Source organism: Hydrogenispora ethanolica (assembly GCF_004340685.1).
Classification (GTDB): Bacteria; Bacillota; UBA4882; order UBA8346; family UBA8346; genus Hydrogenispora; species Hydrogenispora ethanolica.
This window is the reverse complement of record NZ_SLUN01000002.1, coordinates 1-115,343: the sequence shown is the minus strand read 5'-3', so window position 1 is coordinate 115,343 and position 115,343 is coordinate 1. Positions and strand designations below refer to the sequence as shown.

General features: G+C 55.6%; 106 protein-coding genes, 3 tRNA genes, 1 other RNA gene, 1 pseudogene and 1 riboswitch (1 of these 112 running past the window's edge). Of the genes and pseudogenes, 65 read left to right on the top strand and 46 right to left on the bottom strand.

Annotated features, from left to right (window positions below; translation table 11 throughout):
- From mfd to dnaA, 23 genes are all read right to left on the bottom strand, one after another.
- On the bottom strand, positions 1-2,150 hold the 5' portion of the coding sequence (gene mfd, locus EDC14_RS02145; RefSeq protein WP_165907727.1) for a transcription-repair coupling factor. The gene continues 1,351 nt to the left of window position 1, outside the view; 2,150 of the gene's 3,501 nt are visible here — the first part of the coding sequence; the start codon lies at positions 2,148-2,150; the stop codon falls past the left edge of the window.
- A gap of 69 nt (positions 2,151-2,219) precedes the next feature.
- Positions 2,220-2,615 (bottom strand): hypothetical protein, encoded by a 396-nt coding sequence (locus EDC14_RS02140; protein ID WP_165907726.1) that lies wholly within the window; start codon positions 2,613-2,615, stop codon positions 2,220-2,222.
- Between the two features lie 72 nt (positions 2,616-2,687).
- The gene (gene pth, locus EDC14_RS02135) at positions 2,688-3,263 is read right to left on the bottom strand and encodes an aminoacyl-tRNA hydrolase (protein ID WP_132012533.1); all 576 of its coding nucleotides are present in this window, start codon (positions 3,261-3,263) and stop codon (positions 2,688-2,690) included.
- A gap of 21 nt (positions 3,264-3,284) precedes the next feature.
- The gene (locus tag EDC14_RS02130; protein ID WP_132012532.1) at positions 3,285-3,908 is read right to left on the bottom strand and encodes a 50S ribosomal protein L25; all 624 of its coding nucleotides are present in this window, start codon (positions 3,906-3,908) and stop codon (positions 3,285-3,287) included.
- Between the two features lie 168 nt (positions 3,909-4,076).
- A complete protein-coding gene (gene glmU / locus EDC14_RS02125; RefSeq protein ID WP_132012531.1) occupies positions 4,077-5,450 on the bottom strand; it encodes a bifunctional UDP-N-acetylglucosamine diphosphorylase/glucosamine-1-phosphate N-acetyltransferase GlmU in 1,374 nt (457 codons plus the stop codon).
- Between the two features lie 210 nt (positions 5,451-5,660).
- Positions 5,661-5,736, bottom strand: a tRNA-Gln gene (locus EDC14_RS02120).
- A gap of 139 nt (positions 5,737-5,875) precedes the next feature.
- Entirely contained in the window at positions 5,876-6,130 is a 255-nt protein-coding gene (gene spoVG, locus EDC14_RS02115) for a septation regulator SpoVG (RefSeq protein WP_132012530.1), read from the bottom strand.
- Between the two features lie 213 nt (positions 6,131-6,343).
- Complete coding sequence (locus tag EDC14_RS02110) at positions 6,344-7,093, bottom strand: nucleotidyltransferase family protein (RefSeq protein WP_132012529.1); 750 nt, start codon at positions 7,091-7,093, stop codon at positions 6,344-6,346.
- Positions 7,094-7,789 (bottom strand): GntR family transcriptional regulator, encoded by a 696-nt coding sequence (locus tag EDC14_RS02105; RefSeq protein WP_132012528.1) that lies wholly within the window; start codon positions 7,787-7,789, stop codon positions 7,094-7,096.
- A gap of 81 nt (positions 7,790-7,870) precedes the next feature.
- Complete coding sequence (ispE, locus tag EDC14_RS02100; protein ID WP_132012527.1) at positions 7,871-8,740, bottom strand: 4-(cytidine 5'-diphospho)-2-C-methyl-D-erythritol kinase; 870 nt, start codon at positions 8,738-8,740, stop codon at positions 7,871-7,873.
- 298 nt (positions 8,741-9,038) lie between these two features.
- Positions 9,039-9,303, bottom strand: an RNA gene (ffs, locus tag EDC14_RS02095) — signal recognition particle sRNA large type.
- A 273-nt stretch (positions 9,304-9,576) separates the two neighbouring features.
- Positions 9,577-9,954 (bottom strand): hypothetical protein, encoded by a 378-nt coding sequence (locus EDC14_RS02090; protein WP_132012526.1) that lies wholly within the window; start codon positions 9,952-9,954, stop codon positions 9,577-9,579.
- Between the two features lie 161 nt (positions 9,955-10,115).
- Positions 10,116-10,203, bottom strand: a tRNA-Ser gene (locus tag EDC14_RS02085).
- 56 nt (positions 10,204-10,259) lie between these two features.
- Positions 10,260-10,349 (bottom strand) — tRNA-Ser (locus EDC14_RS02080).
- Positions 10,350-10,361: 12 nt separating this feature from the next.
- On the bottom strand, positions 10,362-10,841 hold the full coding sequence (gene tadA, locus EDC14_RS02075; RefSeq protein WP_132012525.1) for a tRNA adenosine(34) deaminase TadA: 480 nt from the start codon (positions 10,839-10,841) through the stop codon (positions 10,362-10,364).
- A 124-nt stretch (positions 10,842-10,965) separates the two neighbouring features.
- Positions 10,966-11,880 carry a DMT family transporter gene (locus EDC14_RS02070; RefSeq protein ID WP_132012524.1) on the bottom strand — a complete coding sequence of 305 codons (915 nt, stop codon included), beginning with the start codon at positions 11,878-11,880 and terminating at the stop codon, positions 10,966-10,968.
- A gap of 2 nt (positions 11,881-11,882) precedes the next feature.
- Positions 11,883-13,811, bottom strand: a complete 1,929-nt coding sequence (gyrB, locus tag EDC14_RS02065) for a DNA topoisomerase (ATP-hydrolyzing) subunit B (RefSeq protein ID WP_132012523.1) — start codon at positions 13,809-13,811, stop codon at positions 11,883-11,885.
- 236 nt (positions 13,812-14,047) lie between these two features.
- Positions 14,048-14,296, bottom strand: a complete 249-nt coding sequence (gene remB, locus EDC14_RS02060; protein ID WP_165907725.1) for an extracellular matrix regulator RemB — start codon at positions 14,294-14,296, stop codon at positions 14,048-14,050.
- A 105-nt stretch (positions 14,297-14,401) separates the two neighbouring features.
- A complete protein-coding gene (locus EDC14_RS02055; protein WP_132012521.1) occupies positions 14,402-14,947 on the bottom strand; it encodes a DciA family protein in 546 nt (181 codons plus the stop codon).
- A complete protein-coding gene (gene recF / locus EDC14_RS02050) occupies positions 14,937-16,040 on the bottom strand; it encodes a DNA replication/repair protein RecF (protein WP_132012520.1) in 1,104 nt (367 codons plus the stop codon). Before recF ends, EDC14_RS02055 begins: the two co-directional genes overlap by 11 nt.
- Before the next feature lie 8 nt (positions 16,041-16,048).
- Positions 16,049-16,273 (bottom strand): RNA-binding S4 domain-containing protein, encoded by a 225-nt coding sequence (locus EDC14_RS02045; protein WP_243662770.1) that lies wholly within the window; start codon positions 16,271-16,273, stop codon positions 16,049-16,051.
- A 182-nt stretch (positions 16,274-16,455) separates the two neighbouring features.
- Positions 16,456-17,553 carry a DNA polymerase III subunit beta gene (dnaN, locus tag EDC14_RS02040; RefSeq protein WP_132012518.1) on the bottom strand — a complete coding sequence of 366 codons (1,098 nt, stop codon included), beginning with the start codon at positions 17,551-17,553 and terminating at the stop codon, positions 16,456-16,458.
- A gap of 236 nt (positions 17,554-17,789) precedes the next feature.
- Positions 17,790-19,118: a chromosomal replication initiator protein DnaA gene (dnaA, locus tag EDC14_RS02035; RefSeq protein ID WP_243662769.1), complete on the bottom strand. Its 1,329-nt coding sequence runs from the start codon at positions 19,116-19,118 to the stop codon at positions 17,790-17,792.
- 407 nt (positions 19,119-19,525) lie between these two features.
- On the opposite strand from dnaA, the gene rpmH reads away from it, so the two are divergent.
- The 16 genes from rpmH (at position 19,526) to EDC14_RS01955 (ending at position 34,148) form a co-directional block, all read left to right on the top strand.
- Positions 19,526-19,660: a 50S ribosomal protein L34 gene (gene rpmH, locus EDC14_RS02030; protein WP_132012516.1), complete on the top strand. Its 135-nt coding sequence runs from the start codon at positions 19,526-19,528 to the stop codon at positions 19,658-19,660.
- 9 nt (positions 19,661-19,669) lie between these two features.
- A complete protein-coding gene (gene rnpA, locus EDC14_RS02025; protein ID WP_165907724.1) occupies positions 19,670-20,038 on the top strand; it encodes a ribonuclease P protein component in 369 nt (122 codons plus the stop codon).
- The gene (yidD, locus tag EDC14_RS02020; RefSeq protein ID WP_132012514.1) at positions 20,035-20,244 is read left to right on the top strand and encodes a membrane protein insertion efficiency factor YidD; all 210 of its coding nucleotides are present in this window, start codon (positions 20,035-20,037) and stop codon (positions 20,242-20,244) included. The genes rnpA and yidD overlap by 4 nt, the downstream gene beginning before the upstream one ends.
- A 28-nt stretch (positions 20,245-20,272) precedes the next feature.
- The gene (locus tag EDC14_RS02015; RefSeq protein WP_243662768.1) at positions 20,273-20,938 is read left to right on the top strand and encodes a YidC/Oxa1 family membrane protein insertase; all 666 of its coding nucleotides are present in this window, start codon (positions 20,273-20,275) and stop codon (positions 20,936-20,938) included.
- Between the two features lie 297 nt (positions 20,939-21,235).
- Positions 21,236-21,877 (top strand): RNA-binding cell elongation regulator Jag/EloR, encoded by a 642-nt coding sequence (gene jag / locus EDC14_RS02010; RefSeq protein WP_132012513.1) that lies wholly within the window; start codon positions 21,236-21,238, stop codon positions 21,875-21,877.
- A 113-nt stretch (positions 21,878-21,990) separates the two neighbouring features.
- Entirely contained in the window at positions 21,991-23,370 is a 1,380-nt protein-coding gene (mnmE, locus tag EDC14_RS02005) for a tRNA uridine-5-carboxymethylaminomethyl(34) synthesis GTPase MnmE (protein WP_132012512.1), read from the top strand.
- A 316-nt stretch (positions 23,371-23,686) separates the two neighbouring features.
- Positions 23,687-25,564 carry a tRNA uridine-5-carboxymethylaminomethyl(34) synthesis enzyme MnmG gene (mnmG, locus tag EDC14_RS02000; protein ID WP_243662767.1) on the top strand — a complete coding sequence of 626 codons (1,878 nt, stop codon included), beginning with the start codon at positions 23,687-23,689 and terminating at the stop codon, positions 25,562-25,564.
- On the top strand, positions 25,545-27,455 hold the full coding sequence (mnmG, locus tag EDC14_RS01995; RefSeq protein ID WP_132012510.1) for a tRNA uridine-5-carboxymethylaminomethyl(34) synthesis enzyme MnmG: 1,911 nt from the start codon (positions 25,545-25,547) through the stop codon (positions 27,453-27,455). The genes mnmG (EDC14_RS02000) and mnmG (EDC14_RS01995) overlap by 20 nt, the downstream gene beginning before the upstream one ends.
- Positions 27,452-28,174 (top strand): 16S rRNA (guanine(527)-N(7))-methyltransferase RsmG, encoded by a 723-nt coding sequence (gene rsmG / locus EDC14_RS01990; protein ID WP_132012509.1) that lies wholly within the window; start codon positions 27,452-27,454, stop codon positions 28,172-28,174. The genes mnmG (EDC14_RS01995) and rsmG overlap by 4 nt, the downstream gene beginning before the upstream one ends.
- Before the next feature lie 268 nt (positions 28,175-28,442).
- Positions 28,443-29,204 carry a ParA family protein gene (locus EDC14_RS01985; RefSeq protein ID WP_132012741.1) on the top strand — a complete coding sequence of 254 codons (762 nt, stop codon included), beginning with the start codon at positions 28,443-28,445 and terminating at the stop codon, positions 29,202-29,204.
- Complete coding sequence (locus tag EDC14_RS01980; protein ID WP_132012508.1) at positions 29,197-30,069, top strand: ParB/RepB/Spo0J family partition protein; 873 nt, start codon at positions 29,197-29,199, stop codon at positions 30,067-30,069. The genes EDC14_RS01985 and EDC14_RS01980 overlap by 8 nt, the downstream gene beginning before the upstream one ends.
- A gap of 42 nt (positions 30,070-30,111) precedes the next feature.
- Positions 30,112-30,882, top strand: a complete 771-nt coding sequence (gene larB, locus EDC14_RS01975) for a nickel pincer cofactor biosynthesis protein LarB (RefSeq protein WP_132012507.1) — start codon at positions 30,112-30,114, stop codon at positions 30,880-30,882.
- The gene (larC, locus tag EDC14_RS01970; protein WP_132012506.1) at positions 30,863-32,044 is read left to right on the top strand and encodes a nickel pincer cofactor biosynthesis protein LarC; all 1,182 of its coding nucleotides are present in this window, start codon (positions 30,863-30,865) and stop codon (positions 32,042-32,044) included. The genes larB and larC overlap by 20 nt, the downstream gene beginning before the upstream one ends.
- Positions 32,045-32,081: 37 nt before the next feature.
- Positions 32,082-32,597: a DUF4446 family protein gene (locus tag EDC14_RS01965; RefSeq protein ID WP_132012505.1), complete on the top strand. Its 516-nt coding sequence runs from the start codon at positions 32,082-32,084 to the stop codon at positions 32,595-32,597.
- Between the two features lie 142 nt (positions 32,598-32,739).
- Positions 32,740-33,696, top strand: a complete 957-nt coding sequence (locus EDC14_RS01960; protein ID WP_132012504.1) for a peptidoglycan DD-metalloendopeptidase family protein — start codon at positions 32,740-32,742, stop codon at positions 33,694-33,696.
- Positions 33,697-33,707: 11 nt separating this feature from the next.
- Positions 33,708-34,148 (top strand): bactofilin family protein, encoded by a 441-nt coding sequence (locus tag EDC14_RS01955; RefSeq protein ID WP_132012503.1) that lies wholly within the window; start codon positions 33,708-33,710, stop codon positions 34,146-34,148.
- 44 nt (positions 34,149-34,192) lie between these two features.
- On the opposite strand, the gene glnA is transcribed toward EDC14_RS01955, so the two are convergent.
- From glnA to EDC14_RS01920, 7 genes are all read right to left on the bottom strand, one after another.
- Positions 34,193-35,515: a type I glutamate--ammonia ligase gene (gene glnA / locus EDC14_RS01950; protein WP_132012502.1), complete on the bottom strand. Its 1,323-nt coding sequence runs from the start codon at positions 35,513-35,515 to the stop codon at positions 34,193-34,195.
- Between the two features lie 10 nt (positions 35,516-35,525).
- Positions 35,526-35,912 carry a MerR family transcriptional regulator gene (locus tag EDC14_RS27485; RefSeq protein ID WP_132012501.1) on the bottom strand — a complete coding sequence of 129 codons (387 nt, stop codon included), beginning with the start codon at positions 35,910-35,912 and terminating at the stop codon, positions 35,526-35,528.
- A 269-nt stretch (positions 35,913-36,181) separates the two neighbouring features.
- Positions 36,182-36,934 (bottom strand): lytic transglycosylase domain-containing protein, encoded by a 753-nt coding sequence (locus tag EDC14_RS01940; RefSeq protein ID WP_132012500.1) that lies wholly within the window; start codon positions 36,932-36,934, stop codon positions 36,182-36,184.
- A 1,140-nt stretch (positions 36,935-38,074) separates the two neighbouring features.
- Positions 38,075-39,505: an aminomethyl-transferring glycine dehydrogenase subunit GcvPB gene (gcvPB, locus tag EDC14_RS01935; protein WP_132012499.1), complete on the bottom strand. Its 1,431-nt coding sequence runs from the start codon at positions 39,503-39,505 to the stop codon at positions 38,075-38,077.
- Positions 39,502-40,839 carry an aminomethyl-transferring glycine dehydrogenase subunit GcvPA gene (gene gcvPA, locus EDC14_RS01930; RefSeq protein ID WP_132012498.1) on the bottom strand — a complete coding sequence of 446 codons (1,338 nt, stop codon included), beginning with the start codon at positions 40,837-40,839 and terminating at the stop codon, positions 39,502-39,504. The genes gcvPB and gcvPA overlap by 4 nt, the downstream gene beginning before the upstream one ends.
- A complete protein-coding gene (gene gcvT, locus EDC14_RS01925; protein ID WP_132012497.1) occupies positions 40,836-41,933 on the bottom strand; it encodes a glycine cleavage system aminomethyltransferase GcvT in 1,098 nt (365 codons plus the stop codon). Before gcvT ends, gcvPA begins: the two co-directional genes overlap by 4 nt.
- Before the next feature lie 144 nt (positions 41,934-42,077).
- Positions 42,078-42,180: riboswitch (glycine riboswitch) on the bottom strand.
- A 191-nt stretch (positions 42,181-42,371) separates the two neighbouring features.
- Positions 42,372-42,779, bottom strand: a complete 408-nt coding sequence (locus EDC14_RS01920; RefSeq protein ID WP_132012496.1) for a hypothetical protein — start codon at positions 42,777-42,779, stop codon at positions 42,372-42,374.
- Positions 42,780-42,876: 97 nt separating this feature from the next.
- On the opposite strand from EDC14_RS01920, the gene EDC14_RS01915 reads away from it, so the two are divergent.
- Positions 42,877-43,590 carry a C40 family peptidase gene (locus tag EDC14_RS01915; RefSeq protein WP_132012495.1) on the top strand — a complete coding sequence of 238 codons (714 nt, stop codon included), beginning with the start codon at positions 42,877-42,879 and terminating at the stop codon, positions 43,588-43,590.
- 102 nt (positions 43,591-43,692) lie between these two features.
- Here the strand turns inward: EDC14_RS01915 and EDC14_RS01910 are convergent, their stop codons facing one another.
- Positions 43,693-44,835 carry a putative glycoside hydrolase gene (locus tag EDC14_RS01910; protein WP_165907723.1) on the bottom strand — a complete coding sequence of 381 codons (1,143 nt, stop codon included), beginning with the start codon at positions 44,833-44,835 and terminating at the stop codon, positions 43,693-43,695.
- 257 nt (positions 44,836-45,092) lie between these two features.
- On the opposite strand from EDC14_RS01910, the gene EDC14_RS01905 reads away from it, so the two are divergent.
- The 3 genes from EDC14_RS01905 to EDC14_RS01895 all read left to right on the top strand — a co-directional run bounded on the left by EDC14_RS01905 (position 45,093) and on the right by EDC14_RS01895 (position 46,530).
- Complete coding sequence (locus EDC14_RS01905) at positions 45,093-45,701, top strand: cell wall hydrolase (protein ID WP_243662766.1); 609 nt, start codon at positions 45,093-45,095, stop codon at positions 45,699-45,701.
- 41 nt (positions 45,702-45,742) lie between these two features.
- Complete coding sequence (locus EDC14_RS01900) at positions 45,743-46,090, top strand: hypothetical protein (RefSeq protein WP_132012493.1); 348 nt, start codon at positions 45,743-45,745, stop codon at positions 46,088-46,090.
- A 74-nt stretch (positions 46,091-46,164) separates the two neighbouring features.
- Positions 46,165-46,530, top strand: a complete 366-nt coding sequence (locus EDC14_RS01895) for a DUF2512 family protein (RefSeq protein ID WP_132012492.1) — start codon at positions 46,165-46,167, stop codon at positions 46,528-46,530.
- A gap of 438 nt (positions 46,531-46,968) precedes the next feature.
- Here the strand turns inward: EDC14_RS01895 and EDC14_RS01890 are convergent, their stop codons facing one another.
- The 7 genes from EDC14_RS01890 to EDC14_RS01860 form a co-directional block, all read right to left on the bottom strand.
- Positions 46,969-47,988, bottom strand: coding sequence for a glycoside hydrolase family 130 protein (locus EDC14_RS01890; RefSeq protein ID WP_132012491.1), 1,020 nt, complete (start codon positions 47,986-47,988; stop codon positions 46,969-46,971).
- Between the two features lie 337 nt (positions 47,989-48,325).
- The gene (locus EDC14_RS01885; protein ID WP_132012490.1) at positions 48,326-49,165 is read right to left on the bottom strand and encodes a 5'-methylthioadenosine/S-adenosylhomocysteine nucleosidase; all 840 of its coding nucleotides are present in this window, start codon (positions 49,163-49,165) and stop codon (positions 48,326-48,328) included.
- A 162-nt stretch (positions 49,166-49,327) separates the two neighbouring features.
- Positions 49,328-51,067: a hypothetical protein gene (locus EDC14_RS01880; protein WP_132012489.1), complete on the bottom strand. Its 1,740-nt coding sequence runs from the start codon at positions 51,065-51,067 to the stop codon at positions 49,328-49,330.
- A 152-nt stretch (positions 51,068-51,219) separates the two neighbouring features.
- Positions 51,220-51,786: a hypothetical protein gene (locus tag EDC14_RS01875; RefSeq protein ID WP_132012488.1), complete on the bottom strand. Its 567-nt coding sequence runs from the start codon at positions 51,784-51,786 to the stop codon at positions 51,220-51,222.
- Positions 51,787-52,096: 310 nt separating this feature from the next.
- Positions 52,097-53,383, bottom strand: a complete 1,287-nt coding sequence (locus tag EDC14_RS01870; protein ID WP_243662765.1) for a sensor histidine kinase — start codon at positions 53,381-53,383, stop codon at positions 52,097-52,099.
- Positions 53,373-54,047: a response regulator transcription factor gene (locus tag EDC14_RS01865; RefSeq protein ID WP_132012487.1), complete on the bottom strand. Its 675-nt coding sequence runs from the start codon at positions 54,045-54,047 to the stop codon at positions 53,373-53,375. Before EDC14_RS01865 ends, EDC14_RS01870 begins: the two co-directional genes overlap by 11 nt.
- A 414-nt stretch (positions 54,048-54,461) precedes the next feature.
- Positions 54,462-55,064, bottom strand: a complete 603-nt coding sequence (locus EDC14_RS01860; RefSeq protein WP_132012486.1) for a queuosine precursor transporter — start codon at positions 55,062-55,064, stop codon at positions 54,462-54,464.
- Between the two features lie 204 nt (positions 55,065-55,268).
- Between EDC14_RS01860 and EDC14_RS01855 the strand changes: the two genes are divergently transcribed.
- The 6 genes from EDC14_RS01855 to EDC14_RS01830 all read left to right on the top strand — a co-directional run bounded on the left by EDC14_RS01855 (position 55,269) and on the right by EDC14_RS01830 (position 61,917).
- Complete coding sequence (locus tag EDC14_RS01855; protein ID WP_132012485.1) at positions 55,269-56,279, top strand: LacI family DNA-binding transcriptional regulator; 1,011 nt, start codon at positions 55,269-55,271, stop codon at positions 56,277-56,279.
- Between the two features lie 112 nt (positions 56,280-56,391).
- On the top strand, positions 56,392-57,696 hold the full coding sequence (locus EDC14_RS01850) for an ABC transporter substrate-binding protein (RefSeq protein WP_132012484.1): 1,305 nt from the start codon (positions 56,392-56,394) through the stop codon (positions 57,694-57,696).
- Between the two features lie 86 nt (positions 57,697-57,782).
- Entirely contained in the window at positions 57,783-58,685 is a 903-nt protein-coding gene (locus tag EDC14_RS01845) for a carbohydrate ABC transporter permease (RefSeq protein ID WP_132012483.1), read from the top strand.
- Complete coding sequence (locus EDC14_RS01840) at positions 58,675-59,544, top strand: carbohydrate ABC transporter permease (protein WP_132012482.1); 870 nt, start codon at positions 58,675-58,677, stop codon at positions 59,542-59,544. The genes EDC14_RS01845 and EDC14_RS01840 overlap by 11 nt, the downstream gene beginning before the upstream one ends.
- Before the next feature lie 72 nt (positions 59,545-59,616).
- Positions 59,617-60,912, top strand: coding sequence for a 6-phospho-beta-glucosidase (locus EDC14_RS01835; protein WP_132012481.1), 1,296 nt, complete (start codon positions 59,617-59,619; stop codon positions 60,910-60,912).
- Positions 60,913-60,924: 12 nt separating this feature from the next.
- Positions 60,925-61,917 carry an N-acetylglucosamine kinase gene (locus EDC14_RS01830; protein ID WP_132012480.1) on the top strand — a complete coding sequence of 331 codons (993 nt, stop codon included), beginning with the start codon at positions 60,925-60,927 and terminating at the stop codon, positions 61,915-61,917.
- 18 nt (positions 61,918-61,935) lie between these two features.
- Here EDC14_RS01830 and EDC14_RS01825 read toward each other — a convergent pair whose 3' ends face one another.
- From EDC14_RS01825 to EDC14_RS26545, 3 genes are all read right to left on the bottom strand, one after another.
- On the bottom strand, positions 61,936-63,495 hold the full coding sequence (locus EDC14_RS01825; protein ID WP_132012479.1) for a methyl-accepting chemotaxis protein: 1,560 nt from the start codon (positions 63,493-63,495) through the stop codon (positions 61,936-61,938).
- The gene (locus EDC14_RS26550) at positions 63,496-63,642 is read right to left on the bottom strand and encodes a hypothetical protein (protein ID WP_165907722.1); all 147 of its coding nucleotides are present in this window, start codon (positions 63,640-63,642) and stop codon (positions 63,496-63,498) included. It lies immediately after the preceding gene.
- Positions 63,643-63,769: 127 nt separating this feature from the next.
- A complete protein-coding gene (locus tag EDC14_RS26545) occupies positions 63,770-64,003 on the bottom strand; it encodes a hypothetical protein (RefSeq protein WP_165907721.1) in 234 nt (77 codons plus the stop codon).
- Positions 64,004-64,349: 346 nt separating this feature from the next.
- On the opposite strand from EDC14_RS26545, the gene EDC14_RS01815 reads away from it, so the two are divergent.
- The 32 genes and pseudogenes from EDC14_RS01815 to EDC14_RS01660 all read left to right on the top strand — a co-directional run bounded on the left by EDC14_RS01815 (position 64,350) and on the right by EDC14_RS01660 (position 101,822).
- Entirely contained in the window at positions 64,350-66,215 is a 1,866-nt protein-coding gene (locus EDC14_RS01815; protein WP_165907720.1) for an ATP-binding cassette domain-containing protein, read from the top strand.
- Between the two features lie 12 nt (positions 66,216-66,227).
- The gene (locus EDC14_RS01810) at positions 66,228-66,809 is read left to right on the top strand and encodes an ANTAR domain-containing response regulator (RefSeq protein ID WP_132012477.1); all 582 of its coding nucleotides are present in this window, start codon (positions 66,228-66,230) and stop codon (positions 66,807-66,809) included.
- 449 nt (positions 66,810-67,258) lie between these two features.
- Positions 67,259-68,779 (top strand): sugar ABC transporter ATP-binding protein, encoded by a 1,521-nt coding sequence (locus tag EDC14_RS01805; protein WP_132012476.1) that lies wholly within the window; start codon positions 67,259-67,261, stop codon positions 68,777-68,779.
- The gene (locus tag EDC14_RS01800; protein ID WP_132012475.1) at positions 68,776-69,753 is read left to right on the top strand and encodes an ABC transporter permease; all 978 of its coding nucleotides are present in this window, start codon (positions 68,776-68,778) and stop codon (positions 69,751-69,753) included. The genes EDC14_RS01805 and EDC14_RS01800 overlap by 4 nt, the downstream gene beginning before the upstream one ends.
- Before the next feature lie 41 nt (positions 69,754-69,794).
- On the top strand, positions 69,795-70,742 hold the full coding sequence (locus EDC14_RS01795) for an ABC transporter substrate-binding protein (RefSeq protein ID WP_132012474.1): 948 nt from the start codon (positions 69,795-69,797) through the stop codon (positions 70,740-70,742).
- 239 nt (positions 70,743-70,981) lie between these two features.
- Complete coding sequence (locus EDC14_RS01790; RefSeq protein ID WP_243662764.1) at positions 70,982-71,974, top strand: ABC transporter permease; 993 nt, start codon at positions 70,982-70,984, stop codon at positions 71,972-71,974.
- 152 nt (positions 71,975-72,126) lie between these two features.
- Entirely contained in the window at positions 72,127-73,098 is a 972-nt protein-coding gene (locus tag EDC14_RS01785; protein WP_165907719.1) for an ABC transporter substrate-binding protein, read from the top strand.
- A gap of 505 nt (positions 73,099-73,603) precedes the next feature.
- Positions 73,604-74,620 carry a LacI family DNA-binding transcriptional regulator gene (locus tag EDC14_RS01780; RefSeq protein ID WP_207930693.1) on the top strand — a complete coding sequence of 339 codons (1,017 nt, stop codon included), beginning with the start codon at positions 73,604-73,606 and terminating at the stop codon, positions 74,618-74,620.
- Between the two features lie 75 nt (positions 74,621-74,695).
- The gene (locus EDC14_RS01775) at positions 74,696-76,276 is read left to right on the top strand and encodes a xylulokinase (protein WP_132012472.1); all 1,581 of its coding nucleotides are present in this window, start codon (positions 74,696-74,698) and stop codon (positions 76,274-76,276) included.
- Positions 76,273-77,313 (top strand): galactitol-1-phosphate 5-dehydrogenase, encoded by a 1,041-nt coding sequence (locus EDC14_RS01770; protein WP_132012471.1) that lies wholly within the window; start codon positions 76,273-76,275, stop codon positions 77,311-77,313. Before EDC14_RS01775 ends, EDC14_RS01770 begins: the two co-directional genes overlap by 4 nt.
- A gap of 6 nt (positions 77,314-77,319) precedes the next feature.
- Positions 77,320-78,186 (top strand): class II fructose-bisphosphate aldolase, encoded by an 867-nt coding sequence (locus EDC14_RS01765; protein WP_132012470.1) that lies wholly within the window; start codon positions 77,320-77,322, stop codon positions 78,184-78,186.
- Positions 78,183-79,127, top strand: coding sequence for a 1-phosphofructokinase family hexose kinase (locus tag EDC14_RS01760; RefSeq protein ID WP_132012469.1), 945 nt, complete (start codon positions 78,183-78,185; stop codon positions 79,125-79,127). Before EDC14_RS01765 ends, EDC14_RS01760 begins: the two co-directional genes overlap by 4 nt.
- 52 nt (positions 79,128-79,179) lie before the next feature.
- Complete coding sequence (locus tag EDC14_RS01755; RefSeq protein ID WP_207930692.1) at positions 79,180-80,220, top strand: aldo/keto reductase; 1,041 nt, start codon at positions 79,180-79,182, stop codon at positions 80,218-80,220.
- A gap of 29 nt (positions 80,221-80,249) precedes the next feature.
- Positions 80,250-80,684 carry an L-fucose mutarotase gene (gene fucU, locus EDC14_RS01750; RefSeq protein WP_132012468.1) on the top strand — a complete coding sequence of 145 codons (435 nt, stop codon included), beginning with the start codon at positions 80,250-80,252 and terminating at the stop codon, positions 80,682-80,684.
- 254 nt (positions 80,685-80,938) lie between these two features.
- Entirely contained in the window at positions 80,939-82,600 is a 1,662-nt protein-coding gene (locus EDC14_RS01745) for a YncE family protein (protein WP_132012467.1), read from the top strand.
- Positions 82,601-83,295: 695 nt separating this feature from the next.
- On the top strand, positions 83,296-83,823 hold the full coding sequence (locus EDC14_RS01740; protein ID WP_132012466.1) for a LysM peptidoglycan-binding domain-containing protein: 528 nt from the start codon (positions 83,296-83,298) through the stop codon (positions 83,821-83,823).
- 442 nt (positions 83,824-84,265) lie between these two features.
- A complete protein-coding gene (locus tag EDC14_RS01735; RefSeq protein ID WP_132012465.1) occupies positions 84,266-85,057 on the top strand; it encodes an IclR family transcriptional regulator in 792 nt (263 codons plus the stop codon).
- A 271-nt stretch (positions 85,058-85,328) separates the two neighbouring features.
- On the top strand, positions 85,329-86,609 hold the full coding sequence (locus tag EDC14_RS01730) for an ABC transporter substrate-binding protein (protein WP_165907718.1): 1,281 nt from the start codon (positions 85,329-85,331) through the stop codon (positions 86,607-86,609).
- A 159-nt stretch (positions 86,610-86,768) separates the two neighbouring features.
- Positions 86,769-87,647: a carbohydrate ABC transporter permease gene (locus EDC14_RS01725; RefSeq protein WP_132012463.1), complete on the top strand. Its 879-nt coding sequence runs from the start codon at positions 86,769-86,771 to the stop codon at positions 87,645-87,647.
- Complete coding sequence (locus EDC14_RS01720) at positions 87,640-88,476, top strand: carbohydrate ABC transporter permease (protein WP_243662763.1); 837 nt, start codon at positions 87,640-87,642, stop codon at positions 88,474-88,476. Before EDC14_RS01725 ends, EDC14_RS01720 begins: the two co-directional genes overlap by 8 nt.
- Positions 88,477-88,518: 42 nt before the next feature.
- On the top strand, positions 88,519-89,637 hold the full coding sequence (gene dgoD, locus EDC14_RS01715) for a galactonate dehydratase (protein ID WP_132012461.1): 1,119 nt from the start codon (positions 88,519-88,521) through the stop codon (positions 89,635-89,637).
- A 38-nt stretch (positions 89,638-89,675) separates the two neighbouring features.
- Entirely contained in the window at positions 89,676-90,659 is a 984-nt protein-coding gene (locus EDC14_RS01710) for a sugar kinase (RefSeq protein ID WP_132012460.1), read from the top strand.
- 33 nt (positions 90,660-90,692) lie between these two features.
- The gene (locus tag EDC14_RS01705) at positions 90,693-91,352 is read left to right on the top strand and encodes a bifunctional 4-hydroxy-2-oxoglutarate aldolase/2-dehydro-3-deoxy-phosphogluconate aldolase (RefSeq protein WP_132012459.1); all 660 of its coding nucleotides are present in this window, start codon (positions 90,693-90,695) and stop codon (positions 91,350-91,352) included.
- Positions 91,353-92,008: 656 nt separating this feature from the next.
- Positions 92,009-92,326 (top strand): LysM peptidoglycan-binding domain-containing protein, encoded by a 318-nt coding sequence (locus EDC14_RS01700; RefSeq protein WP_132012458.1) that lies wholly within the window; start codon positions 92,009-92,011, stop codon positions 92,324-92,326.
- 211 nt (positions 92,327-92,537) lie between these two features.
- Positions 92,538-94,103, top strand: a complete 1,566-nt coding sequence (locus EDC14_RS01695) for a response regulator transcription factor (RefSeq protein WP_243662791.1) — start codon at positions 92,538-92,540, stop codon at positions 94,101-94,103.
- Complete coding sequence (locus EDC14_RS01690) at positions 94,081-95,847, top strand: cache domain-containing sensor histidine kinase (RefSeq protein ID WP_132012456.1); 1,767 nt, start codon at positions 94,081-94,083, stop codon at positions 95,845-95,847. The genes EDC14_RS01695 and EDC14_RS01690 overlap by 23 nt, the downstream gene beginning before the upstream one ends.
- Positions 95,848-95,952: 105 nt before the next feature.
- On the top strand, positions 95,953-97,242 hold the full coding sequence (locus EDC14_RS01685; protein ID WP_165907717.1) for an extracellular solute-binding protein: 1,290 nt from the start codon (positions 95,953-95,955) through the stop codon (positions 97,240-97,242).
- Positions 97,243-97,358: 116 nt separating this feature from the next.
- Entirely contained in the window at positions 97,359-98,306 is a 948-nt protein-coding gene (locus EDC14_RS01680; RefSeq protein ID WP_132012454.1) for a carbohydrate ABC transporter permease, read from the top strand.
- Positions 98,303-99,109 carry a carbohydrate ABC transporter permease gene (locus tag EDC14_RS01675; RefSeq protein WP_132012453.1) on the top strand — a complete coding sequence of 269 codons (807 nt, stop codon included), beginning with the start codon at positions 98,303-98,305 and terminating at the stop codon, positions 99,107-99,109. Before EDC14_RS01680 ends, EDC14_RS01675 begins: the two co-directional genes overlap by 4 nt.
- A 21-nt stretch (positions 99,110-99,130) precedes the next feature.
- A pseudogene (locus EDC14_RS27700) lies at positions 99,131-99,640 on the top strand (beta-galactosidase); the annotation flags it as partial.
- Between the two features lie 134 nt (positions 99,641-99,774).
- The gene (locus tag EDC14_RS01665; protein ID WP_165907716.1) at positions 99,775-101,469 is read left to right on the top strand and encodes a beta-galactosidase; all 1,695 of its coding nucleotides are present in this window, start codon (positions 99,775-99,777) and stop codon (positions 101,467-101,469) included.
- Positions 101,470-101,567: 98 nt separating this feature from the next.
- Entirely contained in the window at positions 101,568-101,822 is a 255-nt protein-coding gene (locus tag EDC14_RS01660) for a hypothetical protein (RefSeq protein WP_132012450.1), read from the top strand.
- 1 nt (position 101,823) lies between these two features.
- Here the strand turns inward: EDC14_RS01660 and EDC14_RS01655 are convergent, their stop codons facing one another.
- Both EDC14_RS01655 and EDC14_RS01650 read right to left on the bottom strand, forming a co-directional pair.
- Positions 101,824-102,939: an Acg family FMN-binding oxidoreductase gene (locus tag EDC14_RS01655; protein WP_132012449.1), complete on the bottom strand. Its 1,116-nt coding sequence runs from the start codon at positions 102,937-102,939 to the stop codon at positions 101,824-101,826.
- Positions 102,940-102,942: 3 nt separating this feature from the next.
- Positions 102,943-103,593: a TetR/AcrR family transcriptional regulator gene (locus EDC14_RS01650; protein WP_132012448.1), complete on the bottom strand. Its 651-nt coding sequence runs from the start codon at positions 103,591-103,593 to the stop codon at positions 102,943-102,945.
- 337 nt (positions 103,594-103,930) lie between these two features.
- On the opposite strand from EDC14_RS01650, the gene EDC14_RS01645 reads away from it, so the two are divergent.
- Positions 103,931-104,425: a chemotaxis protein CheW gene (locus tag EDC14_RS01645; RefSeq protein ID WP_132012447.1), complete on the top strand. Its 495-nt coding sequence runs from the start codon at positions 103,931-103,933 to the stop codon at positions 104,423-104,425.
- A gap of 201 nt (positions 104,426-104,626) precedes the next feature.
- Positions 104,627-107,278, top strand: a complete 2,652-nt coding sequence (locus EDC14_RS27155) for a methyl-accepting chemotaxis protein (protein ID WP_243662762.1) — start codon at positions 104,627-104,629, stop codon at positions 107,276-107,278.
- Between the two features lie 127 nt (positions 107,279-107,405).
- Here the strand turns inward: EDC14_RS27155 and EDC14_RS01635 are convergent, their stop codons facing one another.
- From EDC14_RS01635 to EDC14_RS01625, 3 genes are all read right to left on the bottom strand, one after another.
- Positions 107,406-108,008, bottom strand: coding sequence for a UbiX family flavin prenyltransferase (locus EDC14_RS01635; protein ID WP_132012446.1), 603 nt, complete (start codon positions 108,006-108,008; stop codon positions 107,406-107,408).
- Between the two features lie 240 nt (positions 108,009-108,248).
- Entirely contained in the window at positions 108,249-108,980 is a 732-nt protein-coding gene (locus tag EDC14_RS01630; protein ID WP_132012445.1) for a DUF554 domain-containing protein, read from the bottom strand.
- A gap of 372 nt (positions 108,981-109,352) precedes the next feature.
- Entirely contained in the window at positions 109,353-110,855 is a 1,503-nt protein-coding gene (locus tag EDC14_RS01625; RefSeq protein WP_424337387.1) for a UbiD family decarboxylase, read from the bottom strand.
- Between the two features lie 393 nt (positions 110,856-111,248).
- On the opposite strand from EDC14_RS01625, the gene EDC14_RS01620 reads away from it, so the two are divergent.
- The 5 genes from EDC14_RS01620 to EDC14_RS01600 all read left to right on the top strand — a co-directional run bounded on the left by EDC14_RS01620 (position 111,249) and on the right by EDC14_RS01600 (position 114,867).
- Positions 111,249-112,106 (top strand): MerR family transcriptional regulator, encoded by an 858-nt coding sequence (locus EDC14_RS01620; RefSeq protein WP_243662761.1) that lies wholly within the window; start codon positions 111,249-111,251, stop codon positions 112,104-112,106.
- 9 nt (positions 112,107-112,115) lie between these two features.
- Positions 112,116-112,499 (top strand): proteasome assembly chaperone 4 family protein, encoded by a 384-nt coding sequence (locus tag EDC14_RS01615; RefSeq protein WP_132012444.1) that lies wholly within the window; start codon positions 112,116-112,118, stop codon positions 112,497-112,499.
- 659 nt (positions 112,500-113,158) lie between these two features.
- Positions 113,159-113,734: a DUF2975 domain-containing protein gene (locus EDC14_RS01610; RefSeq protein ID WP_132012443.1), complete on the top strand. Its 576-nt coding sequence runs from the start codon at positions 113,159-113,161 to the stop codon at positions 113,732-113,734.
- A gap of 33 nt (positions 113,735-113,767) precedes the next feature.
- On the top strand, positions 113,768-113,995 hold the full coding sequence (locus tag EDC14_RS01605; RefSeq protein ID WP_132012442.1) for a helix-turn-helix domain-containing protein: 228 nt from the start codon (positions 113,768-113,770) through the stop codon (positions 113,993-113,995).
- Between the two features lie 65 nt (positions 113,996-114,060).
- Positions 114,061-114,867: a hypothetical protein gene (locus tag EDC14_RS01600; RefSeq protein ID WP_132012441.1), complete on the top strand. Its 807-nt coding sequence runs from the start codon at positions 114,061-114,063 to the stop codon at positions 114,865-114,867.
- Positions 114,868-115,343 lie beyond the last annotated feature (476 nt).

Sequence of the window (115,343 nt, the reverse complement as noted above, 5' to 3'; positions counted from 1 at the left end):
CGCTGCGACTGAAAGCGGCTCAAGACCCGGATATTGACGGGGAAACCGGCGAACCGTTCCCGGAACGTCAGAAAATGCTGCTGAGCCAGGATCGTGGTGGGAACGAGCACTCCGACCTGCTTGCCGCCCATCATGGCTTTGAAGGCGGCCCGCATCGCCACTTCGGTCTTGCCATAGCCGACATCGCCGCATAATAACCGGTCCATGGGTTTTTCCCGCTCCATGTCCCGTTTAATCTCCTCGACCGCCCGCAACTGATCCGGGGTTTCTTCATAGAAAAAGGCTTCTTCGAACTCGTGTTGCCATACCGTGTCCGAGGGAAACGAATGGCCCGGCGCCACTTCGCGCTGGGCATACAGCTCCAGCAATTGCTCGGCCATGTCCCGGATGGACTCTTTGACCTTGTTTTTGACCTTTTGCCAGTCGCTGCCGCCCAACTTATTGACTTTGGGAGGCGCATCCTCCACGCCGATATACTTCTGAAGCAGGTTGATCTGATCGGTGGGCACAAATAACCGGTCTTCCCCTGCGTACTCGATCTTCAAATAATCGCGGTGGCCGCCGGCGATCTCCAGCGTCTCGATGCCCATGTACCGGCCGATGCCGTGATTGATGTGCACCACATAATCGCCGACTTTCAGGTCGGTGAAGGAGCTGATCTTGCTCCCTTCCTGCTGGAACCGGGTCTGATACTTCTTTTTTTGCCTGCCATAGATCTCGTTTTCGGTCAAAACGACCAGTTTCCCCGGCAACCATTCGAAACCCGTCTCCAGGTCCACTGCGCTGATCCGGACGGTTTGCGGCACCAGTGGCCGGTCCTCTGCTTCGGTCAGCACCAATTGCGAAGAAATGCCTTGCTCCCGCAGGACTTCCCGCAGCCGGCGGGCTTTTTCCTTGAGCGCCACGGTGAGCATGATCATCCGGCCTTCTTTAATCCAGCGGTTCAGCTCATTGGTGAGCAACTCCACCTTGCCGTGGAAAGTCGGCGGGGTCCGGAACGATAATGTAAAAGTGTGTTCCGGCGCGAAGCCTTTGGGGGTTTTGGCCAGGAGGGACAGTGAAAGGGGATGCCGGGAACGAAAAGCCGCTTCCAAGTCGTCGGCCCCTCCAAAAATCTCCTGCTCTTTGGGGAGGACGACTCCCTTCTCCAAAAAGTTGCCGTAGATGCCGGCGGTCTCTTCTTCAGTCAGCCGGAAAGCATCCCGGCCGCGCACCGGTTCATCCAGGATCAGCCGGGCGTCGGGCAAGTATCCCAAGAGCGTCACCAGACCGGATTGGACCCAAGGCAAAAATTGATCGGCGCCCGGCAATTGATGCCCTTCCGCCAGTCTTTCCAAGGCTTCACCGATCCGGCTGTTCAGGTTCTCCGCCTCAGTGACCCGCCCCAACTCCTCCAGTTTGGCGACCTGCGCCGCCAGGTCCTTCCGGATCTGCGGCAGGGCCTGTTCAAAATCCTCCTGCCGCCAAAGGCCTTCCCGGGCCGGCAGAATCAGAACCTGTTCCAAAGTGTCCGCGGAAATTTGATCTTCCACTCGAAAGCTGCGCAGCGAGTCGATTTCATCGCCGAAAAACTCCATCCGCACCGGCAACTCGCGGTCCAGCGGATAAATATCCAGAATATCGCCTCTGCGGCTGAATTGCCCCACCGCCTGAACCATTTCGACCCTCTCGTAACCCATGACGACCAATCGTTCCAGCAGTCCGGTCATGGGGTATTCCATCCCCAGCCTGAGGTGGAAGGTGAATTCCAAGAATTGCTTTGGAGGCACCAGACGGCGATGTAACGCCTCCCAGGATGTTACAACGACCAGACGGTCGCGGCCCAGGATCTTCCCCAGCGTCTCGACCCGCTGGGCGGTGACTTCCGGTTCATAAGCTTCTTCATGGGGAAACAGCTCATTGCCGGGAAAAAATGCAACAAAGTCCGCGCCGATCAGCGGTTCCAGGTCAGCAGCCAAACGGTTGGCCTGACTGTTGCTGTAACTGACCACCAGAAGCTGTTGTTGGAGATCTTCGGCTAGACCTGCTATCACCACCGCTTTCTGGGTACCGCCGATTCCGGTGATTAACCCCGATTGACCTCGGTTAAACTGTTCCTTGACCTTCCGAAATTCCGGATGCCCGGCAATTGTCGCCAGTAAATGATTCATCAAGTCCTCCCGCAACACCGGTGGGCTCATAGAGCCGTTAAATTTGCTACATTGTATTCACGGATGCAATCAATCTGAACCCTGCTTGTAATGATTTATAACGATCCAACTGTTCCAGGCGGCATGGATCGCTATTGCCATCAGCAGGCTCAACCCCGGATGGAGCGGTGTACCGTAACCGATTCCGAAGACCAGATGGGTCAACGCGCCGAGGGCTACCACGGATATACGAAACGCATGAAAGAGTCTGTATGTTTCATACAGGCCCTCGCCAGTCCCGAATACGGGATGAATCCACCAATACGGCATTCCAAAAAACGCCGCCGTTCCTAGCTTGATCAATTCTTCGCCACATGGCACCAGCCAACCGACCCGTAACAATTCGGGCCAACCCAGCCTCTGTAGCAGCCGATCCCAACTCCAAGCCAGAACAAACGCAGTTACTCCGGCCAACAGGACATTCATCACAGGATAGCTTTTACGGTACTTGCCGCATTTATTCCCGCTAAAAGGTCCGGGACGGACCGCCGGCTCGCGTTATTTTTGGGGCTGGGATGAGTTAAAATGATTCATGGTATATTCCGGGCCGTTGGCTATAAATGATAATGCCGCTGCCGCGCCACGGGCGAGGGCTTCGTCAAAAACAGCCTGGTCCGGACCGTTGAACTTGCCCAATACATAATCGGGAACCGGGATTTCTCCGGCCGGCCGGCCGATCCCGATCCGGATTCGCGGAATCGCTTGAGTTTTCAATACTTGGAGCACCGAGGTCAGGCCGCGGTGCCCTCCGGCGCTGCCGCCCGACCGGAAACGGAGCGCGCCCAACGGCAGGTCCAGATCATCATAGATGACGAGCGTATGGGAAGGACCGATTTTATAATAGGCGGTAATGGCGCCGACCGCTTCCCCGCTCAAATTCATATAAGTCTGCGGTTGCACCAGCAACAAATCCTGTCCGGCGTGAGCCAACTTGCCGTACCGGCTACGGAAGCCGGTACGGCTTAGCTGGCCGCCGCACGCCGCGGCAATCCGGTCAACCACTAAAAACCCGGCATTATGCCGGGTTTGTTGATATTCGTTACCGGGATTTCCGAGTCCCACAATACAATACAAAAAACCACCACCGTCTGCGGATTATTCCGCTTGTTTGCCTTCGGCCACTTCCGCTTCGGCAGCTTCAGCCGGCGGCGGGGTTTCGGCCACGGTCGGCGCGGATGCCAGAACGAGGGCCTCTTCCGGCGAATTCAGGACTTTAACGCCCGGAGCCAGTTGCAGATCCTTGACGTGAATTGTCTCGCCGATATTCAAACCGCTGATGTCCACCTCGATATGCTCGGGAATGGCGGTTGGCAAGCAACTGACCTCCAATTCATGGATCATCGTTTCCAGCACGGCGCCGTCGCGCGGACGTTTTTCTTCATGGACCAGGCGCAGCGGCACTTTGACGGTTACCGGCTGATCCATGGCCACCCGGAGCAGATCCAGATGGGTGACCCCGCCTTTTACCGGGTGCTTTTGCAGTTCCTTGATGAGAACGTGCTCCCGCTTGACCCCTTTGGCCAGCTTCAACTGGAGATTGATTAGTTTCCCGCTGCCTTCCCGCAGCAGAATTTCGAGTTCGCGACCGTTCACCGCAATATTTTGGTTCGGTTTCCCTTCCCCGTACAACACCGCCGGGATTTGTCCTTCGTTCCGGAGTTTACGGACTTTGAGCGTCCCAACTCCCTCGCGCGTTACGGCTGATAACGAAAGTTCCATCGGTATTACCTCCAATATTCATTAGAGAATCGCAGGGGCTTATTTTTTAGCCGGTTCGCCGTCTAAAATTTCGAAGCCCGGGAGCAACTCCCTGAATTACGGTTCTGGCAAAATATAGTTCGTACAAAATTATAACACTCGGCACAAGATGTGTAAACCTTTATGCCGTTATTTTCCAGCGCGGTCCCGCGGCGACCGCCACTCCGGCTTCACCTCTTGCCTGGAGCGTGCCACAGCCAACGCGCCGGGCGGCACCTCCTTGGTAATCGTCGACCCCGCTCCTACCGTCGCGCCGGCTCCGACCTTCACCGGAGCCACCAGATTGGAATTGCTGCCGATAAAAGCGCCATCGCCGATAATGGTGCGGTGCTTATGAACCCCATCGTAATTACAGGTGATGGTGCCGGCGCCGATATTGACTCCCGCGCCGACCTCGGTGTCTCCCAAATAGGTCAGATGGGGAACCTTGCTGCCCTGTTCGATCTGGCAGTTTTTCAGTTCCACGAAATCGCCGATTTTTACCTGGCCCGCAGTGACGGTTCCCGGGCGGATGAAGGCGAACGGCCCGACTTGATTGGCAGCTCCCAACCGGGACTGAAGCACCTGGCTATGCTCCACCACGCTGTCCCGGCCGATACTGGAATCGACGATCCGGGTATGCGGCCCAATGGTGCAATTTTCTCCGATCATACTCTTTCCGAAGAGGAATGTTCCCGGCAGGATCCGGGTATCCCTGCCGATGACCACGTCGGGACCGATATAGGTGAAATCGGGATCCGCCAAGGTGACCCCGTCCCGCATCCAACGGCCGTTGATGGCCTCTTTGAGGCATTTCTCGGTACGGGCGAGTTGCATCCGGTCCGTCGGGCGGAGCACGGTTAGGGGATCGCCGGCCGGGACTCCGATGACCTTCGCACCGCTTTCCAACATTATTGTAAAGACTTCCGCCAAAGAATATTCGCCCCGGCCGGTTCGGGGCGACAATTTAGCCAGCGCGGCCCGCAATTCCCCGATCCCGAAACAATAAACCCCGGCATCGGCCGCGTTATTCTGCCGCTGTTCCTCCGTCGCGTCCTCCTCGGGAATCACGGCGCTGATGAGGTCCGCGGCGTCCTGGATGATCCGGTCCCCACCCGAAGAGTGCCGTCGTTCCAGGGTCAGAACGGCCGCGCTGGCCCCCTGAGCCCGTTTCGCCTCCAGCAACTGCCGGAGCGCGTCCGCTGTCAATAGGGGCATATTTCCCGGCAGGACCAATACGTCCCCGGAACAATCCGCCAAAGCTTCGCTGGCGCTCAACAGCGCCTGCCCCGTTTCCCGGGATTCAGGGAGGGAGAGATAATTCAGTTCCGGGCCCATGATCTCCGAGACCTGCTCGGTAGCCGGTCCGGTTACCACCCACAACGGGTCCGCGCCGCATTCCCGGGCCGTCGCCACCGCATAGGCCAGCATCGGTTTGCCCAACACCGGTTGCAGCGCCGTCGGGTACACGGAGTTCATTTGGGGATCCCGGCCGGTGGCCAGGATCAGTGAAACCAGCGCCATCTGGAAACCTCCTTACGCTTCCTAACAGAGGATTCTCCACGTCCGGGATAGCGGCCCGGATGTATCGATGGGAGACGCGTTCCTCTCTCTTAACATATCTCGAATTCACTATTTTATGTTGTAATTCGCCAAGGGGACCGGCCTTCCTCCCCGCGGAAAATAAAAAAAGAACTCTGCGCAGAGTTCTTTTGTAAGGTCAGTTCCGTAAAATGGCTGGGGCGGCTGGACTCGAACCAACGCATGCGGGAGTCAAAGTCCCGTGCCTTACCAACTTGGCTACGCCCCAGTGAACAAAATATAGTATAACAATCATCCCGCCGGATGTCAACGGGAAATCTCCTAGTTAATATTGTCATACCGCATAAAAATAGCCATCTCCGTGCGGCTATCGAATGATGGTCGATTCGGAACGCGTCTCTACCGGGTCATTCCGCCTTTTCATACTCCTTCAAAATGGCGGTTTGAATCAGTTCCCGGGCATCGGAGGTAATCGGATGTGCGATATCCCGAAATTCGCCTTCGGGAGTTTTACGACTGGGCATTGCCACAAAAAGGCCGTTCTGTCCCTCAATCACCCGGATGTCCCGTACCACAAAAGCATCATCAATGGTTATCGAAGCAATTGCCTTCATCTTTCCGTCGGTGTTGACTTTCTTGAGGCGCACATCAGTGATGTTCATGAACCCACTCACCTTTCTTTTCGAATGCTTCGCATGAAGTACTGGATAAATTCCATAAAGTTTTAGAAAATCCTTCTATTACCCAAAGTTTTTTACTGTTTTTTCTAACTTGACCAAAATTACCTACTTACAATCTGATGAATTCTATGTAAACAAAAAAAGAAGGGGCGTTCCCTTCTTCATTGTTCAATCCTTCCTTTTCAGCCAGCCGCCTTACTTGGACAGCACCTCGGTAGCCAGACGAAAGTCGCTGGGTTTATCCACATCGATCCCCACCTCCGGAAAGGGGGAGATGATTCCCACGGCCCGAATCCCGAAGACGGACCGCACCCGTTGTTCAATCTCGGCGATGGTCAGGTTGCCGCAGAGCAGCTTCCAAAGATAGCGCCAGCCCAACATCTGGCAGAGCTTCCATGGCTTCTTGCGCAGCAGCGCCGCCTTGCGCAGCATTTCCGCGTTTTCCTCGACCACCCGCGGCGCGATCAGCGCCAGATTGCCGCCGGTGAAGGTCCCCTCACGCAGGGTGACGTAGGTCCGCTGCACCCCTGGGTATTTGGCCTCGTTCAGCTCTTTGGAGACGAACGAATAATAGACGTCGCCCGGGATTCGGCTGCAACGGCTCAGGAAATCCTCCACCGCTTCGCGGGTGATCAGCGGAATATCAGAGGTGGCGACCAGCACCGGCTCGGCGGACTGAAGCGCATTTAATCCCCCAATTAAGCTGTCAACCAACGTTCCACCCGGCTCGATGACCCCGACCGCCTGCCGCCGGATCTCCGGCGCCACCGCCGATTCGTTGCCTACGATGATGATGCGCCGGATCGACGCCACGTTTTGCAAGGCTTTCACCACATAATCCAGCATCGGCCTGCCGGCGATTTCGATGGCCGCTTCATACTGGGCCGAACTGACGGCGCGCAGCGGACCCGAATTCAGCGCTCCGGCCAGAATCACTGCGTCCATTCAGTTCCCTCCAAACCGCTTATCCTCATGCAGCATGATCATCATGCTGTTTTCGGCATTTTCGATATGTTCCTGGGCGAGCTTCCGGGCCAATTCGCCGTCCCGAGCCCCGATGGCTTCCACGATCTTGCGGTGCTCCTCCAGCGCATACTTCATCCGGCCGGGATAGGACAGCGAAGTCGCCCGGAAGCGCTGGATCTGCTCGCGCAGGTTGTTGAGGATCTGGGGCAGGCGGCTGTTCCGGCTGGCTTTATATAAAAGGCTGTGAAAATCGGTATCGGCCTGGACCACTTGTTCCAGATTCCCGGAATCGATCTCCTCGGCGGTCATCACCAGGTACCGCTCCAGCTCCTCCATCTCGTCGTCGGTGATCCGTTCCGAAGCCAGTTCGGCGGCCAATCCCTCCAAGGCGCCGCGGATCTCGAAGACGTCGGCCACGTCTTTCATGGAAAGACCCGCCACATAGGCGCCCTTGCGGGGAATCATCACCACGGTCCCTTCCAGCTCCAACTTGCGGATGGCCTCCCGGACCGGCGTGCGGCTGACGCCCATCTCTTCGGCCAATTGAATCTCCATCAGCCGTTCTCCCGGCTTTAACTGGCCGGTAATAATGGCCTCCCGCAGCGACTCAAAGACCAGTTCCCGCAGGGGTTTGTAATTATCCAACCGTATCGGCACCAAAGGTTTGCGCTCCATCCCTTACACCTCTCGTCTTTATCTTATGACTGGTTTGAGCGGAATCGACCGGTCTTGCGGCGGGACATAGCCTGACTCCTCTCATTTCACAGACGCGTCCTGCTCGTTTCGCGCGGCTTGAAACCGGGTCAAGCAGCCGAACCAGTTCCCGGGCAATCGGGCCAGGAGTCCCGCTGCCGCTTCCGCCGGGGGATTCAGGGCAAACACCGAGGGCCCGCTGCCCGACATCAAGCTGGCCAGGCCGAACCGGCCGAATAACTCCTTAACCTGAGCGATAACCGGAAATTGCGGCAGCGCCGCCTCTTCCAGTACGTTCCCCCAATCGGCCTCGATCCCGGCGACCGCACCCCACTTCAACCGTTGGACCAACCGGTCCACCCGGGGGTGGTTCCGGATTTCGGCCAACCGCAAGCTCTGATAGATCCGGGCGGTGGGGACGGCAACATCCGGGGTGACCAGCAAGACCCGGCAGTCGGAGGGCCCGGCTAACGGAGTCAGCTTTTCGCCGATCCCGGTGGCCCGCGCCGTCCCGCCGTGCAAACAATAGGGAACATCGGCGCCGATCCGCACCGCCAGCGCCGCCAGGCGTTCCTCGCTCCATTCCAGCTTCCATAATCGGTTCAATCCCAGTAGCGTAGCAGCGGCGTCGCTGCTGCCTCCCGCCAGTCCGGCGGCCACCGGAATCTTTTTATCAATGACGATCCGGGCTCCGGCAGTGATGCCGCTGCTCTCCCGGAGCAGCAGGGCGGCGCGAAAGGCCAGATTCCGCTCGTCGCCGGGAACCGCCGGATGGTCGCAGGCGACCGAGAGCTCCGCGGCCGGCTCGATCCGGATCCCGTCGGCCAGTTCCAGCGATTGCATGATCATATCGACCTCATGATAGCCATCGGGCCGTTTGGCGAGCACATCCAGGGCCAGGTTGATTTTGGCGCGGGCTTTCAGGGTCAGCATGATCCACCGGCCCCATGGAATAAGGGGCCCCTCGTCAATGAATTCGACATATTCAGAATAACCATTTTCTGGTTTATTACTCCTTCATGTAGCCGAAGTGCGGCTCCGCAACATAATCTAAAGGATATATATTGGCTATCGGCCCGTCAAATCCTGCAACAAATGGCCGAGGAAAGCCGATTGCCGCCTTGGAGTGCGTCCCGCTACTTCCGTCTGTCTCCGCTGGGACCGGGGACAGGGCCGCTTGATGTAAAAAAAACACCGGTACGTACCGGCGTTTTTTAAAAAAATGATGTGACCATGCACCAAGCCTTGACTGTATCCCCCCGAACGCGCCGAATCAGCCGGCTCCGACCAGGCAACCCCGCGGCACACGAAGGGTCCTACTTACCGCTGCTTCCTTCCGGACCTGACGGGGTTCATAGGTCTCCGTTGCGCAGGACCCAATCCTCAACACCACTTCATCCGGCCGGACTCACGAAGACCGGCCTTCCGCTTGGAATTCAACCCTGCTATAGCGGGTTGCAGGTTACAAGGCACCGCTACCTCCCCGTCTAGCATGGCCACAAACTTGAATACTGGATAAGTATATCTATTGTATCATATTCCCGGAAATGATCAACCTCCAAGATTTAGAAGCGTTGTGATAAACCCTGCCCGAAGGTCAGGGTGAACACAAAAGTTCAGAAAAGCAAGTGATAAAGTCGTTTTAAATCTTTTTGCAAGCTGACTTCCGCTTCGAGAGACTTTATCACATGGCTTTTAGAAAGTTCCGCCCCGGTTCAGGCCGTCTCTGATAAAAGGACTTCCAGGGGCGCTGCGTTCGTCATTTTCGTTTATACCAGGGCGTCGATGAACGCAGTTGCTGCGATCGCCGCGGCCACTGCGGCGGCTCCCGCCACACTTTCTCGAATTGTCCGGGATACTGCGGCAACGGCCGCCCCTTTTCCCGCAGTTCCCGCAGTTCCCGCAGCAACTATGGCAGCCATTGCCAATATCGCTGCGGGACCCGCAATAATTCGGGCGACTCCTGCCACACTTCCTTCTACGAACGCAGCCAAAGCGGCGGCGGGCGCCATCTTTTCCGGAGTTATTCCGGCAGTGACGGGAGTCTGCGCCGGATTTCGCGAAGCGCCTCCGTGATCCTGGTCCCAAAGACCAAAGGCTACGCCGGACAGCGGCAGAAGCTCCCCAAGAGCGAAGGTATTTGCCATACTTTACGATAGCCTCGGTGACGGCTGCCATAAAATAGCGGACGGAAGGGAGGGAGCGATGGAGAGACGGTTGTTGGAGCGCGCCGAATGACTGGCGGAGCGGAAGAAAGTCCCGAAAAAATAAAAAAACCAACAAAATGAGTTGGCGTAATGTTTTTATATGGCGGAGAGATAGGGATTCGAACCCTAGAGGCTGTTACACCTACACGCGCTCCAGGCGTGCGCCTTCGACCACTCGGCCATCTCTCCGGATCAGACGTATACTATTATACCAGAAATCGTTGCTCGAAACCAGTGGATTATTATGGCGGAGAGAGCGAGATTCGAACTCGCGAGGGACGTAAATCCCTACCCGCTTTCGAGGCGGGCGCCTTCAACCGCTCAGCCATCTCTCCGGATCAGCGCTCTCATGACACCGGCTGCTGCCGGCGTTTCTGAAAAAATTCCTTTAATATTTTACCACATTCCTCTGCCAAAATACCAGAGGTAACTTCTACCCGGTGGTTCAACCGGGGGTCCTGGACGATGTTCATCAGGCTGCCGGTGGCTCCCGCCTTCGGATCGGCGGCGCCAAAGACCAGTCGTTTGACGCGGGCTTGGACCAGCGCGCCGGCGCACATCGGGCAGGGCTCCAGCGTCGAATAGAGCGTGGCGTCGGCCAGCCGCCAATGGCTTTGCGCGGCCGCCGCTTCCCGCAGCGCCAGGATCTCGGCATGAGCCGTCGGGTCGCCGCTCTGCTCGCGCAGGTTATGCGCCCGGGCCACGATCCGGTCCTCCCGGACCACGATCGCGCCGATAGGAATCTCGCCGATGGACCCGGCTTCGGCCGCCTGGGCCAGGGCTTCCCGCATATAGCGCTCATCGGTGCGGAGTTGATCGACTTCCATCATGGACACCTAATTATATTACCATATCTTTTTTGTCCTTGGCAAGAAGGGTTTTTCGGAAATCTTGGCATCTGCCGCCAAAATTGGACCTTCCCCATGGCAGCGATTCAAGGCCGGGCGGCACTCAAGGGTGTCCGGTCTGGGCGACGGATTTTTTAAAACGCGGCGGTTCCCAATCCATGACGCAGACTGCGGCGATGACCAGGAGTCCGCCGAGGATTTGCAGGGGCAAGAGTTGTTCCCCCAGAATCAGCCAGCCGGCCAGCACCGTGATGAAGGGAATCAAATTTAAAAACAGCGCCGTCAGGTTGGCGCCCAGCTTATCCAGGGCATACACGTAAAAATAATAGGCCAGCGCCGAACAGCAGACTCCCATGAAAATCAAGTTCCAGACGATAGGGGTGTTCACCGCCGACCAGTCGGTCCGTTCAATGAAGAGAAACGGCGCCAGCGCCAGCGTTCCAAAATAGGTTTGGTAACAAACGATGGTCAGCTGAGAGTAGCGCCGGAAGAGGGGCCGGGTGATGATCACGTAGATGACCCAGGCTAAGGCGGCCCCGGACATCATCAAGTATCCCAGGCCGGCTCCCGGTCGGCCCAACCCCTGGCTGTCCCCGGTCACCAGCAAGTACACGCCGACCACTGACAACAGGACGCTGCCGACCTTGACCCCATTGAAAGGCCCCTTGAAGAAAAGCGCCTCCGAGAGCAGGGTCAACACCGGAATCCCGGCGATGATGATCGAGGCTGCCGAGGCAGTGATCAATTTGACGCCGTTATTCTCGAAATAAAAATAAAGCGTGATCCCGATCAGGCCCGCTCCGGCCAACAAAGGGAGATCCGCCGGGGCTACCTTTCCCCGCGGCTCCAGCCAACGGTGGACCCAAAACAGCAGGAACGAAGCCATGGCAAAACGGATGAAAGCCATCGTCAGCGGGGGGATCACCGCTACCGTGACCTTAATGCTCAAAAAGGAGAAACCCCAGATCAGCACCGCCCCTAGGATCGCCAGCAGCGGATAGAGTTTAAGCTGTTTCATGATTACACGTCCAAATTCCGGACTTCCAACGCGTGCGAGGTGATGAAGTCGCGACGGGGTTCCACTTTGTCGCCCATCAGCATCGAGAAGGTCTCGTCGGCCTCGATGGCGTCGGTCATGGTGACTTTCAGAATTGTCCGTCCTTCCGGATTCATGGTAGTCTCCCAGAGTTGCTCGGCGTTCATCTCGCCCAAGCCTTTATACCGCTGCACCACGATGTTCTGCTTGCCGATCTGGGCCAAAAGCTCCTCCAACTCCTTGTCGGAATAGGCGTAATGCTCGTTCTTATTCTGCTTGATGTAGTACAGGGGCGGCTGGGCGATATAGACATAGCCGTTGGCCACCAGCGGCGTCATAAACCGGTAGAAGAACGTCAGCAGCAACGTCCGGATATGCGAGCCGTCGACATCGGCATCGGTCATGGTGATGATCTTGTGATAGCGCAGTTTCGAGAGGTCAAAATCCTCGCCGATCCCGGTTCCCAAAGCGGTGATCATCGCCTTGATCTCTTCGTTGTTCAGGATCTTGTCCAGGCTGGCTTTTTCGACATTGAGAATCTTGCCGCGCAACGGCAGAATGGCCTGGAAGCGGCGGTCCCGGCCTTGCTTGGCGGATCCGCCGGCTGAGTCGCCCTCCACCAGATAAAGCTCGGTCAATTCGGGCTCGCGGTAGGAACAGTCGGCCAGTTTGCCGGGGAGCGACCCGACCTCCAGAGCGCTCTTGCGCCGGGTCAGTTCCTTGGCTTTGCGCGCCGCCTCCCGGGCCCTAGCCGCCAGGAAACATTTTTCAATAATCTTCTTGGCGGACGTCGGGTTCTCCTCGAAAAATTCCGCCAGACCCTCATTGACCGTGGACTCGACCAATCCCTTGACCTCGCTGTTGCCGAGTTTGGTTTTGGTCTGCCCTTCAAACTGCGGAAAACGCAGTTTGACGCTGATGATCGCCGTCAGTCCCTCCCGGACGTCGTCTCCGGAGAGGCTGGCCTCGCTCTCCTTGATCAGATTGGCCTTCCGGGCATAATCATTCAGGGAGCGGGTCAGGGCCGACCGGAACCCCGAGAGGTGGCTGCCTCCTTCGTGGGTATTGATATTATTGGCGAAGGTGAAGACGCTTTCCACGAAACCGTCGTTGTACTGGATCGCCACTTCGATCTCATAGTCGTCCACTTTCTTGCGGATGTAAATGACTTCGCGATGAAGCGGATTTTTGGTCTTATTCAGGCTTTCAACGAACGAAATAATCCCGCCGTTGTACTGATAGGTCGCTTCGCGGCCGCCTTTTTCGTCTTTGAGAATGATTTTGATGCCCCGGTTCAAGAAAGCCAATTCGCGCAAACGGTGCGTCAAATATTCAAAACTGAATTCGCAGGATTCAAAGATCTCCGGGTCCGGATAGAAGCGGATGGTGGTTCCCGTGTCTTCCGCTTGACCGATGGGGCGCACCGGTTCCTGCGGTTTGCCCTGATGGTAGCATTGGTAATATAGCTGGCCGTCCAGCCGGACCCAGGCCTCCAATTTGGTGGATAAGGCATTGACGACCGAGACGCCCACGCCGTGCAGACCGCCGGAGACCTTATAGCCGTCGCCGCCGAATTTCCCGCCGGCATGCAAAATCGTCATGACGACTTCCAAGGCTGATTTCTGCGCCTTGGACTGAATACCCACCGGTATGCCCCGGCCATTATCCTCCACGCTGACCGAACCGTCGCTATGGAGCGTCACCAGGATCCGATCGCAGAATCCGGCCAAGGCCTCGTCAATGCTGTTATCAACCACTTCATAGACCAAGTGGTGCAAGCCGCGGCTATCGGTACTGCCAATATACATGCTGGGACGTTTACGGACCGCTTCCAAACCCTCCAGAATTTGAATTTGATCCGCATTATAGCCATGATTGACTTTGCTTTGGAGCGACTGATTCTCGTCTTCCATGGATGAAAACCCCTTTTGTTTGATATTTCCGGATTCTAAAAGCCATGTGATAAAGTCTTTTTCACTTCGATTCGACCTGCGAAAGGATGTTAAAACCGACTTTATCACTTGCTTCCCTGAGCTTTTGTGACGCCCTCACCTGCGGCCAGGGTTTATCACAACGCTTCTAAACTTCACAGAATTTTCTCCGATACACCATACCCGATGACTGGCGCGTCATTTGGTTAGCGATGGCCTCATAGGTTGGCGATGAAATCGGCTCTTTTCTTCAAGGTCAAGGTGGAAATGGGTGAGAGAAGCAGTTCCTGATCGGTGAGGATCGCCGACTTATACTCGTCCAAGTTGATTTTTTCCAGGAATTCCGGGTTTTTATTTTTTTTCAGAAACGTTTTAAGTTGTTCTAAACCCTTGGCGTTCTCCAAATTGATCATTGCGATGATCGAGTCTGATCGCACCAAAGTATCGCCGCCGAGATGTACAAACATGATCATCCCTCCTGGATAAAAAGATCGTTTCCGCTTTGAGCCGCGATATAGTCTGAATCCGTTGAATCCTTTCGAATCGTAACGGTTAGCGCCGCATTACCCGCGTCATCCCCGGTGAAACTGGCAACAGGCGCACAAATCATCACTTTTGGGGACCGGTACCCCACAGCATTTACACCTGCTCCGGTAGAGCAACTCTTGCTGCTTGGTATTCTTCAGATGCTTCCGCATGACCGCCGCGAAGCGGGCTTCGATCTCCGGATCGGGAATCTCTTGGCCGCATTCTGCGATGAATTTTTCATCATCCGGACTCAGTTCCACCGGGCAAGGCTGCGGCGCCGGGGGACGGGGCGGTTCGCAAAGCGGAGCGATCCGCACCTTGATATTTTTGATAATGTTCCGGCCCAGCAATTTTTGGAATCTTTTTAATATCTCCAGGCTCATCAACGTGACCTGATGGGCCAGAGCCGGATTTTCCGTCCTTAACCACAGATTGCCATCCTGATAGCGGACGGCCTCAATCTTAGCGGCCAATTCCCGTCCGGCCACCTTGGGCCAATAATAAACCGCCAGTTCGCCTTTGAGCCTGACCAATCCGCCGGTGCGTTTGAAATAACGCTCCATAATCGCGGTAAACGGTTTATAGGACATTGACGACTCCTTGTTTTACTTCGTATAGACGGGTTTCCTGATTGATGACTGGAAAATCGTCCCGGTTGGTCGAGGTCAAAATGGTCTGCGTCGAACCAAACAAATGACTCAAGAGTTGAATTTTCCGGTGATCATCAAACTCCGCCATCACATCATCCAACAGCAGGATCGGATAATCGCCGCGGCTTTCGCGGATCTTCTCGATCAAACCCAATTTGAGGGCCAACACCGCCGTTCGTTGCTGACCCTGAGAGCCAAAATTGCGCAACTCAACCTGATCACCGAGAGTCAGGCGGAGATCATCCCGGTGCGGCCCGGTCAAGGTGATCTGGCGCTCCATTTCTTGCCGGCGCAGTCTTTTGAGTTCCGTTCGGAATTGTTCCCGCAATCCGGCTTCATCCCAGGTTTGAATCGGCTGATTGTTGAAGGAGAGATATTGCAGGCCCAAGCTTTCGGAATGGCCGCTGATATCCTGATGCGCTTGGCGAACAGGATCGCGAATCGCCGCTAACATATTCAAGCGGTAGCGGATGACCGTAACGCCCTTTTCGATCAGTTGTTCATCCCAGATCTCCAGCTCGTCGCCGCTGCGGATTCCGACCTTAAACAGCCGGTTACGCTGTTGCAAAACGCGGTGATAATGATAATAAATCCAGCGATAATTCGGTTCAATCTGCGCCAGATAGAAATCTAAAAAATCTCGCCGGTGCTGGGGTCCGCCTTTGGCAATCTGTAAATCATCCGGTCCGAAGAGAACCACTGGCACCCTGCCGAACAGCTCCTGGTTCTTGACGACCTGTCCATCCAGCTTGATCCTCTTTTCCTGGGATCCGATGCCCATCTCGATGACATTGGAATATGACTGTTGTTGAAAGGAGCCTTTCAGATAGCAACTCTCCTGTTGCCAGCGGATGAACTCCTCATCTTTGCGGGTGCGAAACGACCTCCCCAGGCAAAGAAGGGCGATCGCCTCTAGAATATTCGTTTTTCCTTGAGCATTTCGGCCGAAAAAAATATTGACCCGCGGTGAAAACTCTAAAGTCAGAGATTCATAATTGCGGAAATTTTTCAGGGTTAACTCTTGTAACGGCATTCAAAGCCTCAATGGTTATTCAACGTAATCTGATAGGTTTGACCGGCGACTGTCACTCGATCGCCCGGGACCAACTTACGGCCCCGCCTTTTTTCTATTTCTGCGTTTACTGAAATCTTTCCTTCCGCTACTAAAAATTTTGCTTCCAAACCCGAATCGGCGATGGAAGCCCATTTTAAGAATTGCCCCAAGGTGATGAAGTCGCTATTAATGCCCACTTGCTGTTCAGCCACAAAAACACCTCCGTTGCGCGCCAATCCAGCCGATTGCTTGTTAATTCTTTGTAAAAATATTTCTCGCAGCGTCTTTTCATAAACCATCGATTCATAAGTTATACAGGAAGATCTTTCCCTTTTTTAAAATTTCTATCCGAAGACAACTTGTTAAAAGAATTGAAAAGCCAGACTAAGCTGGCTTATACCGAGAGTTTCAATGGCATTACGATGTACTGATAAGCCCCATCGTTTACGCCTTGCATCAGTACCGGTTTGAGCTCTTGAATCAATTGTAAGCTGACTTGATCGGAATCGACCGTTTTCAAGAAATCCAATAGAAACTTGGCATTGAATCCGATATCAATTTCCGGTCCCTCAAATTCGATATGAAGTTCCTCATAGGAGCGGCCTTTATCCGGTTCCTTGGCCGTGATCTGCAATTGTTGATCCTTGATACTTAATTTGACGGAGTAGCTAACCAAAGCCGTTCTCTCAAGCGCCTCGATAATCTCGGAACGCTGCACTTTCACGGTCCGGTTAAATTCTTTCGGAATGACCTGCTCATAGCGGGGGAATTGCGCTTCCACCAGTCGCGAGGAGAAAGTTATCCCCAGTCCTTTCATGAAGATGAATTTGTCGTCCAGGAAAACGTTCAACAATTCCTCGTTGCTGTTGCCGAAGATATTGGCGATCTCCCGCAATGCCCGGACCGGCACCAATGCTGTTTTTTGAAAGTCGGATTGCACCGGAGTGTCCTTCAATGCCAGCCGATTGACGTCGGTAGCCACGAAACGCAGGTTCCCCGGAGTCACTTCCCAGAGGATGCTCGATAGAAAAGGCCTTGGATCCTCGGCCAGGGTGGCAAAAATGGTTTGTTTAATCGCTTCACGGATTTTTTCCCCACTGACGCTGAAAGACTGTTCGTTTTTGCTCTCCGGAAAAGCAGGGAATTCTTCCATCGGCAGGGTGGGAAGTTGATAAGTGGAGTGTTTGCTGCGGATATTGACCATCTTCGAATTCTCATCCAACTCGATCGAGACCGGTACCGCCGGCAGGTGTCTCACGATCTCCACGAATGTCCTCCCCGGCAATACCAGGATTCCCGGTTTCATGATTTGAATATTGGGTACCCTTACTTCGATGGCAATTTCTAAATCCGTAGCGACACAGCGCAGGTGATCTTCTTTCGTCTCCAGGAGTACTCCGGTCAATATCGGCAAGGTTGATTTCGTGGCCAGCGCACGGGCGGTTATCTGTAAAAAACGGGCCAGTTCCTCTTGTTGGCAGGTGATATTCATTATGAACTCCTCCTATTACAACTGTTTTTTATTTTTTAAAATTATAAAGATAATTCGTAGTAGTCTTAGGCGCTGTTGATATGTGGATAAAACCATCCATTCCTTAAAAGGCGGCATTTTCATCGAGCGGGGGCGTTGTGGATGAAAAAAAAATTATGCACATCATTCCCATGATCCACTTTTTTCAACAGCTGTGGATAACTTTTAATCACAAATTATTCAGAGATAATCCCCACTTATTGACCGAGTTTGTGGATTAAGTTTTTAATGATCCGGTCCACTTCCATGTCATTCTTCATGAGATCCTGAATTTTTTCGTAGGCGTGGATGACCGTGGTATGGTCCCGGCCCCCGAATTCCTGGCCGATTTTGGGCAGCGAGTAATCGGTCAATTCGCGCACCAAGTACATGGCGATTTGACGGGGAAAGGTAACATTCTTGGAGCGTCGTTGCGCTTTAAGTTCCTCGATCCCGATATTAAAGAATTCGGCCACTGCTTGCTGGATCAGCGGGATTGTGACCCGCTTGGATTTGGAGGAGTTGACATCTTTCAAGACTTCATTGGCCATATCCAGCGAGATCTGCTTATTATGAAATGAGGCATAAGCGATAATCCGGATGAGAGCGCCTTCCAGTTCCCTGATGTTCGAATTGACTTGATCGGCAATATTGACAATCACTTCATTGGGAAGATTCCACCCCTCCAAGCCGGCCTTCTTGCGCAGAATCGCGATCCGCGTTTCGAGGTCCGGGGCTTGAATATCGGTGATCAGGCCCCATTCAAACCGGGAACGGAGCCGATCTTCCAGGGTCGGAATTTCTTTGGGAGGCCGGTCGCTGGAGATCACGATCTGTTTGCCCGATTCGTATAAGGTATTAAAGGTATGGAAAAACTCTTCCTGAGTACTTTCTTTGCCGACGAAAAACTGGATATCGTCAATCATCAGGACTTCCACGTTCCGGTAAGTATCGCGGAACTGCGGCGTCCGGTTGAAACGAATGGCATTGATCAGCTCATTGGTGAATTTTTCGGATGAGACATAGACGACCCGGTAATTGGCGTGATTTTTCAAGACAAATTGGCCGATGGCTTGCATCAGGTGCGTTTTACCCAAACCGACTCCGCCGTATATAAATAAAGGATTATAAGCTTTGCCCGGCGCTTCGGCCACCGCCAGGGAGGCGGCATGGGCAAAACGGTTGCTCTCGCCGACCACGAAACTCTCAAAAGTATACTTTGGATTCAATTGACTGGGTTGCGCCGGAGCATTGGTCACCGGAACGCTGGGGGGAGGGGCTTTCCCGACCGATTCCTCCCGTTCGGGGGTTACAAAGCGCAATTCGATCTCTTCATCCATGATCTCCTTGATCGTGGCCGTCAAAAGCGGGGCATACCGGGATTCAAGCCAATCCCGGGCAAAATCGTTGGGTACCTCGACGATCAAGACCTTGTCCTGAAAGGAAACAGGCTTGGTTGGTTTGAGCCAAGTCTCAAAGCTCGGCTTGCTCAGGAATGAAGAAACGGACTCCAGTGTCTTTTCCCAGATAACAGAGTAATCGTCCATGGTTCTATGCCTCATTTTAAAGTTATTCAGATCTGTGGACAATCTGTGGAAAAACCCCAAAAACACCGATAAAATAAGGGTTGGGAGCCAAAAACGGCAAAAATAAAATAACCAAAGAATTGGTCAAATCGGCTTATCCACAGAAAATCACTTATCCACAAAATTATTCACAACCTGTGGATAGCTTTTCAAATCCTTTTAATAATAACAAAATCTCGACGTTTTCGCAATTCCAATATCGTCCGGAAACTTTCTTGGTTCTAATGAATTTTCATCCACATAGCTGGATAACGTTTTTTTATCGACAGGTTTTCCACAGGCTAAATTTATTCGCTATTGACACCTCCAGACCGGACCCTTATAATTATATTCGTGTAATTTTCTCTATTTTAGCGAGGTGAAAAACGATGAAAATGACATACCAGCCCAATCGGCGCAAATATAAAAAGGACCACGGTTTCCTAGTTCGGATGTCTACCGCAGCCGGACGCAAGACGATCAATCGTCGCCGTGCCAAAGGTCGTAAAGTTTTATCGGCATGAGTGTTTTCTGTGGATAAGTATACTGTTCTTAAAAAGAATAATGATTTTCAGATAATTTTTGAAAAAGGCCACTCATTGTCCGGTAGGTATATAGTGGTCTATTTTCTTCCTAACGCTTTGCAAGTGAACCGTTATGGATTTTGTGTCGGAAAAAAGATCGGATCGGCCGTGGTCCGCAACCGGATCAAGCGGGTATTGCGCGCCGTGGTCATGAATCAGGCGCAAGAAACGTCATTGGGCGTCGATTTTGTTATCATTGCCCGGAATCCGATATTGACGGCTGATTTTAGCCGTATAAATGATGAAATTTCTCATATACTTGGTATTGCGTACCGTAAATCCTCACAAGCGCAAAGAAGGACGGAGGATTCCCGATGAAGGGTGTAATCCTTTTTTTTATAATGCTCTATCAAAAACTCATTTCGCCTTTTTTTCCGAGATCGTGCCGGTATTATCCCACGTGTTCGAATTATATGATACAAGCCATTCAAAAATACGGTGTCATCAAAGGGATGTTTTTAGGGTCCAAGCGGATTTTGCGTTGTAACCCTTTTGCCAAGGGCGGTTACGACCCGGTTCCCTAGCGAAGCCAAGACGAAAGGATGACTTTATTTGGGCAATATTTTAGTTCCGATTGTTTTACTGTTCAAGAACGCACTGATTTTTTTACATAGCTTCCTCAATGACTGGGGTTTGTCCATTATTATTCTGACACTCATTATCAAGCTGGTACTTTTCCCGACCACGCTCAAGCAGTTCCGGGCGATGGACAAGATGAAAAAGATCCAGCCCAAGTTGAAGGAGATTCAGGATAAATTCAAAGACAAGCCCGATGAACTCCAAAAAAGAACCATGGAGCTTTATAAGAAGGAAAATGTCAATCCTTTCGGAAGCTGTCTGCCGACGCTGATTCAGATTCCGATCCTGATCGCGCTGTATTATCTGTTGTCCGAACCGCAATACATGTCATCGTACCTCAAGGACGCTCATTTCTTATGGTTTCAATTGAATGCCAAAAACGATCTAATCCTGGCGGTCCTGTCGGGCGTCACCACTTTTTTTCAGCAAAAACTGACTGCGCCGGCTGGAAACGACTCTAGCCAGCAGATGCTGCTCTACATGATGCCGGTGTTTCTGGCCTTTATCACCTATACGGTCAATACCGGCGTCGGCCTTTACTGGGTGACCAGCAATCTGATCGGCATCGGCCAGCAATATTTGATCAACGAATATTTCATCGTCAAAGAACATCGCCATGAAAAGGAAGAGAGCAAATAAGGTCTAAAAGCGTTGTGGTAAAACTCTGGCCGCAGGTCAGGGCGTTCACAAAAGCTCAGGGAAGCAAGGGATAAAGTCGATTTATATCGTTTTACAAGACAATTTCCGCTTCGGGAGACTTTATCACATGGCTTCTAAAGCGTTGTGATAAACCCTGTCCGAAGGCCAGGGTGAACACAAAAGCTCAGAGAAGCAAGGGATAAAGCCGATTTTTAAAAGAGTGATTTCCGAATTTGAGGACTTTATCACATGGCTTCTAAATTCCCCCAATTTTATTGAAGGAGGGTATATTCGATAATGAAGACGGTCGTTAAAATCGCAAAAACTCCGGATGAAGCGATTGCCGAAGCATTGAAAGAATTGGGCGTTGCGCGTGAGCAGACCGAGATCGACGTGGTTGAGGAAACGAGCAAAGGATTATTGGGTTTTTTAACTACCAAATCATATAAGGTTACCGTCACCGTCAAGGAAGACCTGGGGCAAACCGCCGGATTGTTCCTCCGCGAGCTGCTGGTGAACATGGGAGTCCCGGCCCAAGTGGAGATCTTCCGTAAAAAAGACTATACCACCTTGAATATCAATGGTAAGGATTTAGGCATATTAATCGGGAAGCACGGACAGACGCTGGATGCCATTCAATATCTGGTCAATCTGGCGGTCAATAAAAACCGCTCCGAGAAAGAGCGGATCATCATCGATGTCGAAGGTTACCGGCGGCGCCGGGAGGAAGCCCTGCGGCGGCTGGCGGTCAAGCTCGCCGACAAAGTGCGGCGGGAGGGCCGCAAGCAGGTATTGGAGCCCATGAGCCCGCAGGAACGCCGGATCATCCACGCCACACTCCAAGGATATAAAGAAGTTTTTACTTATAGCGAAGGTGAGGATCCATATCGGCACGTGATTATTTCGCCCCAAGACTTTGAGGAAAAAAACCCGGTATAACCGGGTTTTTATCTTTAAGCCCGGTTTAACGGCGATTTTAGCGGAACGGCCCGGTTTTTTCCGCGCCGCTGTAGCAAACGTTCTAATTCGACAGCGCTGGAGGTTTTGAAAGGATGTTTTTGGATACGATCGCCGCGATCGCCACGCCGCTGGGGGAAGCGGGCATCGGAGTGGTCCGGCTGAGCGGCCCCGCCGCCCAGTCCATCGCGCTCGGTCTGTTACGGACCGCCCGAGGCGAAAAACTGGGCGGCTTGCAGGATCACCGTGTCTATTACGGCAAAGTTGTCGACCCCCAAACCGAACAGCCCGTGGATGAAGTCATCTTTTTCTACGCTGCCCGGCCCCATAGTTTCACGGCGGAGGACACCGTGGAGATCCAGGCTCACGGCAGCAGCTATATTGTCCAGCGCATCCTGGAGCTGCTGCTGGCGAACGGCGCGCGGCTGGCCGAACCCGGCGAATTCACCCAGCGCGCCTTCCTCAACGGCCGGATCGACCTGGTCCAGGCGGAGGCGGTGATCGATCTGATCCGGGCCAAGACCGCCAAGGCGCATCAATTGGCCCTGAACCAGCTGGCCGGCGAACCCTCGCGGGTCATCGGGCGGATCGAGGCGGCGCTGTATGATATGTTGATCCATATCGAAGCGGTTCTGGACTTCCCCGAGGAGGGAATCCCCGATCTGCAACGGGCCGCCATGATCGACCAGTCCCGCGAGCTTCATGGGCAACTGAGCGCCATCTACGACCGGATCGACGAGGGCCGCAAGATCAAAGAAGGGATCACCCTGGTGATCACCGGCCGGCCCAATGTCGGGAAATCGAGCATTCTAAATGCCTTGCTCGGCGAGGAGAAGGCCATTGTGACTCCCATCCCCGGGACTACCCGGGATCTTATCGAAGGTTTCTTCCAATTACAAGGGGTGCCGATCCGCCTGGTGGATACCGCCGGCCTGCGGCCGACCGACAACCCGATCGAGCAGATCGGGATCGAGCGGGCCCGGAAACTGCTGGACCAGGCGGATCTGGTCCTGTTCATCGTCGATAACGGCGCGCCCTTCTCCGAGGAGGACCGGGCGATTGCCGAATCGCTGGCTGACAAGCCGGTACTGCTGATTGTGAATAAAACCGATCTTCCGGCGCAGCTCGACCGGGCCGCTCTGGCTGGTTTTCAGCCGTTTGAGACCGTGGAACTCTCCGTAGTCCAGCGTCGCGGTTTTGAACGCCTGGAAAAGGCCATTATCGATCGGGTGGGCCTCGGCAAGATCCGCCTGGACGACCAGCCGCTGTTGAACAGCGTCCGGCATAAGGAAGCGTTGCGCCAGGCCCTCGACGGCTTGGCCGCTTTCCGGGAGGGGATGGAGCTGTCGCTCACCGAGGACCTGCTGGCGGTGGAGTTACGCGCCGTACTGGCGGCGCTGGGCGAGATCACCGGGAAAAACGTCAACGAAGAGGTGCTGCACGGCATCTTCGCCCAATTTTGCATCGGAAAGTAAACGGCCCGCCCGGATCTTCCCCAAAACAACGCTAGGGAACGGCGGACCGTTTTTCGAATCAACCGTACCTTCCGGGCAGGAAAGAACTCCGGCCTCCGTTACCGGACGGCCTTCCGCCGGGGTTGGAACCATTGCCGTCCCGCCCGGACGATCCGCCGAACCATTTGGACGGTCTGCGGTGGGGCACGGCGGTTCCGCCAAGGTCCGCGGAAGGCCGGCTACCTCCGGCGGAAGTCCGTCCAACCGTTACGGAACCCTTTCCGGGCGGATCGGGAGACTTTGAGAACCGGGAATCAGGGGAAAGGATGAAAGAATTTTGACCTATGACGTGATTGTCGTGGGCGCCGGACACGCCGGGTGCGAAGCCGCGCTGGCCGCGGCCAGATCCGGTGCCCAGACCCTGTTATTGACCATGTCGCCGGATACCATCGCCGCGATGTCCTGCAATCCGGCCATCGGCGGGCCGGCGGCCAAAAGCCATCTGGTGCGGGAACTGGATGCGCTCGGCGGGGCGATGGGGCAGGTTATCGACCAATCCTATCTGAATATCCGGCGCATCAACGAATCGCGGGGCCCCGCGGTCACGGCGCTGCGGGCCCAGGCCGACAAAAAGCGCTATCAGGCTGAGATGACGCTGCGCATCGAGCGCCAGCCGAACCTGTATCTGAAACAAGGACTGGTCACCGAGTTAATCGTGGAACAGCGGACGGTCCGGGGAGTGGTCCTGAAATCGGGCCGCCGTTACCAGGCCAAGACCGTCATCCTGGCCACCGGTACTTTTTTGAACGGCCAGATCGTGATGGGGGAGATCCGTTACTCCGGCGGCCGCCAAGGCGAGCCGGCCGCCACCGAGCTCAGTGGGAGCCTGATCGAAAACGGCCTCCGGCTGCGGCGTTTTCAGACCGCCACCCCGCCGCGGGTCGACCGCAGCTCGGTGGATTTCGGAGCCTTGACCCCGCAACCCTTGCAACCGGTGGAATGGGGCTTCTCCTGGGACGGCATCGCCGAGCCCCGGCCGCAGCAGCCCTGCTGGGTCACGAACACCACACCCGAAACGATCCGGCTGATCCGCGACAACCTGCGGTATTCGCCGATCTACTCCGGGTCGGTCACCACCAAGGGGCCGCATTTTTGCCCGTCGATCGACCGCAAGGTCATCAACTTTCCGGACAAAACCGATCATCAAATCTTCCTGGAACCGGAGGGGGTCTTTACCGAGGAACTGTACCTGCTGGGCCTGACGACCGCCATGCCGGAAACGCTCCAGGAAGCGATCCTAAAGACCATCCCCGGCCTGGCCCGGGCGGAGATCATCCGGCCCGGCTATGCGGTGGAGTACGACTGCCTGGAGTCGCTGCAATTTTACCCCAGCCTGGAGTCGAAGCCCATCCGCAACCTCTTCAGCGCCGGCCAGATCAATGGGACCTCCGGCTATGAGGAGGCGGCCGCCCAAGGGATCGTCGCCGGGATCAATGCCGCGCGCCGGGTCTTCGGCCAGCCGCCGTTCATACCCAGCCGCGCCGACTCCTATATCGGGGTCCTCATCGACGACCTGGCTACCCAGGGCACGGACGAACCGTACCGGATGATGACCTCCCTGGCCGAGTTCAGGATCCATTTGCGGCTGGACAATGCTTTGCAGCGCCTGGGTGATTCCGGGAGAGAACTGGGCCTCCTGGGCCCGGAACGGCTGGCGGTCATGGCGCGGATAGCGCGGGAGACTGACGCCCTGTACGCTTTTTTGGTCCAGCAGAAGATCGGCATGCGCAGCGATTTTTGGACCCGGCGCCGGATCCAATGCCCCAGCCACGGGCTGCGGCTGCAGGATCTGCTACTCCACCCGCAGATCGGCGCGGCGGTTCTGGAGCAGGAATATCCCCAGCTTCGCGACTTTTTGCCGCCGGTCCGCGAATATGTCTATCACCAATTAAAGCTGGCCGGCTATCTGCAGCGTCAGGCGGATGCGGTTGCCGAGACTCAGGCTCTGGACCGGATCGAGATCCCGCCGGATTGCGATTTTTCGGCCATCCCCGGGTTATCCACCCCGGGCCGGCAGGCCCTGGCGCTGGTTCGGCCGCTCCGGTTGGGCCAGGCTCTGCGCATCAAGGAACTGAATGAGGCGGACCGAGCGTTGTTGCTGCTGCGATGGGGCCTCGTGGCAGGAAAGGATCGTCATGAGCGAAAGATCATATGATGTCATCGTCATCGGCGCCGGCCATGCCGGCTGTGAAGCCGCGCTGGCCGCCGCCAAAATGGGTTGCCGGACCTTGCTCCTGACCCTGAATTATAGCAGTATCGCTTTCATGCCCTGTAACCCGTCCATCGGCGGGCCTGCCAAAGGCCATCTGGTCCGGGAGATCGATGCCTTGGGGGGTACCATGGGCCGGGTCATCGACCGCTCTTATCTGCAGATGCGCCTGCTGAACACGCAGAAAGGCCCGGCGGTCTGGGCCCTGCGGGCTCAGGCCGATAAATGTTTTTATCAAAACCTGATGATTCGGGAATTGGAAAGCCAGCCTCAGCTCACGGTCCGTCAGGGCGAGGTGACCGCCATTTTAGCTACGGAGGGCCGGGTCAGCGGCGTCAGGATCCGGACCGGTATGGAATTTTATTCCAAAACAATCATTCTAGCTACCGGTACCTTCCTGCAAGGGAGGGTTTTCATCGGCAGCCTGAATTATGCTTCCGGCCCGGCGGGGCAATTGCCGGCCGACGAGCTTTCCCAGAGTTTACGAGATCTCGGTTTGAAACTGGTACGTTTTAAAACAGGGACCCCAGCCCGGGTGCGACGGCGTTCGATCGACTTTTCGAAACTGCTGCCGCAGCCCGGCGGTTTTCGGGAACACGGCTTCTCCTTCTGGGAGGAATGGCGGCTCCGGCCCGAACATCTCTGCTGGCTGGCTTACACTCAAAACGAGACCCATCGGATCATCCGGGAACACCTTCATGAAGCGGCCTTGTATACCGGCGCCATCTCGGGGGTGGGGCCCCGCTACTGCCCGTCGATCGAGAGCAAGCTGGTACAGTTCCCCGATAAGGAACGGCACCAGGTCTTCGTGGAACCCGAAGGCGCCGATTCCGACGAGATGTATCTGGCCGGTTTATCGACCAGTCTGCCGGAGTATGTTCAGGAGCTGTTTTTACGGACGATTCCCGGATTCGAAGCGTTGGAGATCGTCCGTCCCGGTTACGCCATCGAATACGATGCCTTGGAAAGCGGCCAGTTCGGCCGTTCATTGGAGTCGCGCCCGGTGGCCGGGCTCTTTTCGGCCGGCCAGATCAACGGCACCTCCGGTTATGAAGAGGCGGCGGCCCAAGGGTTGATGGCCGGGATCAATGCCGCCCAAAAGGTCAAAGGCCGGCCGCCGCTGGTTTTGGGCCGTTCCGAGGCGTATATCGGAGTTTTAATCGACGATCTGGTCACCAAGGAAAATCAGGAACCCTACCGGGTCTTGACTTCGCGGGCGGAATTCCGGCTGACCCTGCGTTCGGACAACGCCGATGAACGGCTCTCCCGGTACGCCTTCGACCTCGGTTTGCTGGAGGAACGGTATCGGCCCCATTTTGAGCAGAAGTATCAACGGATTTACGGGCTGAGCGATCTTTTCTCAAGTACCTATCTGAACCCGGATGAGCAGGTACGGCCCATTTTCGCCGTGGCTCAGATCGCTTTGCCCAAAAATCGCTTCACGCCCGCAGACCTCTTAAAACGGCCCGATGTTCCGGCCCAATTTATCGGCCAATTGCTGCCTGACCTGCAACTGGATCTGGCCGAGCTCAACGAGGTCGCGACCCGTTTCCGCTACCAGGGTTATTTGGCGAAGGAACAGGAGCAGGCCAAGAAGCTGGCCGGTCTGGAACAGCGGCAGATCCCGCCGGATCTCGATTACGGGCAGGTCACCAATCTGGCCCGGGAAGCCAAAGAAAAATTGTCCAAGTTCCGGCCGGAAACCTTCGGACAGGCGATGCGCATCAGCGGTATCAACCCCGCCGACCTGACCGCGTTGTTATTTTATATTGAAAATTACCGCCGCGCCGAGCATAGCGGCGTCGTCTCCCATGAACGGGTAAAGGAGCAAACATGAGCCATCTTCGCCGCGACGAGCTTGAAATTCTGTTTCGCCAGGCCGGCTTGGAACTATCCGATTCTGCCCATGAGCGGCTGGTTCAATTCTTGGAGCTTGTGATTCATACCAATGAACAGCTCAATCTGACCGCCATCACCAGCTTGGAAGAGGGCTATGTGAAACATTTATATGATTCGCTGGCGATCATCGGCTTGCCCGAATTCGCACGGGCCGATACGTTGATCGATATCGGCAGCGGCGCCGGATTTCCCAGTATCCCTCTGGCGATCTGTTTCCCCGGGAAACGTTTTACCTCTCTGGATTCCACCCAAAAGAAGATCAACTTTCAGGCTCAGGCAGCTGAGTTGTTGGGTTTGCAGAATTTCACAACCTGCTGGGGCAGAGCCGAGGAACTGGCGCATTCGCCGGCTTATCGTGAGTCTTTTGATTTGGCCACCGCCCGCGCGGTCGCCCAAGTCAATATCCTCCTGGAGTTGGCGCTGCCATTTGTCAAGACCGGATCGGCGGCGGTCTTTTATAAAGGAAAAGATTATCTGAGCGAGCTTGAGAGTCTTCAGAAACCTTTGGCTGTCTTACATGCCGGACTCGACCGGGCGATTTCGTATCATCTCCCAGATAATCTGGGCGAAAGAGCCTTCGTAGTTTTTCAAAAGCAGCAACCGACCGCCTCGGCTTACCCGCGCAAACCGGGCGTTCCGCAAAAGAAACCCCTGTAACCCGGGGCAATGCCATCTTTTCGCTGTTTTCCTGTGAAAGTTTCTCATCTTGGAAGGAAGTTCTCGGTCGATCGCGAAAAAATATGTGATTCGGTGAATGGAAAAGGTGATAACGATGCCTAAGGCGAAGGCGAAACGATCGCTCGATATTTTGAAACAACGTGCTTTTGAGCTCTTAAGCAACGATGCGTCCACTCTATTTACCAATAGTTCAGATAATCCGGAAGAAAACCAAACCAGGCTGAGCTGGAAGGGGGAACAGAATCTTATGGGTAAAGTTATCGCAGTAGCCAATCAAAAAGGTGGTGTCGGCAAAACCACCACCGCAGTCAATCTTGGAGCCTGTCTGGCTCAGCGTGGTAAAAAAACCTTGATTATCGATCATGATCCGCAAGGAAATTCCACTAGCGGCATCGGCTTGAAGAAAAGTGAGATCAGGCGGTGCATCTATGACGTTTTGATCAATGAGGTTCCCATTGCCGAAGTGATGGTCGCCACTCAAGTGGAGAACCTCAGTGTTGTACCGGCCACCATTCGTTTGGCAGGGGCCGAGGCCGAACTAGTCGGGATGATGGCCCGGGATCAACGCTTGAAGCGGGCGATTGAACCCATCAAAGACACCTTTGATTATATTTTGATTGATTGCCCCCCTTCGCTCGGCAACTTGACCATCAACGCGCTCGCCGCCTCGGACTCGATTATCGTGCCGATTCAGTGTGAATATTACGCTCTCGAGGGTTTAAGCCAACTGATGAAGACCATTCAATTGGTACAGAAATACTCCAATGCCGACCTCAAGATCGAGGGGGTCGTGTTGACCATGTACGACAACCGTACCAATCTCTCCTCTCAAGTCACGGAGGAAGTGCGTCATTATTTTAATGAAAAGGTTTATAAAACCATTATTCCTCGTAACATCCGCCTCAGTGAGGCGCCAAGTTTTGGTTTACCGATTACTTTATATGATGAAAAATCAAAGGGAGCCGAAGCTTATATCGAATTAGCTAAGGAAGTGATTAGTCATGGTTAAAAATCGTGGCCTAGGGAAGGGCCTCGGAGCTTTGATCCCTGAGTTAAACGACGCCAACTTTGAAAAACAATCCGAGATTCAAATCGATCTGATCACCCCAAACCCTTTCCAACCCCGGAAAGAGTTTTCCGATGAAAAACTTCAGGAACTTGCCGAATCCATTCGCACTCATGGTGTGATTCAGCCCTTGGTAGTCCGGGAAGTTCAGGGAAAATATCAACTGATAGCCGGAGAGCGCCGTTTGCGGGCCTCAAAAATTGCGGGATTAACAATGGTCCCGGTCTATATCCTGTCCATGACCGATCAGACCATGATGGAAGCAGCCCTGGTTGAAAATTTGCAGCGTGAAGACTTGAATCCCATTGAGGCCGCCGAAGCGTTCCAACGTTTAATGGATGAATTCCATTTGACCCAAGATGAAATCGCCAAGAAGGTCGGAAAGAGCCGTTCCGCGATTGCCAACTTTCTACGATTGCTTAATTTACCCCAGGAAATTCGCAAGGACTTGGCGAACGGAGTTTTGTCGATGGGACACGCGCGGGCAATTTTAGGACTTTCTTCAGCTGAAGAGCAAATGAAAGCTTGGATTTTGACCCGTGATCAGCAACTTTCAGTCCGTCAAACCGAGGATTTGGTTAAAAAGCTTAATGAACGGGCTAATGTTTCACGTGAAACAAATCGGGCTGCGCAACGGATCAGTTTGGATCCGATTATGACGGAAATTGAGGAAAAATTACAACATACCTTTGGAACCAAAGTAAAGATCAAGCCTTCGGCTAACGGCGGAAAGATAGAGATCGATTATTATTCGGATGAAGATTTTAATCGTATTTATGAACAGTTAGTAACCCGTATTGAAGGATAATGAGAATGTTTCACGTGAAACATATGGAGCGATGAGAGATTTATGGACAGAAAATATTTGACGAGTCTTTTGAATGCTGTGGCTGACAAGCAAATTTCACTAGAAGATGCGGTTTCGGAACTGGAGAATCTTCCGTATCAAGATTTGGGATATGCGAAAATTGACCATCATCGCGGACTTCGAAATGGAAACTCCGAAGTAATTTATTGTCCTGGGAAATCGCTTGACCAAATCACAGCCATTTTTCAAGTGCTGGCGGAGAAATCCCAGAATGTAATCGCTACCCGGGCCAGTAGGAAGGCTTACATCAAAATTAAAGAACGGATCCCGGAGGCTGAGTACTTTGAGACTGCTCGCATCATTGCCTTGTGGCGGGATAAAGTGCAGACAGAAGGAATCGTCGGCGTGGTTTCGGCGGGTACGGCTGATATGCGAGTGGCCGAAGAGGCCAGTGTAACCGCTGAATTAATGGGAAGCAGGGTACAGCGAATCTACGATGTAGGAGTGGCCGGAATTCATCGGCTTCTGAGTAACAAACAGTTATTGGATAGTTGTAGAGTTTTAATCGTTGTGGCGGGAATGGAAGGAGCTCTCGCCAGTGTCGTTGGAGGACTGGTTTCCAAACCGATCGTGGCGGTTCCGACGGATATAGGGTACGGCGCCAACTTTAAAGGGGTAGCACCCTTGTTAAGTATGCTGAACTCTTGCGCCAGTGGAATTGGGGTTGTGAATATCAATAACGGCTTCGGAGCCGGGATACTAGCGCATCGAATCAATTTGATAGGAGAAATGCATGAAAACACTCTATCTTGATTGCAATGCCGGAATTAGCGGAAATATGTTTTTGGGGGCCCTTCTCGACCTGGGGTTTCCAAGAGAACAATTGAACCAGGAATTAGCCAAACTGCCCATCCACCTACCGGTTTTACAAATTGAACGGGTCGTGAAGAATGGGATCTCGGCGGTGTATTTTGAAGTCGAGCATTTTCATGAACACCAACATCGCGGACTGCATGATATCGTGGATTTAATCACGAAAGCGACGTTGAGCCAAAGAGTGAAAGACCGCGCCATTTCGTGCTTTCAGAAGTTGGCGGCTGCAGAAGCCAAAATTCATGGTGTTTCTACGGATGAAGTGCATTTTCATGAGGTTGGGGCACTCGACGCTATCGTCGATATTGTCGGAGTCTGCCTGGGCTTGGATTATTTCCGGATTGAGCAGATTCTCGTATCGCCGGTGCGTCTGGGATTTGGAACAGTACAATGCGCTCATGGCGTGATTCCGATTCCGGCTCCCGCCACGATGGAACTTTTACAAGGATACCAAGTGTATGGCGGCGAATTGGAAGGAGAGTGGGCCACACCCACCGGAGCGGCCCTGTTGAGAGAGTTCGCTCAAACAAGCGGCTCCTTACCGGAGCTGCAAATTCAGAAAATCGGTTATGGGGCAGGAACCGCTAACCGCTCCATTCCCAATGTTTTACGAATCGTCTTGGGGTCATCCGATACCGGTTCAAGCAAGGAAACGCAAGTGGTAATCGAGACGAATATCGATAATATGAATCCCGAGTTTTTCGGTTTCTTAGGCGAACAGTTATTCCAAACTGGTGTCAGAGATTATTATTTAACGCCCGTCTATATGAAAAAAGGAAGACCGGGTACGTTAATTACAGTGGTCGTTGACCCCGAGAAGCAGATAGAAGTAGAAAATCTTCTATTTACCCAAACCACGACGTTAGGAGTTCGTAAGTATTTAGTACGCCGGTCTTGCTTGGAACGTAAAACTGAACAGGTCAAAATGGGCAGTGAAGTGATTCATATTAAGGCCGGGTTGATGAACGGTCGCGTGTTAAAGCTAGCTCCCGAGTATGAGGATTGCGTGAGAATCGCCAGGGAGTATAACCGGCCGCTAAAAGATGTCTATGAAGAAGCACTCCAAATTGGAAGAAAAGAGTTGGCTGTAAAATTATCGTAAATGTGGTTCCGCTAAGGACTGAGGAAGGTGTTACTGGATGAGCGTTCTATTGCTCAATACCTGGGTTGAAAAGAATTTATTCTTTTTGACAGCTGGTTTTTTATTTTGTCTCATATTATTATTCATCCACGCATTAATTATTAGAAAAAAACTAAAAAAATATCAAATTATTTTTAAAGGATACGAAAATAAAGATTTAGAAACGATTCTGATAAATATGGCAGAAAAAGTCGAACTTTTTCAGAAAAATGTTGCCAACTTTGAAACGAGACTGAAGGATAATGAGCAAAAATCCGAAATCCATTTTCAAAAATGGCATTTATTGCGTTTTAAAGCGTTTGAGAATAGCGGAGGAGATCAAAGCTTCGCATTAGCTTTACTGGACGGTTCCGGAGACGGAGTCGTCTTAAGCAGTATTTTCGGGCGTGAGGAATCGCGAGTTTACTGTAAAACTGTCCGTGAAGGCAAGTCGACCTATGCACTCTCTGGCGAGGAGCAGGAAGCGATCATCAAAGCGTTAGGGAAAAATTCGGAGGAAAGACATCAGCATTAAAAGATTTTTGTTAAAGATACGGGATGTGTAAATCTATTTTTTGGAAAATTAGGCAGGAAAAATTTTTGTGATGGCGAAATACTAAATTTACTTTATACACGCTCCATCATAAGAAAGGCCAAGAATTGCTGGGGGTGTATCAATGCGTGATTTGGAAAAATGGATCCGTTCCCATGTGAAGAAGGGCTTTACCATTATGCTGGTGCCAAACTCGACAGGCGCCGTTCGAAGCATTAGAATACCGTTTTCGCTGATCTTGGTGATTTTGGGAATCGTTATTTTCAATATCTATGTTTTTATCGGGTTTACCACTCAAGTTTGGCAGTTAAAGAATATTCACCGGCAGATTGCTCAGAAAAATCGCAGGATCTCGCTTTTGAAGCGGGAACAAAAGGAAGTACGGCCTACTCTCGAAAAAACCCGTCAAACATTGGAAGAGCTAAATCGTTTAAAAAAGGAAAGAGAAAGGTTATTAGCGACGTGGCGGGCGATTCAGCAGAAGGGCGGCAGGATCAAGACGCCAGTCAGTAGAGGAAGCTTTATTCGGACCAAACCTTATGAAATTTCCAAGGAATCTTTTTCAGAACAATCCACATTAACCCAGTTGCAAGTTAGTGCAGATCAGTTAGCCAGTTATATTCAAGAAGAGTCAGAAGCTCAGCAGAAGATTCTGAATGAATTGTTGGTTTATGAGCGGAGATTGGATCATACTCCCTCGCTGTGGCCGGTTCGTACAACGATTACATCGAAATTCGGAACGAGATTTCATCCCCTTTTGAATTATAGCCGGAAACATATGGGTATCGACTTAAGGGCCAGATATGGGACAAAGGTCATGGCTGCTGCAGATGGTGTAGTTGTCAGTTCCGGGTACCAAGGCGGTTACGGGAGGATAGTTGTTATTGACCACGGCTATGGTTATCAAACTCGCTACGCCCATAATTCGCGGTTATTGGTCCAAAGAGGTCAAAAAGTTAAAAAAGGTCAGGTGATTAGTTTATCAGGGAGCTCAGGAACCAGTACCGGGCCTCATCTACATTACGAAGTTCGCATCAATGGTGATCCAGTTAATCCAGTTTCTTTTTTAAAGAATGATTAAGGAGGTCAACCATGTTATCCATTAAGGAAAACGCGAATGCCGCCAAACGAGTCGAAACAATTATTGGTAAGGAATGTAGTTTAAAAGGGAATCTTGAGACCCCGGGGGGAACGGTACGGATCGATGGTTATTATGAGGGAGAACTTCATGTCGGCGAAGATTTGGTTATCGGAGAAAGCGGTAAAGTAGTAGGTGATATTATCGCCAAAAATATCACGGTCGCTGGCGAAGTGAAAGGAACCATCGAAGCCAGAGGCAAACTAGAGCTTTTACCGACCGCGAAAATCATGGGTGATTCAAAAATGGTAGTCCTTATCGTCGAAGACGGAGCATATCTGCAAGGAACTTGTGCGCCTTTGCCCAGAGGCGATATCAAAGAGCGGGGCAAATCATTAAAATCAGAGTTGGTTGATGATTCGCCAATTTCCCTAGTTAAAGCAAAAACTCCTTAAAAAAGGAGTTTTTGCTTTATGTGGCCTTCTCTTTGAGGGAAAGCTTAGAATACACCGAGATATTGATCAATTTCCCATTGGTGAATCTGGCTGCGATACACTTCCCATTCGATCATCTTGGCTTCCACATAACGGTTCATAATATGTTCGCCTAAGGTAGCAAGGCATAATGGGTCTTTCTCCATTTCTTCCAGTGCTTCAAAGAGTGAACTGGGCAAACTGCTGATATTCTCCAGCGCGCGTTCGGCGGGAGTCATTAGATAGACATTTTTTTGAATGGGTTCGCTTGGAGAAATTTTATTGGCAATACCATCCAATCCGGCTTTAATCAATAAACTGAAGGCTAAATATGGATTACAGCAAGGATCGGGGTTCCGAATCTCGATTCGCGTATCAGACTGTCTGGCGGCGGGAACGCGGATTAAGGCGCTCCGATTGGAAGCAGACCACGATTGAAAGACCGGAGCTTCATAACCCGGGATTAACCGTTTATAAGAGTTAACCAAGGGATTGGTGACGGCGGTAATCGCTTTAATGTGTTTTAAAATACCGCCAATGAAATAAAGTGCGGCCGGACTGAGTTGATTTTTCGCCTGGGAATCGTAGAAGGCGTTTTTACCATCTTTAAAAAGGGATAAATGGATATGCATTCCCGAACCATTGACACCAAAAAGGGGTTTCGGCATAAAGGTAGCATGTAAATTATGCAGCTGAGCAATGATGCGGGTTACGAATTTCAAGGTAGTTACCCGGTCAGCAGCCGATAAGGGGTCGGAATAACGAAAATCGATCTCATGCTGACCAGGAGAGACCTCGTGATGAGAAGCTTCGATTTCAAAACCCATCTCTTCAAGGGTTAAAATAATCTCACGACGAGCATTCTCGCCTAAGTCAACCGGGGATAGATCAAAATATCCTCCTTTATCGTGAGTTACGGTCGAAGGAGTCCCGTCTTCATTGGATTTGAATAGGAAAAACTCGCACTCGGGGCCGACATTGACAGTAAAGCCCAGATCGGCAGCTTCTCTAATGACTTTTTGTAAAACATAGCGCGGATCGCCCTCGAAAGGCTTATTCTCGGGGGTATAGATATCGCAGATAAAACGGGCGACCGAACCTTCGCGAGGACGCCAGGGAAATATAGCGAAGGAATTAAGATCCGGTTGAAGAATCATGTCTGATTCTTCAACCCGCGTAAATCCCTCGATAGAGGAACCATCGAACATAATCTGATTATTCAATGCTTTTTCCAATTGGCTGATAGGAATGGCGACATTCTTGACAACACCCAGAATGTCAGTGAACTGAAGACGGATGAAGCGAACATCCAACTCTTTGCACTTTGCGATAATGGCTTCTTTATTCATGGAAACACCTTCATTTTCTTTTATGCTGCAACCATTGAGTCAAAGCTTCCTGGTTGTTAACGGGATAGAGCGACGTCAATTTTTGCGCAGTAGCCCTCTGCGGATTAAAAATTTCCGTAGGGCGGTTTGAACTGATGTTAGCTGGATCACTGATAGCTTCAGCCGATTTTTCACCGTTGATGACGGCTTTGATGCCATCTAAGTTTAAACCCTTCTCCAGTAAAGATTTGATCAATAGGAGCTTTTCAACATCCGCCTGAGTATAAAGACGCTGATTTCCCTTAGACCGGGCCGGGCGGATGAGTTCGTGGGTTTCGTAGTAACGAATTTGACGCGCGGTTAGATTCGTCATATTCATAACGACACTGATTGGGAAAATGGAGTCATTATTAGCCATATTTTATCACCCTATTCTATAGTATAAGTATACGAAAATGTAAGACGGATGTCAATTATTTTACATTTTCTAACATCGATTTATCGCTTAATCATGATGGTGGATGATAGGGGTTAGTTTGCACCAAATAAGGCTAAATCATAAAAAGAATGACCAAATCAAAGGCCAAATCCGGGAGAGATTAGGTAGCCAAGGCAATTAGGATAAGGGGAAGAGGGGAGGAGAATCCAAAAGAAGAAAACTAATTTTATACAATTTTTAATAAAAATTTAAACAAAAAATTTGGGTCGACGCTGTTCGCATATGTCAAGAACCTCCAAGTTTGTGAAGTAGTTGAAAGTCGAGATGCTCTTTTGCTGGACAACTAGAAATTCTGGAAAACTTTCGAGCGAGGCGAAGAGTCTCGGCTTAACCCAGAATGACTGAATAGTTTGTTGAAAATAGCTTTTTAAATACGTGTGATACCGCTTGATTTTTTGGATATAAAAAAGTGTCTCCGCAATGTTTGGAATGCGTTTAAGCCGGGCGACCCGGGTCGGTCCCGCATTATAGGCTGCCAGGACGAGTTCAGAATGATTAAAACGGTGAGCCAAAAAAGATAAATATTGTGTTCCGGCTCGGATGTTCTGCTGGATGTTAAAGGGATTAGAGACTTTCATCATGGAGAGGACGCTGGCAGTAAGTTGCATCAACCCTTGCGCCCTACGAGAGGAGACGGCGTAAGGATTAAAAGAAGACTCGGCTGCAATCAAGCTTGCCAAAAAAAATGGGTCGAAGCCATGGATTTTAGATTGCTTTTGAATCTCGGAATTAATAAGACGGATTTGAGTATAGGTTAGATTTGAATTACATTGCTGGATGAAATATTGCAGCATCGATTGCTGGATCAAAGTCGGCTGCAATATAACAATCGAGTTGGAAGCCTGAGTCGGAATAATACATTGTCTGAATAGAACGAAAATCGCCAAAAAAAGACTTAGAAAAGTAACCGGAATGAGAAAGAATAATTTATGAAATGACATCGAAAGAATTCCTCCTGCCAATAAAGGCGATTACTTGAAGCGTTGTGATAAACCCTGTCCGAAGGCCAGAGTGAACACAAAAGCTCAGAGAAGCAAGTGATAAAGTCGTTTTGAAATCCTTTTGCCAGTCGGATCGTTTGGAAAGAGACTTTATCACATGGCTTTTAGAAGCGTTGTGATAAACCCTGCCCGAAGGTCGGGGTGAACACAAAAGCTCAGAAAAGCAAGTGATAAAGTCGTTTTAAATCTTTTTGCAAGCTGACTTCCGTTTCGAAAGACTTTATCACATGGCTTTTAGAGAAGTATCGACTATGAAATCAAATATTATACATAACCATTGGCCAAATTTTGTTACGGGTTGCGATAGACAGCGTTAATCAATGCGATTACCTTTGAATTTAATAGACTCCCGGCTTTAAATAACTTGATCGAAGAAGAATAATGGGAAGCCAACATAAAAAAACAGGTTGCGGTAGGCGACCTGTTTTTGAATTCTATTTCAAGGTAACTTTTTTATTAACTGAGTATCAACTTAGCTCCGCTAATCCTCTGACTTTACCGGTTTTAGCCGCACTTCCCCGACTTATCTACAGTCAAAACCATGAACCTCGTTAAACGGATCCGTTTATCCACAAAAATAGCTCGCTGATTCACAAAAAAAGCTTGCTGAACGACTGAGCGAGCTCTCCCATTCACAAAACAAGCTCGCTTATCCACAAAACGAGCTTGCTGAACGACTGAGCGAGCTCTCTTATTCACAAAACCAGCTCACTCATCCACAAAAAGAGCTCGCTGAACGACTGAGCAAGCTCTCTTATCCACAAAACGAGCTTGCTGAGCGACTGAATGAGCTCTTTCAGTCACCCAAAGCGATCCGTGATTCACAAAGCTTCTCTTTCAACTCTTCAATCCGGTCATGTATCAAGTCGGTTTAATTTTTTATGCAAAACAATGTGCGGGTTCGAAAGACTTTATCACCTGAGAGAATTTCAAATCACTAAGAAATTTCGCAATACAATATAATGATAGATTCATCTGGCTAATCATTATATTATATTGCATTGCGAAGGACCATTATAATTTGAAATTCTTTGACACGGCTTCTAAAGGCTTCTTTTAATAGGAAAGCTTATAATCTTACTACCAGTGCAACTTCGGAGAACGGGCTGCCCGAGTCTCGTCAACGCGCGATACGGGCGTATGATGAGGGGCCGACGTCAGCAACTCCGGATGCTGCTCCGCTTCAATCAAGATTTGCTGGAGCGTTTGGACAAATTGGTCTAACGTGGCTTGATCCTCGGTCTCAGTCGGCTCTATCATCAAAGCCTCGGCGACAATGAGAGGAAAATACACCGTGGGCGGGTGGTAACCGAAGTCGATCAGACGTTTCGCAATATCCAAGGCTCGGATATGATTGGGGAGGTTTGTCGCGGAGATTACGAATTCATGCATACAGAACTGGGAATAAGGGACTGAATAGGACGACTGAAGCCGGGCCCGCAAATAGTTGGCGTTCAATATGGCATCTTGGCTTACCTGCTGCAAGCCTGGGCCTCCCAAGGCCTTGATATAGGCCAGCGCTTTCAGCAAGACCCCAAAATTACCGTGAAAGCCAACGACCTTTCCGATCGCTTGCGGCCGGTCCCAATCCCAAAATAAACCTGCGGCGCTCTCGCCTAGTACGGGGGCAGGCAAAAAAGGCTGGAGGTATTCTTTGACGCCCACCGGTCCGGCTCCGGGGCCGCCGCCGCCGTGAGGGGTGGCGAAAGTTTTGTGGGCATTCAAGTGCATCAAGTCGAAACCCATATCGCCGGGGCGGACGATTCCCATAATCGCGTTGAGGTTGGCCCCGTCATAATATAAAAGTCCTCCTGCTTGGTGCACTCGATTGGCAATGGCTGAGATCTCTTTTTCAAATAGGCCGAGCGTGTTGGGGTTGGTTAGCATTAACGCCGCGACATGGTCATCAAGGAGACTTACCAGCTGATCGTAATCCACCAGGCCTTGAGCATTGCACTGAACCGGAATGGGCTCAAAGCCGGCCATTGCGGCGCTGGCGGGATTCGTTCCATGGGCCGAGGTCGGAACCAGGACCTTCAAACGGTGAGAGTCGCCCCGCTGACGGTGATAGGCTTTGATGATGAACATGGCAGTCAATTCGCCGTGAGCTCCTGCAGCCGGTTGGAGTGTAAAATAGTCCATTCCGGTAATGGCGCAAAAAGCCTGTTCCAATTCATATAAGACTCGCAGGGAACCTTGGCAGAAAGAATCGGGGCTCATCGGATGGGCCCATTGAAAGCCGGGGATTTCGGCGATATCCTCATTGATTTTGGGGTTATATTTCATGGTACAGGAACCTAAAGGGTAAAAGCCGGAGTCGACCCCATGGTTTCTGCGGGAAAGTTCGGTGTAGTGGCGTACGATATCGATCTCGGCCAATTCTGGCATCCGGGGAGTTCCTTGGCGTAGCTGTTTTTCGACCGCGGTGTCGAGCGGTGCGGCTGGAACATCGCTTGACGGTAAAGTCCAGGCAGTTTTTCCGGGGACGGATTTTTCAAAGATTAAGCTCATCCCAAATCCCTCATTTCGGTACAGAATCGATCCAACTGTGTTTTCGAGAAAATTTCGGTTGCACAGACGAGCAGAGAGTGGTCGAGCGCCGGATCAAAGCGGCCTAGATCGAGGCCGGGCATGATGCCTCTGGCCGCCAAACTGTGAATCAGATCGGCAGCAGGACGAGAGGTATGAATCGCAAACTCCATAAAAAACGGTTGCTCGAACCGTAGCGGGAATCCGGCCTTGTTAAGCTCTGCCGCCAGATAATGGGCGTTGTCATAACAACGCTGGGCCACCTGGTGCAGGCCTTTCGGGCCTAAAACTCCGAGGTAGATTGCAGCCCGCAAGGCGCATAAGGCTTGATTGGAGCAAATATTGGAAGTGGCCTTTTCCCGCCGGATATGTTGCTCGCGAGCCTGCAAAGTAAGCACATATGAAATCCGGCCGTCCCGATCGAGCGTCTCTCCGACCAAACGGCCGGGAATGCGGCGCATGAAACGTTCCGAGACGGCCATTAAGCCTAAATAAGGTCCGCCATAGGAGAGCGGCAATCCCAGCGGCTGACCTTCTCCGACCACAATTTCGGCCCCGAGACGGCCGGGAGCTTCAAGCAGTCCTAAGGTTAAAGGTTGCACGTAGCTGATGGGAACCGCTCCGGCTTGACGGGTCAATTCAATCAGACGCGACAGATCCTCGAGGATTCCATAGCGATTCGGGTTTTGGATTACAACTGCGGCGCATTCTTCACTTAAGGATTTGGCAAGGTGTTCTATTTCTTGAACTCCCGCCGGACAGGGAAGGATGATGATTTCAACGCCACTGTCCCGCAAATAGGTGCGCACCACCTCGATGAGAGAGGGATGAAGCGTTTCGGGCAATAAGACCTGATTGCGGCGAGTCTCTTTCAATGCCATTAAGACTGCTTCGGCCAATGCCGTGGGTCCGTCGTATAACGAGGCGTTAGCAACCGGCAGACCGAATAACTCGGAAATATAGGATTGAAATTCGAAAATGGCTTGGAGCATTCCTTGGGAAAGCTCGGGCTGATAAGGCGTGTAGGCGGTATAAAACTCAGAGCGTTTGGCGAGATGGTTGACAACCGCCGGGATATAGTGCTGATAAGCTCCGGCACCGAGAAAGGAAAGTTCGGGAAGGACATTCATTTCGGCAAGCTGATGGAAACCAGTACTTAACTCTAACTCCGATTGAGAAGCGGGTAGATCGAGGGGCTTTTTTAAGCGCAGTTCCTCCGGGACCTCGGCCAGTAATTCGGCGAAGTCGGATACGCCGATGGTATCGAGCATCGCGCGTCGCTGGCCGTCGGTCAATGGCAAGTAAGGATGGTTCATTGGGCAGCTCCTTTCGAACGAGAATAAAAAGGCAGGGACAGGAAACGGGCAGTTAGAAGTTTGCCCCGGATTTCAATTTGGAAGGGGTCCGTTAGGTCGGAAGAATGTTCGACCAACGCTATCGCTAAGTTTTGGTCAAGGGTCGGAGCATAACTCCCGGAAGTGACCCACCCGACCGGAAGATCTTCTTGAAAGACCCGGAATCCGGAGCGGGGGATGCCCCGGTCGACCATGGACAGCCCAATCAGTTTCCGGAAACCGCCGCTGGCTTGAATGGCGGCCAAAGCATCTTTTCCGATAAACTCGGGTTTTTCAAATTTTACAAAGCGGGACAGACCGGCTTCCAAAGGATTGATCTCTGCCGATAACTCCTGCCCGTACAAGGGAAGCCCCGCTTCAAAACGGAGCGTATCACGGGCACCCAACCCGATGGGCTTGATTCCAAAGGAAGCTCCTTCGTCCATGAGAATCTCCCACGCCCGAACGGCGTTTTGGGCCCCGAGGTATATCTCAAAGCCGTCTTCGCCGGTGTAGCCGGTCCGGGAGATCAAAACCGGGAATTGCGCCAAGCGGGCTTCGGCGATAAAATGGTAATAGCGCAATGAATCCAAGGGCTGATGCAGAATTTGTTCCATTAACAATTGGGCTTTCGGTCCCTGGATAGCCAGCTGTGCAGTCTGGGTTGAAATATTCTCGATGGAAACCCGATGTCGGGAACGGTGAGCCACCAACCAATCGAAGTCTTTCTCAATATTGGAGGCATTCACCACGACCAGAAAATCGGTTTCCGTCAGGCGATAAATGAGTAAATCATCGACGGTGCCGCCATCCTCATAACAGAGCGGCGAATAGCGAATCGCTCCCGGTTGCAGCGTGGCGATGCGGTTGGTGACCATTCGGTCGAGAAACGCGGCGGCATCCGCTCCGCTGACCTTGAACTCCCCCATGTGGGATACGTCAAAGAGGCCGACGCTCTGCCGCACCTGGCGATGCTCATCAATAATGCCGCTGAATTGGACCGGCAGATCCCAGCCGTGAAAGTCGACCACTTTGGCGTGATGCCGGGCATACACGGGAAATAAGGGTGTTTTCATGCGATAACTCCTTTCAACTTTCGTCGCGTCGGGACAAAATAAAAAGACAGGGAAAGACAAATGCCTTACCCTGTCCGCTTACCAGAGAGAATCCCATCCAGCGATGGTTACCCCGTAGGTGTCCGCACGGACTCTCCAGAGTGTGGTCCGATTACGGTCATGGAACCTGAGAGATTCATTGGGTCAAATGGCTCTTGGCCCAACTTGCTCCTTCGGTGGCCTCATGGCGCTCTCCCGTAATCATCATCCCATCATTCAACCAAAAGTATTCGGTGTTTCCTGGAAAAATCCTCTCGGAATCGTATAGTCCCGAAATTTTTTGGTCCCCGCTTGAACCTTCAGGGGCGCAACGGCGTCAAACAAACATTGGACAAGTGGGGAAGCTTCGGCAAGCCAATCTGCGTCCTGACTCGGTTGTCAAAAATTCCTTTGGGTGAATCAATGCTTCGATGTATGAAGGTTCCGCCACCGCGCGCAAACTAGGTACAGCAAGATAGCCAAGAGACCGATCGTGAAAGGTACCGTAAAAATTTGGAGGTATTCCCGCAACCCCCAATAGGCGGAAAAGCCGAAAGAGAGAAACCACAACGGCAGGTAGCCGACAAAACTGACGATAAACGGCGCAAGCCAGCGCGAAACATCCTGATAACAAGCTATCGTGCGCAAAGCTAAAATTAATGAAAAAATTGGACTTGTTAGCAGGAGAATGGAATAAATCCATAGAAGTGTATCCAGAGATTTGGGAACATTCCATTGAACGCTGGCTAGAAACAAAATGATGGGCACCACCAACAGCAGCAAATTGTAAGCGAGACAAAGCAGGGTGTTGTAAACCAGTCGCTTCACCGGGTTCCACCTCCTTTACGTTATATATGAGGGATTTTTGCCTCTAGAACACTTTTTGAGAAACAGCGGAACGTTATTTTATAAATAAGGAGGAGTCATGCGCAAAACATTATTCATCGCAATCGTGTTACTGCTGGCGATCGCCACGCCGACTCTTGCCGAAAATACTTCCATGCGGGGACTGGTCAGCGCCGACAAGGTCAACTTCAGGTCCGGACCCGAGATGACCGCCGCAGTGCTCGGAAGTTTAAGGTTTGGCGAGGCCGTGACGATTCTGGAAAGTCAAAAACCCTGGGTGAAAGTAGAGTTGGCCGACGAGCGGCAAGGCTGGATTCATGAACAATTTTTAGTCGTCGGCACCGCCGACGGCAAGAGTTTGCGCGCCTTACGCGGGGCAACGGAGGTTGTCAGCCGGGCCCGGAGTTATATGGGGACCCGTTATATTTGGGGCGGCGGTTCGGTCCGCGGTTTTGACTGTTCGGGTTTTACAATGTATCTTTACCGCCAGATCGGCTTGGAATTGCCCCATAATGCCGCCGCTCAAATGACGAAAGGAACGCCTGTTTCCCGGGAGAACCTGCGCCCTGGCGATCTGGTATTCTTTGCGACGATGGGATCGGCCACTGTCAATCATGTCGGGATCTATATCGGGGATGGCGACTTTATCCACGCTTCGTCGGGCTTCGGAGCGGTTCGGATCAGCCCCTTGAGTGAAGGCTATTATGATGTCCGTTATCGCGGCGCCCGCCGAATCCTAGAGAATGCGCCGCTCAATTTCGCGGATCTGCCCCAAGAATCCTCCGAAGAATAAACGTTTAACAGTTCTTCCGGAAGGGATTTCCTGATATAAGTTTGCAAATCAGCAAAAAGAAACCGAGCAGGCATGCCCGGTTTCTTTTTATTGTTTTCGGGGTTATTTCGCGGGATATTTAGAGGCGTCATAACGGTTGCTGGGATTCCAGAATAGCCAGTCCCGAATGCCGTTGGCGTGTAACGCTTTGATTTGCAGCTCCAATTGCTCCCGCCCGTAAGGATTGCCGAGGTTAAAATCTTGTAGCCAGGGCCGGAGCTTTCCTTCGCTCCCCGGGATTCGCTGTAAGGCATCCTGCATGGCGCGGCAGACGATCTCGTACGGATGGCGGTCGGGAACGGCGATGCCGAAGGTCCCTTTGGGATAATGGGAAGGGTACACCATGGGGGAAATATAATCCGTCGCGGCGGCGATCTTCTCCAATTTTTGCCCGATATTGTTGTCATTGGGAACGGATAAAACCAGGCCGAAGATGTCGGCGGAAAGCGGCACTCCCATGGCATTCAGCTCACCTTTGGCATAGAGCAGGAAATCCCGGATGACATCCTCTTGCGGAGCGCCGTTGGCGAAAGGATAAACGCAATTGCGGATCCTGCCGTCGCTTAAAAAACGCACGTAATCGAATTGAATCTCTTGGAAGCCCAGAGCCACCGCTTCCTTGGCAATATTCAGGTTATACTGCCAAACCTGCCGGCTATGGGGATCCACCCAGACCATCCCCTTATGGTCGCGCCATAGACCGCCGTTCTTATCGCGCACCGCCAGCTCCGGACGTTCCTGCGCGAGCAGCGGATCTTTGAAAACGACGATCCGGGCGATCGTATAAATGTGCTCCTGGCGTAACCGGGCCAGGAGTTCCCGGAGCTGGGGCGCCCGGCGCGAACCGGCGCCGATTTTTTTGGCCATCGGCAGCTCCGAAGGATAGCTGATCATCCCCGTATCATCCTTGACGTCAATTACCAGGGTATTGACTTGGGTTTTCTTAACGAAACCGATCAATTCGTCGATCCGGGATGAACCGGCGATCCATGATGTGATGTAAATTCCCCGGACCGGTTGCGGCACCGCGAATTTACGCGGCAAGGGCGCGGCGGACGGTTTGACTCCCGGCCGGGTGCCCGCCTGCGCTAGCGAATGCTTTTTCACGGGCGGCTTTTCGACGGCTGGTTTCGGTTGCGCAAAGGCCAGCGTCATCGAGGCCGCGAAAACAATCATTCCTACCATCGCCACGGCTGCTTTTTTCACGCGATAATAAACCTCCTTTTCCCCCCGGAAATTTCGCTGCGCACGGCCGCTTTCCTTCATGAAAAAAGAGGGAAGCTGCAAACTTTCCGGTTCTATTTGATCCGGACGGCGGGAGCGAAGCAAAGCTGCGCCGGCCCGGATATTTTGCCGGAAAGTTTCCATACTATAAATGTCCCAAACAATCCAAGGGATAGCTTTAGTTATTCCGAGGATTAACAGCTTCATGGAGAGATTTTTCAAAGAAAGAGGGATGGGTTTTGCGGTTACGACGAATATGGTTGATCATGGTTTTAACGATCGGGGCAGTGATGATGTCGGGAAAGGTGGCGCAGGCGGACTGGACCTATACGGTGAAGCGGGGCGATTCCTTATTCTCAATCGCCAGGAAGACCGGCGTACCGCTGAATACGCTCCGGCAACGGAACGGCCTGAGTTGGAATCCGTTACGGCTCGGACAACGGTTGACGATCCCCAGCACCGGAGGAGTGGCCCGTGGCGGCGCCCCGGTGCGCAGTACGGGCGATGTCAATCTGCTGGCCCATGCGATTCACGGCGAAGCCGGAGCCGAACCGTATGTTGGGAAGGTGGCGGTCGGAGGAGTCATCCTGAACCGCATTCAGAGCAGTAAATTTCCGAAAACCCTGGCGGGGGTGATCTACCAGCCTCACGCTTTCGAATCGGTAAGCAACGGCATCATCAATCGCTCGCCTAGTTCGGAATCGCGGAAAGCGGCTCAGGATGCGATCAACGGCTGGGACCCTTCGGGCGGGGCGATTTATTTCTTCAATCCCGCCAAGACCAATAATCGCTGGATCTGGGCCCGGCGGATCATCAACCACATCGGCAAGCATGTCTTCGCGATCTAGAAGATTCAGCGACAGCGGCCGAACGGCAAAGGAGGGGTAGTATGAATGGGTTGAAATGGCTGGTTCGTTTTTTAATCCCCGCCGTGGTCCTTTACACCATCGGTTATTTTGTGGCGGGCTTCAGCGCCTTGACGATCGGGTGGATCGTCTTGCTTTCGCTGATGGTCATCGCCGGCAGTTGGCTGGTGCAGCGGCTCATCGCCAGGGATGTCAGCCGCTGGGGTCAGATGATCATTACCTTTCTGGTCACCACCGCGGTGATCTTCTTTACCACCTTCGCCCTGGAAGGCGGCAATGTCCCGCTCGGCGGTTCTTTGCTGGCGGCATTGATCATCAGTTTGTTGAGCGGCTTGGTGCCGGAGGAGAAAGTAACCAGGAAACAATATTGAACGGCTGGTCGAAAAGCGCGGCCGTTCAAAAAGAGAACGTGCGGCGAGTCGAAATAAAAAGAGGTTGAGTAGGAATGAAACACCTGGTAAATCTGATCATCAAAATGGCTTTGATCACAGTGGTATTGGCCATTCTGATCCCGGTCTACGGCAGAAGCACCTGGACGCAGACGATCGTCACGGCGTTGGTGCTGACACTGATCAGTTATGTGGCGGGCGACCTGTGGTTGTTGGCCAAGTACGGCAACGGAGTGGCCCTGGTGGGGGATTTTTTGATCAGCGCGGTGGTGGTCTGGGCGATGGAGCAAGCCATGCCTATCTTCACGCTTTCAGGGATCGGGATTTTCATCATCGCGGCCGCCCTCACCCTCGGTGAATGGCTGCTTCATCTTTATCTGATCGCCACCAAAACCCCGGAGCGGGAAGCGAAAGCCGAATGACGGCACAGCCGTGCCGGGATGGGAAAAGCTATATTTATCGCGCAGGCATAGCGGACAATGACCGGGTTTGGAGAAACCTCCCTAAACCCGGCCATTACTTCGCCGCCCGAGAAGACGGTCTGCCGGGTCCGGTAACTACTGGGATGACTCAAACAACTGCTTTGATCATTCAAACAACTGCATGAGTGATTCTAGTAGTTGCTTTGGTCAGTCCAGTAACTACTGGAACGACTCCGGCAGATGCTTGAGTCACTCAACCAACTACCGGAATGATTCAAGCAGTTACTTTCATCGCTCAAGCAACTCCTTTAATGACTCAAGGAGTTGCTTTGGTCGCTCAAGCGACCGCTTGAGCGATCTAAGCGGCTGCTTCCCTCAGTCACGCAATGGGAGCCCTCCAATCCGATGCTTCAGAAACTCCCTGGGATTCCGGGAGCGTCAGACCAGCGAATTATCCTTGATAAAACGGATCAGTTCGTCGACTTGGGTGAAGGCCAGACAAGTCACGGTATCGGCCGCACCGTAATATATGGCGATCCGCCCGCTCGGCGCATCATAAAGGGCGGCGCAGGGGAAGACCACATTGGGCACGTCGCCGACGCATTCGTAGAGCGTCTGCGGCGAGATCAGATAGGGCGCGGTGCGGTAGATCACCCGCCAGGGCTGATCCAGATCGAGCAATGCGGCCCCGGCGCTGTATACAAAGCCGTTACAGGATGTCAGCACTCCATGATAGATCAGGAGCCAACCCTCGCGGGTTTCGATGGGGATCGGACCGGCGCCGACTTTGGTCGACTGCCAACCATCGGCCGGGCGCATCACCAGGCGATGGCGGCCCCAATGGACCAGGTCCGGGCTTACGCTGTAAAAAACATCGCCGAACGGGGTATGCCCGTTATCGCTGGGCCGGCTCAGCATGGCGTATTGGCCGCCGATCCGGCGGGGAAAAAGGACGCCGTTGCGGTTGAAGGGGAGAAACGCGTTTTCAAGCTGGTAAAACTCTTTGAAATCATAAGTATACGCCACGCCGATGGTCGGATACCCTTGGTAGCCGTTGCACCAGGTCACATAGAACCGATCTTCCAGCCAGCAGACCCGGGGATCGTAGCGCCCGTAGTTGAAGTCCCGAGTCTCCGGTTCGTCGCAGTGAAAAACGATGGGTTCGGGGTCGATCTGCCAGCGCAGCCCATCGACGCTTCTGCCCGTATGCAGCTGCATCCGGCGGCGTTTGTCGTCGCAGCGGAAGACCCCGGCGAACTGACCCTCGAAAGGCACCACCGCGCTGTTGAAGATGCTGTTGGAGGTGGCGGTCAGATTGCGGGGGATGACGGGATTGAGCGTCGAGCGCCACAGGACGTCCCGGCAGCCGGCCGGCCGGTCTTCCCAAGGCAGATTGGGCAGGGCGCCGCCAATGATGGTCGGCGGCGGGCCGCCCGGGCGTTGGAGCGAATCAGACATAGGGCTCCCTCCTTTTGAATCATCCGTCCGGTTACGAAACCGTTATAGCGAATTATATTATAATCCCCGGCCGATTACAAGGCGGCACCAGAAATTTTTGGAATATCCTCCCGAATTTACCGCAAAAACCGCAATTACCTTCATGGAAATCTATTGGAATAATGGAAAGGCTGCTGACGGAAGGGTTAATAAACCGTTTTCGCCGATTCGGGACTGCGGCTCAACCGGGACGATGCCATTGCCGCCGCAATCCCGCGCGGAACCCTTTTTTTCGGAGATGCAAAAAAGCTTTAGCCGATGGACTAAAGCTTTTTTGACCGGTCTTTTTTGAAAAGGGTCAGGGTTTGGCGGCCCGATCCAGCGCCTTGAGGACCTCCAGCACATACTCCTGGCAATAGGCGCCGGCCTTGGGATCCCAGTCCTGGTTCCGGGGCTCGCTGTTGGAGAGGATCCGGATACCGAGGAAAGGCACGCCGTAGGCCGCCGCGACCTGGGCGGCGGAAGCAGTCTCCATCTCCTCGACGGAGGTTTGGAACTTCTGATGCACCCATTGGATCCGGTCCAACTCCCGGTTCCATTCGTCGGCCGAGCCGATGACGCCGCTGACGATTTTACCGTGGGTATAGGTTCCGGCGACGCCCTGGGCGATCTTCAGCAGCTCGGGATCGCCGGCGAAGCCGGGGTACTCCTTCTCCTGGCCGTTGACCCGGATCTTCACGTTCTCGGGAATCCAGTTCTCGGAGTGGATCCCACGGCCGGAATCGGCGTGGTTCGATTTGAACTTGCCGAAATGAATGGACTTTTGGCCCAGCACGATATCGAAACGCTGCAGGGCCGGATCGTGGCCGCCGGCGGTTCCCTGGTTGATCACCGCCCGGGGCTGGAATTTCTCGATAGCCAGGGTGGTGGCGGCCGCCGCATTGGTCAGGCCGACCTCGGTGCGGGAGACGACGACCGGCAGATTGCCGATGGTTCCCTGCCAGAAGGTCCAGCCGCCGTAAGTTATCTCCTTCGGGTTTTTCAAGGCGGCCACCAGGGCTTGCATCTCCAGGTTCATGGCTCCTTGAACCACTACCGGCCGGGCCGGGCCGGACTCGGCGGCCAAAGCGCCGCCGCCGATCGCCGCCGTTAGCAGCAGTAGCAGCGCCAACACGCCATACAAAGTTTTCTTGAGCATTCCATAGCCTCCATTTCGTTCCTTGAGTTCAAACAGCCCCTTGTTTCGACGGAGGCCGGAGGGGATCCTTTCCATTCCATCAATTGTCATCAAAGTGCAACAAATCTCCCGGATGCGGTGACTTGGCGGGGCCGTCCGGCCGGGGCGGAGCCTTTCCGGGGCTTAGCGGATCTTTTGCAGCAGGATGATATCGTCCGGCTGCTCCGTATAGGAGCAGTAAACGGTGAAGTCCATTTTCAATTTGGGTTTCGAGAAAGCGAGCCGCAGTCGGCCGCGGAAAGGAGTCCCCTCATAGAGCGTGAACCGGGTAGGTTTGGGGGGCAAGGGAATGCGCCGGTACTCCGACCAGCCTCCTTTGCCATCCATCAGATATAAAACGACGCTCAGATTGCGGTTGAACAACCGGGAAAAGAAACCCTGCTTCACCACCAGCTCGAGCTTTAACGAGTCGGCCGCTCTCAAACCGCGCAAGTCGAGATCCTTCCGGTTTTCCATCGCCGGCAGCTGATAGGTTCGGGGGGCGATATTCATTTCGGCGAGATAACGGTCATAAAAGCCCTCCAGGAGGGCGCGGTCCGGTGGCTGGAGATCGGCGCCGGAGGAGTAGAATTGATTCAGTTGGCGGTTGAGGACATTCAGAGCGTTTTGGCAGTCCGAGCGCAGCTTGGAACTGAGCCGGGGGTTGGTCGCGATATAATTCAGATTGGATAGGCCCCGTTCCCATTGGTTAACGGTATTCAGATAGGCCGCGCTGTCGTAAAAACGCGCCCCTGCCCCGTTGCTGGTCTGAGAGTAGCTCCGCAGTTCCCGGGCGATGACCGAAACCGTGGCGATCTGCGCGATGGCGCGCTGGAGATCCTCGGCCGAATCGATGCCGTTGAAATTGAGAACGCCATTGCCGTAAGTGCTGCGGGTGATCGAAACCCGGGCCAGGGTCGCGGCGACGAATCGGTTCTCGGCCTCCGTCAGCTTGACCCCGAAGATCTGTTTCATTTTGAGCTCCATCGCCCGTTTGATCCGGTTCCGGGCCAGGGCTGACTCGGTGGCCGCGTCGGCCTGATAGACCAGGAAGATGATCTTGCCGAGGATGGCCGCGCTGACGTATTGGTCGCCGTACTGGCGGAAAAACCGCCGGGGATCGGTCTGCAGCACGGCGAAGGCGGCGTCGCTGATTTTGGGAGGAACCGTGCTGAACACTCGCGTCTCGGCTTTCCGCCAATAGGCAAAGAGCGTGATCGTATCCGCGCTGAAGGAGGTATTCCGGAGAATGGCCCCAGTCTCCGGCGAAAGGGCGGTCATGCCGCCGGGACCTGCGTTCCCGGCGCCGAAATGGTAGCGGAATTGTTCATCGAGTTCCTTTTGGGAATCGACAAAGCAGTAAGCAGAGGACTGATCCGTCCCGGTCACCGTTTCCGTGGCGATATTGCTGAAATCCAGGCAAGAATCGTCGGTCAGAAAGGTTTTACTGATCGAGTTAAAGCCCGCTCCCAGGTAGTCATCGTTAAAAGTTGAATACAGCGAACGGATGGCATAACCGCCGTGGGCGGCTCCCGCCGTCGCCAACAGCAGCAGCGCGGCCAGGCTCAGGGCCAGGAACGGCTGGGCCCTTTTTTTGAGTTTGGCGAAGAGGGCCCCAAAAAAACGACTGAATCCCAGCCCGGGGCGGGGGTGGGGCGAGACGGGCGGGTCGTCGCCCAGGAGCAGTTGGCAATCGTCGATCCGGATCAGCTGCAGCTCTTCTTGGGCGCCGTCTTGATAGACGATATAAAACTCGCGGAACGAGACCGGTTCCACCAAAAACAGCCCGCCGATCTTTTCCCGGTACCAATAGGCCGGATCCGAACATTGAATGATCTTTACCAACAGCAGCTCCGCTTCAAGCTTCTTTTTACCCCACTTCATCGCCACGTCTCCCGTTCCAAAATGATGGATGTCACAATCCGTTTTTGTACATCCGGATGGATTGCGACATCCTTTTCCTGATTCATAAGAGGTGCCGGCCTCCGGGCCTGCCCGCCGGAATTGGGCCCGGAAGCTTTCTCACGACTATCCGCTTAATCGAACTTGTAGCTATAGACCAGTTTGGCCTTGGAATATTTCACCGTTTGCTCGCTGCCGGAGGCATCTAGGGTCCCATTGTTTACTTCATAAAGCGCGGCAATGGAACTCTTGCCGTCGCCGGCTTGGGTCAGGGTGACGCCAAAACCGAGCGCGCAGTAAAAACCGTTTCCTAAATCGTTGGTTCCTTCATAATCGCTGTCCCCGGAGAAGAAGTTATAGCCGAGCCGCCCGACGATATACGGGTTGACATTGGCGCTGTCGGTCTGGAAAGAATACTTGCCCGTCAGATAGACCGGGATGAAACTGAATTCGCCGGCCAGCTCCTCGATCTCCCGCGGGGATTGATAGCCGATGCCGACGCCGTATTCCGAGGGCCCGTCGGTCACGGTATATTCGGCTTCCAAGGAGGCCGCGGCTTTGGTGTCGGTGGCGTCGTTGCTTTCAATTTTGTGTTTGCCTGCCGAATCGAAGCTGAGATTGAATGTCGTGCTTCCCAGGGCTAAGGTTGAGTACAGTCCCAGCATGAGAATGACGGTCATGGCCATGAGTGCCTTTTTCATCAAAACAACTCCTTTTGTTTTATTTGTCCCTGAGGATATCTGCCCAACCGCGGCGGAAGATTGAACCGAGATCATTCAGCTGACAGAGTATGTATCGAATGGCTTCCTTATAAACGGCTTGCAGGAAGGTTTGAATGACTTTGCAATCGTTTTGGAAATGTGTTGGAATAAAATTAAGCGGCGGGAAGGAGAGGCGCCGGTTGGCGCCGTTGCCAGGGTACGGCCGGCCGCGCCGCGCTCCGGAAAGCAGAGCCCGGGCTCGGGAAAACCCGTCCGGGTCCCGGTCCGGAACCCTTGGCGGGGTACCGGCTTAGTCGGATGGGAGCGCCGGCAAGTGGATGGTGAAGGTAGTCCCCGACCCCAGCGCGCTGACGGCGGCAATGGTCCCCCGGTGGTTTTCAATGATCGATTTGGCGATGGAAAGCCCCAGTCCGGCTTGGCCTTTGGAACGGGAGTTATCCACCTGGTAAAAGCGGTCGAAGATCTTCGGGAGATGTTCGGGAGCGATTCCTTCGCCGGTATCGGCGATCTTCAGGCACACCCGCTTCTCCAGGGCGCATAGGGTCAGCGCGATCTTCCCGCCCGGGGGGGTGTGGCGCAGGGCATTCTCTACCAGAATGTCGATGACTTGCCGGATGCGGGTTTCATCGCCGCAGATGGTGGCCCCGCCCCGGATCGTCGCGCTGAATCGGATCCCCTGCGCCGCGGCGAGGGGTTGGAAGGCTTCCGCGGCGCGCTCCGCCATTTGGCTGAGGGAGAAAGGCTGCTGTTCCAGCAGCGGCTGATGGGAATCGGCCCGCGCCAGAAACAGCAGATTGTCGATTAAATGGGCGAGCCGCCGGATTTCGCCGGAGACGATGTTTAACCATTCCCGCTGCGATTCCACGGTAGCCTGGGGATTCTCGAGGACCACCTCCAGACTGGTGCGAATGATCGTCACCGGGGTACGCAGCTCGTGCGAGGCGTCGGCGATGAAGTCCCGCTGCTGTCGCCAGGCCTTTTGGATGGGAGCGATGGCCACCCGGGCCATGAAAAGGCTCCCCAACAACGCTAGCAGCAGGCAGATCACGCCAATGGCCGCGCCGGTCCGGATGATGGCGTCCAGCCCGCCCAGATCCTGAAACACGATCAGAAAGCCGGGCGCATCGGTCAAAGCAGTTTTCGAAAAGTAATAGCGGGTCCGTGAAAAATGGACGACGCCGCTGTCTTTGTTGAGTTTGAGAACTTGTTTTGCCAGTTTCGCCAGCTGAATCCGGGCGAAAGGTTTGCGGTCGGAATCGAACGAAATCGCACCGCCGGGGGTGGTGCGAATGAAGAAGATCGGCTTTTCCGGTTCCCGCTCCAGCTCCGGCGGTTTCGGCCCCAATTGCGCCGGGGGCGGCAACTGCCGTCCCCGGCGCAACTGGGAACCGGGGTTCCGGTACCCCGGGAATACACCGGAATTCAGGTTCATCGAAAGCTGGCTGGAGAAGAAGGCGGCGCGCTTGATCATGTTGTTTTGGAGATAAAAATAGGCTCCCGTGGTGATCGCCGCCAGCAAAACGGCGATGATGGCCAGGTTGGTGACGATGAACTGGAAGCGCAGCTTACGAAACATCCTGCTCCTCCTTGAGATAATAACCGACGCCGCGCACCGTTTTGATGCAGGGGGTATTCAGCTTCTTGCGCAAGTAATGAATATAGAGGTCGATATTGGAGAATTCGCTTTTGGAATAGTAACCCCACACCCGTTCGAAGATCCGCTCCTTGGTGATGACCTGCCCGGAATGGCTCATCAGCAGTTCGAGCAAGGAAGCTTCTTTGACGCTCAATTGAATCACTTTGTTGTCCTTGATGACCTCGTTTTTCAACGGGTCGAGCTTCATGCCGGCCGCGGTGATTGTATTGTCGGTGATGACCCGGTTGGCGCGGCGTAATAAGGCCCGCAGGCGGGCCAGCAACTCATCGGTTGAAAACGGTTTGACCAGATAATCGTCGGCCCCTGAGTCCAGCCCCTCGATCCGGTCTTTCAGGCCGTCTTTGGCAGTCATCAATAAAATGGGCACATCCAGCTTATGACGGCGCAGTTCTTTCACAATGGCTTTTCCGTCCTGGCCGGGCAGCAGCCAGTCCAGGACGATGATGTCGTATTCGCCGGTGAGCGCCATATCTAAACCGGCAGTCCCGTCGGTGGCTACTTTGACAACATAACCGTTTTTTTGCAATAAGTAGGAAAGAACCTTGGTTAATTGTACTTCATCCTCAATTAATAATAATTTCATCGCAATTTGATGTCCTCCTTAATCTGGCAACATCGTGTCGCTTGTTATAATACCATCCATGATTTTTACATTTTTATATTTTATCATGATAAATCTTAGAATATTGTAATTAAATGGGCCATCAAAGCAATTTCCAAGATTAAAATTATTGGAGGACCCCAAAAAGAGGGGATGGCAGGAGGGCTGGACGGGAAGGGGAAAGCCGGACTGATCATGGCACTGAAGGAATCGGAACGAGAACGTTGCTTGCCGGAATGAATAGGGGTCGTTTTATCGCCGTGGGTGCCAGCGCCCGATAACCTCGGACGCTGGCAATGGTAACGGCTGTCGCGGCGTTGGAGATTCCAACGCCGTCCTGGCGGAGCTGGGAAGGTATTTGACCGAATCAAAGGCTGATTCGGACGGAAAGCCGCCTCAAGCGGCCGGGCCGGGCTTCTTGACAAAATAGATCAACGGCAGGCTGAGGAGGGTGATCCCGTATTTGATGATGATATTGGAGAGAATGACGCCCCACAGCACCGCATCGGGAATGGTGCCGTAAAAGGCGATGACCACCATAATCGCGGTGTCCAGCGGGATGCTGATGAAGTTGGAGACCAGGACTCTGCCCCATTGGTAATTTTTGACCCGGTTCACATACCACTGGTAGACCTGGCTGTCGATGAGCTCGGCGACGACCATGGCCACCAGCGAACCGACGATGATGCGCCAGGAAGGCAAGAGGACCTGGCCGAAGCCGGCCTGTTTGCCGACGCTCAGGTCTGCCGGCAGGCTGGCCACCAGAAAAAACATCAGAAACATGGCCGCATTGAAGAAAGCCCCGGCCCAAATGGTGAAGACCGCGAACTTCTGGCCGGCTTTTTTATGGATCAGATCGCGCAGCGTGAAAGTGATCGGATACAGCAGCGTCCCGGCATCCATGGAGAGCCCGAAAAGCCGGATAATCCGCAAGCTGGAAACATTGGAAAGCATGGTGGAGATGACATAAGTCAGGGCCAGCAAGACGATGGTTCTCATACTTCGCTCCTTGTCATGGGATTGTCCAACAGAATTCACTATGATTTTATACGAGAGTCATTCCGGATGCAAGCGCAGACTGGTAAACAGCTAAGAAGATACAATCGCTTTTATTTTTTGAGCAATCAGGAAGGAATATCCCAATTCAAGCAGAATATAGTAATACCGCAAAGATAAAAGCGGTATTATTTAAGGGTGAGGAATATGCCGATAAACATTCAGGATGTGGCGTTGAAAGCCGGGGTTTGTATCACCACGGTGTCGCGGGTGTTGAACCAAAACGGCCGGGTCCGCGAGAGTAACCGGCAGAAAGTGCTGCGGGCCATCGAAGAGCTGGGCTACAACCCCAATGCCGCCGCCCGGACCTTGGCCAAAGGGAAAACCGAAGTATTGGGGGTCATCCTTCCGACATTGAACGACCCGTTCTGGGCCGATCTGGTCACCGCGATCGAGCAGGCCGCCTTCGACGAAGGATATCTGGTAGTCCTGGCGCTGACCCTGGATAACAGCGACGAAGTCATTGAGAAACATTGGGTGAAGATCTTCAGCGAGGGCCGGGTCGACGGCATCCTGTTGGTCGCCCCGGAGTACGAGACCGATTACATCACCGAGTTGCGCAACCGCAATTTCCCGCTGGTTTTATTGGATAACAACGTCAACAACTTGAAAGTCCCCTCGGTGGTGGTGGACAACTTGAAAGGCGGAACCATGGCCACCGAACATCTGCTGGGTCTGGGGCATACCCGGATCGGCCATATTGCCGGGGACTTAAAATACCAATCCGCCCGGGAACGGTTGCAGGGCTTCCGGGAGGCCATGAGCCGGGCGGGGGTGGCGGTCCGCCAGGATTGGGTCCGCGAGGGGGATTTTCATTTTGAAAAGGCGTTTCAGATCGCCGGCGCCTGGTTGGAGCAGCCGGACCGGCCGACCGCGATTTTCGCGGCCGATGACGATATGGCCGCCGCGGTGATGGAAGCCGCCCGCGAGCTTCAGCTGAAGCTGCCGGATGATCTCTCGATCGTGGGTTATGACGATAGCCCGTTTGGTTCGCGAGTCCGGCCCCGTTTGACCACCGTGCGCCAGCCGGCCCGGGCGATGGCCAGGGAAGCGGTTCAGTTATTGTTGCGTTACATGGCCGCCAAACCGCCGCGGGCCAAGACCGTGGTCATCGCCCCCGAATTGATCGTCCGTGAATCGGCCCGGCGGTTGCCGTAAATTTTTTTACGATAAAAATAAAAGCGCTATTATTTTCTGACTGAGGAGGTGGGGGACCCAGCGATTCGACGATACCCGATGGATATTCACAATTAAATAAAGGAGGCTGACGATGAAACGCTGTAAAATCAGGCGATCCGTACTTGGGTTGCTCATTTTGTCAATCTTTGCCCTGGGCCTGTCGACCGGCTGGTGCCGGAGCAAGACCACCATCCGCTTCGCTTATAATTTCACCGGCAACGATCCCAAGGCGCCGATCTTCGAACCCTACTTAAAGCAATTCCAGAAGCAAAACCCGGACATCCATTTGGTCCTGGAGCCCAATACCGCGGCCATGCCGGATATTCAAGCGAAGATCTATACCGCAGCCGCAGCCGACAATCTGCCGGATGTCTTTCAATTCTGGCCCGGCCCTGGCATTCTGAAGAACCTGGTGGACGGGAAGAAAATTGCCAACCTGAAGGATTATGTCACCCGGGACCAACGCTTCAAAGAGTATTTCAAACAAGACTTCTATTACGACGGTTCGGTCCGCTTCCGGAAAAACGGTCCGATCTGGGGCCTGCCTTGCGAGCTGTACTACATGTATCTGGCGGTCAACAAAAAACTCTTTGCCAAGGCGGGCGTGGCCTATCCCAAGACCTACGAAGAGTTGAAGGCGATCCTCCCCAAGTTTCGGGCCAAGGGAATTGTGCCGATCGCCATGGCTGGCAAGGACCAGGATCTCAACGTCTGCTTCTGGTTCGGGATGCTGAACCGCTTCGGCACCAACGCGGAGATCACCAAGGGAATCACGACCGGAGCGGTGGAGAAATACCCCGCGTTTCTCAAATCGGCCCAAGTCATTTACGACCTGGCGGGCGCGGGAGCCTTTCCGGACGGCTGCGTATCGTTGCAAGCCTCCGAGGCGCTCTCCCTGTTTGATCAGGGGAAAGCGGCGATGTTTTACGGAGGGACCTGGTATTTCGGGAATGTCTCCGCCAAAACCGCCGCGGATTGCGACGTGATTCCGTTGTGGACCTTTGCCGGCGGCAAGGGCGATCCCCAGGAATTGTTGGGCGGCGTCTCCCAAACCTATCTGGTCAGCAGTAAATCGTGGCAGGACCGGAACAAGCGGGCGGCGATCGATAAGTTCCTGCATCACGTCATCAATCCGGTGCTTGAGGAGAAACTGGTGAATTACGCTGCGCCGATGTTGCCCGTGAAAGGCGGTCCGGACATCAGCCCGTTGGTCGTCAAAGCCACCCAGCTCCAAAAAACGGCCTCGCGGATGACGCCGAACTACGATTCCATCGGTTCGCAGCAAGGCAACGACGCGTTGAACAGCCTGTCGCAAGCCTTGCTCAACCGGTCGATCACCCCGCAGGAGGCCGTCAAAAAGCTGGGAGCCGAGATCAAAGCCGGCCTCCAGAATTGATTCGAAAGAAACTGCAGGCGCTTAAGAGCGCTTAGCATAGGGCGGGACGGGGAGCTTTCCCCGCCCCGTTCCGGAGGCGGGATGGGATGATGGATTCGAAGAAGAACAATATGATCGGTTTATTTCTGCTGCCGGCCCTCTTGCTGTATTCGGCCTTCGTGGTCGCTTCCATCGTGCGGGTGATCTACTACGCGTTTTTCAAATGGAACGGAATCACCGGGCGCCATTTCATCGGATTTGGGAATTTCGCGGCGCTGGCGACGGACGAGTCGGTGCTGGCGGCGTTCCGGAACAATCTGATCGCGATTGCGCTGGCGATTGTGGTACAGATCGGGCTGGCGCTGCTCCTGGCGATTATTCTTTCCAATTGCAAACGGAGCTTGCCGGTTTACCGCACCATCTACTTTTTTCCGGTGGTCATCTCGGCGGTGGCGGTGGCGATGATGTTCGGCCAGTTCATGAAGGCCGATTACGGCCTGATCAACGGCCTGCTGCGGGCGGCCGGCTTGCAATCATGGACCCGCCTCTGGCTTTCGGATCCCCACACGGCGGTTTTGGCGTCCCTGCTGCCGCAAACCTTGCAATACATCGGCTGGCATCTGATCATTCTCCTGGCGGGGATCTTCAATATCCCGGACAGCCTGTATGAAGCGGCTTATCTGGACGGGGTCGGCTATTTTTCAGAAGATCCGTTACATCACCTTGCCGCTGTTGTGGGAGGTCATGCAGATCTGCATCATCTTCGCGGTGACCGGCTCCTTGCAGGGTTTCACCCATGTGATGGTGCTGACCGGCGGCGGGCCCAATTCCCTGACCGAACTGGTGGGGCTGCTGATGTATCACCGGACCTTTCAATGGATGCAATTCGGCTACGGCAGTTCCATTGCCACGGCCATCTTTGCGGTGGGGCTCATTTTTTCGGTTATTTTCAAACGCTACTTTTCAGCGGAGAAGATCGAATACTAAGGAGTGTTCCAAATGGCCAATGAAATACTGGCGGGCGCCGGCGCAATGCGAAACCGCCACGGCCTGAATACCGTGGCCTTCTTGTCACAAATCGTCCTGGTGGGGGCGGCGGCGGCTACGCTCATTCCGATGGTATGGGTGCTGGTCAGTTCCTTGAAGGACAATAACCAAATCTTTGCAGCATCCTTCAGCCTGCCGCGAGTGTGGCATTTCGAAAATTACGCCCGGGCCTGGGTGGTCGGGAATATCGGCTCCTGCTTTCTCAACAGCGGGCTGGTCTCACTCGTCTCGGTCCTGGGCATTTTGTATATCGCGGCCATGGCCGCCTATGCCCTGGCGCGCTATCAATTCCGGCTCAATTTCGCGCTATACACCTACTTCCTGATGGGGCTGATGATCCCGTGGGCGTCCAATCTTTTGCCGCTGTTCTTAACCTTGAAGGCCATCCGGGCCTATGATACGCTGTGGGCGCTGATCCTGCCCTACGTCGCATTTGAGCTGCCCTTCGCCATCTTCATCCTGACCGGGTTCATGAAGACCATCCCCGGCGAACTGGAGGAGGCGGCGCTGATCGACGGCGGATCGCGCTGGATCGTTTTCACCCGGGTGATCCTGCCCTTGAGCAAACCGGCCCTGGCCACCGTGGCCGTCCTCACCTTTTTGGACGTCTGGAATGAGTACCTCTTCGCCCTGGTCTTTTTGAATAATCCGGCCAAATTTACCTTGCCCCTGGGCCTGGCGGCCTTTCAGACCGCCCGGGTGGCCCAGTACGGGGTGATCATGGCCGGCATCATCATCTCGGTCATTCCGGTGCTGATCCTCTATGTCTTGCTGCAGAAGCAGGTGATCAAGGGAATGACCGCCGGAGCGTTAAAGGGCTGAAACGCGTCCGGGCCACCGGATTGGATTCTACGATACAAGAAACGCTTTTGAATGCGGGAGGAGTGGACTGAAATGGAAAAACTGAAACTGGCGGTGATCGGCGCGGGCAGCACCTATACCCCGGAGCTGGTGGAAGGGATCATCAAGCGCCGCAACGAACTGCCTGTGACGGAGCTGTATTTGATGGATATCGATCCGCTGAAGCTGGAGATCGTCGGCGGCCTGGCCCGCCGGATGATGGCGGCGAGCGGGATGCCGGCCCGGACCGTGTTAACCGCCGAGCTGGAAGAGGCGGTGCGCGGCGCGGATTTCATTATCTGCCAGATCCGGGTCGGGAAGCTGGCGGCGCGGATCCGCGACGAGCAGATCCCGCTGCGGCACGATCTGATCGGCCAGGAGACCACCGGAGCCGGGGGCTTTATGAAAGCCTTGCGCACCATTCCCGAGCTCTCCCGGATCGCCGGCGTCATTGAGCGGCTGGCGCCCGAGGCCTGGCTGATCAATTTCACCAATCCGTCGGGGATCATGGCCGAGATGCTGCTGGACCGGCACCGGGTCAAGACCATCGGCCTGTGCAACGTGCCCATCAATATGGAGCGCGACGCCCGCAAGCGGATTCCGCCGGAGCGGGCGGCCGGGGCGGCCGTCGAATATGTGGGGTTGAACCATCTCAGTTGGGTGACTGAGATCTACCTGGACGGCAAGGGCATTCTCGCGGACCAGTTGCGCGGGAACTTTCCGACTTACCGCCCGGCCAACCTGCCCAAGATCGACTTCGAGCCGGAACTGCTGCGGGAGCTGGGGGCCATCCCCAGCGGCTATCTGACGTATTATTACTACCGGGAACGGTCCCTAGCCCACTTGAAACAAGAGCCCCGCACCCGGGGCGAGGTCTGCCGGGAGATCGAGGCCGAGCTGCTCCAGCTGTACCGGCAGCCCGATCTGCATGAGAAACCGGCGCTCCTGGAGCGGCGCGGCGGCCATCTCTATTCCGAGGCCGCCATCTCGCTGGTGAGCGCCATTTATAACGACAAAAAGGAGGAGCACGTGGTCAACGTGCGGAATCAGGGGGCGCTGCCGTTCATGGAGGACCGGGACGTGGTCGAGATCCGCTGCCTGATCGATCGCAACGGCGCCCGACCGCTGCCCATGCCCCATTTCGCCAATGAGCACATCATCGGCATGATGCGGGCTTTGAAAGCCTACGAGCGCCTGACCGTGCAGGCCGGATTGAGCGGCGACCGCGGCCTGGCCCTGCAGGCGCTCCTGAATCATCCGCTGGTGGGCGATTATGGCAAGGCGCGGACGGTCCTGAAGGAGATGCTCGCCGCCAACCGGGCGTTTCTGCCCCATTTTTTTGGAGAATGACGGAGGAACCGGATGCGACAATATGTGATCGGGGTCGACGGTGGCGGCACCAAGACCCATTATGCCCTCTTTGACACCGGCGGCAAGCTGGTCGGCTTTCATCAGGGCGGACCTGCCAACCATGAGACCTACCGGAACGGCTACGAGGGAACCCGGCAGGAGCTGGAACGGTCGTTCCGGGCTCTACTCGGCCGGAGCGGGATCGGCATCGAACGGATCGAAGCCGCCGTCTTCGGCCTGGCCGGCCTCGACGTCGCGCCGCAACAGGCGGTGCTGACGGAGCTGATCGCCGGGATGGGGCTGCGCCGCTTCCAGGTGATGAACGACGCCTTTCTGGGGATCAAGGCGGCCGGCGGCAGCGGCTGCGGGGTCTGCAGCATCCACGGTACCGGCACTTGTTGCGCGGCCATCGATCCGCGCGGCCGCAGGCTGCAGATCGGCGGCACCGGCTATTTCTTCGGGGATGAGGGCGGCGCGGCGCACCTGGGCGGGATGGCCTTCCGCAAAGTCTACGATGAGCTCTACCGCTGCGGACCGGCCACCGCCATGACCGGGATGATCCTGGAGATGCTGGGGCTCCGGCGGGACGATGATCTGGTGGAGGCGGTCTACCGGGAGCGGTGCTTCGACAATTGGGCCCAATTTTTGAAGCTGCCTTTTTATGCCGCCAATCAGGGCGACCCGGTGGCGCTGGAGTTGCTGCGCCACACCGGACGGGAGGCGGCCCAGTCCGTGCTGGGGGCCATCCGGCGGCTGGACTTCGCCGGCGCCGCGGCCATCGAGGTGATCATGGCGGGCTCGGTCTATGTCAAAGGCGAGAACCCGGCGCTGATCGAAGCATTCCAGCGGGCCGTCAGGGAGGGGGCGGGCCAGGCGGTGCGCTTCACCCTGCTGCGGGTGCCTCCGGTGGCCGGAGCGGTGCTCTGGGCGTTGGAAGCATTCCGGCCGGGACTGGACCGGGAGGTCGGCCAGGCGGTCATTCAGAGTCTGGCGGCCCGCGTCTGAAGAAACGGGGAGCCGGACCTACCGTTGGAAGCGGTCGGCGGCGGCCGCCAGCTCTTCCGCCATCCGCTGCAGATTGCGGGCCGCGTCGGTCACGACGTTGGCCGACGCCGATTGGCCCTCAAAGGTGGCGGCCACCTCTTCCACTGCCGCCAGATTGTCCTGGCTGATCCGCGAGACCGCGGTCATTTCGGCGATGGCCGCGGCATTGTCGGCGCCCACTTGGTTGGCGATCCGGGTGATCTGTTCCACCTTGGCGGTGATCTGTCCCACCCGGCCGGCCAGTTCCTTAAAGAGGCCGACGGTCTCCAGCAGCTGGTCGCGGCCGCGGTCCACCGCCCGGGTTCCTTCGGCCACGCGGGTGACGGCCTGATCGGTTTGGGCGAGCGTGTTGTCGATGACTTGGTGAATGTACTGGACCGACTGGCGGGCTTGATCGGCCAGCTGCCGGATGTTGGCGGCGACGATGGCGAAGCCCCGGCCGTGTTCTCCGGCGCGCGCCGCTTCGATCGAAGCATTCAGCGAAAGCAGGGTGGTCTTTTCGGCGATCTCGTTGATCACGTCGGCCAGTTCCCGGATCTGCCGGGAGTCGCCGGCCAGCGCCCGGACCATGCGGTCGATCTCGGTCACGGTATCGACCAGATGGTCGATGGTCGCCCGCATCTCCTCGGTGGCCGACTCGCCGCGCTGCCCGGCGGCGGAAGCTTCGCGGCAGCTGTTGTGAATGGCGAAGGTGGCTTCCAGGACCGCATCGGTGCCGCGGGTGGCCTTCTGAACGGTCTGAATGGCCGAATCCACCGTGTCGGTCTGAATGGTGGCGCCGTGGGCCAGGTGCTCCACCAGTTGGTTCAGCTCCCCGAGCGAACGGCCGGTGGCCTCGGTGGCGGCGAACAGACTGCTGGTGGCGGTGTTGATCTGCCGCGCATGCGCGGCCGCGTCATTGACCATGGTGCGCAATTCGGCGACGGCCTGGTTGAAGGCCTCCCCCACCGCTCCCACTTCATCGCGGGAGGTGATGGTCACTTGGGCGCCCAGGTCGCCCCGGGCCAGCCGTTCGGTGCTCTGGCGGAGCCGCTGCAGCGGCCGGATGATCGAAATGGCCACCAGCATCCCGATGAGCACGGCCAGCGCCAGGCCGATGATGGAGACCCAGGTCTGCAAGCCCACCACCGAATCGTAAATCTTCCGGCCCCGGTTGTAAGTGGCCAACCCCTCGATACGCAGCTTCTTATTGAGATCGAAGAGCATGGTATAGAGTTCCTGAGACTCCCGGCCGAACCGGAAATAGCGCTCGGCCACTCCCGGGCCGCTGTTGCGCAATTCATTATAGAGGTCGCGCGCTGCGACCTGGTAACGATCCATCTTCGCCTGGAGCCGGGCCGAGGTCTCGCCCGGCAGGAAACTGATGAAGTTGCCGATCTGGCCGGTGCCGTTGGCGATCTGCGCCGAAAGGCTGGAGATGGCGCTGCGGCTGCCGTTGGCTGCCTCGGAGGCGTACTTTTCAGTCTGGTAGATCACCTCCAGCGCGTCGGATAAGGGATAGAGAACCGAAGCGTTGCTATAGAAGATCGCGTTGGCCACCTAATTCATCTCGCCCAGCTTGGCGATGCCGATCAGGCTGACCAAGGCGATGATCAGGCTCATGAAAACCAGGATCGCGCCGATCTTTCCGACCACGCTGCGCAGATTGAACCGGGGCACACTATTCCCAAAATGAAACAGCTTCATCTCACGACCTCCCTGATCATTCTCCCTTCGATCATACCATTGGACCGGAGAAAGATATCTGGAGAAGCTTGCCGAGGATGTGCACAAATTTGTTATCCGGAGTTTACTGAAAATTAAAATAATCCGGCTAGCATTTTCTTGCGCTGCGAAAATCCTGGATCGGGTTCCTGTCGCAATCCCGATTTCTTTGCGAATCTTGCGGGCGGAGCCCGACCAGCGGCCGAAGCCGCCGGCAAATCGCCGGCGGCTTCGGCAACTCCGTCTGAAGCAGCGGCAACTCCGTCTGAAGCAGCGGCAACTCCGTCTGAAGCAGCGGCAACTCCGTCTGAAGCAGCGGCAACTCCGTCTGAAGCAGCGGCAACTCCGCGGCAACTCCGTCTGAAGCAGCGGCAACTCCGTCTGAAGCAGCGGCAACTCCGTCTGAAGCAGCGGCAACTCCGTCTGAAGCAGCGGCAACTCCGTCTGAAGCAGCGGCAACCCGGTCTGAAGCAACGGCAACTCCGTCCGGGGGCCAACGGGAAGCTGCCAAAAAATAAGATCCGGAAATGAGAAGGAATTTAAATAAAAATTAACGAAATCGATACGTCGGTACAATTTGTCCCAATCGATCGGTCATCCGGGAAAACGGCTTGCGATCCAGACGGGCAAGACTTGGCTCCGGAGTCCAATGGATGAAGCGCGGAGCGCGCCGATGGGAGGGGTCGTCAATGTTCGGAATGGAGAACGGTCGCCTTTTGGAGAAGGCCGACACCTTGCTGGCCATCAAGAATCTGCGGATCAATGGCGTCAGCAAAGATTATTGCAGTATCAACCTGGATCTCAACCGGGGCCGGATCCACGCCATCATGGGCGAGTCGGGCGCGGGGAAAACCGGCTTGGCACACATTCTGGCCGGGATGCGCCGTTGCGATCAAGGGGCGATCGAGATGAACGGCCAGCCCATTGAGATCAGAAATCCGCGCCAGCCGTTCGCGTTGGGCATCGGCGTGCTGTTTCAGAATACCCAACTCAGCTTCATTCCTCATTTGACGGTCAAGGAGTATTTATATCTCTGGGCCGACACCCTGATCGTCTCCGGCAAGCGGTTGGCCGACCAGGCTGCGCGGCTGCTGCGGGATTATGAGATCCGCATCGATCCCCACGCTTTGGTGAGCGACCTCAGCCAGGAGGAATGCCGGCTGTTGGCCCTGATGAAACTGCTGGCCCGCGATCCCGCCGTCGTGGTATTGGATGAGCCCACCTCCGACCTGAGCGAGATCAAGAAACAGCATTTTTTCCGGATCATCCGCCGGTTCGCCGAGAAAGGCAGCGGCGTGCTGTATCTCTCCAATAAACTGGATGAGATCCTGCAGATCGGAGATGAGGTCACCATCCTGAAAGATGGCGGGACGGTCGCTCATTTCCCCATCGATTATGCGAAGAAGCACCCCGAAACCATTCTCGGCCTGTATTTCGGGCGGGAAGTGCCGGGCTATTCCAGTGACGACGAGTTTAAAGAGGTCATGGACACCATCTTGCATACCACCGAGCTGTTGACCTCCGAATATGAGCTGCAGGATCTGCTCAACCTGCTGGCGGAGAAGATCGCCGAAATCTCCAAGGCCGACGGCTGCAATATTTTGCTGCTGGACGAATTCTCCGCCAACGTGGTGGAATGCTTCCGCCATCTGCCGCCGGGAATGGCCGCGGTGGAACTGAAAGAAGCAGTGGTCCGCGCGGTCATCAACGATGGCAAGCCGCTGATCGTCAACCACGTTGCCGAAGCGGAGATGGCCCATTATTTTCAACAAGCCAGTGATGTCAAAGCCATGATCTGCGTGCCGATCCGGATGCGCACCAAGATCAACGGGGCCATCGAGGTCTTTTACTCCCAGCCCAAGAACTTCACCCCCGAAGAGATCGAGCTGTTGATGACCTTCGCCACCCAGGTGGCGATCGCCATCGAAAACACCCGGCTTTTGGGGCGTTCGACGCTGCTCAAGGAAGCGCACCATCGCATCAAAAACAATCTCCAGTCCATTATCAGCCTGCTCATCCTGCAGTTGGAGACGGATCATCAGAAGAGCCTGCCCGCCATCGTCTGGCAGATCATTGACCGCATCAAGACTATTGCCAGCGTCCATGAGATCCTCTCCCAGGATGAGCGGGGCATCGGGTTGATTAACTTTCAGAATCTGCTCAAGCTGATTCACGCCAATTTTCAGGAGAAGGACCGCCTGAACCGGATCAAAGTCCGGATCCAGGCGGACGATCTGTACGTCTCTTACCGGACCGCCACTTCGTTGGGGCTGGTGGTCAACGAATTATTGGCCAACTGTTTTGAACACGCCTTTCCCGACGGCAGGAACGGCACAGTCATGCTCCGCCTGGAGCATGATGAGAACCGGGTTTACCTTCAAGTGAAGGATGACGGGGTCGGCTGCGCCGGTCCCGGTCCCAATTCGAGCGATTCTTTGGGGTTGACCTTGGTAAAGACACTGGTTCACCGCGATTTGCGGGGAACGATCGAGATCTCAAGCAGCCCGGGGACGAAAGTCAGTGTCGTTTTTCCAAAGCAGCAGATTAATTATTGAGCGGGTGAGATCATGAAGGACTTACGGATTGTGGTCGCCGAGGATGAAACGCTGGTCGCCTTGAGTATCATCGCCCAACTGAAAGAACTCGGCTATCAGGTGGTGGGGGATGCCACCGACGGCGGCGAGGCAGTCGAACTCTGCGAGGCCCTGCGGCCGGACCTGGTGGTGATGGATATCAGCATGCCCAGAGTAAACGGGATTCAAGCCGCGGAGATTATCAAAGAAAAGTGGCTGATCCCGGTGGTCATTGTCAGCGGCTATTCGGATGAGAACCTGATCCGGGAAGCCGCCGCCGCCGGCGTGTTCAGTTACTTGATCAAGCCGGTGACCAAGCAGAATCTGGCCCCCGCCATTGAGGTCGCGTTGCGGAATCATGCCGCGTATTGCGAGGCCCGCGAAGAGTCCAGCCGGCTCCGGGAGCAGTTGGAGGAGCGGAAGCTGATCGAACGCGCCAAGGGGATCCTGATGGAAAAGCAACACTTGACCGAGGCCGAGGCCATGAAGAAGCTCCAAAAACTCAGCAACGCCCGGAATGTGAAACTGGCCCAGCTGGCCAGGGAGGTTATCGCTGCCAATCAGCTGTTGTCATGAGCCGGCGTGGGTTTCTGTCACGGTATCCGGGACGACGCATCTTCCACCGTAGCCTTTACGGGGAACGGATTAGGAGATCCGAAAAAGCAGTTCTCCTTGTCTTTGCCGGGAAGGGAAAATAGATTTCCTGTTTTTTTAAACTTCTCTTGATTTTTTTGTAACAACTGAGTAATATAGAGATGTCAAATCAGTTACAATGAATTTCTCTCACTCACGGCGGGTGAGTAGAAAGCGGCGAAGAACGCCAATTGGCTAATTGTCTCAATTAGCTGGTTGGCGTTTTTTTATTTTCAAATTGCGGCGAGGAGGTTGAAAAACACCGGCGATAAAGCACCAGCGGCATGGTTTGGCGGGGAGCTTGAGAGAATCTCCGGTTTTTTTAGGCTGTAAGACACGAGACCCGGGTTACCTGCGCCAAACAATTGATGGTAAGGGAGATAGCGATCGTTATGAGTGAATTGCTTTTAAAAATGGAGAATATCCGCAAGACCTTTCCCGGGGTCATTGCCTTGGACAATGTGAACATGGACCTCTGTCGCGGCGAGGTGCATGCGATCGTCGGCGAGAATGGAGCCGGCAAATCGACCCTGATGAAGATCTTGAGCGGGATCTACCAGCCCGATAAAGGGTCCTTGTTGTATAAAGGGTCCCCCGTTACCCTGGGCGGGCCCAATGACGCTCAAAACCGGGGCATCTGCATCATTCATCAGGAACTGAACCTGGCGCCCCATTTGACGGTGGCCCAAAATATCTTTCTCGGCCGGGAACCGCTGCTCTACGGGCGGGTGCTGGACGAACGGCGCTTGAACCGCATGGCCGCCGCCATCCTGGAGCAGCTGCATCTGGATATTAAACCGACGACCATCGTGAGTGAGCTGGGCGTATCCAAGCAACAGATGGTGGAGATCGCCAAAGCGCTGTCGGTAAAGTCCGAGGTGCTGATCATGGATGAACCGACTTCCGCGTTGAGCGAGGCGGAGATCGCCGAACTCTTCCAGACCATTCACCGGTTGAAACAAGAGGGCGTCGGCATCTTTTATATCTCGCACCGCCTGGAGGAGTTGCAACAGATCGTCGACCGGATCAGCGTGTTGCGGGATGGACATTTTATCGGGACTTGGGAGTACGGGCAGTTAACCCTGGACGAGATCATCGCCAAAATGGTCGGCCGCCCGCTGCATGACAAATTCCCGCAACGGCAGCTCGAGATCGGGGAGACCATTTTTGAAGTCAAAAATATAACCCGCAAGGGCATCTTGAAAAATATCTCGTTTCAACTGCGCAAAGGCGAAGTGTTGGGGATCGCGGGCCTGATGGGCGCCGGCCGGACCGAATTGGCCCGGGCGATCTTTGGCGCCGATCCCAAAGATGGCGGCCAGATCCTGCTCGAAGGGAGAGAGCTTTCCGTCACCAACCCCGTCGCGGCCATCAAGGAAGGCATCGCTTATCTTTCCGAGGACCGCAAGCGGGATGGCCTGGCCCTGAAATTGCAGGTGGACGAGAATATCACGCTGGCCAATGTCCCCTTGGTCTCCAATGCCTGCGGCGTTTTGTCCCGGCAGAAAGAGCAGGAGATCGCCGCCAAGTTCGTCAACGACCTGCATATCAAGACGCCCAGCCTCACCCAGCTGGCGGTCAATCTCAGCGGCGGCAATCAGCAGAAGATCGTCATCGCCAAATGGCTCTGCCGCAACTCCAAAGTGATTATCTTCGACGAACCGACCCGCGGGATCGATGTCGGAGCCAAATATGAAGTCTATGAGTTGATCAACGCTTTGGCCGCCCAGGGGGTGGGGATCATCATGATCTCCTCGGAACTGCCGGAGATTCTGGGGATGAGCGACCGGATCATCGTTTTGCATGAAGGCAGGATCACCGGCCAGCTGAATCGCTCCGAAGCCTGCCAGGAGCGGATTTTGAATCTGGCGACCGGTCTGGAAAATCAAAACAAAGAAGGTATGGGAGCATGAGTTCGACTATCGTTACCAAAACCAACTCGCAAAAAATCGCCTTAAATCAGAGCGTCGTGGAGAAGTTCGCCGCATTCGCCGCGCTCATCCTGATGCTGATCATCTTTTCGCTGATCTGCCCGCCGTTTCGAACGGTAAACAACTGGGTCACTATCGCCTTGCAGACCAGCATCATCGCTTTCATCGGCATCGGAGTCACTTTCGTCATTATCACCGCCGGCATCGATCTGGGAATCGGATCGGTCTTGGCCCTGGCCAGCGTGGTAACGGGATTGGCCATGAACGCGGGCTACCCCTCGCCGCTGGCGATACTGTTCGGGCTGATCGTCGGTTTATTGTGCGGCTTATTTAACGGGTTCGTGATCACCCGGCTCAAACTGCCGCCCTTCATCGCCACGCTGGGGACCATGATGATCGCCCGCGGCGCGGCGTTATATATCACCAACGCCGCACCGATCTCGGTTTCGGAACCGCTCTTTGATCTGTTGGGCGGGAGAATCCCGGGGACCCAGATCCCCGTGCCGGTGTTGCTGATGATCGTGGTGGCCCTGATCTTCGGTTTCATATTGCGCCAAACCCGGCTGGGACGCTATGCCTACGCCATCGGTTCCAATGAAGAAGCGGCCCGCCTGTCGGGCCTGAACATCAATCGCACCAAATACATGCTGTATGCTATCTCCGGCCTCTTATCGGCGGTGGCCGGCATCGTGCTCGCTTCGCGCCTCTCGACCGCGCAAGCCACGGCCGGTGTCTCCTATGAGTTGGATGCCATTGCCTCGGCTGTCATCGGCGGCACCAGTCTGAACGGCGGGACCGGTACCATCACCGGGACCATGATCGGCGCCTTCATCATCGGCGTGCTGCGCAATGGGCTGAATATGATGGGAGTCTCCTCGTTCATCCAACAAATTACGATAGGAGGTGTGATCATCCTCGCGGTCTACATTGACCAACTGCGGAACAAGAAAGCCTAAAATGCCATAAACCGAAAATCAAAATTTGGGAGGAAGAAATCATGTTGAAAGGCAAGAGTTTCATTATCGTGATGGCGCTCCTTTTCGCGCTGACCCTGGTGGCCGGCGGCGTTTTAGCCGCTGCGGAAGACATCGCCGTGATTGTGAAGACCAATAGCTCATCCTATTGGCAGGTGGTGAATAAAGGGGCGCAAGCCGCTGCTAAAGAATTGGGCATCAAGATCACCTATGACGGGCCGGCCGCCGAAACCGACATTAACGGCCAGGTCTCCATGGTGGAAAACGCCATCAACCGCCAGGTGAAAGGGATTGTCCTCGCGCCCTGCGATCCGAAGGGTCTGGTCAAAGTGGCCGAGCGGGCCAAGGCGCAGAAGATTGCGCTCATCGGCATCGATTCCGCGCTCGACACCCGATGCGATTCCTTCTTGACCACCAATAACGTGGCCGCCGGCAAAAAAGCCGCTCAGGAATTGATCAAACGCGCCGGAACCACCGGAAAAGTCGCCCTGATGCTCTATGTCGCCGGCGCCGGCAGCTGCGTCGACCGGGCCAAAGGATTTACCGATGAGATCAAAGCCAGGACCAAGATGACCATCGTCGGGCCGTACTATTCCGAATCCGATTCGGCCAAAGCCCTGAACCAGATGACCGACGTTTTGGCATCCAACCCCGACTTGAAAGCGGTTTTCGCCGCCAATGAGCCGACCGCCATCGGCGTCGCCAAGGCGATCGACGAATCCGGAAAAGCCGGCAAACTGGTGGCCATCGGTTTTGACGGCGCTCCGATCCTGCAACAATATGTCGAAAAAGGCGTGCTCCAGGGAATCATGGTGCAAAGCCCCTACAACATGGGTTATCTCGGCGTCAAGGCGGCTTGGGATAAGATGAAAGGCAAGAAGATCAAAGCGTTCATCGATACGGGAGTTTTCGGTGTAACCACCCAAAACATCAAGACGGACGAAGCGCAAAAAGCGTTGGGCAATAAGTAAGAACCCCCCATTGTCTGAAGTTGAGGTCTGCTCAGGAGTCTTATCCGATAGGGCAGGCCTCAATTCAGCGTATATCGGTTCGAACCGATTCCCTCAATTTTCCAAGAATTACGGCCTGGAATGAAAAACTTTCTTTATGGCGCATACCGCGGATAGTATAATATGGGCAGAGTGGTTGTTCATTCGAGTCATGGATAACCATGAGAGACCGGCTTTGAAGCCCAAGGAGTGTGCTTACGTTGGCAGTCAAAGAAGAACCCAGTCGCTCCGCTCCATTTTCGGTTTGGCAAAATCTGAAGCAGTTGGCGCCATTTTTGATCTTATTGGCGATGGGAAGCATTTTGACCGTACTGTCGCCCTATTTCTTAACAGTCGACAACCTGCTGGCCATCGGGGTGCAGATGGCGGTCATCGGAATTATGGTCATCGGCGAAATGATCGTCCTCATCGCTTCGGGAATCGATTTTTCGGTCGGCTCGGTCCTGGCCTTGGGAGGCGTGATCAGTTCGGTCTTGCTGGTGAAAGGGGTTCCGGAACCGCTGTGTATCCTGGCCGGCGTTCTAGCCAGCGCGTCCTGCGGATTTGTCAATGGTTTCTTGATCAGCAAAGGGAAGCTGCCGCCGTTCATCGCCACGCTGGGAATGATGGGAGTGGCCCGGGGCTTGGCCCTGGTCATTAGCGACGGCGGGGTCATCTTCGGTTTTCCCAAATCGTTCAGCTGGTGGGGGATGGGAACCATTTTCGGCAGATTGCCGGTCCCCATCTTTTTAATGGCGATCGTCGCCTTCATCGGCTATCTGGTGTTGCGCTATACCCGCTTTGGCCGGCTCAGTTACGCCATTGGCAGCAATATGGAGGCGACCCGCCTATCCGGGATTCAGGTCGACAATTACTTGATGGGCTATTACACGCTCTCCGGATTATTGGCCGGTTTTGCCGGAGTCGTCCTTTCTTCCCGCTTGAATACCGGCCAACCCACCGCCGGCTCCGGCTACGAGCTCGATGTGATCGCCGCCTGCGTGATGGGCGGGGTTTCGTTGCGGGGAGGCGTGGGAACCGTCCTGGGAGCCATCATCGGCGGTTTGATTATGGGCTTGTTGCGGAATGGCTCCAATCTGTTGAACATCTCGGCATTCTGGCAGCAAGTGCTGGTCGGCGTAGTGATCATCGGCGCGGTCTTTTGGGACCAGTACCGTCAACGCCGTCCCAACAGCAAAAATCCGACCTTTTAAAAGCATGGGATAAGTCTTTCGAAGCACAAAAGGTTAAAAAACGACTTTATCACTTGCTTCAAGTAATCGCTGTGAATCACAGCTCTTTTTAAGCCAGCCGCACAGAAAATAGAAAACGAAGGAGCTAATTCTTGCTCAAAGGGGGGTGCCGGTTGAACGGAAAAAAACGCTGCCTGCTACCGTTGCTCTTGGCCGGAGTATTATTTTCCTGCACCGTAACCTTCTCGGCCGCCAAAAAGATCCCGACGATATTGGTCTGCCCCAAAACCTTGGATAATTCCTTTTGGGGGAATGTCCGCGCCGGAGCCATGACCGCCGGAAAAGAATACGGCGCGAGCGTGATTTGGAAAGGGCCGACCGTGGAGACGGATATCGCGGGGCAGTTGGCGATCATGGAGGATTTTGTGAACAAGCGGGTGGATGCCATCGCTTTGGCGGCCACCGATGTCAAGGCTTTATACGCGCCGGTGAAGAAAGCCCTGAACGCCAAGATCCCGGTCGTCTCGTTTGACTCGGGCCTGGACCCCGATCCGACGTTGTGCCTGATCGCCACCGATAATTATAAAGGGGCCTTTGAGGCCGGGGAAGCGTTGGCGAGGCTGATCGGACAGAAAGGCAAGATTGCCTGTATTCCGCTGATCTCGGGTGCTTCCACCTCCATTTTGCGGGAGAAGGGGTTCAATGCGGCGATCGCCAGATACCCCGGGATCCGGTTGGTGGCGGTGCAATATTCCGAAAGCGACGTGGCCAAGGGAATGGCCGTTGCCGAAAATATTTTGACGGCCAATCCCGATCTGGACGGTATTTTCGCCGCCAATGAGCCGGGCGCCATGGGAGCCGCGCAGGCCGTCAAGGCGCGCGGCTTGAGCGGCAAGGTGAAATTAGTGGCGTTCGACGCGTCGCCGATGGAGATCGAGATGCTGCAGAACGGCACCATCCAAGCGTTGATTGTCCAAAATCCCTATAACATGGGGTATCTGGCGGTCAAAACCTGCATCGAAGCGTTGAATGGCAAAAAGGTCCCCAAGCGGATCGATACCGGCGTTGCGGTGGTAACCATGGACAATTTTTATGAACCCAAGATTCAACAGCTTTTGTATCCGGCGGGAAATAGCGGCAAGTAACCGGTTTTGGGGACAAGGAATCCGTTGGAACGGCTCAAGGAGATCGTTTTGTGGATAAACGAGCTCTTTCAGTCGTCGGGTAAGCTCTTTTTGTGGATAAGAGAGCTCGCTCAGTCGCTCAGCAAGCTCTTTTTGTGGATAAGAGAGCTTGTTTTGTGAATGAGAGAGCTTGCTCAGTCGCTCAGCAAGCTCTTTTTGTGGATAAGCGAGCTTGTTTTGTGAATGAGCAAGCTCGCTCAGTCACTCAGCAAGCTCTTTTTGTGGATAAGCGATCTATTTTTGTGGATAAACGGTTCCGTTTAACCGGGTTAACGGCAGGATGGACAAAGGCTCTGAGAAGCAAGTGATAAAGTCGTTGGTAAACCTTTTGCAACCTGCTTTCCGGTTCGAGACTTTATCACATGGCTTTTCAATGGGTTTGAGTTCCGGATGTTTGGGATAACGGTTGCAATTTCTGCGGCGGTGCAGTACAATCACATTAGAACGAAACGTTTCGCTCCGGAGGGTGATTCAAGTAGCTGCGACCATTAAAGATGTCGCCCGGGCCACCGGGCTTTCGATCGCTACGATCTCAAAGTATTTGAACGGCGGAAATGTGCTGGAAAACAACAAGAAGCTGATCGAGGAGGCCATTGTCAAGCTCGATTTCAAAGTGAATCAGATGGCGCGCGGCTTAAAGACCAGCCATACTCAGACGGTGGGGATTTTAATCCCCAACCTCGAAAATATCTTTTGCACCAGCATTATTTCGAATATCGAAAATATCCTGTTGCAAGAGGGCTATTCCACGATCATTTGCGATTTTAAGGAAGATGCCGGGCTCGAAACGGAGAAGTTCGAGTTTTTGATCACCAAAATGGTGGACGGGATCGTGCTGATGCCTTTATTCAGCACTGCGGCCCGGATTAACGAGGCCGTAGCCAAAGGGGTCCCCGTGGTGCTGATCGACCGCTTGATCAAGGGAGCTGACTGCGACGTGGTGCTGGTCGACAACCTCAACGCTTCGTATCAGGCGGTGGAGCAGCTCATCGTGCTGGGTCACAAGCGGATCGGGATCGTCGTCGGACCGAAGAGCATTTATACCGCGCAAGAACGTTTGAAGGGCTATCTCCGGGTCCATGAGGATTACAATCTGGAAGTGAAGGAAGAACTGATTCAATACGGCGACTATGATGTGCAGAGCGGCTACGATCGTTTCAACCAGCTGCTGGCGGGGGAAAACCCGCCCACGGCCGTCTTTGTCACCAATTACGAAATGACCCTGGGAGCGGTCATCGCCATGAACGAACGGAATCTGAAGCTTCCGGAGGAACTGTCCTTTATCGGTTTCGACAATCTGGAATTGGCCAGGGTCGTCAAACCCGCGCTCTCGGTGGTGGTCCAACCGATGGCGCAGATCGGCGAGATCGCGGCGCAGCTTCTGTTGAAACGGCTCAGAGAGGATCTGGCGGGCTTTCCTGCCATGTACCGGTTGAAGTCCGATCTGCTCTTGAAAGAGTCGGTCCGGCAATTCAGCGACTAATCATTTGACAGAAAAAACGAAACGTTTCGCTATCCTGTCATTTACTTAAGAAAAACCTTTCGAAAGGAGCCAGCCATGGAAAAGCGTTTGCTGTTGGGGATCGATATCGGAACTTCCGGCTGCAAGCTGACGGTCTTTGATTTTGACGGGCGGGTCCTCGCCGGAGCGGCCGGGACCTATCCCACCGCCCATCCGGCGCCCGGCTGGGTGGAACAGGATGCGGAACAGTGGTGGACCGTAGTCCGCCGGGAGCTGCGGGGCTTGATGACCGGGGCGCCGGTGGATCCCCGGGCGATCGCGGCCATCGGAATCGACGGCACCAGTTGGGCCTGTCTGCCGGTGGATGCGTCCGGCAAACCATTGCGTCCGGCCCTGCTCTGGCTGGACCGGCGCGCCGAGGCCCAGGCCGCCTGGTTGCGGGAGCAATTTGGCGCCGCCGAATTGAGCGCCGTCAGCGGCAATCCGGTGGACCCGGCCTATATCACTCCCAAAATCCTCTGGCTCAAGGAGCGGGAACCGCAGATCTACCGCCAAACCCGCCGGTTCCTGCAGAGCAACGCCTATATCGGTTTCAAGCTGACCGGAGCGTATTCCCAGGATTATTCGCAAGGCTACGGCTTCCATTTTTTTGAAATTGCCAAGGGCGATTGGAGTGAGGAACTGGCGGAAAAAATGGGCATCTCGCTGGAGGTGTTGGCGCCGCTGGTTCATTGTCACGAGGTGATTGGCACGGTGACCCGCAGCGCGGCGGAGGAGACCGGCCTGATCCCGGGAATTCCGGTGGTGGCCGGAGGTTTGGATGCGGCGTGCTGCACGCTGGGGGCAGGCGTGATCCGGCCCGGTCAGACCCAGGAGCAAGGCGGGCAGGCCGGCGGAATGAGCATTCAGCTGGAGCGTCCCCTGGTTCATCCCCGCCTGATCCTGGGCTATCATGTGTTACCCGGCCAATGGTTGCTGCAGGGCGGCACGGTGGGCGGCGGGGGCGCGCTGCGCTGGTTCAACGAGCAGTTGGGCGGTTTTGAGCAGGAGCTCGGCCGGCAGTTGGGGCGGAGTTCCTTCGAATGGATGAGCGAAGCGGCGGCGACGGTACCGCCGGGAGCGGACGGCCTGCTCTTTCTGCCGTATATGGCCGGCGAACGCTCGCCGCTTTGGAATAGCAAGGCGCGGGGCGTATTTTTCGGCCTTTCCTATGACAAGACCCGGGCTCACCTGATCCGCGCCGTCATGGAAGGGGTGGGTTATTCCCTGCTGCATAACCTGGAGACCGCCCGGGAAGCCCAGGCCACGGTCGAACAATTGGTCAGCGTCGGCGGTTCGGCTAACAGCGCCGTCTGGACCCAGATCAAAGCCGACATCACCGGCAAGGTGATCCGGGTGCCTTTCTCCGACCATGCCACCACCTTGGGCGCGGCCTTGCTGGCCGGGGTGGGAACCGGAGTGTACCCCGATTTTGAAACGGCGGTAGGGCGAACCGTGCGGGTACAGCGGACCTATACTCCGGATCCGGCGCGACACGCCGTATATCAAGAGTTTTATCAGCTTTATCGCGAGCTGTATCACCAGCTGGTCGGTTGTTATGACCGTTTGGACGCTATCGTCAGGTCAACGGCCGACCTCATGAAAGAACAAAACGTGAGTGAGGGGGCAAGTTCATGAAAGCGGCCGTTCTTTACGGACAGCGGGATATTCAATACACCGAGGTGGAGACGCCCCGGCCCGGGGCTGGCGAGCTATTGGTCAGGATGCGGGCCACCGGGGTCTGCGGCTCGGATCTGCCACGGGTGCTGGGGACCGGCGCTCATTTTTACCCGATTATTCTGGGGCATGAGTTCTCCGGCGAAGTGGTGGAGACCGGCGGGCAGGTCACCGGAGTGGCGGTGGGCGACCGGATCGCCGGGGCGCCGCTGGTTCCCTGTTTTCATTGTGACGATTGCTGGAACGGGAACTATTCGCAATGCAAAAACTATACTTTTATCGGTTCCCGGATCCCCGGCAGCTGGGCCGAGTATGTCAAACTACCGGCCCGTAACGCGGTGAAGCTGCCGGAGGGAGTCAGCTATGAACAAGGAGCGCTGTTTGAACCGACTACCGTGGCCCTGCACGGATTGTTCGTGATGGACTTCCGGGGCGGCGCCGATGTCGCGGTGATCGGGGCGGGAACCATCGGCCTGTTGGCGTTGCAATGCGCCCGGATCCTGGGCGCCCGGCGGATTTTCGCGTTCGATATCGAGGAACGCCGGTTGGAATTGGCCAAGGAATACGGCGCCGACGTTTGCATCCATACCGGCGCCGCCGAGTTTCGGGAGGCGGCCCGGGAAGCGACCCATGGCCGGGGTTTTCCGATGGTCATCGAGACCGGCGGGGTCGAATTCACCGAGAAGCTCAGTCTGGAACTGGCCGGGAACAAAGGCGCGGTGATGTTCATCGGCACGCCGTCGAAGTCCATCAGCCTGGCGCCCCGGGAGTTCGAGCATATCAACCGCAAGGAACTGACGGTCCGGGGTTCCTGGATGTCGTATTCGGCGCCCTTCCCGGGACGCGAATGGGAACTGGCCGGCGTCTATTTTCAAGAGGGCAAGCTGCGCCATAGGGAGTTGATTGACCGGATCGTTCCCCTGGCGGAGATCGGAGAGGCGTTTAAGGATTTGGCTATCCCGGGCAAAGTCTCCGGGAAAATATTATTAAGGGGGTAGACGGCGATGGCGTTAGTCAATCCGCTGGCGATGATCGAGGCGGCCCGGCGCAAAGGAGCGGCGGTTGCCGCATTTAACGTTCATAATCTGGAGACGGTTCAAGCGGTGGTGGAAGCCGCCGCGGCGGAGCGGGCGCCGGTGATGCTTCAAACCACTCCCGGGACGCTGAAGCATGCCGGAATTCCCTATATTGCGGCGATCGCGAAGGTTGCGGCCGAGCTACACCGGATTCCCGTCGCCTTGCACGTCGATCATTGCGGCTCTTTCGGAACGATCGTCCAGTGCATCCAATATGGCTATACGTCGGTAATGATCGACGGTTCCCACTATCCCTACCCGGAGAACGTGGCGCTGGTTCAGCGGGTGGTGGAGATCGCCAAGGCGGCCGGGGTGGCGGTGGAGGCCGAATTGGGCAGGATCGGCGGCACCGAGGATCAGGTGACCGTGGCGGAACGGGAAGCCACCTTCACCGTGCCCGAGGAAGCCCGGGACTTCGCCGCCGCCACCGGCATTAACACCTTGGCGATCGCCATCGGCACCGCCCATGGCGAGTACCACGGCGAGCCCCGGATCGATTTTGAACGGTTGACGGCGATCCGTTCCCTGGTGGATATTCCGTTGGTGCTGCACGGCGCTTCCGGAGTCCCCGATGAGAGCGTCCGCCAAGCGATCCGGCGGGGAATCGCCAAGGTCAACATCGCCACCGAACTGAAGATCCCGATGGCCCAGGCCATTCAAGCGAGCTTCGCCCAAAATCCCCGCGAGAACGACCCCCGGAACTACTTGGGGGCGGCCAAGGAAGCCGTTAAACGGGTCGTTCGCGAGAAGATCCGGCTCTGCGGCGCCAGCGGATTGGCGGATGAGCTCCGATGAACAAGCCGATTTTAGCCATCACCTTAAATCCGGCCATCGACAAGGTCTACGCGGTCGATGATTTCGCCATCGGCGGGGTCTTCCGGCCCCGTGCCATGACGGCGACAGCCGGCGGCAAAGGGTTGAACGTGGCCCGGGTTGCCCATCTTCTGGGCGAGCCGGTGGCGGCCGGCGGTTTCATCGGCGGCGGCAATGGCCGGTTCATCGCCGAGCAAGTGCGGGAGAGCGGCATCGCGACGGCGTTCGTTCCGATCCGGGGCGAATCGCGGATCTGTATCAACATCACCGACCGCAACAGCGTCTCCACCGAGGTCCTGGAGCCGGGACCGCAGATCCGAGCCAAGGAGTGCGACCGTTTCATCGCGGCTTACCGGCGGCTGCTGGTTAATTGCGCGGTGGTGACCGCTTCGGGGAGTCTGCCGCAGGGAGTGCCGGCCGACTTTTACCGCACCCTGATCGGGGTCGCTCACGTTCAAAAGATCCGGTTTCTTCTGGATAGCAGCGGTGAGGCTTTGGCGCGCGGCATGGAGGGAGCGCCGTACCTGATCAAGCCGAATCAGGAAGAGGCGGAGAAGCTGCTGGGAATGGAGTTGACGACCGTCGAGGCGCAAGCCGGGGCGATTGTGAAATTCCGGGCCCAAGGCATTGAGCTGCCCTGCATCACGCTGGGCAAGAACGGTTGCATGGCCGGTTTGGCCGATGGGGTTTATCACTTTTACGGACCCGCGCTGGAAGTGGTCAACAGCGTGGGGTCGGGCGATTCGTTCATCGCCGGTTGCGCGGTCGGCATAGCCCGCCAGCAGGGACTCGTCGAAACCATCAAGCTGGGGATGGCGGCCGGGATGGCCAATACCCAATTCTTCCAGACCGGGATGGTCTCTTTGGAACTGGTGGAGCAATTGTACGGGCAGATCCGTTTTGAGCGGGTTCGCAGTTATTGAACGAGGTGCCAAAGGGTTAACCAAAAACGGAACCAATAGGAGGAGGTTCATCATGCCAAACTCAAATGATCATTCATTCATCGCCCCGGACGGAGTCGATCCGCGGCAGGTCCCCAAACGGACTTTGTACACCGGTGCTCAGATTCCGGCAGTCGGATTGGGTACTTTCGGATCGGACCGTTTCAGTGGGGAGCAGATTGCGGCGGCGGTCCGGGGCGCGATCGCCGTCGGCTACCGCCACATTGACTGCGCCGCCGTATACGGCAACGAGCAGCTGATCGGCCCGGCCTTGCGGGATGCGATGCAAGCGGGGATCCCCAGGGAAGAGCTGTGGATCACATCCAAAGTCTGGAATGACATGCATGGCGAAGGCGATGTCCTGCTCTCTTGCGCCAGGACATTGAAAGACCTGAAGCTGGAATATCTGGACCTGTATCTGGTCCATTGGCCTTTCCCGAATTACCATGCGCCCGGGGTGAGTGTCGATTCGCGCGATCCCCACGCCCGGCCTTACATTCATGAGGAGTTCATGGAAACCTGGCGCCAGATGGAACGGCTGGTCGACCTGGGTCTGGTGCGGCATATCGGCACCTCCAATATGACCATCCCGAAGCTGAAGTTGTTGCTGCGGGATGCCCGGATCAAGCCGGCCTGCAATGAGATGGAGCTGCATCCCCATTTCCAACAGCCGGAGTTCTTCAAGTTTGTGGTCGATAACGGAATCGTGCCGATCGGCTTCTGCCCGATCGGTTCACCGACCCGCCCCGATCGGGATAAGACCGAGACCGACACCGTGGACATTCAGGATCCGGTTATCGTTAAGATCGCCCAACGCTTGGGGGTTCATCCGGCGGTGGTCTGTGTCAAATGGGCGGCTCAACGCGGTCAAGTGCCAATCCCCTTCTCCATTCACCGCCAGGAGTATCTGGTGAACCTCCAATGTACGGTAGGCGATCGGCTGACAGAGGAAGAAATGAGGGAGATCGCGGCGATCGACCGGAATTGCCGTTTGATTAAAGGCCAGGTTTTCCTGTGGGAGGGAGCCAAGGACTGGCAGGATCTCTGGGATGAGGACGGCGTGATTGCCGGTTGATAAAATAACGGATAGGGAGGATGAAACGCATGTTGAAAGGGATACCCAAAATCATTTCGCCGGAATTATTAAAGATCCTGATGGAGATGGGCCATGGCGACGAGCTGGTCATCGGCGACGGTAATTTTCCGGCGGCCAGTTGCGCCCGGCGGCTGGTGCGCGCCGACGGGCACGGCGTTCCCGAGTTGCTGGACGCCATCTTGAAGCTTTTCCCGCTCGACCCGTACGTGCCCGCTCCCGTCGGGCTGATGGCGGTGGTGCCCGGCGATACGGTCCAGCCGGTCATCTGGGAGGAGTACCGCCGCATTGTGGAGCGCTATGATCCGAAGGCCGCTGAACCGGAATTTATCGAGCGCTTCGCTTTCTACGAGCGGGCCAAACAAGCCTATGCCATTGTGGCCACCGGTGAAGCGGCGCTCTATGCCAATATCATTCTGAAGAAAGGCGTCGTGGTGGAATCATAGCTTTTACGAAGTAAAACAATTGCTGGGTTTAAAGACTGTCCGGAAGATCTCCGGCGGTCTTTTTTTTATTTGGGGCATGTGGAAAGGAACAGCCCGTTAAAAAAAGTAAACCATTAGTGCAAAATTATGCTTGAATAGTATATCAAATCAGAGTATATTAAAAGTAAACTGATAGTTTAATTAAATACATCAACAGTGAAAACCACCGGATAAGTATCGGCCGGACGGTCGCTGAAGCGAAAGGAGACTTGTTCATGAAGAAACGAATCATCATCCTGTTTTGGGCCGCTGTTATACTGGCGTGCTGGGGATGTGGCCAGATTTTGGCCCATTCCGGGGAGCGGATTTTTCTATTGGGCCAGAATAAGCAGGCGGAAGTGATTGACACGCACGGGCGGAAACTGAGGTCTTTGGCGCTGGATGAAGCGCCGCGAGCCGTTATTACCAATCGCCAGGGCGAGAAGCTTTTTTTCTGCAGCGGGAAGAATCGCTGGTCTTTGGCTATGTTACGTCCGGATCAAGCCGCTTACCAAAAAGAATTGCAATTTGCCACGCTTTTAACCGCTTGGACGATGAATAAAGATCGCAGCTGTTTTTGGGCGATAACCAGGACCAAAGACTGTGCCGGCCAAGCTGTCCTGGTAAAAGTCGATCTGGAGAATTTGGAATATCAGCAAATCGAGCTGGATTCCCCTGCCGTATGCCTCGCACTGAATCCGGCCGAAGACCGGTTGGTCGTCGCCACCTTGGGAAAGGAGCCGAACTCCTCCAATCTTTGCGTTTATAACCCCGATTCATTACAGGCCATCCAAACCATCGCGATTGCGAAGAATCCGGCAGCACTCTATTTTGCGCAAGACAACCGGACTCTTCTGGCAACCAGCCGCGGTTACAACCAATACTTGGCGCACTCGGCCCCGAAAGGACTATCGTATCGGGAGACCGCGGTACCCGCCGGGATCAGTTACATTGACCTGGATACAGTCCGGGTGAAAGCCGTCATCCGGTTGGGCGACTTAAGCGCGGATTATCTCCGCATCGATGACCGGCTCTATGCGATCACGGCAGAGCAAGACCGGGGCAAGGTGGTGGCATTGGATGATTCGGGCATCGCCGCGGAATATCCGGTGGCTTTTATTCCCCGCCAAATCGCGGTCGATCCGGTAAATCAAGTACTTTATATCGCCGGCCTCAAAAATGTAGCGGTTTTTGAGAACGGCAGCGCCCGTCCGTTGGCCCAGTTAGCGTTCGAGCGGCGCATCGAACAAGTGATTCCTCTGCCAGAATCCCATTCCGCATTGCTTTACCATCCAACCATCCGGGGCAGTTTGACCGAGCTGAAGCTTAATGATCACGATTATCAGCGTGGAGAGTCAATGCCCCTGGGACGAGGGTACATGGCCGCCTGGAAGTTGCTGGGCTATGCGTCAAGTATGTATGCCGCTAGGGACGGCGGAACGGCGCTGCTGGGAGCGTTGCTGGCGACACCGGGGATGATGGTCCGGGGCGGCGAGATGGTGATGGTTACGCCAAAGCAAAAATTGTACCTTTACAACCGTTTCACGCAGGATGTCGCAGTAGTCGATACTGTAAAAATGCGGGTCGTCCGGAGAATTAGTTGTGCCTTGGCCGGAAGAAACTGTCGCCTTTTTGGTACCCCCAATGAAAAATACGTAATCATTGCGGGCGCCCATCAATGGCGGTTACTGAATACGGAGTCCGAGCGGGTTGAACTGAATCTGCGACTGAACTGGTTGGGCCTTGGTAAACCGGCGACACCTTACTTTTATCATGCATCATCGGGTGACCAGTTGATCCTCGCCGGCGGGAAAAACATATTCTTTATCGATTTGGAAAAGGGCCGGATCATCCGCCGGATTCCTTCGGCGACCCGCGACGCGGTGATTGGGCGGTAACCTGGAAAAGGAAAAGGGGACAAGACTGCAACCGGTCTAAAAAACCGGGGTTGCTTCCGTGGATTTTTATTCCGGGTAACACGAGTACATTGGGAGAGTGGCGAGAACCACTCTTTTTTATTTATTCTGATCTAAAAGGTAACCTCCTTCGTATATTCATTGGAACCTAAACATAGATGTCCTAAAGAAAAGCTTGAGTAGAATACTTCGAACGGAATCATATTCATGATCACAATTATGATAATTGTCGCGGCCATCGCCATTGTAGTGATTTTGGTAATCTATCTAGCAGTTTTATGGAGGTGGTTCATCCGTAACATTGACTAAAGAAGGCATGAAATGGGCAATTTCGACTTGCCGATAAACGGAATCAATTCACGATGGAGGGGGTTCAATTGAAAAGAGTCGTAACAGGTATTTTAGTTGTACTATCGTTGTTCGCTGTTTTATCGCTCCCTATGGACGGATCGAGGCGCACGGTGAGCGGGGCACGGTAATTCAAGCGGAGTGTTCGGATCCGGTGTCACGTCGCTTGTGATGGAGAGCTTTCTCCACTCCGCATTGCATAAATTAAAAGAATCCGTCCCGGCGCCTGGGTTAAAGGAACAATAGGACCGGAATCACATACTATGAATTGACAGAAACAGCAAGACCACCTGTTTTTCCTGTCAAAATTCGTAGAGAGGTGGAGCTTTATGGAGAATGAGTTCATCAATGAAGCGGCGGATGAAATTTATATAGAACAGGATTTAATACTCGAAGCAGCGGATACTCTGGAGAGTCTGGCCGAGGATTATGGCACCTCGGTCGAGGAGATCCTTGAGGTCAATCCGGAGATTGATCAAAGAAACGTTCTTCCGACGCAATTGCGAATTCCGGTCCGGATTCGGTCCTGTCCTGGCGGTACGCTTTACACCGTGAGAAGAGGCGATACCTTGTTTCGTCTGGCCAGGGAGTTTAACGTTTCCGCCAATCGGATTCAGCAAGCCAATCCCAATATTAATTTCCGTTTCTTGCGGCCTGGCACGGTTCTTTGCATTCCCGGCAGAAGAGGCGGCGGAGTGGGTCCCACCGGAGTAAGAATCTATACCATCCAAGGCGGAGATTCCCTTTACAGCATTGCACGGCGGTTTAACACCTCGGTGGCGACGATATTGCAGCTAAATCCCGGACTCAATCCCGATCGCTTGTATGTTGGCCAACGGATCCGGGTGCCGGCTTGATATTTCAAATGATTCACCATGGCGAGCGGAGCGTTACCGGCTACCGCGAATCATTAAGAAGGTTAGGCGACACCCCCCGGGAGGAAATGCCGGAAGAGAAAATCCGGCATTTCCTCCTATGGCTTCGTCGCAAAATTGTCGTTTCATAAATCCAAGCCCGGAGGGTGGGTGGACAAGAAGATAAGGCGGCATTCTATTGCGGGCTCTTCTCCATTTGAGAGACGCTTGGGGAAAGAGGAATGAGTCTCAGGGAACTACATACCTTCGATGAATGTAAGAAATCCAGCATAATGCTGGTTTTTTTATTTTTGAAATAAATTGTGCTTATGATTAGCAACGGTTTGAAAAGAAAATAAATTTTTAAAAAGGAATTTACATCGATACGGAGAATATTTCATATATAAAAATTAGATTTCAAATAATGAAATGAAAGGGATTTGAAATGGCTCATTCTTCTAAAGCGAATACTTCGGGTACGGTCCAGAAAGCGTTAAGAGCCTTGCAAATTATTTCTGACCATTGTCGGGATTCCGGGCGATATGGTTTGAATTTGAAAGAGATCGCCGAGGCGGCAGGGTTTGATCCTGCAACGACCTATCGCTATTTACAGTCATTGGAAGAGTACGGCTTGATTCAGAAGGATGACAAAAATCGTTATAAATTGGGTCTGAAAATCGTGGAACTTTACCATGTTTTCGATAATTCCAATGAACTGCGTCAGATCGCGTATGACCATATGGTGGTTTTATCCAAGGAGACCCAAGAAACCGTATTCCTTGGAGTTTTAGACGGGCTGGAGGTCTCGTATATCGAGCGAGTGGACAGCCCGTTGCCGGTCCGGCCGTTTACTCAGATTGGAGGTCGGAATCGGCTGTATAGTACCGGTTTGGGCAAGGCGTTGCTGGCTTTTGCAGAGCCAGATGTCCAAGCTGCAGTATTAGGAGGCGAGCTTGAGAGGATGACCGAAACAACCATTACCGATCCGGAAAAATTGGCTATCGAGATGCGCAAAACCGTGGAGCGGGGCTTCTCCATCGATAATATGGAGAATGAGGAACAGATCCGTTGCGTCGGAGCGCCCATTCACAACAGCGCCGGAAAACTTTGCGGCGCTCTAAGCATATCGGGACCGGGATTCCGGGTAAGCATTGACCGATTGCTAACTGATCTAGGCCCTAAGGTCAAAGCGACAGCCGAGCAGATATCAAAAGCCATGGGCTACCGGCAAGTTTAAATTGCCGACAGAAGAGGAAGTATCCTGATTTGCATTGCAAACGGGTTGCGGTCTAAAAGCGTTGTGATAAACCCTGTCCGAAGGCCAGGGTGAACACAAAAGCTCAGAGAAGCAAGTGATAAAGTCGTTTTATACCTTTTTGTAAGCTAATTTCCGATTCAAAAGACTTTATCACATGGCTTCTAAACCATCGATTTTCATGAAGGGGGGGAGCTCAAAGGCTAAATAGGTCGGAAAATTTAAAGAAATGAAACAAAAATGGGAGGAAAAAATGAAAAAAAGTTTGCGAATCGTCTTTGCAATTTTGGCCTGCTGCGGAATCATGGCGGGAACCGTCTTTGCCAAACCCGCGGTAACTCTGAAGGTCATGTCCACCACTTATGTGGAGAAACCGGAAGGCGAAGCGGAACGGGCTATTGCTGCCGAGTTTATGAAGAAAAATCCGGACATCAAGATCGAATTCATGGGCGTTCCCATGAACGACGTCTATACCAAAATAACCAGCCTGGCCATTGGGGGCGAACTGCCGGATATTTTCACCAACACCCCGGAATTCATCTCTACCGCTTATGACATGGGCATCACCGAAGACCTCACCGGACTGCTGGGCAAGAAATACATCGCCGGCTTCTATCCGAGCAATGTCGAGCAGGCGAGCGTGAACAACAAACTGCAATTCGTCCCCTGGTTCACCACGCCGATGGGCCTGCTTTACCGGGGCGACTGGTTCAAGCAAGAGAAGCTGACTTCCCTGGAGACCTGGGATGATTTTCTCAAAGCTGCCAAGAAGATGACCAAAGATACCAACGGCGACGGCAAAGTGGACCGCTGGGGCTTTGCGATGATGGGCTCGCGCAATGGTTCCGGCGCCAACCGTTTCATCCATATCCTGCGAACCTTCGGTGCCCGCGAGCTTTATAAGGACGCCAACGGCAAATGGGCTACCGAGCTGGATTCGGCGGAGGCCAAGGAAGCCTTCCGCTTCTTCGCCGAACTCTATACCAAACAAGGGGTGGTGCCCCCCGGCCCGACCGAGGTCAGCTACGCCGAAGGTATCAGCCTGATGGCCAGCGAAAAGACGGGAATGATGATCACCGGCCCGCATACCATCGGAGCGATTCTGGCCCAGAATCCAAAACTAAAAGGCAAATTATACAGCGTGCCCTTGCCGATGAAGAAGAAACACGTCTCAACCCTGGGACTGTATGGGTTCTCCATCGCCAAAACCAGCAAGAACAAGCAAGCGGCGGCCAAGTATCTGAAATTCCTGGTAGAAACCAAGAATGCCTTGACTTGGAACGCGGTCACCGGCCGGATGCCCACCCGGATAGAAGCCGGGAAAAAACGGCAGATCACCGGACCGGTTTATGCCGGATTTGTGAAAGCGCTGAATTATGTCGAGACCATTCCCACCGTTCCCTTTTATTCGGAAATATTTGATATCACCGGCGAAGCCTATCAGTCGCTCCTGACCAATGCTTCCGATGTGGACGCCGCATTGAAGAAAGCGGCCGATCGGACCCGGGCCGCCATTCAGCGGGCAGCCAACTGAGTTTTAGCCATCGCTTCTATCTAAAGAGCGCTGGAATGACGGAGTTTAATGCTTGGAACGCCGCTCATTCCGACGTTGTCGAAAGCCGAGCAAAGTCCTGGCGCAGCGGATCTGCGCTGCGCCAGGATTCGCAGAAACGATGCTTGAAGGGGATATTTCATGAATAGTTCAAAGACGAAAACGCAATGGAGCGGATATTGGTTCACGCTGCCGGCCGCGCTGATGCTGGGAGCACTGGTGGTTTACCCCTTATTGTACGGCTTTTATATCAGCCTGTTCGATACCAATCTCTTATTTCGCTGGAATTTTGTCGGCCTCCGCTATTATCTTGAGGTCTTCACCAATGCCGAATTCCTGGGCAAGATCCTGCTGACGCTGAAGTTCACTTTTTTCACCGTCGCCGGACACTTCATCGTCGGAATGATTTTGGCCTTGCTCTTAAACCAGAAGTTTCCCGGCCGGGTTTTTTTCCGGGCCGTTCTGATCGTCCCCTGGCTCTTTCCCGAAGTGGTGGTCGGCCTCTTATGGAAATGGATGCTCAATCCGATGTACGGGCTTTTCAACCAGTTCCTGCAGGATCTGGGTTTGATCGCCGGGCCTGTCTCCTGGTTGGGCAATCAGGAGACTGCCTTCATCTCGGTGGTGATTGCGGCTATCTGGAAAGGCTTCCCACTGGTGATGATCCTGCTTTTGGCCGGTCTGCAAGCCATTCCCGACGAATTGTACGAGGCCGGACAGATCGACGGCGCTTCCCGGCAGCAGATCTTTCGATTCATCACCCTCCCCAGTCTGCGCAGCGTCCTCATGGTGACCCTGATCCTGGACACGGTCTGGTGGTTCAAACACTTCACCATCATCTGGATCCTGACTCAGGGCGGTCCGGTCAATGCCACCAGCGTCGTCAGCATCGATATCTTCAAGACGGCCTTTGAGTATTTCCGTTTCGGCCAAGCGGCGGCGCTGGCGGTGGTGGTATTTTTCGTCTGCTTCCTCATCGGCTATGTTTATCGCAGAAAGTTAGGTGAAGATGATGATTAAACGCGGGAACCACCCCAATTACGCCCTGACCTATTCGGTCCTGACCCTCGCCGCGCTGACGGTGATTGTCCCGGTCCTGTGGATGGTATCGACCTCGCTGAAGACCATGGTAGAGATGTTTACCATTCCTCCGGTCTGGATACCCAAAGTGATTACCTGGGAGGCATTCTCCCGCATCTGGGTGGACTATCCGTTCGGCGGCTATTTTTGGAACAGCTTGGTGGTAGTCGCTTCGGCGACCCTGATCTCCCTGGCTTTCTCGGCGCTGGCGGGGTACGGCGTTTCGCGTTTTCAGTTTCGCGGCAAGGGCGTTTTCCTGACGTTCCTGTTGATCACGCAGATGTTTCCGTCGATCATGCTCTTGATCCCCTACTACAAGGTGATGCGCACGCTGGGTTTGATCAATACCTATACCGGCTTGACCCTGGCTTACGTTTCGTTCACAATCCCGTTCTGCTCCTGGATGATGCTGGGCTACTTTCAGGGCATCCCCAAGGAACTGGATGCGGCCGCCAGCATCGACGGCTGCGGCAAGTTCCGCACCTTTGCCCAGATCCTATTGCCGTTGACCCTGCCGGGGCTGGCCGCCACGGCGATCTATTCCTTCCTGGTCGGTTGGAATGAATATATGTTCGCAATGATCCTGACGACCTCCGAAAATATGAAGACCGTGCCGGTGGGGATCGGCCAATTGATCGGCCAGTACCGCATCGCTTGGAATGACATCATGGCCGTATCGCTGGTGGCCAGCGTTCCCTTGACCATCCTCTTTCTGTTTCTCCAGAAATACCTGGTGAGCAGCTTGACGGCGGGAGCGGTCAAACAATAAATCGAAAGCTTCGCAAATATTACGGAAAGAAGAGGAATCAGCATGAAGATCACCCAATTAGAGCTGTTGATGGTCAAACCCCGCTGGATGTTTTTGAAGATGCATACCGATACCGGTTTGATCGGTTACGGCGAACCCATCGTCGAAGGGCATACCCACGCGGTCGCCGCGACCATCAAAGCGTTCGAAAATTATTTGATCGGCCAGGATCCGCGACGGATCGAGCATCACTGGCAGGCCTTGTACCGTGGCGGCTTCTACCGGGGCGGCCCGGTCCTGACCAGCGCCATCTCCGGCATCGAGCAGGCGATGTGGGACATCCTCGGCAAATCGCTGGGCGTCCCGGTCTATCAGCTGTTGGGCGGCGCGGTGCGGGACCGCTTCCGGATCTATAGCCATCTGGGCGGCGCCACCGCCGAGGAGCTGGTGGCCAATGCCCGACAGAAGCTGGCCGGAGGCTTCACGACCTTGAAGTTCAGTTTTGACGCGCCGATCCGCTTCATGGAGCCGCAAGCTTTCATCGAAAACTGCGTTCACATGTTTAAATCGCTGCGCGAGGCGGTGGGCAAGGAAGTGGATATCGCCATCGATTTTCACGGCCGTTTCTCCCCGGCTTTGGCCAAACGGTTGATCCAGGCGCTGGAACCCTATTACCCGCTGTTTATTGAAGAACCCTGCCTGCCCGAGAACGTCGATACCATGGTGGAGATCGCTCGTTCGACGACGATCCCCATCGCCACCGGGGAGCGGCTCTTCACTAAGTGGGGCTTCCGGCAGGTGCTGGAGAAGCAGGCGGTGGCCATCGTCCAACCGGACCTCTGCCATGCTGGCGGGATTCTGGAGGGCAAGAAGATCGCCGCCATGGCCGAGTGTTATTACATGGCGGTGGCGCCCCACAATCCGCTCGGGCCCATTTCGTTGGCTGCCGCGCTGCAGCTCGATGCCTGCATTCCCAACTTCCTGATTCAGGAACAGGTGACCTTGGGAGAGGGGTATCTGAAAGAACCCTTCCGGATGGTGGACGGCTGCATCGCCATCTCCGAAAAGCCGGGCCTGGGCATCGAGCTGGATGATGAGAAAGTGAACGCCCTCCGCTATCCCGGGGACTGGGAGACGCCGCGCGTCTGGGATCGCCAGGACGGCTCGGTGGCGGACTGGTAGTTCCTTATATACCTTTATACCTTGAAGGGAGTTCAGCAATGTCTGTTGACCTGGTATGCTTTGGTGAAACATTGATCCGGCTCTCGCCCCCCGGCGCGGGAGTAATCGAGCAGGGCGGGCCGCTCAATCTTTTTTTGGCCGGAAGCGAGCTGAATGTGGCCGTGGCCGCTCAAAGGCTGGGGCTGGCGACCTCCTATGTCTCCAAACTGGCCGCCAATCCCTTGGGGAAACTGGTCTACAACAAGTGCCGGGAACAAGGAGTGGCCACCGACTGGATCCGCTGGTCCGACGAGTACCGCCAGGGGATCTACTTCTTTGAGAACGGCAGTCCGCCCCGGCCGGGCATGGCCTACTACGACCGGAAGGATTCGGCCTTTTGCCATGTGGCACCGGCCGATTTTGACTGGCCGGCGATTCTGGCGGAGACGAAACTCTTTTTGACCAGCGGGATTAATCCTGCCTTGAGTCCGGCGGCGCATCAGGTGACCCTGGATGCCGTCCGCGCCGCCAAACGCCTCGGCAAGCTGGTGGCATTCGACATCAATTACCGCAGCAAACTTTGGGATACCGCCGCGGCCGGCCGGGTGCTGGCGGAGTACTTTCCGTATGTGGACATCCTGTTCATCTCCGGCGGCGACGCTGCCGACGTCCTGGGTTTTACGGAGCCCGCCGGGGACGATCTGGCGCTGCGGATCGCGGAACGGTTGGGAGTCGCCACGGTCTGTCTGATCTATGACCCGGTCCATCAGGAATCGTTGTGGCGGATCGCCGCGGCTTCGGATGGCCGCCTGTATGGCGCCGGGCATCAGGGACGGCTGGTAACCGTGGACCGCCTGGGCGCGGGGGATGCCTTTACCGCCGGATTCCTGACCGGTTTTCTGGAGTCCGGTCCGGCGCTCGGCGTAGAGCTCGGCAACGCCATGATGACATTGAAAAATACTTATTACGGCGACTTCACCTGGGCCACCCGGGAACAGATCGATGCCTACCGGGCCGGGGATGTTTCGCTTTTGAAACGGTAGCGAGGAATGAAATTTTTGCGGAGGTGATCGACAATGGCAGATCTCGATCCGGTCCACTGGATAAACGAGACCGGAATCATCGCCATCATCCGGGGTAGCCAGCCCGATACGATAATCAGGACCGCCGAGGCGTTGTATGAAGGCGGAATCCGCGCCATGGAGGTTACCTTCAACACACCGGGCGTATTACAGATGATCGAGTCGCTTAACGCGCACCCGATCGGCAGGCAGATGGCGATCGGCGCGGGCACGGTCCTGGATGTCATGGCCGCCCGGACGGTGATCGCCGCCGGCGCCCGGTTCCTGGTGACGCCCAACTTGGACGAGGCAGTGGTTCAGCTGGGCCAATTGCATGGGGTTCCGGTGGTCCCCGGCGTCTTCACCGCCACGGAGATCGTAAAGGCCTGGCGGCTGGGGGCGTCTTTCGTTAAAATCTTTCCGGCCGGCTCGGCCGGGCCGCAATACCTCAAGGAACTGCAAGGCCCCTTGAGCCATGTCAAGCTGGTCCCCGTCGGCGGGGTGTCGCTGGACAATGTCCGGGAGTTCATCCGGGCCGGAGCGGCCGCGGTGGGCGTCGGCGGCGAGTTGATCGACCGGGAGGCCGTTGCCCGGGGACGCTTTGACCGCGTGACCGCGACGGCCGCCGCCTTTATTCAAGCCATCCGGGAGTCCCGGCTGCCGGGCGCGCACTGAACGAGGCAAGCCGCGCCGGACCATGCCTTGCCGGAGCGGGATTGAAGCCGGCCGCTCCGTGACCGGTTAACCGGGAACCCTTGCCGCGAAGCAGGAGTCCTTGACCGGGAACGGCCAAAGACTTTCTCGGGCTCGGGAGACCTCGCCCAAGGCTCGGGAGACCTCGCCCAAGGCTCGGGAGACCTCGCCCAAGGCTCGGGAGACCTCGCCCAAGGCTCGGGAGACCTCGCCCAAGGCTCGGGAGAGGCTCGGGAGACCTCGCCCAAGGCTCGGGAGACCTCGCCCAAGGCTCGGGAGACCTCGCCCAAGGCTCGGGAGACCTCGCCCAAGGCTCGGGAGACCTCGCCCAAGGCTCAGGAGACCTCGCCGGACTTTTAAAAGAGATTTCAAGGGTTGGAGCGCTTACTCAGAAGCCTCGGATCCAGCAAGGACGCCCCATAAAAAAACCGCACCGGATTTTAAGGCGCGGTTTTTTAATTTGCCGGTTTTCACCCGTTTCAGGAGCGGTCGAATTTGGCAATTCTCCGGAGAGTAACGCTCCACCCAAAAGAATAATTGCGGCTGTCGGATAGTCGGATAATTGTGTCAATGTCCCAAATCCAAAGTCCGGCTTTTAGCATAAGATATACCAAAAGCCCACAAACGAGGTGAAAGAGATGTCAGCAGAACAACGGGAATTAGTTCAATATGTGATCCAGCCTGATGATACTTTATGGGATATTGCTGATGAACATGATACGACGGTTGAAGAGATTATGGCTGTCAACCCCGGACTCAGCCCGTATAATTTACAGGTAGGGCAGACTATCTGGATCGATTCGTCGAACCTGCAGCAGGAGCAACGTTACCGGCGGAGGTTCTATCCGCGGCGGTATCGGCCTTATCCTTATTTTAGGCCATATTACTACCAGCCCTATCCTTACCAAACCTATCCCTACCAACCCGTTTATCCCTATTCTTGGCCGTACTACTAATCGTGAATTGAAAAGTAGCTGCGAATACCGAAGGCTGCCTCGACATGATGAGGCAGCTTTTTTACGTCCATAAGGGCGGCTCTGGCGTCCGCTCGCCGGTTTCGGCAAGCCTTGCGAAACGGAAAACCGGATTCAGCCATTTCTTTACAAAAAGGCAACAATTTCTTAAAATGGATTCAAGAGCCAGGAGGGAGGGAGCGGGTTGCTCAAGGTGATGATCGTCGATGATGAAATTCTGGCCGTTGAGGACTTGGCGCAGTTGCTTCCCTGGGAGCGCTATGGTTTTGAAATCGTGGCGACCGCCACCCATAGTCTCAAGGCGCTGGATCTGTACCGGGAGTGCCAACCGGACCTGATCTTCGTCGATATCCGGATGCCGGTCTTGGATGGACTGGCCTTCAGCCGGAAAGTGCTCGCCCGGGGGAATCCGGTGAAGATCGTCTTGCTGACTGCCTATAAGGACTTTGAATATGCCAAGCAAGCCTTGGAACTCGGCGTTTCGAAGTACCTGGTAAAGCACGAGCTTGACGGCGAGAGTCTGGCCAAAGAGTTGCGCCGGATCAAAGCCGAGATCGAGGATGAGGAACGGGCCCGGGTCATCTTGAAACAGGAGCTGATAAAGCAGCTGTTGAGCGGGGAGAAGATGGCGGATTCGGTGGCGCGGAAAGCGTTGCGGATTCCGGAAGGGACGTTTCATTATGCCCTGCTGTTAATCCGCAGCGATCAGCCTTTTTTCCCGGAGTTCCGGGACGAAAAGGCCGGTTGGGCCGGTTCCGGACTGGAGCTGGGGCCGGAGGAGCTCCCGGCCGGGATTCACCGCTGCGAGAGCGCGATGCTGGATTCATTGGGAGCGGTGGTGGCCGTTTTATCCCCGGTTCACAGCCAATCCGAATTGCGGGGCGGGCTTTGCGGGTTGGGGATCAGGCTCCAGGCGCGCCTCCGGGAGGGAAATAGCGGCAGCTTTTCGATACTGATCAGCCGGACTAGCCCGGATCTGACGGGGTTGGCCGCTTGGTTCCAGCCGCTGGCCCAAGCTTTTCAATATGCGGTCTTTTGGGGAAGGGAACGGGTCTGTTACCTGGACGATCTGCTGCCGTGGATCGACCATGCCGGCCTTCAGCCGCAAATGCCCGGCCCGGAACCGCCCGCCATGCCGGATGTCGCCGACCGGGACACGTTGCGGCGGACCGTCGCGGCCGATTTGGAACGGGCCTGCCGGCCCCGGTGGAACCTGCCCGGCCTGACGGCGCTCTGCCGCCGCTGGCTGAATCTGCTCCAGGAGTACCGGGCCGCCCATGGCCTGCCGCCCTTGACCGAACTGCACCGCCGGGGTCTTCTGGATGTCGGGGAGTGCTATTGCAGCGCCGATCTCCCGGAATGGTTCGCCGCCCGGTTCCAAGAGGCGGCCCGCGACGCCGAGCGCCATCCGGCCGGCCGCTACTCCCGCAGGGTGCAACAGGCCGTCGCCTATCTGCAACAGCATTACCGGGAGGATATCGCCATTGAAACCGTGGCCCGGGCCCTGGGGATCAGCGGCGTCTATCTGAGTCAGCTCTTTAAAAAGGAGACCGGGCGGACGCTGGTGGAATACCTGACCGACTGCCGGATCGCCGCGGCCAAAGGACTGCTGCAACGGGGGGAGCATAAGGTCCATGAAGTCGCCAAACTGGTCGGTTACAAGAGCAGCCAGTATTTCAGCCAGGTTTTTCATAAAGTGACCGGGGTTTTTCCCCTGGATTACAAGGAAGGCGGGAATGCCGGTGCGCCTCGGGATTAAAGCCAAAATCCTGACTGCCACGGGTCTGGTGGTGGCCGTTTCGCTCCTGGCCAGCGGCACCTTCGCCTATGTCTACTTCCAAAAGATCTTCAAAGAAAAAGCGATTCAGGACGACCGCGTCAAACTGGACCAGATCGCCCAGCATCTCGAATATCAGATTAAGGACATCCAGAAGCTGGCCACCAGCATCATTATCGACCCCGAGATGCAGGATTTCATCCAACGGACTCGCTACGCCAGCGTGTACGAGCAGATCGCCCGGGCCCGGAGAGAAATGGAATTCATCAACAATCAGGTGTTTCTGCGGGAGGATATTCATAGCGCGGCGGTCGTCTGCGGCGACGGCCTGGTCTGGATGACCCAGGGCCATTTCGCGCCGGTGCGCATCGCCGATCTGGCCCAGGCCGGGGATCTCAAGGGAGAGGCGGCGGACCGGCCGTTTTATTTCAGCGGACCGTACCGGATCCCCAATGTCAACCACGGCACCCCGACCGCCGAGGTGGTGAGCTGCGTCGGGCAGTTCCGCAATATGGACCGGCCCGACCGGGTGACGGGCCACCTGATCCTCAACATTTATCTGAATCATTTCATCGCGTATCTGAAGCTGAACATCGAAGAGTACGACGCCTTCTACTGGCTCAGTCCGGGGAACGGGTTACTCTTTCGAAAGCCGGCGCCGGGCGGCGACCGTCAGGGGCTGGGCGGCGTCCGGTGGGATCCCGCCCGGAGCTACCAAGTGATCGAGCGGCCCTCGGGATATTGGATCGTCAACCAATCGTTGAGCAACGGCTGGCGGCTGGTATCCTTTACATCCGGCCAAAAGCTGTTCCACCGGATCGGCTTTTTGGTCTACTTCTTCCTGATCTTTACCCTGGTCAGCCTGGTTTTGATTATCATGGTGGTCCTGCCGTTGATCCTAAGGATCACCCGGCCGATCACCCAATTGACCGCGGCCATGAATCGGGTGGCCGGCGGCAACCTGGACATTGCCCTGGAGATCGCCAGCCACGATGAACTGCAGACGATGGCGGGCGGCTTCAATCAGATGGTCAGGGACCTCCGCAACCTGATGGCCAAGTCGGTCGAGGATGAGAAGGCCAAACGCCGTTTGGAATTCGATATCCTGCTCTCCCAGATCAACCCGCATTTCATTTACAATGTCCTCAATTCCGTCGTCTATCTGGCCCGCAAGGAAAAGAACCGGGACATCGCCGACCTGGTGAACTCGTTCATCCGGGTGCTCCAGGACGGCGTGCAGGTGGGCAGCGAGGGACTGCTGGTTCCGGTGCGGCAGGAAATGGAGATCGTCAATCATTATGTGACGATCCAGCAATACCGGTACCGGGATCGTTTCGAACTGACCTGGCGGGTGGCGGACGACTTGCTCGATCACCCCATCCCCAAAACCATTATCCAGCCATTGGTGGAGAATGCGTTGCTGCATGGGGTCTACCCGCTGGAGGGGAAAGGGATCATCGGCGTGACCGTGGCGCGGCGGGGCGAGGAGCTGGAGATCACCGTCAGCGACAACGGCGTCGGCATGGAGCCGGACCTGATCGCCCGGTTGCTCAGCGGCGAAACCATTCTCGAGCAGGGGAGCCGGCTGCGATCGATCGGCATCGCCAACATCCGGGACCGGCTCCGCTATCTCTACGGGGCCGGATCGGACCTGCAAATCACCAGCGCAGCCGGCCGGGGCACCCGGGTCGTGGTGACAATCCCTTTTCACGCAGCCGCATCATAGGAATTTGAACAAAATCATCGGAATCTGAACCGCCGGAAAGGTCCGGCCAATGGTACAATGGACCTGCAAATCAGGCGCCATGCCGAAAGAGGGAGGATAAAGAGGATGCCAAAAGTGAAATGGCAGTTGATGCTCGGCGTATGCTTACTGGTACTGCTCCTGGGCAGTCTGGGGGCGGTGGAAGGAGCGGCCGGAATTCCCAAGGATTATCGCTGCACCCTGACCACCTGGGGCTGGGATGAAAATTATTGGAATCACGTCACCGCGGCGTTCAACAAGATCTACCCCAATATCAAGTTCGAATATACGCCGGTCGCCAACGGCGATTACCTGCAGAAAGAGCAGACCAGCCTGGCCGCTGGAACGCCGCTGCCGGACATTCCCTGGGCCATCATCGACTCGCGGGGCCGCGCCTTCGAGCTGGATATGTGGGAGGCGCTGAACAAGCCGCCCTACCGGATGGATCCCAAAGCGGTCTTTTCCTACCTGCTCCCGATCATGAAGAACTCCAAAGGGGAGATCTGCGGGATCGAGCAGGGGATCAACCCGGCCGCCATGGCGTACCGCCGCGATCTGGCCCAAGAATACCTGGGGACCGACGATCCCGACAAACTCGCCAAGCTGCTGCCGGATTGGGACGCCTTCATCAAGAAAGGCAAGGAAGTCCGGGCGAAGAGCGGCGGGAAAGTCTTCATGATGCAGGGCATCGGCGACATCAAAAACATCATCCGCGAGCAAGACCCCTCGCCCTGGGTGGTGAAGGGCACGGTCAACGCGACCCGCCTGTTCAAGCCGGTCCTCGCCAAAGTGGTGCAATTCCGGGACGCGCAGATCCTCGACAAGCTGGAACCGTGGACTCCGGCATGGTATGCCTCGTACGGCCAGGGGAAACACATCTTCGCTGGCTGCGCCATCTGGAGCCCGCAGTATGTGATCGAGCCCAACGATAAAAACGGCAAGGGCCATTGGGGGCTGATGAATTGTCCCGGCGGCAACTTCAGCTGGGGCGGCACCACCCTCGGAATCTCCAAGCAGTGCAAGCATAAGTTGGCGGCGTGGGAGTTCGTCAAGTTCGCCACCTTAAGCGTGGAAGGGGCCAAGGCCGCTCGGGAAGTGGGCTTCCTCACCTCGTATAAGGCCGCCTACGCCGATCCCGGCTTTGCCTCGATCAAGGATGACTGGTTCGCCGGCCAGGATCTCGGGAAGTTCTGGACCACCCAGGTCGCGCCGCGGATCAAGATCCGGCCCATGACCAAGTATGACAATTTGATCAAGGATTCGCTGGACTTGATCACCACCAGCCTGAACAATGACCCCGGGATGACCGTGAACGACGCGATGCAAAAATTAATCGCCGAGCTGAAGAACAGGCTGCCGGATCTGACTATCAAGTAAACAGGCCCCTTCTGAAGGCGACGACAACGGTGGGCCCTCCTCGTTGTCGTCCTTCGTTTTTCATCAAGGATTCATACCGTTGCATCAGATTCCAACAGAAAGCGGGTTCACTGACGATGATCCATTCTTTGCGGCCCAACCGTTGGCAGTACTGCAAGAAACACTGCTGGCCCTATCTGTTCGTGCTGCCGTTTTTCCTGTGCTACTTCGCCTTTCAGCTCTATCCGCTGCTCTTTTCGTTCGTGATCAGCCTGACCAATTGGGACAGCTTATTCCTGGACGAGCGGAGGTTCACCGGGCTCGCCAATTACCTGCGGCTGTTTCAGGATCCCTATTTTTATCAATCCATCGGGAATACCCTGATCTTCATGATCGGCTACATCCCGCTCATCATCGTGCTAGGGCTGCTCCTGGCGGTCAGCCTCTTCAACCTGCCCCGCTGCAAGCGGCTGTTTCAGACCCTCAACCTGTTGCCTTACATCACCACGCCGGTGGCCATCGGCATCATCTTTTCGTTCCTGTTCGATTGGTCCAGCGGCATCGTTAACCGGCTCCTGCTGGGCTGGCAGCTGATCCCGGAGGGCGTCAACTGGCTGGGGCGGGGCGGCACGGCCCGGCTGGTGGTGATCCTGATCGTCCTGTGGAAGAACCTCGGTTACTATTTCGTGGTTTACCTGGCCGGGCTGACCAGCATCCCCCAGGAGCTGAACGAGGCGGCCATTGTGGACGGCGCCTCGCCCCGCCAGATCTTCACCCATATTACCCTGCCCTTCCTGCGGCCGATCACCATTTTCCTGGTGGTCACCAGCATTATCGGCGGTTTTCAGCTGTTCGACGAGCCGAACCTGCTGTTCGGCGGGGGACTGGCCAGCAACGGGACCCAGGCCATCGGCGGCCCGGACCGCTCCTGCCTCACCGCGGTCTGGTACTTTTATGACAAAGCCTTCAAAAGCACCTCCTACCTCGGCTACGGCGCCTCGATCTCCTACGGCCTGTTCCTGTTCATCCTGGCCTTCTCCTGGCTCAGTTTCACGATTGCCAACCGAAAGGAGGATCAGCCATGAAAAAACTCGTCTATCTTTTGCCCCTGGCGGCGCTGACCATCGTCTCGATCGTCCCCTTTTACGTGATCGTCATGATGGCCACCCATTCCACGCCGGAGATCTTCTCCGAACAGGTGTACTGGCCCGGGGATTACTTCCTGGAGAATATGAAGACCATCTTCCGGAACAACTTCCAACTCTACTACCTGAACAGCATCATCGTGTCGACCGCGTCGACCCTGCTTTCGGTGTACATCAGCGCCTTGACAGGCTATGCGCTGGCCAAATATAATTTCCGGCTGAAGAAGGCGATCTTCTACTTCATCCTGGCCACCATGATGATCCCGGGCCAGATCGGCCTCATCGGCTATGTGGTGGAGATGCGGGCGCTCCGGCTCACCAACACGCTGGCGCCGCTGATCCTGGTCTGGTGCGCCAATGCCTTCGGCGTCTTTTTCATGATGCAATACATCCTGGAGACGGTGCCGGGCGAGATCATCGAGAGCGCCCGGATCGACGGCTGCGGCGAGTTCAGCATCTTTAACCGGATCGCCCTGCCCTTCATGAAGCCGGCCCTGGCGACCCTGGCGATGCTGATCTTCCTGTGGTCCTGGAACAATTACCTGCTGCCGTTGATCCTGACCGCCAATAAGGCGCTGTATACGGTGCCCCTGGGCATTCAGGCGCTGCAGAATTACTACGTCACCGATTTCGGCGCCCGTGGCGCCGGCCTGGCCTTTGCCGTCCTGCCGGTGCTGCTGATCTTCATCATCGGGTCCAAGAGTTTCATCAAGGGGCTGACCGCCGGCGCGGTCAAGGGCTGAGCAGAGGAGGAGGAGCGGACGATGCCGGTTTATTCGTTGGAACTGCCGGATGTTCCGAAACAGATTTTCCCCGCCCGTTTCAGGCTGGGCGGGCCGAACCCCCGGGGCGACCGTTTCGGCATGACCAATTACTACCTGGAATTCAACGGCCGGCCCTACTTCGGGATTAGCGGCGAGTTTCATTACTCGCGCTATCCCTTTCGCGAATGGGATGAAGCCTTGCTGCAGATGAAGCTGGCCGGGATCGGGATCGTCGCCACCTATGTCTTCTGGATCCACCATGAAGAGGAGGAAGGCTGCTTCGACTGGAACGGCGACAACAACCTCCGCTATTTCGTGGATCTCTGCGCCAAGCACGATCTGCGGGTGATCCTCAGGATCGGTCCGTTCGCCCACGGCGAGTGCCGCAACGGCGGCCTGCCCGATTGGCTCTACGGCCGGCCTTTCGAGGTGCGCTCCAATGATCCGGGCTATCTTTTTTACGCCCGGAGGCTCTACGCCGAGATCGGCCGGCAAGTCGCGGGGCAGCTCTTCAAGGACGGCGGACCGATCATCGGGATCCAACTGGAGAACGAGTACATGCACGCCGCGGCGCCCTGGGAGCTCACCGCCGGCCAGGGCGACGAGTTCCTGAGCGGCGGCCGGGACGGTGCGGCCATCTGCGGGTGCTGCGGGAACTGGCGCGGGAGTGCGGCCTGGAGCCGGCCTTCTATACCAGCACCGGCTGGGGCGGCGCGCCGGTGCTGGAGGGAGAGATCCTGCCCCTGTACGGGGGATACGCCTTCACCCCCTGGAACATCCGGGCGGACTGCCCGGAGCAGGAGCCGACCCATGAGTATCTCTTCCAAAACTACCACGACGCCCGGGCGCGCTGCCATGGCTTCGACCCGCCCTATTCCCCCGAAGCCTATCCTTACGCCTGCTGCGAGATGGGTGGCGGGATGCAATGCTGGTACCAGGCGCGTTTTGTGGTCCCGGCCGCCAGCGTGACCGCGATGACGCTGGTGAAGATCGCCGGCGGCTGCAACTTCGTGGGCTACTATGTCTTTCACGGCGGCTCGCAGCCCCGGGGGAAGCACGGCTTCCTGAACGAGCGTACCAACCCCAAGATCTCTTACGACTATCAGGCGCCCCTCGGCGAGTTCGGCCAGGTCCGCGATTCCTACCGCCAGCTGAAGCTGATCTTCATGTTCCTGGAGGAGTTCGGGACGCTGCTCTGTCCGATGGCGACGGTGCTGCCGGAAGGGGCCGTGGCCATCGCCCCCCGGGATACCGCTCCCTTGCGCTACGCCGCCCGGGCCGCCGGCGGCCGCGGTTTTCTGTTCTTGAATAACTACCAGGATCATGTGGCCATGCCGGACCGCCGGGACTTGCAATTCCGCCTGGAACTCCCCGGGGAAATCATCACCCTGCCCCGGCGGGGCGGCCTGACGCTGCGGCGGGACCTCAGCGCCATACTCCCCTTCAACCTCGACCTGGACGGCATTACCCTGAAATATGCCACTGCCCAGCCGGTCACCTGCATCCGCCAGCCGGAGGCCGCCGTCTGTACCTGGTTCTTTTTTGCGCCCGAGGGCATGACGGCCGAATATGCCCTGGAGACGGAGGAGACGGACGGGATCGCCGTCACCGGCGGGACCGTCGAGCGGGCGGGGCGCGCGGCGTGGATCGCGGTCGAGCCGGGGAAAGAATCATTGATCACCCTGACCCGGGCCGACGGCTCGCGGCTGCGTCTCTCCACCTTGACCTGGGCCGAGGCCATGGGGATGTGGAAGGTCAGGCTCTGGGGGGCCGAACGCATCCTGCTCTCCGATGCCGACCTGCGGGTTCAAGCCGATTCCCTGCTGTTGCGGCGGACCGGGGATGAGGCGATGCGCCTGGCCGTCTTCCCCTGCGAAGCCGCGGCGCTGGAGAGCAATTGCGGCCGGGCGGCCGGGGAAGCGGTTGGCATCTTCCGGGAGTTTTCGTTCCGGGCGGAGCCCTGGACCATCCCGCTGGCGGTCGAGCGGGTGGGCCCGGACAAAGCGGTGCTGCGCCTCGCGGCCGACGGGTTCCGGGGGCTTTCCGACGTGCTGTTGCGCATCCATTACCGGGGCGACGTCGGCTATGCTTTTAGCGGCGGAAAGCTGATCAGCGATAACTTCAACAACGGGACGCCCTGGGAGATCGGCCTGCGGCGCTTCTATTCCGGGGTGGTCCGGGAGGGAATCGAGCTGTCCGTCAGCCCTCTCCGCCGGGGCAAGACCGTCTTCAGCGATTCGGCCATGGCGGTGCAGCAGGAGTTCGTCGGAGAGAAGATCGCGGCCCTCGACGCCATCGAGGCGCTGCCGGTCTATGAGATCCGGATGGTTCGGCCATAGCGCCGCAAGATAAGCAGGACCGGTTTCCGGTGGAGGCTCCGCGAGGAAGGTCGCGGGGCTTTTTCTTTGATTCATTACGGGCAGGGAAGTTTGGGAGAATGACGAAGCGGCCGCGGCAGTTTTCGGGGCTCGCCGCCGGACGGGCGCCGGCTGCCTCGGACGGTGGAGAACCGGCTCCGGGCCGGGCGGGATTTGCCACGGATGGGGCGGGGCTGGCCCGGGGAGAGGCAACCCCGGGGCACCACGGGGGAAGAGCCGCCCGGGGTTGGGCAACCGGGTTTCGTCACCGGACGGGAGCGGCCCGGGACGGAGCGGTTGCCGCCCCGGGTTCGGCGCCGGCCGCCTCGGGGTGAATTACTTTTGGAGCGGAACTTCCCGGCGCGGGCTCACCGGCCGGCCGTAATCCCGGACCGTCCCGACCCGCAGGATCATCTGGACCGGCTGGCCCATCTTCAACCTGGCGGGGAGGGTTTCGCGCCAGGGGTTCTCCTCCAGCGGCGCGCTCATGGGATGGACCGCGACCTGCAGCCCGGTGGCCCGGATCCATAACCGCTCCAGGGTCCGACCGGCATTCACCAGCGCGGCCGGTGTCTCGTCGGGGCTGGAGATCACGATGAATCCGGCGCAATTTTGAACCTGTTTCTGCACGGTGCCGACGGTCTGTTTCCGGAATGACCCGGAAAGCACGGTATCCCGGTTGAAAAAGGTGCTCGCGAACCACTTGACGATGCCCGAGAGGCCCATCATCTCCGGAGTCAGGCCATCTTTCTTGGTATCGGCTTCCTTTTTGGAAAAACGCAGCCACTCCGCGAGTTCCCGCTGCTTGGCGTCGTTGGCGACCTGCTGCCGGGTGGCCTCGATGATCGCTTCCCGGAGGTACCGCCCTTCGGGGCTCGCCAGCGGGAAATAGCGGATGCCGGGCTGAACCGCGCGGAACTGTTCCAGGACCGACTCGGGCAGGGCGCTCTTTGAGTAGGGCGTGCGGATGGTATGGCGGTTTTCGATCGCGGCGGCCAGGCGCGCGGCATCGGGACCGCCGGGCCGCGGCGTGAAGCGCAGCGAGGCGATGGAGGTGTCGCCCGGCCGCCGGACCAGGATCTGCACCTCGGCCTCCAGATCAAAATGGGGCGCCGCGGCAACCATGTTTTCGACGAAAGCGCCGACCGAGATGAGCGCCTCGCGGTTCCAGGGGTCGACCTGGGGCAGCAGGCGGGCCGGATCCAATCGGATCAGGATCTCCTGGTCCGACAGCCGCTTCACCTGCCACATCTGGGCATTATGGGAACTGGGAGCCATGGCGCCGTAACGGATAATTTCCGCGATTCGCTGCGCCGGGCCTGCCGGAACCGGTTCATTGGCCGCGGCCTGGACTGCGGGGAGCGGGCCCGGTCTGAAGCCGCAAAGGAGCCCCCATATTCCCCAAGCGAAGCAGATCAGCAATTTGAGATAGCTCCGATAGGATTTCGACATGGATCATCCCTCCTCAGGTTTTAATCCCTTGACCACCAGCTTAAAAAGCTCTTCAACCAATTGGGACGGATTTTTGCGATAAGTTTGGGCGATGTACGCCTCTTTTTTCAGGAGGATCTGGCCGATGCCCAGGATCTGGGCGTACAGGACGAAGGCGGTGTCCACCGGATCCAGGTCCGGAGCGATACTGCCGTCGGCGATGCCCTGGCGGATGCAGTCGATCAGCATATCCGCGCCGATGTTGCCTTCCCGGTAATTGGCGGCCTTCCACTCGTCCCGGGAATCGAGGTCCTCGGCCCGGGTGGCGTAAAGGGCGATCGCTTCGAAGTACTGGGGATGCCGCTCAATGAATTCCAGGTAGGTCCGGCCCATGCGCAGCGCCTTCTCGAGGCCGTTGGCCGGAGTGTTGTCCCCAAAGGCCGCTTCGTACATGCGGTTCAAGATCCGGTAGCCGCGCAGGATTACCGCGTCATAGAGCTGGTCTTTGCTGCTGAAGTAGACGTAGATCGTACGTTTGCTGTACTGAGCCTCCTTGGCGATATCGTCCATGGTGGCGCCGGCGAAGCCCTTGGCGAAAAAGACTTGTTCGGCGGCGTTGATGATATCCTCCTGACGAAGCTGGCGTACCTTTTCTTTACGGTCCATCGTTCCCATGGTGTTTCTCCAATCAAGTTGAATTGAAATAAACTATCAGTTTACTTTTTACTATAACCCATCGCTGTAAACCCGTCAAGTATCAATTTACACTAGCGGTTTACTTTTTCCGGAAGTTAAAGATAGCTAAATTTTATTGATGCAATTTGTAAAGGATTGGGACTGCGGCGCCGATGATCAAATATGAAATAAAAGCGCGGTTCCGGACCTGGGAAAGGGCTGAACCGCGATCATCATTTGGTCCGATTTCGACGATCGAGAACGGGAGAACCAAAAGCACAATGATGCGGGGTCCGGCGGCGAATCATGGCAAGGGGAAGAAAGGTTGTGACTGGAAATGACGGGAACCATGGATGAAATCTTGGACGACCTGGAGGACACGCAGAAAGGGAGATATCTCATCTTTACAGTCGGGGAGGAGGATTACGGCATCGCCATCGGTCAGGTGACCGAGATCATCGGCATTCAGGAGATTACGGCAGTTCCGGAACTGCCCAATTATATGATCGGCATCATCAATCTCCGCGGCAAGATCATTCCGGTGATGGACATGAGGCGCCGCTTCAAATTGGAGCCCAGGGAATACACCAACCGGACCTGTATTATCGTGGTGAATATCCGCGAGATAGCCATCGGCCTCATCGTGGACCAGGTGTTGGAGGTCCTCCGCATCGACGACGCCGACCTGGCGCCGCCGCCGGAGGTCAAGAGCGGTTTTCACAACCGCTATGTCCAGGCCATCGGGAAGGCGGGCGACGGGGTCAAGCTCTTGCTCAACTGCGATCAACTGCTGGCCGATAACGAGCTGACGCCCTTGGAGCAGGCGACCTAGGACGGGAAGGCCGCAAGGCCCGGCAAGCACGCAGATCAGAGAATTTCAAATTACCATAACATTCCCTTCGCAATACAATATATAGTGAGTATCCCGGATATATCAGTCAATATATTGTGTTGCGAAGCTTTTTCGAAGAGATTTGAAATTCTCTCAGATGGGAGAAAAGACGATTCGCTTTTTAGAGGAGGGTGTTTCCAAATGAAATGGTTTTACGAGCTCGACCTGCGGATTCAGTATTTGGCGGGATGTATCGTCGTCGCCCTGCTGTCGTTGGTTATCGGGACAGTGGCGGCGGCACAATGGCCGCTGCCGCGGTGGCTGGTCCTGCTGGTCGGCCTGGCGCTGGCGGCGGGGGCGGGATTCGGCATTGCCAAGCTGTTCCAGAAGGCGGCCGAAAAGCTCAAGGAGACCGAGTTCGACCTGCGCTCGAAGAACAATTGGTATGAAGCGATCATCGACGCGGTGGCCTTTCCGATCCACGTCACGGATTACGATATGAACTGGATCTATATGAATAAAGCCTTCGAGAAACTCTTGGTCGCCCGGGGAGTGATCAAGGACCGCGAGTCAGCCTACGGCAAGCCGTGCAGCCAGGCCGGGGCCGATATTTGCAATACCCAGAAATGCGGCATCAAGCGCTTGCAGAACAGCCGGGCCGACAAGGCCGAAAGCTACTTCGAATGGTGCGGCATGAGCTGCAAACAGGACTCCTCTTACTTGCGGGATCTCAACGGCAAGGTCATCGGCTACGTTGAGATTGTGACCGACCTGACCTCGATCATCAGCGTAAATGAATACATTAAAACAGCGGTGGAGGGGGTCGCCGCCAACCTGAAGCGGCTGGCCGACGGCGATCTCCGCTTTGATCTGCAGTTAAAAGAGGCGGACCAGTATTCCAGCGAGGTCAAAGGGGAGTTTGAAGGGATTAACCAGGGCTTGTCGCAAGTGAAGACCGCGATCGAGGCCCTCATCGCCGACACCACGATGCTGGCGGAAGCGGCGGTCGAAGGCGATCTCGGCAAACGGGCCGACGTATCCAAGCACCGGGGCGATTTCGCGCGAGTGGTCGAGGGGGTCAACAACACGCTGGACTCGATGATGCAACCGCTCCACTTTGCCGCCGACTATATTCAAAAGATGGCCCACGGCGAACCGCTCGATCCCATCGACAATCGCTATCGCGGATATTACGGGGTGCTGATGGGCAACCTCGACCAAGTCAGAACGGCATTGTATGTGCTGCAGGAAGAGACGCAGAAACTGGCCGAGACGGCCGCCGCCGGCCGGCTGGAGGCGCGGGCCGACGTCAGCAAGCTCAAAGGCGGCTACGCCGATATTCTCGCCGGCTTCAACCGAGTGCTGGACGCGATCATCGAGCCGCTGAACGAGGCCGGCCAAGTACTGGAAGGGCTGGCGGTGAACGATTATACGCAAGAGATGACCGGTTCCTACCAGGGAATGATGAAAGAACTGGCTGAACGGATCAACGCAGTGCGGATGATGCTCCTCAGCGTCCAGGACGGTTTTATCCGGACCGCCGAGGGCGATATCACCATGCTCGACCAATACGTGAAGATCGGCAAACTTTCGGAAAATGATAAACTGATTCCCTCGATGATTACGATGTCCACGGCGATTCACAATCTCATCCAGGAAGTGGACGGCCTGGTCAAAGCGGCCACCGCCGGGAATCTGGAACAGCGGGCCGACGAATCGAAGTTTGAAGGCGGCTACCGCAATATCATCAGCGGTTTGAACCGGATCCTGGACGCTATCGTCGCTCCGATCGAGGAAGCGTCGCAGCTGTTGCAGGAGATGGCCCAGGGCAACCTGTGCGCCACGATGCAAGGGGAATATCAGGGGAGTTACGCGGTGATCAAAGATTCCCTCAACCAGACCGTCACCTCGCTCAACCGGATCCTGGGCGGGATCAGCGAAGCCTCCGATCAGGTCGCCTCCGGGTCCAAGCAGGTCTCATCCGGCAGCCAGGCGCTGTCGCGGGGCGCGACCGAGCAGGCGAGCTCGGTGGAGGAGTTGACCTCATCTATCACCCAGATGGCGGCCCAGATCAAGGAGAATGCCGTCAACGCCAACCAGGCCAGCCAATTGGCGCTCCAGGCCAAGCAGAGCGCGGAGACCGGCAATGCACATATGAAAGAGATGCAAAAATCAATGGCCGGAATCAATGAGGCGTCGGCCAACATCTCCAAGATCATCAAAGTCATTGATGAAATCGCCTTCCAAACCAATATCCTGGCCTTGAATGCGGCCGTGGAGGCGGCCCGGGCCGGACAGCACGGCAAAGGCTTCGCCGTGGTGGCCGAGGAGGTCAGAAACCTCGCCGCCCGCAGCGCGAGCGCAGCCAAGGAGACCACGGCGCTGATCGAGGGGTCCATCAAAAAGGTGGAGGAAGGCACCCAGACTGCGGACGAGACCGCCACGGCCCTTGATGAAATCGTCAACAGCGTGACCAAAGCCGCCGATCTGGTCCGCAATATCGCCAGTGCCTCCAACGAGCAGGCCAGCGCCATTGCCCAGATCAACCGGGGCATCGACCAGGTTTCCAATGTGGTCCAGACCAACACCGCCACCGCCGAAGAGAGCGCGGCCTCCAGCGAGGAGCTTTCCAATCAGGCGGCCAACCTCAAGGCGCTGGTGAGCCAGTTCCGTTTGGATAACGAGCTGGCCGCCGCAGCGGAGGAAGAACCGCAGACCGGTTCGGGCTGGGGATTCGGAGCGAAGGACGCCCAAGACGCCGCGGCCGAAGCCGCCGTTCCGGCCCCGCACCGGGAGGCTGGGAGCAGACGGCCGGCCGATTCGTTGAACGATAAGGAGTTCGGCAAGTACTGAGGCGAGGCCGGGGGACGGCCTCCGGATGCGTTCTAAGCCATGAATATTTCGCGATCAGACAGCCCCCGTCTTCACCAGGAAGCGGGGGCTGTTTTTGGTTATCAGGTCTGGGTCCAGGGGAGCGGGCTCAGGAAGGAGAACCCGGTTCGCCCCAGCGCCGGAAGCCGGAGACTTCGATCCGGAAGGGGTCGAGAATCTTGGCGACCAGGTGCCGTTCCAGATCGGCGATGGCGGTGGGATGATTGTAATAGGTGAGCATGGGCGGCATGATGATGGCGCCCAGTTCGGCCAGGGCGAGCAGGTTGCGCAGGTGAATCGGGCTCAAGGGGCATTCCCTGGCCACCAGGACCAGTGTGCGCCGCTCTTTGATGGTGACGTCGGCGGCCCGCAGCAGCAGGTTGTCGGAATAACCGCAGGCGACTCCGGCCACAGTCTTCATGCTGCAGGGCACGATGACCATTCCGGCCGTTCGAAAAGTGCCGCTGGCGATGGCCGCCCCGATGTCGTGGATGGAATAGACCGCATCGGCCAGGGCCTTGACCTCGTCCGGGTGATAGGGGGTTTCCTGGCGGATGGTTTCTTCCGCCCCTTTGGAGATGACCAGATGGCTCTCCCACCCGGGCGCGGCGCGAAGGATTTTTAAGATTTCGATACCCAGGATCGCGCCGCTGGCCCCGCTCATGCCGATGACCAGTCTTTGTTGGAAATTCACTTCGCGGGAATCCTGCATCGTTTGACATCCTTTATCCTTTTATTAGGAGAACGCCGGTTACCGGATTCTAGAAGCCATGTGATAAAGTCTTTCGAAAAAACGACTTTATCACTTGCTTCTCTGAGCTTTTGTGTTCACCCCGACCTTCGGACAGGGTTTATCACAACGCTTCTAGGGACCTTGGGAGCCTCCGGGCGGCAGCGGCGGGGAAGCCGGCCCGCCCGTGGCCCTGCCAAGGTTTTGGAGCAGTGTTCGCGCCTATTTCACGACGGCCATGACATAGGTGGACCACAGGTAGGAGATGGGCATCACCAGCACCAGGGCAGGCAGCATGCTGGCGATGGGGAATGATTTGATGCCGCTGATCCGCAGCCCGGTGGCGAGCATGATCATGCCGCCGCAGGCGGTAAAGTCGGCGACCATGGTCGGCGTGCTGATCGGCAGGATCAGCGAGGCGCTCAGGAACAACGCCATCAGGACGATAAATTGCGGCACGCAGATGGTCATGACGATATAGCCGAGCGCGGTGGCGAAGATGCCGGCGGTGAAAAAGTCCAGGATGGCCTTGGCCAGCAACACCGAATGATCGCCGCTCATGCCCTCTTTCAGCGCGCCGAAGACTCCGGTGCCGCTGGCGCAGAACAAAACCACGATCCCCACCAATTTCTCCATGAATTCCTTTTGGTTCTCGACGTTGGGGTTGTTGGAAAAAAGCCGCTCAATCGGGCCGCGCGCCCGGTTGCCGCACCATTCGATGCCTTTTTCCAATTTGATCAGCTCGCCGATGGCGGTGCCCAGGATCAACGCCAGGATCACCGGGGGCAAGGCGTTCATTTTGACGATATAGGCCACTCCCATGGCCATGGAGGCCGCTCCAAAGGTCAGCGGCAGCGAGGTGCGAATCCGTTCCGGGATCTTCTTCCCCAGCCAGGCGCCGAGGAACCCTCCCAGGAGAACAGCCAGACTATTGACAATGACTCCGATGGGCACGACAATCTCCTCCCTGTATTTCCGTTTTTTAATTCCGTTTTAATTTCATTACTGTTGGCTCAGCAAATGAACTTACGGCACGGTTTGGGACTGAGCCACGTCTCAAAATGAGAGCAGCGGGATTTAAGCTGAGATTTTCGAAACCGAACTCACCCCCTTGCTCCCCCTCTCTTTCTGACAGGACAGCCTATAAATCGCCTAAAAAGAGAGGGGGAAAGTAGGGCCAATCAAAAACTACAAAAGTAGCTCAGGGGGTGAGTTCGGTTTAACCTTCCGTCTGCTGAGTTAACTTGATAATTAGAATTTCATTAATAGTAAGCATGAGCCGGGTCGCCCGGTTGCGGGTAGTCCGGCTCGTACTGCTTGGGCTATTTATTCTTTGGGGAACAACGACGGGGCGAAACGGGCCGGATCGACCTCTTTGAACCGGGCCCGGCTGAAACGGTCTTTCTGTTGGAACGGCACGGTGCAGTCGAAGATCACCTTGCAGGAGATCCCGCGGTCACGCAGTTGCGAATTGTAAGCGGGGTTTTGCGACGGATCCAACGGATGGCAACGCACCCCGGGAATGAAGACGGTATCGATATCTCCCTGGTAACGGGTGTTCAGCGCCCATAACACATCATTGCTGTCAAAGGGATCGACATCCTCGTCCACCAGAATCACGTGTTTGAGTTCGGAGAAGGCCGAGAATGCCAGCAGGGCCGCCTGGCGCTGCCGCCCTTCGTCGCTGGGGATGCTCTTCTTGAATTGCAGGACGGCCATGTATTTGCCGCCGCCGGCCGAGTGGGCGTACACATTCAACAGCCGCCCGGGCATGGCCCGTTCCACCATCTGAATGATGCTGGCCTCGGTGGGGATCCCCGCCATGCTGACGTGCTCTTCGCTCGGGCCGATGCAGGTCTGGAGGATCGGGTCCCGGCGATGGGTGACGGCCTTGACTTTGATGATCGGCAATTCGGGATAGGCCGGACCGGTGTAGCCGGGAAACTCCGGCATGGCCTTGCCGGTGTTGGTGTTCTGGTCCTCGCGCACCCGCACTCCGGGCAGCAGCTCCCCTTCGATGACGTACTCGGCGTTGGCGACGGCCTTCTCGCCGATGGTCAGGCATTGAACCAGTTCGACCGGTTGCTGCCGGATTCCGCCCGCCGCGCCGAGCTCGTTATAGCCGAGCGGCGTGGTCGGGGGCTCGAAGCAGGCCGCGATCTCGATGGCCGGGTCCACGCCGATGCTGATGGAGATGGGCAAGGGTTTGCCCGCCTCCTCGGCCTTTTTGCGGAAGACCTCCAGGTGGCGGTTGCCGGGGACGAAATACATGGAGATCTCATCCTTGCCTTGCAGGCAGAGCCGGTGGATGGTGATGTCGGACTCGCCGCTCTCCGGGTCCGAGGCGTAACACAGACCCATGGTGATATATGGACCGGCGTCCTCCTCGGTGTTGGTCGGCGCCGGAACTAATTTACGGATGTCAAAGTCCGGCTCCGTCGCATAATGGACCACTTCCTGGCAGACGGCTTTTTCCCGGGCGACGGTGACGGGGGCCACCGGCCGGAGCACCGCCTCGTTCAAGAGAAAACCGAGCCGTTCCGGTTGGGTCCCGAGCATCAGGGCCACCCGCTCCCTGCTGGCCAGCAGGCCGATGACCACTTTGGCGTCGGGATGCCCTTTCACCCGGTTAAAGACCATCGCCGGGCCGATCCGGGTGGGGCGCCGCACGGTTCCGCCCGCGCCCACATAGCGGTAGACCCCGGATAATTCGGCGTGGGGGTCGACCCGTTCGTCCGTCTCCAGCAATTGGCCGGGCACCGACTTTAACAGGGCCAGGGACGACCGCAGATCGGTGACGGTTGCTTTTGGCTGATCGGTTGCCATCATTAAAGATTCCTCCCTTGCGATTAAGTTTTGATTTTGCGGTTTTTGTGTGAGATTCGCACGTTTTATTACATTTATCACTTTAAACTATATAATGGCTATACAGTCAAATTATAAATTATTGGGAAACAAATTATTTTATCATGAAAAAATGAGCATACAAAATTATAAACTATATCATTGCTATACAGTCAATATGTAGCCGAAAAAGAAATATAAATACTATTTTCCTGATATAATGATGAGTATCCATAATTTATCAATAATATCACGAAGAAATACGCGAAACATTGAAATTTTGTTAAAATGCTGTATAATATAGTAGTCAAGCGATACGCGCCGGTGCTCCGGGAAAGGATAGCCCCAGCGGCACCGCTGCGCTAAGAAGGTGAACGGATGCTGAAAAAAGTCTTCTCCATCAGCGAAATGGCGGAAATGCACAATATATCCAGGCAGACGCTGATCTACTATGACAAAATCGCCATCTTTAAGCCGCTCTACATTGACGAAGCCAATAACTACCGCTATTACAGCGCGCGGCAGATCCCGTTGTTGCGGGAGATCCTTTTTCTCAAGTCCATCGGCGTGAAGCTGGAAGAGATCAAGGAGCATATGGAGCAGCGGAACCTGAACACCGCGATTGCGCTATTGGAACACCATAAGGAATGGGTGGCCGGGGAGATCGAGCGGCTGACCAAGACTCATTTTAGTATTCAGCAACGCTTGAACCGTTTTCAACATGCCGAGAATTTCAAGGAATATATCGATAAACCGGTGCTGAAGGAGCTTCCGGAGCGCCGGATGGTCCTGACGCCCTTCGAGAATGAGGTCTGCCGCGAGGAACTGCACTGCACCTGCATGAAGTCTTGGACCACCTTGTTTCAGAGCGGCATTCTGCCCTCCGGGGAGTTCGGGACGTTGATCCGGCGGGCCGGACTGGGGACCGCCGCGGTCTTTCGGGGCGCGGGAGTCTTTTTCACCCTGCCGTTTAGCGACCTCCCGGTCGAGAATACCATCCTGGTGCCGGGCGGCCAATACGCCTGCATGTATAAGTACGGCATGCCCTATGACCTGAAGCATCTGGAGCGGCTGACCGGCTGGATCGCCGAACAGCGGCTGACGATCACCGGCGATGTGATCGATGTCTGTTATTTGGATACTACGTTTTATTTGAATAACGAGGAAGGCGCCGATCTGTGCGAGCTGCAGATTCCGGTGGCGGCCCGGTCCGCCGCCGGCGAGGAGCCTTGGTGAGGAGACGCCATGATTGATTTAACCATTACCAGAGCGGGAGTACCAATCCAGCTGAAAGCGCTGGAGATTGGGCCGGATCTCTGCGTCATCATTGCCGGCGGGGACAGTCCGCACATCGGCGCGGTGACCCTGAGCGTGCCCCGGCCCAGCCTGGCGGATCCCAAAGCGGTCAGCGCCTCGACCTCCGTCCTGACCCGGGTCGGGCATAAGGACGATGAGGCGGCGCGCTACGTCTCCCAGGAGCTTGCCGCCAAGCTGAACCGGAACGTGGTGGTCACTTGCGGCATTCATGTCGACGGGATCACCCGCGCCCAAATGGACGCCGTATTCCAGGCCCTGGCCGAACTGGTCCGGGCACTGAGCGAGGCCCTGACCGTGCCGGCCGGGCCCTGACCGGCATGCAACGAGGCCTACCGCCGGACGGCAATGTCATCAACCCGAATCCGTGACGAATCCGTTTATACCCGGGCGAAACGCTATCGCAATTCTTACAATTTTGCCTGGTAGTCTAAAGAGGTCACGGATTCAGGATCAAGCTATCGTGGCAAAAAAAGGAAATATATTTTATGAAAAGCTCGAACTCCAAAAGCGACCTCTCTCCCGGCCTCTCCCCGGCGATGCCAATTTGAGATGAGTATTCGACGGGGAGAGGTGAATCGCCCAAAACTCGGGTCTATCTTTTAGGCCATTCGCTGAAGCTTTCAAGAGACCCAAGTTTCAAGCTCCGTCATCCCTCTCCGCTGAATCCGCTTTTTTGAATGACATCGTCGAGAGGGCCGGGGTGAGGTTGTTTTTTGACACCTCAAATTCCCCCCATTTATCGCTGTATACTGGACGGATAGCGTTTCGTTCCAAAATATGTAATTATCACTTGACGACATTGCCGCCGGACGGTAGGCTTTTTTTATTGCGGGTGGGCGGGGATATTCGTGAAAATTCGATTGATATTTATTGTTCTTCAATAAAGTTTAATTGACAAACGATAATAAATGGGTTAAGATGGAAAGCAATTCAGGGAATTTTCCAATGAAATTCCGGTAAGGAGGAGAGTCATGAAATATCTCGGGAAGCATTCCATCGCCTGGTATCTGCGGCTGGCGCTCAATATCGCCTGGTACGCCGGGATTGCGCTGACAATCTTAGCGGTGCTGTTCACAGGGCTCTTGATCGGATTCGGGCCGCCGCCGGGGCTCCGGTCGCCCCAATTCACGCTGGAGACCGAGCTCCTTCAGGTGGTCTTCCCCGCGGCGGCGGTGCAGGAACCGAAGGTGATGATCATTGCTTTTATGGCGTTTGGCCTGATCATGCTCTGTCTGGGCCTGGGAATCCTGCAGCAGGTGCGGCGGATCTTCGCCACCCTGGCGGCGGGGAGCCCTTTCGGCCTCGAGAATGCCCGGCGCATCAGCCGGATCGGCCTGCTGATCTTCGCCGGGGCCGGCGTCCAATTCCTGTCCGGGCTGGTCTTGGGCTGGCTGGTCATGGAGAATGTGACGGTTCCAGGCGTAGTTTTTCACGGAAAGGGCAACCTCAATATCGGCGGGATCTTTATGGGTCTGGTATTGCTGGTCCTGGCCGAGATCTTCCGCCAGGGCGCCTTGCTCCAGGCGGAACAGGACTTGACCATTTAGCGCGGCCATCAATGCTTGAAGGAGAAAGAGCCCATGAGTATCAGAGTGCGTTTGGACCGGGTCATGCTCGAAAAAAGGGTGTCATTGACCGAATTGGCCGAGCAGGTGGGGATCACCATGGCCAATCTGTCCATTCTGAAGAGCGGCAAGGCCAAAGCGGTCCGCTTTTCCACCCTGGACGCCATCTGCCGTTATCTGGGGTGCCAGCCCGGGGATATTCTGGAGTGGTTGCCCGGCGCGTCCGAGACGGATGAAGGGTAAGAAAGACAAGACCGCCGCGAGGCCGGTCCGGGGAGCGGGTGGATGATGAAGCGGAGGGGAGAAAGATGATTGGAAATTTCGAGGCGAACCGGCTTTTGTGGGTCCTGACCGGCATCCTGGCGTTGGCGGCGGCTCTTGCCGGTTTGCTGGTTCCCGGCATCTACGCCAAGGTGGTCGGGGCGGACTTCCTGCCCGGAGTGTTCGCCCAGGATATCATAAATCTGGTGGCGGCAGTGGTCATTTTGTGGCTGTGCTTCGGCGGGATCAAAGAGGGGCACTTGCGGAAGCAATTGGTGGTCCTGAGCGGGGTCGGCTACCTGGCGTACTCTTACGGTGTCTATGTCATCGAACGGTACTATACTATCCTCTACCTGCTGTACCTGGCTGTGCTGGGGCTGGCGTTTTATGCCATCGTCTACGCCGTCTCCAGCCTGCGCCGGGAACTCTTTCCCCACCTGGGGGTGCCCCTGGCGATCCGCAATCTGTCCCTGGGGCTGCTCTGGCTCACGCCGGCGGTCCTATACCCGCTTTGGCTCCGCGACTTATGGCCGTTAATCCAGTCCGGCCGGAAGATCGAGTTCTTTTACGCTACGTATATCCTGGACCTCTGCTTTGTGCTGCCGCTCTTTGTCATCCTGGGGCTCGCGGCGTTCAAAAACAAAGGGCTCGGCTTGCTGATGACCCCGGTGCTGTTTTTGACCGGCTTCGCCCTGCTGCTGCCGGGGACGCTGGCGGAGATTTTCAAAGCCCTCCGGGGCATCCCCGTGGACCTGGTAGTCATGGGGCCCTTCGCCGTCCTCGGCGCCGCCTATCTGCTGATGGGCCTCTGGTACCTGCGGAATTTGAGATTGAGCTGGCAAAAGGCGCAATAAGCGAAGCAAAAGCCGTCGCACTGTCGGCGGTTCCGGTTTCGGGCCGCAGTTCTGAGGGACGGCGATCTTGGCCCTCCCGGCCTGCAGCCCCGTCGCGCGGGGCAAGGGGCCGGGGAGGATGCCGGGCGATTTTGTTTCCCGAATCCTTGGGGAAGCTTCCCGGAACCTCGGGGAAGTTTCCCGAAGCTTTGTCGATGCTTCCCGGAGGATTCGTCTTCTTTCCCGGAGGTTTGGGGAAGCATCCCGAAGGGTTGGTCCTTTATCCCGAAACCTCCGGGAAGGTTCCCGAAGGCTTCGGGATGCTAGGATGATCCTTCGGGAAGAAAGGATCAAGGGATCCTATGAAAGGATCATGGGATCCCTAACAAGGATGGTTCTCATCCTGATATGGAAGTGCCACGTCAAGCAAAATTTTTAAAAACCTAAAAAAGTTCGAACCAAACCAAGAGAACCTTGATAAAGATCCTCAAACTCAA

Coding starts and splice junctions, on each gene's coding strand:
- remB (WP_165907725.1), bottom strand. CDS start 14,296: ATGTTTGTACATCTCGGCGGCGATACTTTGGTGCGATCAGACTCGATC.
- EDC14_RS01805 (WP_132012476.1), top strand. CDS start 67,259: ATGAGTGAATTGCTTTTAAAAATGGAGAATATCCGCAAGACCTTTCCC.
- EDC14_RS01980 (WP_132012508.1), top strand. CDS start 29,197: ATGGTTAAAAATCGTGGCCTAGGGAAGGGCCTCGGAGCTTTGATCCCT.
- EDC14_RS26550 (WP_165907722.1), bottom strand. CDS start 63,642: ATGAAGCTGTTTCATTTTGGGAATAGTGTGCCCCGGTTCAATCTGCGC.
- EDC14_RS01645 (WP_132012447.1), top strand. CDS start 103,931: ATGACGGGAACCATGGATGAAATCTTGGACGACCTGGAGGACACGCAG.
- EDC14_RS01680 (WP_132012454.1), top strand. CDS start 97,359: ATGATCCATTCTTTGCGGCCCAACCGTTGGCAGTACTGCAAGAAACAC.
- EDC14_RS01755 (WP_207930692.1), top strand. CDS start 79,180: ATGCCAAACTCAAATGATCATTCATTCATCGCCCCGGACGGAGTCGAT.
- gcvPA (WP_132012498.1), bottom strand. CDS start 40,839: ATGAACCATCCTTACTTGCCATTGACCGACGGCCAGCGACGCGCGATG.
- EDC14_RS01615 (WP_132012444.1), top strand. CDS start 112,116: ATGATTGATTTAACCATTACCAGAGCGGGAGTACCAATCCAGCTGAAA.
- EDC14_RS01610 (WP_132012443.1), top strand. CDS start 113,159: ATGAAATATCTCGGGAAGCATTCCATCGCCTGGTATCTGCGGCTGGCG.
- dnaA (WP_243662769.1), bottom strand. CDS start 19,118: ATGGACGATTACTCTGTTATCTGGGAAAAGACACTGGAGTCCGTTTCT.
- EDC14_RS01795 (WP_132012474.1), top strand. CDS start 69,795: ATGTTGAAAGGCAAGAGTTTCATTATCGTGATGGCGCTCCTTTTCGCG.
- EDC14_RS01850 (WP_132012484.1), top strand. CDS start 56,392: ATGAAACGCTGTAAAATCAGGCGATCCGTACTTGGGTTGCTCATTTTG.
- EDC14_RS01800 (WP_132012475.1), top strand. CDS start 68,776: ATGAGTTCGACTATCGTTACCAAAACCAACTCGCAAAAAATCGCCTTA.
- ispE (WP_132012527.1), bottom strand. CDS start 8,740: ATGCTGACCCTGAAAGCCCGCGCCAAAATCAACCTGGCCCTGGATGTG.
- EDC14_RS02055 (WP_132012521.1), bottom strand. CDS start 14,947: ATGTCCTATAAACCGTTTACCGCGATTATGGAGCGTTATTTCAAACGC.
- glmU (WP_132012531.1), bottom strand. CDS start 5,450: ATGGCGCTGGTTTCACTGATCCTGGCCACCGGCCGGGATCCCCAAATG.
- EDC14_RS01960 (WP_132012504.1), top strand. CDS start 32,740: ATGCGTGATTTGGAAAAATGGATCCGTTCCCATGTGAAGAAGGGCTTT.
- EDC14_RS01650 (WP_132012448.1), bottom strand. CDS start 103,593: ATGGGAACGATGGACCGTAAAGAAAAGGTACGCCAGCTTCGTCAGGAG.
- EDC14_RS01675 (WP_132012453.1), top strand. CDS start 98,303: ATGAAAAAACTCGTCTATCTTTTGCCCCTGGCGGCGCTGACCATCGTC.
- EDC14_RS27155 (WP_243662762.1), top strand. CDS start 104,627: ATGAAATGGTTTTACGAGCTCGACCTGCGGATTCAGTATTTGGCGGGA.
- EDC14_RS01635 (WP_132012446.1), bottom strand. CDS start 108,008: ATGCAGGATTCCCGCGAAGTGAATTTCCAACAAAGACTGGTCATCGGC.
- EDC14_RS01760 (WP_132012469.1), top strand. CDS start 78,183: ATGAACAAGCCGATTTTAGCCATCACCTTAAATCCGGCCATCGACAAG.
- EDC14_RS01770 (WP_132012471.1), top strand. CDS start 76,273: ATGAAAGCGGCCGTTCTTTACGGACAGCGGGATATTCAATACACCGAG.
- jag (WP_132012513.1), top strand. CDS start 21,236: ATGAAGACGGTCGTTAAAATCGCAAAAACTCCGGATGAAGCGATTGCC.
- EDC14_RS02070 (WP_132012524.1), bottom strand. CDS start 11,880: ATGAAACAGCTTAAACTCTATCCGCTGCTGGCGATCCTAGGGGCGGTG.
- rpmH (WP_132012516.1), top strand. CDS start 19,526: ATGAAAATGACATACCAGCCCAATCGGCGCAAATATAAAAAGGACCAC.
- tadA (WP_132012525.1), bottom strand. CDS start 10,841: ATGGAAGTCGATCAACTCCGCACCGATGAGCGCTATATGCGGGAAGCC.
- larB (WP_132012507.1), top strand. CDS start 30,112: ATGGACAGAAAATATTTGACGAGTCTTTTGAATGCTGTGGCTGACAAG.
- EDC14_RS01775 (WP_132012472.1), top strand. CDS start 74,696: ATGGAAAAGCGTTTGCTGTTGGGGATCGATATCGGAACTTCCGGCTGC.
- EDC14_RS01655 (WP_132012449.1), bottom strand. CDS start 102,939: ATGTCGAAATCCTATCGGAGCTATCTCAAATTGCTGATCTGCTTCGCT.
- EDC14_RS01915 (WP_132012495.1), top strand. CDS start 42,877: ATGCGCAAAACATTATTCATCGCAATCGTGTTACTGCTGGCGATCGCC.
- EDC14_RS01710 (WP_132012460.1), top strand. CDS start 89,676: ATGTCTGTTGACCTGGTATGCTTTGGTGAAACATTGATCCGGCTCTCG.
- EDC14_RS01660 (WP_132012450.1), top strand. CDS start 101,568: ATGACGAAGCGGCCGCGGCAGTTTTCGGGGCTCGCCGCCGGACGGGCG.
- EDC14_RS01735 (WP_132012465.1), top strand. CDS start 84,266: ATGGCTCATTCTTCTAAAGCGAATACTTCGGGTACGGTCCAGAAAGCG.
- glnA (WP_132012502.1), bottom strand. CDS start 35,515: ATGAATAAAGAAGCCATTATCGCAAAGTGCAAAGAGTTGGATGTTCGC.
- EDC14_RS01605 (WP_132012442.1), top strand. CDS start 113,768: ATGAGTATCAGAGTGCGTTTGGACCGGGTCATGCTCGAAAAAAGGGTG.
- gcvT (WP_132012497.1), bottom strand. CDS start 41,933: ATGAAAACACCCTTATTTCCCGTGTATGCCCGGCATCACGCCAAAGTG.
- EDC14_RS01700 (WP_132012458.1), top strand. CDS start 92,009: ATGTCAGCAGAACAACGGGAATTAGTTCAATATGTGATCCAGCCTGAT.
- EDC14_RS01840 (WP_132012482.1), top strand. CDS start 58,675: ATGGCCAATGAAATACTGGCGGGCGCCGGCGCAATGCGAAACCGCCAC.
- EDC14_RS02140 (WP_165907726.1), bottom strand. CDS start 2,615: ATGAATGTCCTGTTGGCCGGAGTAACTGCGTTTGTTCTGGCTTGGAGT.
- EDC14_RS01865 (WP_132012487.1), bottom strand. CDS start 54,047: ATGAAATTATTATTAATTGAGGATGAAGTACAATTAACCAAGGTTCTT.
- fucU (WP_132012468.1), top strand. CDS start 80,250: ATGTTGAAAGGGATACCCAAAATCATTTCGCCGGAATTATTAAAGATC.
- EDC14_RS02130 (WP_132012532.1), bottom strand. CDS start 3,908: ATGGAACTTTCGTTATCAGCCGTAACGCGCGAGGGAGTTGGGACGCTC.
- EDC14_RS02105 (WP_132012528.1), bottom strand. CDS start 7,789: ATGGAGCGCAAACCTTTGGTGCCGATACGGTTGGATAATTACAAACCC.
- EDC14_RS01900 (WP_132012493.1), top strand. CDS start 45,743: ATGAATGGGTTGAAATGGCTGGTTCGTTTTTTAATCCCCGCCGTGGTC.
- EDC14_RS01765 (WP_132012470.1), top strand. CDS start 77,320: ATGGCGTTAGTCAATCCGCTGGCGATGATCGAGGCGGCCCGGCGCAAA.
- gcvPB (WP_132012499.1), bottom strand. CDS start 39,505: ATGAGCTTAATCTTTGAAAAATCCGTCCCCGGAAAAACTGCCTGGACT.
- EDC14_RS01845 (WP_132012483.1), top strand. CDS start 57,783: ATGATGGATTCGAAGAAGAACAATATGATCGGTTTATTTCTGCTGCCG.
- EDC14_RS01955 (WP_132012503.1), top strand. CDS start 33,708: ATGTTATCCATTAAGGAAAACGCGAATGCCGCCAAACGAGTCGAAACA.
- EDC14_RS01985 (WP_132012741.1), top strand. CDS start 28,443: ATGGGTAAAGTTATCGCAGTAGCCAATCAAAAAGGTGGTGTCGGCAAA.
- gyrB (WP_132012523.1), bottom strand. CDS start 13,811: ATGGAAGACGAGAATCAGTCGCTCCAAAGCAAAGTCAATCATGGCTAT.
- EDC14_RS02090 (WP_132012526.1), bottom strand. CDS start 9,954: ATGGCAAATACCTTCGCTCTTGGGGAGCTTCTGCCGCTGTCCGGCGTA.
- EDC14_RS01685 (WP_165907717.1), top strand. CDS start 95,953: ATGCCAAAAGTGAAATGGCAGTTGATGCTCGGCGTATGCTTACTGGTA.
- EDC14_RS01860 (WP_132012486.1), bottom strand. CDS start 55,064: ATGAGAACCATCGTCTTGCTGGCCCTGACTTATGTCATCTCCACCATG.
- EDC14_RS01815 (WP_165907720.1), top strand. CDS start 64,350: ATGTTCGGAATGGAGAACGGTCGCCTTTTGGAGAAGGCCGACACCTTG.
- mnmE (WP_132012512.1), top strand. CDS start 21,991: ATGTTTTTGGATACGATCGCCGCGATCGCCACGCCGCTGGGGGAAGCG.
- larC (WP_132012506.1), top strand. CDS start 30,863: ATGAAAACACTCTATCTTGATTGCAATGCCGGAATTAGCGGAAATATG.
- recF (WP_132012520.1), bottom strand. CDS start 16,040: ATGCCGTTACAAGAGTTAACCCTGAAAAATTTCCGCAATTATGAATCT.
- EDC14_RS01810 (WP_132012477.1), top strand. CDS start 66,228: ATGAAGGACTTACGGATTGTGGTCGCCGAGGATGAAACGCTGGTCGCC.
- rsmG (WP_132012509.1), top strand. CDS start 27,452: ATGAGCCATCTTCGCCGCGACGAGCTTGAAATTCTGTTTCGCCAGGCC.
- EDC14_RS01940 (WP_132012500.1), bottom strand. CDS start 36,934: ATGTCATTTCATAAATTATTCTTTCTCATTCCGGTTACTTTTCTAAGT.
- EDC14_RS01875 (WP_132012488.1), bottom strand. CDS start 51,786: ATGAAAAAGGCACTCATGGCCATGACCGTCATTCTCATGCTGGGACTG.
- EDC14_RS27485 (WP_132012501.1), bottom strand. CDS start 35,912: ATGGCTAATAATGACTCCATTTTCCCAATCAGTGTCGTTATGAATATG.
- EDC14_RS01730 (WP_165907718.1), top strand. CDS start 85,329: ATGAAAAAAAGTTTGCGAATCGTCTTTGCAATTTTGGCCTGCTGCGGA.
- EDC14_RS01855 (WP_132012485.1), top strand. CDS start 55,269: ATGCCGATAAACATTCAGGATGTGGCGTTGAAAGCCGGGGTTTGTATC.
- EDC14_RS02110 (WP_132012529.1), bottom strand. CDS start 7,093: ATGGACGCAGTGATTCTGGCCGGAGCGCTGAATTCGGGTCCGCTGCGC.
- EDC14_RS01835 (WP_132012481.1), top strand. CDS start 59,617: ATGGAAAAACTGAAACTGGCGGTGATCGGCGCGGGCAGCACCTATACC.
- EDC14_RS01830 (WP_132012480.1), top strand. CDS start 60,925: ATGCGACAATATGTGATCGGGGTCGACGGTGGCGGCACCAAGACCCAT.
- EDC14_RS01965 (WP_132012505.1), top strand. CDS start 32,082: ATGAGCGTTCTATTGCTCAATACCTGGGTTGAAAAGAATTTATTCTTT.
- EDC14_RS01745 (WP_132012467.1), top strand. CDS start 80,939: ATGAAGAAACGAATCATCATCCTGTTTTGGGCCGCTGTTATACTGGCG.
- EDC14_RS01705 (WP_132012459.1), top strand. CDS start 90,693: ATGGCAGATCTCGATCCGGTCCACTGGATAAACGAGACCGGAATCATC.
- EDC14_RS01620 (WP_243662761.1), top strand. CDS start 111,249: ATGCTGAAAAAAGTCTTCTCCATCAGCGAAATGGCGGAAATGCACAAT.
- mnmG (WP_132012510.1), top strand. CDS start 25,545: ATGAGCGAAAGATCATATGATGTCATCGTCATCGGCGCCGGCCATGCC.
- EDC14_RS01890 (WP_132012491.1), bottom strand. CDS start 47,988: ATGTCTGATTCGCTCCAACGCCCGGGCGGCCCGCCGCCGACCATCATT.
- EDC14_RS01895 (WP_132012492.1), top strand. CDS start 46,165: ATGAAACACCTGGTAAATCTGATCATCAAAATGGCTTTGATCACAGTG.
- spoVG (WP_132012530.1), bottom strand. CDS start 6,130: ATGAACATCACTGATGTGCGCCTCAAGAAAGTCAACACCGACGGAAAG.
- yidD (WP_132012514.1), top strand. CDS start 20,035: ATGAAGGGTGTAATCCTTTTTTTTATAATGCTCTATCAAAAACTCATT.
- EDC14_RS01725 (WP_132012463.1), top strand. CDS start 86,769: ATGAATAGTTCAAAGACGAAAACGCAATGGAGCGGATATTGGTTCACG.
- dgoD (WP_132012461.1), top strand. CDS start 88,519: ATGAAGATCACCCAATTAGAGCTGTTGATGGTCAAACCCCGCTGGATG.
- EDC14_RS01720 (WP_243662763.1), top strand. CDS start 87,640: ATGATTAAACGCGGGAACCACCCCAATTACGCCCTGACCTATTCGGTC.
- EDC14_RS01600 (WP_132012441.1), top strand. CDS start 114,061: ATGATTGGAAATTTCGAGGCGAACCGGCTTTTGTGGGTCCTGACCGGC.
- EDC14_RS01690 (WP_132012456.1), top strand. CDS start 94,081: ATGCCGGTGCGCCTCGGGATTAAAGCCAAAATCCTGACTGCCACGGGT.
- dnaN (WP_132012518.1), bottom strand. CDS start 17,553: ATGAATATCACCTGCCAACAAGAGGAACTGGCCCGTTTTTTACAGATA.
- EDC14_RS01625 (WP_424337387.1), bottom strand. CDS start 110,855: ATGATGGCAACCGATCAGCCAAAAGCAACCGTCACCGATCTGCGGTCG.
- EDC14_RS01740 (WP_132012466.1), top strand. CDS start 83,296: ATGGAGAATGAGTTCATCAATGAAGCGGCGGATGAAATTTATATAGAA.
- EDC14_RS01880 (WP_132012489.1), bottom strand. CDS start 51,067: ATGAAGTGGGGTAAAAAGAAGCTTGAAGCGGAGCTGCTGTTGGTAAAG.
- EDC14_RS01870 (WP_243662765.1), bottom strand. CDS start 53,383: ATGTTTCGTAAGCTGCGCTTCCAGTTCATCGTCACCAACCTGGCCATC.
- EDC14_RS01885 (WP_132012490.1), bottom strand. CDS start 49,165: ATGCTCAAGAAAACTTTGTATGGCGTGTTGGCGCTGCTACTGCTGCTA.